Annotated in this window: 110 protein-coding genes, 2 tRNA genes, 1 other RNA gene and 4 pseudogenes (1 of these 117 running past the window's edge); 26 read left to right on the top strand and 91 right to left on the bottom strand. The window is 43.4% G+C overall.

The window, feature by feature from the left end:
- Positions 1 to 279: 279 nt before the first annotated feature.
- From NE638_RS00005 to NE638_RS00015, 3 genes are all read right to left on the bottom strand, one after another.
- Positions 280 to 987: a CvpA family protein gene (locus NE638_RS00005; protein ID WP_021650939.1), complete on the bottom strand. Its 708-nt coding sequence runs from the start codon at positions 985 to 987 to the stop codon at positions 280 to 282.
- Positions 988 to 997: 10 nt separating this feature from the next.
- Complete coding sequence (locus NE638_RS00010) at positions 998 to 2,230, bottom strand: DUF5711 family protein (protein WP_256137095.1); 1,233 nt, start codon at positions 2,228 to 2,230, stop codon at positions 998 to 1,000.
- Between the two features lie 66 nt (positions 2,231 to 2,296).
- Complete coding sequence (locus tag NE638_RS00015; protein WP_021650941.1) at positions 2,297 to 3,577, bottom strand: LysM peptidoglycan-binding domain-containing protein; 1,281 nt, start codon at positions 3,575 to 3,577, stop codon at positions 2,297 to 2,299.
- 157 nt (positions 3,578 to 3,734) lie between these two features.
- Here NE638_RS00015 and yyaC point away from each other — a divergent pair, with 157 nt between their 5' ends.
- Entirely contained in the window at positions 3,735 to 4,322 is a 588-nt protein-coding gene (gene yyaC, locus NE638_RS00020) for a spore protease YyaC (RefSeq protein WP_021650942.1), read from the top strand.
- Here yyaC and NE638_RS00025 read toward each other — a convergent pair.
- The 8 genes from NE638_RS00025 to NE638_RS00060 all read right to left on the bottom strand — a co-directional run bounded on the left by NE638_RS00025 (position 4,295) and on the right by NE638_RS00060 (position 12,020).
- Positions 4,295 to 5,233: a transketolase family protein gene (locus NE638_RS00025; protein WP_015525670.1), complete on the bottom strand. Its 939-nt coding sequence runs from the start codon at positions 5,231 to 5,233 to the stop codon at positions 4,295 to 4,297. The two genes, yyaC and NE638_RS00025, sit on opposite strands and share 28 nt — an antisense overlap.
- The gene (locus NE638_RS00030) at positions 5,221 to 6,060 is read right to left on the bottom strand and encodes a transketolase (protein WP_015525669.1); all 840 of its coding nucleotides are present in this window, start codon (positions 6,058 to 6,060) and stop codon (positions 5,221 to 5,223) included. The genes NE638_RS00025 and NE638_RS00030 overlap by 13 nt, the downstream gene beginning before the upstream one ends.
- A 66-nt stretch (positions 6,061 to 6,126) precedes the next feature.
- Positions 6,127 to 6,780 (bottom strand): fructose-6-phosphate aldolase, encoded by a 654-nt coding sequence (gene fsa / locus NE638_RS00035; RefSeq protein WP_015525668.1) that lies wholly within the window; start codon positions 6,778 to 6,780, stop codon positions 6,127 to 6,129.
- A gap of 274 nt (positions 6,781 to 7,054) precedes the next feature.
- Complete coding sequence (locus NE638_RS00040; RefSeq protein ID WP_118607819.1) at positions 7,055 to 8,173, bottom strand: LacI family DNA-binding transcriptional regulator; 1,119 nt, start codon at positions 8,171 to 8,173, stop codon at positions 7,055 to 7,057.
- 87 nt (positions 8,174 to 8,260) lie between these two features.
- Positions 8,261 to 8,857, bottom strand: coding sequence for a recombination mediator RecR (gene recR / locus NE638_RS00045; RefSeq protein WP_015525667.1), 597 nt, complete (start codon positions 8,855 to 8,857; stop codon positions 8,261 to 8,263).
- The gene (locus tag NE638_RS00050; RefSeq protein ID WP_015525666.1) at positions 8,857 to 9,213 is read right to left on the bottom strand and encodes a YbaB/EbfC family nucleoid-associated protein; all 357 of its coding nucleotides are present in this window, start codon (positions 9,211 to 9,213) and stop codon (positions 8,857 to 8,859) included. Before NE638_RS00050 ends, recR begins: the two co-directional genes overlap by 1 nt.
- A 31-nt stretch (positions 9,214 to 9,244) precedes the next feature.
- Positions 9,245 to 10,867: a DNA polymerase III subunit gamma/tau gene (gene dnaX / locus NE638_RS00055; protein ID WP_118607820.1), complete on the bottom strand. Its 1,623-nt coding sequence runs from the start codon at positions 10,865 to 10,867 to the stop codon at positions 9,245 to 9,247.
- 70 nt (positions 10,868 to 10,937) lie between these two features.
- Positions 10,938 to 12,020 (bottom strand): 6-phosphofructokinase, encoded by a 1,083-nt coding sequence (locus NE638_RS00060; protein WP_021977972.1) that lies wholly within the window; start codon positions 12,018 to 12,020, stop codon positions 10,938 to 10,940.
- Between the two features lie 290 nt (positions 12,021 to 12,310).
- Between NE638_RS00060 and NE638_RS00065 the strand changes: the two genes are divergently transcribed.
- Complete coding sequence (locus tag NE638_RS00065; protein WP_114001485.1) at positions 12,311 to 13,072, top strand: hypothetical protein; 762 nt, start codon at positions 12,311 to 12,313, stop codon at positions 13,070 to 13,072.
- Between the two features lie 53 nt (positions 13,073 to 13,125).
- An RNA gene (gene ffs / locus NE638_RS00070) (signal recognition particle sRNA large type) lies at positions 13,126 to 13,387 on the top strand.
- 94 nt (positions 13,388 to 13,481) lie between these two features.
- On the opposite strand, the gene NE638_RS00075 is transcribed toward ffs, so the two are convergent.
- The 3 genes and pseudogenes from NE638_RS00075 to NE638_RS00085 all read right to left on the bottom strand — a co-directional run.
- On the bottom strand, positions 13,482 to 13,919 hold the full coding sequence (locus NE638_RS00075) for a GatB/YqeY domain-containing protein (protein WP_022426683.1): 438 nt from the start codon (positions 13,917 to 13,919) through the stop codon (positions 13,482 to 13,484).
- Between the two features lie 152 nt (positions 13,920 to 14,071).
- Positions 14,072 to 14,602 (bottom strand): tRNA adenosine(34) deaminase TadA, encoded by a 531-nt coding sequence (gene tadA, locus NE638_RS00080; RefSeq protein WP_114001486.1) that lies wholly within the window; start codon positions 14,600 to 14,602, stop codon positions 14,072 to 14,074.
- Between the two features lie 304 nt (positions 14,603 to 14,906).
- Positions 14,907 to 15,095 (bottom strand): annotated as a pseudogene (locus NE638_RS00085) (family 1 glycosylhydrolase); the annotation flags it as partial.
- A 164-nt stretch (positions 15,096 to 15,259) separates the two neighbouring features.
- On the opposite strand from NE638_RS00085, the gene NE638_RS00090 reads away from it, so the two are divergent.
- Positions 15,260 to 15,955, top strand: a complete 696-nt coding sequence (locus NE638_RS00090; protein ID WP_110102768.1) for an anaerobic ribonucleoside-triphosphate reductase activating protein — start codon at positions 15,260 to 15,262, stop codon at positions 15,953 to 15,955.
- 55 nt (positions 15,956 to 16,010) lie between these two features.
- On the opposite strand, the gene NE638_RS00095 is transcribed toward NE638_RS00090, so the two are convergent.
- The 5 genes from NE638_RS00095 to NE638_RS00115 form a co-directional block, all read right to left on the bottom strand.
- The gene (locus NE638_RS00095; RefSeq protein ID WP_110102767.1) at positions 16,011 to 17,102 is read right to left on the bottom strand and encodes a DUF6128 domain-containing protein; all 1,092 of its coding nucleotides are present in this window, start codon (positions 17,100 to 17,102) and stop codon (positions 16,011 to 16,013) included.
- Positions 17,103 to 17,237: 135 nt separating this feature from the next.
- Positions 17,238 to 17,311, bottom strand: a tRNA-Pro gene (locus NE638_RS00100).
- 209 nt (positions 17,312 to 17,520) lie between these two features.
- The gene (locus NE638_RS00105) at positions 17,521 to 21,027 is read right to left on the bottom strand and encodes an Ig-like domain-containing protein (RefSeq protein WP_173745588.1); all 3,507 of its coding nucleotides are present in this window, start codon (positions 21,025 to 21,027) and stop codon (positions 17,521 to 17,523) included.
- Positions 21,028 to 21,431: 404 nt separating this feature from the next.
- Positions 21,432 to 21,872 carry a DUF1284 domain-containing protein gene (locus NE638_RS00110; RefSeq protein WP_173745589.1) on the bottom strand — a complete coding sequence of 147 codons (441 nt, stop codon included), beginning with the start codon at positions 21,870 to 21,872 and terminating at the stop codon, positions 21,432 to 21,434.
- Complete coding sequence (locus tag NE638_RS00115) at positions 21,862 to 22,413, bottom strand: biotin transporter BioY (RefSeq protein WP_118607955.1); 552 nt, start codon at positions 22,411 to 22,413, stop codon at positions 21,862 to 21,864. The genes NE638_RS00110 and NE638_RS00115 overlap by 11 nt, the downstream gene beginning before the upstream one ends.
- Positions 22,414 to 22,691: 278 nt before the next feature.
- Between NE638_RS00115 and pduB the strand changes: the two genes are divergently transcribed.
- Positions 22,692 to 23,414 (top strand): microcompartment protein PduB, encoded by a 723-nt coding sequence (gene pduB, locus NE638_RS00120; protein WP_015525654.1) that lies wholly within the window; start codon positions 22,692 to 22,694, stop codon positions 23,412 to 23,414.
- Between the two features lie 155 nt (positions 23,415 to 23,569).
- On the opposite strand, the gene NE638_RS00125 is transcribed toward pduB, so the two are convergent.
- From NE638_RS00125 to NE638_RS00140, 4 genes are all read right to left on the bottom strand, one after another.
- On the bottom strand, positions 23,570 to 24,958 hold the full coding sequence (locus NE638_RS00125) for a PcsB-like coiled-coil domain-containing protein (RefSeq protein ID WP_021652858.1): 1,389 nt from the start codon (positions 24,956 to 24,958) through the stop codon (positions 23,570 to 23,572).
- 268 nt (positions 24,959 to 25,226) lie between these two features.
- Complete coding sequence (spoVG, locus tag NE638_RS00130) at positions 25,227 to 25,523, bottom strand: septation regulator SpoVG (RefSeq protein ID WP_015525652.1); 297 nt, start codon at positions 25,521 to 25,523, stop codon at positions 25,227 to 25,229.
- Between the two features lie 57 nt (positions 25,524 to 25,580).
- The gene (gene glgD / locus NE638_RS00135; RefSeq protein ID WP_021652857.1) at positions 25,581 to 26,702 is read right to left on the bottom strand and encodes a glucose-1-phosphate adenylyltransferase subunit GlgD; all 1,122 of its coding nucleotides are present in this window, start codon (positions 26,700 to 26,702) and stop codon (positions 25,581 to 25,583) included.
- Positions 26,699 to 27,976: a glucose-1-phosphate adenylyltransferase gene (locus NE638_RS00140; RefSeq protein ID WP_015525650.1), complete on the bottom strand. Its 1,278-nt coding sequence runs from the start codon at positions 27,974 to 27,976 to the stop codon at positions 26,699 to 26,701. Before NE638_RS00140 ends, glgD begins: the two co-directional genes overlap by 4 nt.
- A 313-nt stretch (positions 27,977 to 28,289) precedes the next feature.
- On the opposite strand from NE638_RS00140, the gene murC reads away from it, so the two are divergent.
- From murC to NE638_RS00160, 4 genes are all read left to right on the top strand, one after another.
- Positions 28,290 to 29,669: a UDP-N-acetylmuramate--L-alanine ligase gene (murC, locus tag NE638_RS00145; RefSeq protein ID WP_173745590.1), complete on the top strand. Its 1,380-nt coding sequence runs from the start codon at positions 28,290 to 28,292 to the stop codon at positions 29,667 to 29,669.
- A gap of 330 nt (positions 29,670 to 29,999) precedes the next feature.
- Positions 30,000 to 31,097: a DnaD domain protein gene (locus NE638_RS00150; RefSeq protein WP_015525648.1), complete on the top strand. Its 1,098-nt coding sequence runs from the start codon at positions 30,000 to 30,002 to the stop codon at positions 31,095 to 31,097.
- Between the two features lie 22 nt (positions 31,098 to 31,119).
- Positions 31,120 to 32,106 carry an ATP-binding protein gene (locus NE638_RS00155; protein ID WP_173745591.1) on the top strand — a complete coding sequence of 329 codons (987 nt, stop codon included), beginning with the start codon at positions 31,120 to 31,122 and terminating at the stop codon, positions 32,104 to 32,106.
- Position 32,107: 1 nt separating this feature from the next.
- Positions 32,108 to 33,292, top strand: coding sequence for a ribose-phosphate pyrophosphokinase (locus NE638_RS00160; protein WP_015525646.1), 1,185 nt, complete (start codon positions 32,108 to 32,110; stop codon positions 33,290 to 33,292).
- A gap of 163 nt (positions 33,293 to 33,455) precedes the next feature.
- Here the strand turns inward: NE638_RS00160 and NE638_RS00165 are convergent, their stop codons facing one another.
- From NE638_RS00165 to NE638_RS00205, 9 genes are all read right to left on the bottom strand, one after another.
- On the bottom strand, positions 33,456 to 35,003 hold the full coding sequence (locus NE638_RS00165) for an ATP-binding protein (protein WP_173745592.1): 1,548 nt from the start codon (positions 35,001 to 35,003) through the stop codon (positions 33,456 to 33,458).
- 27 nt (positions 35,004 to 35,030) lie between these two features.
- A complete protein-coding gene (locus tag NE638_RS00170) occupies positions 35,031 to 36,092 on the bottom strand; it encodes a metallophosphoesterase family protein (RefSeq protein WP_173745593.1) in 1,062 nt (353 codons plus the stop codon).
- A 111-nt stretch (positions 36,093 to 36,203) separates the two neighbouring features.
- Positions 36,204 to 37,595 carry an asparagine--tRNA ligase gene (gene asnS, locus NE638_RS00175; protein ID WP_015525643.1) on the bottom strand — a complete coding sequence of 464 codons (1,392 nt, stop codon included), beginning with the start codon at positions 37,593 to 37,595 and terminating at the stop codon, positions 36,204 to 36,206.
- Between the two features lie 203 nt (positions 37,596 to 37,798).
- Positions 37,799 to 39,277 (bottom strand): InlB B-repeat-containing protein, encoded by a 1,479-nt coding sequence (locus NE638_RS00180; RefSeq protein WP_021652853.1) that lies wholly within the window; start codon positions 39,275 to 39,277, stop codon positions 37,799 to 37,801.
- Positions 39,278 to 39,331: 54 nt separating this feature from the next.
- Positions 39,332 to 40,822: a UDP-glucose--hexose-1-phosphate uridylyltransferase gene (gene galT / locus NE638_RS00185; protein WP_044962316.1), complete on the bottom strand. Its 1,491-nt coding sequence runs from the start codon at positions 40,820 to 40,822 to the stop codon at positions 39,332 to 39,334.
- Positions 40,823 to 40,961: 139 nt separating this feature from the next.
- Entirely contained in the window at positions 40,962 to 43,415 is a 2,454-nt protein-coding gene (locus NE638_RS00190; protein WP_173745594.1) for a hypothetical protein, read from the bottom strand.
- 1 nt (position 43,416) lies between these two features.
- Positions 43,417 to 44,586: a class I SAM-dependent methyltransferase gene (locus tag NE638_RS00195; RefSeq protein ID WP_015525637.1), complete on the bottom strand. Its 1,170-nt coding sequence runs from the start codon at positions 44,584 to 44,586 to the stop codon at positions 43,417 to 43,419.
- Positions 44,587 to 44,699: 113 nt separating this feature from the next.
- Complete coding sequence (locus tag NE638_RS00200) at positions 44,700 to 45,080, bottom strand: hypothetical protein (protein ID WP_015525636.1); 381 nt, start codon at positions 45,078 to 45,080, stop codon at positions 44,700 to 44,702.
- A 78-nt stretch (positions 45,081 to 45,158) separates the two neighbouring features.
- Entirely contained in the window at positions 45,159 to 45,860 is a 702-nt protein-coding gene (locus NE638_RS00205) for a 5'-methylthioadenosine/adenosylhomocysteine nucleosidase (RefSeq protein ID WP_015525635.1), read from the bottom strand.
- 174 nt (positions 45,861 to 46,034) lie between these two features.
- Between NE638_RS00205 and NE638_RS00210 the strand changes: the two genes are divergently transcribed.
- Positions 46,035 to 46,283 carry a TIGR03905 family TSCPD domain-containing protein gene (locus NE638_RS00210; protein WP_015525634.1) on the top strand — a complete coding sequence of 83 codons (249 nt, stop codon included), beginning with the start codon at positions 46,035 to 46,037 and terminating at the stop codon, positions 46,281 to 46,283.
- Positions 46,284 to 46,400: 117 nt separating this feature from the next.
- On the opposite strand, the gene NE638_RS00215 is transcribed toward NE638_RS00210, so the two are convergent.
- From NE638_RS00215 to NE638_RS00225, 3 genes are all read right to left on the bottom strand, one after another.
- Positions 46,401 to 48,017, bottom strand: coding sequence for an MBL fold metallo-hydrolase RNA specificity domain-containing protein (locus tag NE638_RS00215; RefSeq protein WP_173732618.1), 1,617 nt, complete (start codon positions 48,015 to 48,017; stop codon positions 46,401 to 46,403).
- 347 nt (positions 48,018 to 48,364) lie between these two features.
- A complete protein-coding gene (locus tag NE638_RS00220; protein WP_049947028.1) occupies positions 48,365 to 48,844 on the bottom strand; it encodes a DUF6147 family protein in 480 nt (159 codons plus the stop codon).
- Between the two features lie 66 nt (positions 48,845 to 48,910).
- Complete coding sequence (locus tag NE638_RS00225) at positions 48,911 to 49,753, bottom strand: DUF4367 domain-containing protein (RefSeq protein ID WP_021652844.1); 843 nt, start codon at positions 49,751 to 49,753, stop codon at positions 48,911 to 48,913.
- Between the two features lie 92 nt (positions 49,754 to 49,845).
- Between NE638_RS00225 and NE638_RS00230 the strand changes: the two genes are divergently transcribed.
- Positions 49,846 to 50,913, top strand: coding sequence for an undecaprenyldiphospho-muramoylpentapeptide beta-N-acetylglucosaminyltransferase (locus NE638_RS00230; protein WP_044962288.1), 1,068 nt, complete (start codon positions 49,846 to 49,848; stop codon positions 50,911 to 50,913).
- Between the two features lie 64 nt (positions 50,914 to 50,977).
- Here the strand turns inward: NE638_RS00230 and NE638_RS00235 are convergent, their stop codons facing one another.
- Positions 50,978 to 51,505 carry an RNA polymerase sigma factor gene (locus tag NE638_RS00235; protein WP_118368464.1) on the bottom strand — a complete coding sequence of 176 codons (528 nt, stop codon included), beginning with the start codon at positions 51,503 to 51,505 and terminating at the stop codon, positions 50,978 to 50,980.
- Between the two features lie 23 nt (positions 51,506 to 51,528).
- The gene (locus NE638_RS00240; protein WP_161209124.1) at positions 51,529 to 51,933 is read right to left on the bottom strand and encodes an HIT family protein; all 405 of its coding nucleotides are present in this window, start codon (positions 51,931 to 51,933) and stop codon (positions 51,529 to 51,531) included.
- A 130-nt stretch (positions 51,934 to 52,063) separates the two neighbouring features.
- Here NE638_RS00240 and NE638_RS00245 point away from each other — a divergent pair, with 130 nt between their 5' ends.
- Positions 52,064 to 52,738: a two-component system sensor histidine kinase NtrB gene (locus NE638_RS00245; RefSeq protein ID WP_044962286.1), complete on the top strand. Its 675-nt coding sequence runs from the start codon at positions 52,064 to 52,066 to the stop codon at positions 52,736 to 52,738.
- Here the strand turns inward: NE638_RS00245 and NE638_RS00250 are convergent.
- The 16 genes and pseudogenes from NE638_RS00250 to NE638_RS00325 all read right to left on the bottom strand — a co-directional run bounded on the left by NE638_RS00250 (position 52,705) and on the right by NE638_RS00325 (position 66,155).
- The gene (locus NE638_RS00250) at positions 52,705 to 53,307 is read right to left on the bottom strand and encodes a rhomboid family intramembrane serine protease (RefSeq protein ID WP_021652840.1); all 603 of its coding nucleotides are present in this window, start codon (positions 53,305 to 53,307) and stop codon (positions 52,705 to 52,707) included. The genes NE638_RS00245 and NE638_RS00250 overlap by 34 nt on opposite strands.
- A gap of 157 nt (positions 53,308 to 53,464) precedes the next feature.
- Entirely contained in the window at positions 53,465 to 54,895 is a 1,431-nt protein-coding gene (locus tag NE638_RS00255) for a DUF6382 domain-containing protein (RefSeq protein ID WP_021652839.1), read from the bottom strand.
- 1 nt (position 54,896) lies between these two features.
- Positions 54,897 to 55,328 (bottom strand): TadE family protein, encoded by a 432-nt coding sequence (locus NE638_RS00260; protein ID WP_021652838.1) that lies wholly within the window; start codon positions 55,326 to 55,328, stop codon positions 54,897 to 54,899.
- Positions 55,325 to 55,741 (bottom strand): prepilin peptidase, encoded by a 417-nt coding sequence (locus tag NE638_RS00265; RefSeq protein ID WP_156906941.1) that lies wholly within the window; start codon positions 55,739 to 55,741, stop codon positions 55,325 to 55,327. The genes NE638_RS00260 and NE638_RS00265 overlap by 4 nt, the downstream gene beginning before the upstream one ends.
- Before the next feature lie 11 nt (positions 55,742 to 55,752).
- A complete protein-coding gene (locus tag NE638_RS00270; protein WP_021652836.1) occupies positions 55,753 to 56,529 on the bottom strand; it encodes a hypothetical protein in 777 nt (258 codons plus the stop codon).
- A gap of 18 nt (positions 56,530 to 56,547) precedes the next feature.
- The gene (locus NE638_RS00275) at positions 56,548 to 58,041 is read right to left on the bottom strand and encodes a DUF5702 domain-containing protein (RefSeq protein ID WP_202031280.1); all 1,494 of its coding nucleotides are present in this window, start codon (positions 58,039 to 58,041) and stop codon (positions 56,548 to 56,550) included.
- Positions 58,042 to 58,100: 59 nt separating this feature from the next.
- Positions 58,101 to 58,271, bottom strand: a complete 171-nt coding sequence (locus NE638_RS00280) for a Flp1 family type IVb pilin (protein ID WP_044962312.1) — start codon at positions 58,269 to 58,271, stop codon at positions 58,101 to 58,103.
- A gap of 44 nt (positions 58,272 to 58,315) precedes the next feature.
- The gene (locus tag NE638_RS00285) at positions 58,316 to 59,341 is read right to left on the bottom strand and encodes a type II secretion system F family protein (protein WP_021652833.1); all 1,026 of its coding nucleotides are present in this window, start codon (positions 59,339 to 59,341) and stop codon (positions 58,316 to 58,318) included.
- A gap of 9 nt (positions 59,342 to 59,350) precedes the next feature.
- Positions 59,351 to 60,133, bottom strand: coding sequence for a type II secretion system F family protein (locus NE638_RS00290; RefSeq protein WP_021652832.1), 783 nt, complete (start codon positions 60,131 to 60,133; stop codon positions 59,351 to 59,353).
- A pseudogene (locus NE638_RS00295) lies at positions 60,130 to 60,471 on the bottom strand (ATPase, T2SS/T4P/T4SS family); the annotation flags it as partial. The pseudogene NE638_RS00295 and the gene NE638_RS00290, both read right to left, overlap by 4 nt.
- Positions 60,472 to 60,610: 139 nt before the next feature.
- Positions 60,611 to 61,006 (bottom strand): hypothetical protein, encoded by a 396-nt coding sequence (locus NE638_RS00300; protein ID WP_227275210.1) that lies wholly within the window; start codon positions 61,004 to 61,006, stop codon positions 60,611 to 60,613.
- A gap of 9 nt (positions 61,007 to 61,015) precedes the next feature.
- Positions 61,016 to 61,396: a TnpV protein gene (locus NE638_RS00305; protein WP_055151993.1), complete on the bottom strand. Its 381-nt coding sequence runs from the start codon at positions 61,394 to 61,396 to the stop codon at positions 61,016 to 61,018.
- Positions 61,397 to 61,416: 20 nt separating this feature from the next.
- Positions 61,417 to 61,824: a DUF6262 family protein gene (locus NE638_RS00310; protein WP_008374214.1), complete on the bottom strand. Its 408-nt coding sequence runs from the start codon at positions 61,822 to 61,824 to the stop codon at positions 61,417 to 61,419.
- Positions 61,808 to 63,316, bottom strand: coding sequence for a tyrosine-type recombinase/integrase (locus tag NE638_RS00315; RefSeq protein ID WP_237985075.1), 1,509 nt, complete (start codon positions 63,314 to 63,316; stop codon positions 61,808 to 61,810). The genes NE638_RS00310 and NE638_RS00315 overlap by 17 nt, the downstream gene beginning before the upstream one ends.
- The gene (locus tag NE638_RS00320; RefSeq protein WP_161284630.1) at positions 63,303 to 65,033 is read right to left on the bottom strand and encodes a tyrosine-type recombinase/integrase; all 1,731 of its coding nucleotides are present in this window, start codon (positions 65,031 to 65,033) and stop codon (positions 63,303 to 63,305) included. Before NE638_RS00320 ends, NE638_RS00315 begins: the two co-directional genes overlap by 14 nt.
- An 18-nt stretch (positions 65,034 to 65,051) precedes the next feature.
- Positions 65,052 to 66,155, bottom strand: a complete 1,104-nt coding sequence (locus NE638_RS00325) for a tyrosine-type recombinase/integrase (protein ID WP_173686098.1) — start codon at positions 66,153 to 66,155, stop codon at positions 65,052 to 65,054.
- A 240-nt stretch (positions 66,156 to 66,395) separates the two neighbouring features.
- On the opposite strand from NE638_RS00325, the gene NE638_RS00330 reads away from it, so the two are divergent.
- Positions 66,396 to 67,193 carry a helix-turn-helix domain-containing protein gene (locus NE638_RS00330; RefSeq protein ID WP_055262245.1) on the top strand — a complete coding sequence of 266 codons (798 nt, stop codon included), beginning with the start codon at positions 66,396 to 66,398 and terminating at the stop codon, positions 67,191 to 67,193.
- A 436-nt stretch (positions 67,194 to 67,629) separates the two neighbouring features.
- Here the strand turns inward: NE638_RS00330 and NE638_RS00335 are convergent, their stop codons facing one another.
- The 5 genes from NE638_RS00335 to NE638_RS00355 all read right to left on the bottom strand — a co-directional run bounded on the left by NE638_RS00335 (position 67,630) and on the right by NE638_RS00355 (position 73,417).
- Positions 67,630 to 68,154 carry a flavodoxin family protein gene (locus NE638_RS00335; RefSeq protein WP_173686097.1) on the bottom strand — a complete coding sequence of 175 codons (525 nt, stop codon included), beginning with the start codon at positions 68,152 to 68,154 and terminating at the stop codon, positions 67,630 to 67,632.
- 73 nt (positions 68,155 to 68,227) lie between these two features.
- Positions 68,228 to 68,395 (bottom strand): transposon-encoded TnpW family protein, encoded by a 168-nt coding sequence (locus NE638_RS00340; protein WP_173686096.1) that lies wholly within the window; start codon positions 68,393 to 68,395, stop codon positions 68,228 to 68,230.
- 1,247 nt (positions 68,396 to 69,642) lie between these two features.
- Entirely contained in the window at positions 69,643 to 72,441 is a 2,799-nt protein-coding gene (locus NE638_RS00345) for a DNA methyltransferase (RefSeq protein ID WP_173686095.1), read from the bottom strand.
- 124 nt (positions 72,442 to 72,565) lie between these two features.
- Positions 72,566 to 73,039: a chemotaxis protein CheY gene (locus NE638_RS00350; RefSeq protein ID WP_173745595.1), complete on the bottom strand. Its 474-nt coding sequence runs from the start codon at positions 73,037 to 73,039 to the stop codon at positions 72,566 to 72,568.
- Between the two features lie 57 nt (positions 73,040 to 73,096).
- Positions 73,097 to 73,417 carry a helix-turn-helix domain-containing protein gene (locus NE638_RS00355; RefSeq protein ID WP_013976760.1) on the bottom strand — a complete coding sequence of 107 codons (321 nt, stop codon included), beginning with the start codon at positions 73,415 to 73,417 and terminating at the stop codon, positions 73,097 to 73,099.
- 565 nt (positions 73,418 to 73,982) lie between these two features.
- Here NE638_RS00355 and NE638_RS00360 point away from each other — a divergent pair.
- From NE638_RS00360 to NE638_RS00385, 6 genes are all read left to right on the top strand, one after another.
- Positions 73,983 to 74,372, top strand: a complete 390-nt coding sequence (locus NE638_RS00360) for a helix-turn-helix domain-containing protein (protein WP_055177530.1) — start codon at positions 73,983 to 73,985, stop codon at positions 74,370 to 74,372.
- Positions 74,373 to 74,501: 129 nt separating this feature from the next.
- On the top strand, positions 74,502 to 76,355 hold the full coding sequence (locus NE638_RS00365; protein ID WP_118471001.1) for a recombinase family protein: 1,854 nt from the start codon (positions 74,502 to 74,504) through the stop codon (positions 76,353 to 76,355).
- Positions 76,352 to 77,140, top strand: a complete 789-nt coding sequence (locus NE638_RS00370; protein WP_055177523.1) for a hypothetical protein — start codon at positions 76,352 to 76,354, stop codon at positions 77,138 to 77,140. Before NE638_RS00365 ends, NE638_RS00370 begins: the two co-directional genes overlap by 4 nt.
- Positions 77,100 to 77,516 (top strand): hypothetical protein, encoded by a 417-nt coding sequence (locus NE638_RS00375; RefSeq protein WP_055057195.1) that lies wholly within the window; start codon positions 77,100 to 77,102, stop codon positions 77,514 to 77,516. The genes NE638_RS00370 and NE638_RS00375 overlap by 41 nt, the downstream gene beginning before the upstream one ends.
- The gene (locus NE638_RS00380) at positions 77,503 to 78,423 is read left to right on the top strand and encodes a hypothetical protein (RefSeq protein WP_055196442.1); all 921 of its coding nucleotides are present in this window, start codon (positions 77,503 to 77,505) and stop codon (positions 78,421 to 78,423) included. The genes NE638_RS00375 and NE638_RS00380 overlap by 14 nt, the downstream gene beginning before the upstream one ends.
- A 2-nt stretch (positions 78,424 to 78,425) precedes the next feature.
- Positions 78,426 to 79,340 carry a DUF6551 family protein gene (locus NE638_RS00385; RefSeq protein ID WP_173745596.1) on the top strand — a complete coding sequence of 305 codons (915 nt, stop codon included), beginning with the start codon at positions 78,426 to 78,428 and terminating at the stop codon, positions 79,338 to 79,340.
- Between the two features lie 475 nt (positions 79,341 to 79,815).
- On the opposite strand, the pseudogene NE638_RS00390 reads toward NE638_RS00385, so the two are convergent.
- The 5 genes and pseudogenes from NE638_RS00390 to NE638_RS00410 form a co-directional block, all read right to left on the bottom strand.
- Positions 79,816 to 80,676, bottom strand: a pseudogene (locus NE638_RS00390) (CpaF family protein); the annotation flags it as partial.
- The gene (locus NE638_RS00395) at positions 80,673 to 81,686 is read right to left on the bottom strand and encodes a hypothetical protein (RefSeq protein ID WP_021652830.1); all 1,014 of its coding nucleotides are present in this window, start codon (positions 81,684 to 81,686) and stop codon (positions 80,673 to 80,675) included. The pseudogene NE638_RS00390 and the gene NE638_RS00395, both read right to left, overlap by 4 nt.
- Positions 81,683 to 82,195 carry a prepilin peptidase gene (locus NE638_RS00400; protein WP_021652829.1) on the bottom strand — a complete coding sequence of 171 codons (513 nt, stop codon included), beginning with the start codon at positions 82,193 to 82,195 and terminating at the stop codon, positions 81,683 to 81,685. Before NE638_RS00400 ends, NE638_RS00395 begins: the two co-directional genes overlap by 4 nt.
- A 235-nt stretch (positions 82,196 to 82,430) precedes the next feature.
- Entirely contained in the window at positions 82,431 to 83,585 is a 1,155-nt protein-coding gene (nagA, locus tag NE638_RS00405) for an N-acetylglucosamine-6-phosphate deacetylase (protein WP_173745597.1), read from the bottom strand.
- 79 nt (positions 83,586 to 83,664) lie between these two features.
- Positions 83,665 to 83,736 (bottom strand) — tRNA-Glu (locus NE638_RS00410).
- A 271-nt stretch (positions 83,737 to 84,007) separates the two neighbouring features.
- Here NE638_RS00410 and NE638_RS00415 point away from each other — a divergent pair.
- The 4 genes from NE638_RS00415 (at position 84,008) to NE638_RS00430 (ending at position 86,921) form a co-directional block, all read left to right on the top strand.
- A complete protein-coding gene (locus NE638_RS00415; RefSeq protein ID WP_021652827.1) occupies positions 84,008 to 84,634 on the top strand; it encodes an SGNH/GDSL hydrolase family protein in 627 nt (208 codons plus the stop codon).
- Between the two features lie 4 nt (positions 84,635 to 84,638).
- Entirely contained in the window at positions 84,639 to 85,403 is a 765-nt protein-coding gene (locus tag NE638_RS00420; RefSeq protein WP_173745598.1) for a GNAT family N-acetyltransferase, read from the top strand.
- A 127-nt stretch (positions 85,404 to 85,530) separates the two neighbouring features.
- Positions 85,531 to 85,731, top strand: coding sequence for a hypothetical protein (locus tag NE638_RS00425; RefSeq protein WP_173745599.1), 201 nt, complete (start codon positions 85,531 to 85,533; stop codon positions 85,729 to 85,731).
- Positions 85,732 to 85,757: 26 nt separating this feature from the next.
- Positions 85,758 to 86,921, top strand: coding sequence for a hypothetical protein (locus NE638_RS00430; protein ID WP_173745600.1), 1,164 nt, complete (start codon positions 85,758 to 85,760; stop codon positions 86,919 to 86,921).
- Here the strand turns inward: NE638_RS00430 and NE638_RS00435 are convergent.
- Positions 86,891 to 87,781, bottom strand: a complete 891-nt coding sequence (locus tag NE638_RS00435) for an amidohydrolase family protein (RefSeq protein ID WP_173745601.1) — start codon at positions 87,779 to 87,781, stop codon at positions 86,891 to 86,893. The two genes, NE638_RS00430 and NE638_RS00435, sit on opposite strands and share 31 nt — an antisense overlap.
- A gap of 5 nt (positions 87,782 to 87,786) precedes the next feature.
- Positions 87,787 to 88,947, bottom strand: coding sequence for an alanyl-tRNA editing protein (locus NE638_RS00440; RefSeq protein ID WP_114001503.1), 1,161 nt, complete (start codon positions 88,945 to 88,947; stop codon positions 87,787 to 87,789).
- A gap of 141 nt (positions 88,948 to 89,088) precedes the next feature.
- Between NE638_RS00440 and NE638_RS00445 the strand changes: the two genes are divergently transcribed.
- Genes NE638_RS00445 through NE638_RS00455 form a run of 3 tightly spaced genes read left to right on the top strand, consistent with a single transcriptional unit; the run spans position 89,089 to position 90,808 of the window.
- Positions 89,089 to 89,622, top strand: coding sequence for an RNA polymerase sigma factor (locus NE638_RS00445; RefSeq protein WP_021652820.1), 534 nt, complete (start codon positions 89,089 to 89,091; stop codon positions 89,620 to 89,622).
- Complete coding sequence (locus tag NE638_RS00450) at positions 89,623 to 90,117, top strand: hypothetical protein (RefSeq protein ID WP_022427141.1); 495 nt, start codon at positions 89,623 to 89,625, stop codon at positions 90,115 to 90,117.
- A gap of 4 nt (positions 90,118 to 90,121) precedes the next feature.
- Complete coding sequence (locus tag NE638_RS00455; RefSeq protein ID WP_173745602.1) at positions 90,122 to 90,808, top strand: hypothetical protein; 687 nt, start codon at positions 90,122 to 90,124, stop codon at positions 90,806 to 90,808.
- 61 nt (positions 90,809 to 90,869) lie between these two features.
- Here the strand turns inward: NE638_RS00455 and atpC are convergent, their stop codons facing one another.
- From atpC to NE638_RS00590, 26 genes and pseudogenes are all read right to left on the bottom strand, one after another.
- Complete coding sequence (gene atpC / locus NE638_RS00460) at positions 90,870 to 91,277, bottom strand: ATP synthase F1 subunit epsilon (RefSeq protein WP_015525582.1); 408 nt, start codon at positions 91,275 to 91,277, stop codon at positions 90,870 to 90,872.
- A 9-nt stretch (positions 91,278 to 91,286) separates the two neighbouring features.
- Positions 91,287 to 92,684, bottom strand: a complete 1,398-nt coding sequence (gene atpD / locus NE638_RS00465) for a F0F1 ATP synthase subunit beta (RefSeq protein WP_015525581.1) — start codon at positions 92,682 to 92,684, stop codon at positions 91,287 to 91,289.
- Between the two features lie 5 nt (positions 92,685 to 92,689).
- The gene (gene atpG, locus NE638_RS00470; RefSeq protein ID WP_022427144.1) at positions 92,690 to 93,580 is read right to left on the bottom strand and encodes an ATP synthase F1 subunit gamma; all 891 of its coding nucleotides are present in this window, start codon (positions 93,578 to 93,580) and stop codon (positions 92,690 to 92,692) included.
- Between the two features lie 8 nt (positions 93,581 to 93,588).
- Entirely contained in the window at positions 93,589 to 95,097 is a 1,509-nt protein-coding gene (gene atpA / locus NE638_RS00475; protein WP_021652816.1) for a F0F1 ATP synthase subunit alpha, read from the bottom strand.
- 7 nt (positions 95,098 to 95,104) lie between these two features.
- Entirely contained in the window at positions 95,105 to 95,608 is a 504-nt protein-coding gene (gene atpH, locus NE638_RS00480) for an ATP synthase F1 subunit delta (protein WP_015525579.1), read from the bottom strand.
- The gene (gene atpF / locus NE638_RS00485; protein ID WP_022427145.1) at positions 95,589 to 96,089 is read right to left on the bottom strand and encodes a F0F1 ATP synthase subunit B; all 501 of its coding nucleotides are present in this window, start codon (positions 96,087 to 96,089) and stop codon (positions 95,589 to 95,591) included. Before atpF ends, atpH begins: the two co-directional genes overlap by 20 nt.
- Before the next feature lie 50 nt (positions 96,090 to 96,139).
- The gene (atpE, locus tag NE638_RS00490) at positions 96,140 to 96,358 is read right to left on the bottom strand and encodes an ATP synthase F0 subunit C (RefSeq protein ID WP_173745603.1); all 219 of its coding nucleotides are present in this window, start codon (positions 96,356 to 96,358) and stop codon (positions 96,140 to 96,142) included.
- Between the two features lie 63 nt (positions 96,359 to 96,421).
- A complete protein-coding gene (locus NE638_RS00495) occupies positions 96,422 to 97,087 on the bottom strand; it encodes a F0F1 ATP synthase subunit A (RefSeq protein WP_084449196.1) in 666 nt (221 codons plus the stop codon).
- 191 nt (positions 97,088 to 97,278) lie between these two features.
- Positions 97,279 to 98,259 carry a biotin--[acetyl-CoA-carboxylase] ligase gene (locus NE638_RS00500; RefSeq protein ID WP_173745604.1) on the bottom strand — a complete coding sequence of 327 codons (981 nt, stop codon included), beginning with the start codon at positions 98,257 to 98,259 and terminating at the stop codon, positions 97,279 to 97,281.
- Positions 98,260 to 98,535: 276 nt separating this feature from the next.
- Entirely contained in the window at positions 98,536 to 99,522 is a 987-nt protein-coding gene (locus NE638_RS00505; protein WP_173745605.1) for a helix-turn-helix transcriptional regulator, read from the bottom strand.
- Between the two features lie 18 nt (positions 99,523 to 99,540).
- On the bottom strand, positions 99,541 to 99,795 hold the full coding sequence (locus NE638_RS00510) for a hypothetical protein (protein ID WP_059086214.1): 255 nt from the start codon (positions 99,793 to 99,795) through the stop codon (positions 99,541 to 99,543).
- 254 nt (positions 99,796 to 100,049) lie between these two features.
- Positions 100,050 to 100,742 carry an LrgB family protein gene (locus tag NE638_RS00515; protein ID WP_022427148.1) on the bottom strand — a complete coding sequence of 231 codons (693 nt, stop codon included), beginning with the start codon at positions 100,740 to 100,742 and terminating at the stop codon, positions 100,050 to 100,052.
- The gene (locus tag NE638_RS00520; RefSeq protein ID WP_015525571.1) at positions 100,739 to 101,101 is read right to left on the bottom strand and encodes a CidA/LrgA family protein; all 363 of its coding nucleotides are present in this window, start codon (positions 101,099 to 101,101) and stop codon (positions 100,739 to 100,741) included. The genes NE638_RS00515 and NE638_RS00520 overlap by 4 nt, the downstream gene beginning before the upstream one ends.
- A 272-nt stretch (positions 101,102 to 101,373) precedes the next feature.
- Entirely contained in the window at positions 101,374 to 101,841 is a 468-nt protein-coding gene (locus NE638_RS00525; RefSeq protein ID WP_173745606.1) for a metallophosphoesterase family protein, read from the bottom strand.
- Between the two features lie 189 nt (positions 101,842 to 102,030).
- A pseudogene (locus NE638_RS00530) lies at positions 102,031 to 103,218 on the bottom strand (endonuclease Q family protein); the annotation flags it as partial.
- Positions 103,219 to 103,406: 188 nt separating this feature from the next.
- Positions 103,407 to 104,747, bottom strand: coding sequence for an MBL fold metallo-hydrolase (locus NE638_RS00535; RefSeq protein WP_243148575.1), 1,341 nt, complete (start codon positions 104,745 to 104,747; stop codon positions 103,407 to 103,409).
- An 84-nt stretch (positions 104,748 to 104,831) separates the two neighbouring features.
- Positions 104,832 to 105,326 carry a GNAT family N-acetyltransferase gene (locus NE638_RS00540; RefSeq protein ID WP_161209146.1) on the bottom strand — a complete coding sequence of 165 codons (495 nt, stop codon included), beginning with the start codon at positions 105,324 to 105,326 and terminating at the stop codon, positions 104,832 to 104,834.
- 158 nt (positions 105,327 to 105,484) lie between these two features.
- Entirely contained in the window at positions 105,485 to 106,249 is a 765-nt protein-coding gene (locus NE638_RS00545; RefSeq protein WP_129975103.1) for an ABC transporter ATP-binding protein, read from the bottom strand.
- Positions 106,249 to 107,052, bottom strand: coding sequence for an ABC transporter ATP-binding protein (locus tag NE638_RS00550; protein WP_161209148.1), 804 nt, complete (start codon positions 107,050 to 107,052; stop codon positions 106,249 to 106,251). Before NE638_RS00550 ends, NE638_RS00545 begins: the two co-directional genes overlap by 1 nt.
- A 1-nt stretch (position 107,053) precedes the next feature.
- Positions 107,054 to 108,610 carry an ABC transporter substrate-binding protein gene (locus NE638_RS00555; protein ID WP_161209150.1) on the bottom strand — a complete coding sequence of 519 codons (1,557 nt, stop codon included), beginning with the start codon at positions 108,608 to 108,610 and terminating at the stop codon, positions 107,054 to 107,056.
- Positions 108,611 to 108,656: 46 nt separating this feature from the next.
- A complete protein-coding gene (nikC, locus tag NE638_RS00560) occupies positions 108,657 to 109,526 on the bottom strand; it encodes a nickel transporter permease (RefSeq protein ID WP_114001509.1) in 870 nt (289 codons plus the stop codon).
- Positions 109,523 to 110,467: a nickel ABC transporter permease gene (gene nikB, locus NE638_RS00565; protein ID WP_021977177.1), complete on the bottom strand. Its 945-nt coding sequence runs from the start codon at positions 110,465 to 110,467 to the stop codon at positions 109,523 to 109,525. Before nikB ends, nikC begins: the two co-directional genes overlap by 4 nt.
- A 132-nt stretch (positions 110,468 to 110,599) precedes the next feature.
- Positions 110,600 to 112,549, bottom strand: coding sequence for a dipeptide ABC transporter ATP-binding protein (locus NE638_RS17945; RefSeq protein WP_276502534.1), 1,950 nt, complete (start codon positions 112,547 to 112,549; stop codon positions 110,600 to 110,602).
- Between the two features lie 25 nt (positions 112,550 to 112,574).
- Positions 112,575 to 114,161, bottom strand: coding sequence for an ABC transporter substrate-binding protein (locus NE638_RS00580; RefSeq protein ID WP_161209154.1), 1,587 nt, complete (start codon positions 114,159 to 114,161; stop codon positions 112,575 to 112,577).
- Positions 114,162 to 114,255: 94 nt separating this feature from the next.
- Complete coding sequence (locus tag NE638_RS00585; RefSeq protein WP_161209156.1) at positions 114,256 to 115,173, bottom strand: ABC transporter permease; 918 nt, start codon at positions 115,171 to 115,173, stop codon at positions 114,256 to 114,258.
- A protein-coding gene (locus NE638_RS00590; RefSeq protein ID WP_092071774.1) for an ABC transporter permease crosses the window boundary here: on the bottom strand, positions 115,167 to 115,343 show its final stretch. The gene runs 816 nt beyond the window's last position; only the last 177 of its 993 coding nucleotides appear in the window; its start codon lies beyond the right edge, outside the window; its stop codon occupies positions 115,167 to 115,169. The genes NE638_RS00585 and NE638_RS00590 overlap by 7 nt, the downstream gene beginning before the upstream one ends.

Here is a 115,343-nt window from a genome sequence, read left to right on the forward strand (position 1 = left end):
TGTCGTTTTGTTGACGACTTGGATACTTTATCATATCTTCTGTCTTTTGTCAACTACTTTTTTATTTTTCTGAAATCAGATGTATTTATCTGTTTCTTAAAAACAATTTGTTCCTAACAACTCTGATAGAATAGCATTTTTTCCATTAGCTGTCAACATGTTTTTTACATAAATTTCATTTTTTTCTGAAAAACGTATTTTTTCGCCAAAAACCGCATTTCACAGACATGGTCACCACCTGTATCCTGGTGCTTTTTCGTCTGCAAAATGCGGTTTCTTTTACCCACCATAAAATATTCCTGTAAAAATACGGATAAAAATATTTTTATCATAAAGAAAATCCAGTACTGTATCACCCCGGATCAGTCCCAGACCCTTTTGCCCTATTTCCGTGTTGCATAAAATCGTAAGTACCAGCATTCCGACCCATACAAAAACAATACACTTCATGCCTCCTACTACGGCGCCGGCTATTTTGTTGATCCCACGAATGACCGGCAATCTTGCCAGGAGATCCATGGCATACGCCAGCACATGGATCAGGATTGAGGAAAGTATGTATGATACCAAAAAAGAAAGACAGTTCACTGCTACATTGGCCAGATATCCGGAAATATACCCTGCAAATGTATTAACCGCCAGATATTGATACACCAATGCCGTATTATTTTCTGTTATCCCCTTCTGGAGGAGATCCGGAATATCCATACTGCTGATCAACGCCTTCTGTTCCTCCTCATCCATGGTTTCTTTTCCATCTGCCAGAGAATCCACAAATGATCCGCTGGCAGTCTGGATTTTTTCATAAACAGACGTATTCTCACGTATGAACTGATTCACATAAGGATTGATCAGCCATACCAGAGCAACGGAGATCAGAACAAGCAATGCAGATACTACTTCTTTTACAAAGCCATGCCTGTATCCATCCACCATGGAAAAGGCAAGCAGGACCAGCACAGCCAGTCCAAGCCATGTCCAGTTCATATCTGCCCCCTTAACTGAATTTTATGGTGCTGACGCCTGTATCCAGTACCATAAGATATTTATTCCATCCGATCTTAAAGAAATCCCGGATCGTTCCATCTACATTTCCGGCATATTTCTGTACGCCACGGTTGTTCATCACGCAGATCTGCGAGCTGTTATACATGATGATATTATCTCCGCTCATTTTTATAGTCGTATATGGAATATTGAAATTTTTACGGAATTTCAGCTGTCCGCTCATACTATAGACTTCCATTGTATACAGATCATCTTTATTATTGTTTTTAAATACCAGGCCAATCCTGTCATCACTGAAAAATGTACTTACGATCTCCTGTTTTACATTGACTGTTTTGCTTTCTTTGGGAATCTGGCTTCCCTGGTAAGTAGAAAATCCATCATCTCGCAAAGCAATATACTTACTGTCACTGATACATTCCACCTGCGGGATCACTACATTCTCATAGGTATAACCACTTACGATCCGATCATCCTCATTCTGCCCTACATCCCCATAATTATAAAATGCCACATAGCTGGTAGTCTTGCTTCCATCAACATACTGGAATGTTACCATCATCACTCCGTTATCAGACACTGCTACATCCATGGGATATCCCGGATCATCGATCTTAGTCAGATTTTCCGCGACCAGACTGCCATCCGGATTATAAAAATTGATCCAGGTATTATCATCATTGTCCAGGATCACTGCAACCATTCCATTCGATGCGATCCGCACTTTTACAATAGCATAAGATGTTGTTACAGTTCCGGTCACACCTTTTTTGTCGCAGATATAAAGCAATGTTCCCTCGCTGTCTGCAACAACCGCCCTGCTTCCATTCACATCTGCAATAGGATTCTGCATTGTATAGGTTTCATTCCAGATCGTATTCATGCTGTTGTCCACAACAGATACTCCATCCGGACTGTATCTCAGGATATCTCCATCCATGTCCACATACTGTGTGGACACAACATCTTCCTGTTCGCTTGTATTTAATACTTTATAGCTGTGATAGCTTCTTTTTTCTGCATAGAGAAAAACCAGGCAGACTGCAGCAGCGATCACTGCCGCTGTGATCACCTTTTTTCCCTTTCTTGAAATCCTTCGGCAATGAGAAGTTCTCCTGTAGTAAGCGTCTTCCTGCGCAGCCTGTTCCTGTGCAAGCCTGGCTTTTTGCCTCATCAGCTTTTTACGCTTTTGTTTTTTCTGTATTTTTTTTATGATATTCACAACCGTATCCCTTACCTTAAGTATTTTATTTTGTAATTGGTTTTCCAGTTATTATAGCACACTCCATCAGGGTAGTACAATTACCTGCCCGGGATAAATGATCTCATTGGCAGAAATTCCGTTTAATGCACAGATCTGCTCCATCGCCGCTACAGTACCATAGCGGTTGAGACTGATCTGATACAAGGTGTCTCCCGGGCGGATCACATAAGTTTCTCCAGGATTTCCTGCAGCCACTGAAGTCTCTTCTGTTTTTTTCTCTTCTGTTTTATTATCTTTTTTTTGCGTTGCTTCTGAAACAGACTGTTTTTTTGAACTTCGAGGTTCCGGTGTTATTGAGATTTTTTCTCTTTTCTGCGTGGTTTCCGTCGGGACCGGAGTTCCCCGCACAGCTTCCTGCGTCTGTACCGGTTTTTGTGTCTGCACCGGTTTTTGTGTCTGCACCGGTTTCTGCGTCTGCACCGCCTTTGGCGAAATCGATACACTCTGCACCGGTTCTGTTACTGCAGGTGTCATCTGCACCACCGAAGCAGAAGCAGCGCGATAATCTTCCGGAACCTCTGTTTTTTCCTGCTGATTCCGATAAAAGCCCACTCCAGCCACAAGAACTGCCAATGCCAGACACACCGTAGCCGCATAAGAAAAAACAGAAGTTTTCTCTTCTCCCTGTTCCTCCGGATTTTTACTATCTATGATCTTTCTGAAATTTCTGACAGCCCTGTCCTCCACTTTCTCGGATGCTTCTCCGCCCTCTTTCTGGCTGCGTTCAATCATATACGTCTGCATCTGAGAATTTTTCTCATAATAAATATAATACCCGCTCAGTTTTGCCATCATGCCGCCATCATAACGGAAAAAGGCATCCTCCCGTTCTCCAGGATCCATCAGCATCAGGATCTTTTCCCCTCCGAAATGTCTGAGATGTACTTTCACAAAAAGCTCCGTGATCTCCATTGCTATCTGAGGCTGTGCAAAAAACCATCCCACGATCTCCTGCTCCGGAAAATACTGATCCTTATCCTCCTGCAGTTTCTGCCAGAGTTTTTCCGAAAAGTCAATATGTTCTGCCGCAGCCTCCATGCCGTCTGCTGCAATGGCACCTTTTATAAAAATACAGGTCATATCTGCAGTCCATTGAATTTCACCTGTAAGTACCGCCACACTTCCCTGGCCTTCCGGCTTTTCATCTTCTGCCAGGCTGCAGAGAAATGTGTATACATAATCTTCTATATAAATCCTGTAATCTCCGTTCGCCAGCCCGATCTGCCTTACATTTCTAGGCATGGAAAACGATTCCTGTGCGGTTTCCTGTTCTGTTGTGTCCTCCTTATAAATGACTTCTATCATCTCATATCACTCCTTCTGTCCAAGCATAGCACAGTAAAAATGCGGATTTTAGCAGAATGTAAGAGTCTGTCCACAGAATTTAGCGACAGATTCCGCACCATGCATATTTTTCCTTTTTTCAGGATATGATAGAGTGAAAAAAGAATCGAGGTTTCTCATGGCTTTTTACATTGATGCCGAAAAAAACGGTTCATCCGGCGAGATTGCTTATCTTCTGAAAAAATGCATTCTTCACTGTCCTAAAAAATGGACCGAGATCGTGTTTTTATGCATTGGCAGTGATCGTGTTACCGGAGATTGTTTAGGCCCATATATCGGACACCTTCTTCATCCTCATGAAACCGGACATATTTTTGTCTACGGCACTCTTTCCTGCCCGGTCCATGCCCTGAACCTAGAAAAAACTTCATCGCTTATCACAAGGCTTCATCCACACGCCCTTGTGATCGCCATAGATGCTTCTCTTGGACAAAAAAAACACCTGGGCTATGTGACCATTGGAAATGGTGCACTTTACCCAGGTGCTGGTGTTCAGAAAGATCTTCCACCTGTAGGGGACATCCATATCACCGGCATTGTAAATACTGCCGGAATCATGGAGCAGCTTACCCTGCAGACTACCCGGCTCTCCACCGTGGTAGCACTTGCAGATGTGATCGCCTGCGGGATCCTTAAGATACTTCCTGCAGAAACAGACTTATCCCCTGTTGATCTTGATTATGCGAACTCCTTGATCTGCTTATAGATACCCTCTGCATCGAGACCGTATTTATGAAGAAGCTCTAATGCCGGACCGGACTCACCGAATACATCATGGATTCCGATACGTTTAACCGGTACCGGTGCCTTCTCAGCCAGGCACTCGCATACAGCTCCGCCAAGACCGCCGATGATGGAATGCTCCTCAACAGTTACAACCTTGCCGGTTTCTTTGGCAGCTGCAACAACAAGGTCCTCATCCAGAGGCTTGATGGTATGGATATTGATCACTTTTGCATCGATTCCGTCTGCTGCAAGCTTCTCAGCTGCTTCAAGAGCCGGTGCAACGCAAAGTCCGTTTGCGATGATGGTAAGATCTTTTCCCTCGCGGAGAACGATGCCCTTACCAAGCTCAAATTTATAATCCGGTCTGTCATTGATAACCGGAACAGCAAGACGTCCGAATCTCATGTATACCGGTCCCTGATGCTCGTAAGCAGCAGCAACCATAGCTTTTGCTTCGATATCATCAGAAGGACTTGCAACGACCATGCCCGGAATCACTCTCATCAGGGCAAAATCCTCCAGGCACTGATGTGTGGCGCCGTCTTCACCTACAGAAATACCGCCGTGAGTTGCTCCGATCTTTACATTCAGCTTCGGATATCCGATGGAGTTACGAACCTGCTCATAAGCACGTCCTGCTGCAAACATTGCAAAAGTACTTGCAAAGGGAACCTTACCTGTGGAAGCGATTCCTGCTGCAATACCCATCATGTTGCACTCTGCGATACCGCAGTCAATGTGACGCTCCGGGAATTCTTTTTTAAACATACCTGTCTGTGTAGCTGCAGCAAGGTCAGCGTCAAGAACGATAAGATCCTCGTGTTTTTTTCCTAGTTCTATGAGGGCACTGCCGTAGCTTGCTCTCGTTGCGATTTTCTTTACTTCTGACATAATGCTTCACCTACCTTCTCCAGATCTTCCATTGCCTGTGCATACTGCTCGTCATTCGGAGCTTTTCCGTGCCAGCCTACTGCGTTCTCCATGTAGGAAACGCCTTTACCTTTTACTGTTTTCATGATGATAGCTGTCGGCATACCCTTTGTAGCTCTTGCCTCATCAAAAGCAGCCTTCAGCTGATCCATATCGTTGCCGTCCGCAACATTGATCACATGGAAATTGAAAGCTTCGAATTTCTTGTCGATCGGATACGGGGAGCATACATCTGCAATGTCACCATCGATCTGAAGTCCATTGTTATCTACGATCACAACCAGGTTGTCCAGTTTACGGAAGCCTGCGAACATAGCTGCCTCCCACACCTGGCCCTCCTCGATCTCACCATCACCCAGCAATGTATATACTCGATAGTCATCATTACTGAGTTTGGCAGAAAGAGCCATACCTGCTGCTGCAGAGATTCCCTGACCAAGAGAACCACTGGACATATCAACGCCCGGAATATGCTTCATATCCGGATGTCCCTGAAGATAGGAGCCCAGATGACGAAGTGTTTTCAGATCCTCTTTTGGAAAATATCCTCTCTCTGCAAGTACAGAATAGAGTCCCGGTGCTGTATGTCCTTTAGAAAGGACAAAGCGGTCACGGTCTGCCTTTTTAGGATCCTTCGGATCGATGTTCATCTCTTCAAAATATAAATAGGTGAACACGTCTGCTGCAGAAAGGGATCCGCCCGGATGGCCGGCCTTTGCTGCATGGACTGCTGTTACGATATCCTTGCGGACTTCGTTGGCAACTTTCTGAAGTTCTAACTTATCCATGTTATAAATGTCTCCTTTTTAGTGCCCTGCTGTTCACAGGGAATTTGTATATAAAAGAGGTTTCGATCACTCACCGAATACTGCCTTGTAATCAGCCTGAAATTTAGCGATACCTGCATCTGTCAGCGGATGATGTGTCATCTGCTCAATTACCTTGAACGGTACCGTAGCGATATCTGCGCCTGCAAGTGCACATGCAGTTACATGCATTGGATGACGAACGCTTGCTGCGATGATCTCTGTCGGGATATCTGCAACTGCAAACATCTCAGCGATCTGCTGGATCAGCTCAACGCCATCTGTGGAGATGTCATCCAGTCTTCCAAGGAACGGAGATACATATGTAGCACCTGCTCTTGCTGCAAGAAGTGCCTGGTTAGCAGAAAAGATCAGAGTAACGTTTGTCTTGATCCCCTCAGAGGAAAGAACCTTAACTGCCTTCAGTCCCTCTGTTGTCATAGGAATCTTAACAACCATGTTCGGATGGATCGCTGCGATCTCACGTCCCTCACGGATCATTCCCTCAGCATCTGTTGTGGTAGCTTTAACCTCACCGCTGATCGGTCCGTCAACGATCGTTGTGATCTCTTTGATCACCTCGTTGAAGTCTCTTCCTTCTTTGGCGATCAGAGACGGGTTTGTTGTAACTCCACAGATAACTCCCATGTCATTTGCTTCTCTGATATCCTCTACTTTAGCTGTGTCGATAAAAAATTTCATTGTTTTTTCCTCCTGTTTACGTTCGTTCTTTTTCTTGATGATTCCATTATAACAAACTCATTGCGGGGGTCAAGGCACCTGCTTTTTATTAATAAATCTTTTATTAATAAAATAACATTTTATTAATAGTGCCTGTCAATTTTTTCACCCAAAACAGCTTCTTTCCATTTTCCTCAATTCGAATATCGCCGTAATTATCGTAGCTAACAAGGTTTCTATTCAAATGTGTCATGGAAACTCTCTCTATATATTATTATTAATAATTTTTGCGCCATTATTTATTTTTCTGTTCATCAGACTGGTTTCTGTCCAGTCTTGCATACCCCGTCGTGCGGCGCGTGATCAGCTTCGGGGTATATTCGATATTATACAGGCTGGCAGGTCTTTCATCCAGGTAAAATTTATCATTCATGTCGATCTTACGGATGATGATGTCACAGGCATCCCTTCCCTTCAGCGCAACAAAATGATCAATGGTTGTCAGGGAGATCCTGCGGATGCCGGAATAAAAAATATTGTCGCATCCTATGACAGAAACATCCTTCGGAACGTGTATCCTCATTTCATGCAGCGCATCAATGGCGCCTATGGCCATCATGTCATTCTGTCCTGCGATAGCCGTAAATTTCTTTCCTTCCTGGAGAAGCTCCATGGTCAGCTCGTAGCCCATGGCATACTCGGAATCCATCCGCGGGATCTTTCTGTCATTGGACTCATCTGCCGCCTTGATGAGCACATGATCCTTTTTTCCCTCTTTTTCAAACTCGCGGACAAAGCCCTCCACACGCTTGGAGCGCTGCCACTGCCGTCTGGTAAGTGGCGGCGTGATAAATGCCACATCCGTGTGCCCCAGATCAAGAAGATGTCTGGCCATCAGCCTTCCTACCACTGTGTTGTCCTGATTGATAGCATCTACCGTGGTTGTTTTTTCCTTGTTGCTGATGATGACCAGCGGTGTTTCTTTTGCGATCTTTTCTACCTGATGCTGGAAATCCGGATGAGGATTGCAGGTATAGATGATCCCTGCCGGCCGCATAGTCTGCATCATACGGAGATATTTTTCTTCCAACCCCGCATCGCGCTGGGTGTTGCAGATAAATACCCCATATCCCTGCTCATTGGCCACAGCCTCGATCCCTTGAAGCAGCAGTACATAATAGGGACTGGTGAGTGTGGGGCAGAAAACAACGATCAGCTTTTCTTTTCTGTCAGCTTTGTGTTTCCGACGTCCGGGAAGCTCATAGCCAAGCTCTCTGGCCGCCTGCTCCACCCGCTCCACAGTTTCTCTCGAAAAAGAAACATTATATTTCCGGTTCAGCACCATGGATACCGTTGCCTGGGAAACTCCTGCGCGTGCTGCCACATCCGATGAGGTTGCTTTCTTTTTTGCCACCAGTCTCACCTCCTTTATAATCTGGGGAAATTTCCTGGCTGCTTATCACTTTTTGCAATCCCTCAGGGAATTTTTCACCTGATCCGGTTATAGTTCCACTCTTCCTTCCAGTGCCCGGAGAAGTGTCACCTCATCAATATATTCCAGATCACCGCCCACCGGAACTCCGCTGGCGATACGGCTTACTTTGATCCCGGTCGGTTTGATCAGCTTACTGATGTACATAGCTGTCGTTTCGCCTTCAAGACTGGAATTGGTTGCCACAATAACTTCCTTTACATCCCCCTGAAGGCGCTTCATCAGTTCCTTCAGTTTGATATCATCCGGCCCGATCCCAAGCATCGGGGAAATCGCACCATGAAGTACATGATATACACCATCAAATTTACCTGTTTTCTCATATGCTGCCAGATCCCTGGTATTCTCAACCACCATGATCGTGCTGTGATCCCTTTTGGGATTGGCGCAGATCGGACAAAGCTCCTGATCTGTCAGCGTGTAACAGCACTTACAGTACTGAACATTCTGCCTTGCATCGGTAATGGAGGCGGTCAGCTGCTCCACCTGGTCCTTTGGCATATTCATGATATGAAATGCAAGACGCTGGGCAGATTTGGCTCCGATCCCCGGAAGATGGGAAAGCTGCTCAATAAGTTTATTGATATGGCTGCTGTAATATTCCATCAGAAAGGAAGACCTCCGCCAAGACCGCCAAGGCCGCCTGTGAGTTTGGACATCACTGCTGCTGACTCGGACTCAACCTGACGGAGCGCCTCATTTGTTGCTGCCGCGATCATGTCCTCAAGCATCTCGATATCATCCGGATCTACCGCTTCCTCGGAAAGTGTGACCTTTGTTATTTCACGTTTACCGGAAACTGTAACGGAAACAGCTCCGCCGCCTACTGTTGCTGTAAACTCTTTTTCCTCAAGAGCTTTCTGGTTTTCTTCCATCTGACGCTGCATTTTCTGCGCCTGTTTCATAAGATTATTCATGTTTCCCGGCATACCCATGCCAGGAAATCCACCTCTTTTTGCCATAATACTTTCCTCCTGTTTTTTGTTTACGGATTTATGACTCCTCATCCGGGTCTTCTTCCACTACGATATCCATGTGGATATTCTCCCGAAGTGCATCGTCTACTGTGATCTGCGCGAGATTGGTGTGCTGATGTTTGTTGGCTACCAGCATATGTATCTCCACGCTTTTGCCTGTCCGGGCAGCAATAATGTCCTGAAGCTCTTTCTTCGCCTCCGGATTGTCTACATAATTCATCCCCAGAAAATCCTGGAATTCCACATAAAGGATGGGATCTCCTGTCTCTCCGTTATACTTGGGGACTGCACGCTGCAGGGACTGCTTAAAAAGTCCGGTAGTCTGACCCACGATGGCACGCCAGCCTGCCACGATCTTCTGAAGATCCTCAGGAGCTGCCTTCTGTGGTTTCTGCTGCTGTACCGTTGCTGTACCGGTCACTGCCGCCCCCGGTTCCCCGGCTCCACAGGCCTCGCTCTCCCGAACGATCACCTGCTGCACAGGCCGTTCCTCCATCTGCTTTTCCAGGACACGAAGCCTGTCAAGAACAGAGTCCAGATTTGTCTCCATGGCCGGTCTGCACAGCTTGATCAGTGCGATTTCCACCAATACACGCTTCTGGCTTGCAAAACGGATCTGATTGGACAGATCGGAAAAAATACGAATGTAACGCATCAGCGTCTCCACATCTGTCATCCCGCTCTCTTCCTTCAGAAGCTTCAGATTCTCAGAAGAAACATCAATGGCTTCCTCCGGATTTTCGGAAGTCTTCACAAGCAGAAGATTTCGCATATACCAGGTAAAATCTGATACAAACTGTCCCAGCTCCCGGCCGCCTGTGATCAGGTCCTCCAGCACATGAATGGAACCTGTCACATCGCCGGAAAGAACCTTTCGGAGAAGCCTGCTGAATACCTCTGTATCCACAGCTCCCAGAACATCCAGGACTTTATCATAAGTAAGCACCTGTCCCAGATAAAAGGAAATACACTGATCCAGAAGACTCAGGGCATCTCGCATGGACCCGTCGCCTTTTTTTGCCACATAGCGTACAGCCTTCTCCTCTGCTTCCACCCCTTCTGCTGTCAGAAGCTCGGAAAGTCTGGCAGCAATGGTATCAATGGATATCCGGTGAAAGTCATAGCGCTGACATCTGGACAGTATTGTGATCGGTATCTTGTGGGCCTCTGTAGTCGCCAGGATAAAAATAACATAAGAAGGCGGCTCCTCCAATGTTTTCAGAAGAGCATTAAATGCACCTGTTGAGAGCATATGCACCTCATCGATGATATAAACCTTGTATTTACCCTCTGTTGGACGATAAGCCACTTCCTCACGGATCTCACGGATGTTATCAACACCGTTGTTGGAGGCTGCATCGATTTCGATCACATTCATGGCAGTTCCCGCCTGAATGGCCTTGCACATGGCACATTCATTGCAGGGGCTGCCATTTACAGGATGTTCACAGTTTACTGCCTTCGCCAGGATCTTTGCAACCGTAGTTTTTCCGGTACCACGCGTTCCGCAGAACAGGTATGCGTGTCCGATACGGTTCGCCTTGATCTGGTTGGTCAGTGTTGTCACAATATGATCCTGTCCTTTTACATCGTCAAAATTGTCGGGACGAAATTTACGGTAAAGAGCAGTATAACTCATAAAACTCTCCTTCTCTTCGCCACAGTCGCCGCGGAAAGACTCCCGCGGCGGCCAGATGACTCATAATTCATTAATCGCCAAAACTGATTCCGATCTGTTTGGCTGCTTTTACAAGCTGATCCTTTGGAGATACCATCTTCAGCTTGCCTGCGCATTCAGCAAGAGGAACCCTCTTGATCTTGCCGTTGATGACACCGATCATAACACCGTATTCCTCATCCATGATCGCCTGCGCTGCACCGGCACCGATCCTTGTGGAAAGAACGCGGTCATATGCACATGGCTCTCCGCCTCGCTGCATATGTCCCGGAACTGTGATACGTACCTCACTTCCGGTCACCTGCTGGATCTGGTCTGCGATCTCATAGGATACAGACGGATATTTCTTCGCTCTTTCCGCAAGCTTTTCTTTGTATTTTTTCTTCGGAAGCTCTGCATCTTCTTTTGAGATAGCTCCCTCAGCTACTGCAAGAATGGTAAAACGCTTGCCTGCCTTGTTACGCTTCTGGATGGCTTCTACAACCTTATTGATATCGTATGGGATCTCCGGGATCAGGATCACATCTGCTCCGCCTGCAACACCGGCATTCAGTGTAAGGCTTCCGACCTTATGTCCCATGATCTCAACAATAAATACACGTCCATGAGATGCAGCTGTTGTATGGATGCAGTCAATGGCATTTGTTGCGATCTCCAGAGCGCTCTGGAAGCCAAAGGTCATATCTGTACCCCAGATATCATTATCAATGGTCTTCGGAAGATGGATGATATTCAGGCCTTCCTCGCGGAGAAGATTGGCGGTTTTCTGCGTTCCGTTTCCGCCGAGGATCACAAGACAGTCAAGACAGAGCTTATAGTAAGTCTGTTTCATGGCCTCAACCTTGTCCAGTCCCTTCTCATCCGGAACCCGCATCAGTTTGAATGGCTGTCTGGATGTTCCGAGAATAGTTCCGCCCTGAGTCAGGATTCCGGAAAAGTCCCTGGCTGTAAGCATACGGTATTTCCCGTAGATCAGTCCCTTATATCCGTCATCAAATCCATAAACCTCAAGGTTCTCAACGCTGTTGCTCAGACCCTTTACAACGCCTCTCATGGTTGCGTTCAGTGCCTGACAGTCACCACCGCTTGTCAGCAGACCGATTCTTTTAATCATAGCGTCCTCCATTCTGTGCCCTCTTATGTGCACATTTTATTTGTTGCTGTCTGCATATAAGACAGATATTCCACCTGACGTATTTCTGCAGAACAACTACTGTATCCTCTCTTTTCACAGAGTTTTACACAATATAATATTATAAAGCATTTTCAGGCAGTGTACAATAGCCAAAAAAGCACGAAAACAGCGAGTGTATTGATTGACTTTACCTGTATCTCATCGTAAAATAAAATTATCAGTAACTTTCGTATGTTTACAGAAAATTTTCATCTAGAAAGGAGAGTCCTATGAAAAAATTTCTCAAAAAACTATCCTGCGCTTTATTAGCCGCAGCCATGGTATGCGCCATGACTCCTCTCGCCGCCAGTGCAGCGATCAATTATTCCAAAACCCGGATCGTTTATATGCCCACATCCGGAAAGGACCTGGGATACGATGAGATCTCGATCAGTAATATTCCTGCTAAACAGAACATTCTCAAATCCAATGTTAAAGTAGTCAGCGGAGGATCTGTGATCGCACTGGATTACTTCGGTTCCAGCAGATTCAAAAGTACCACGGAGGCTTTCCGCAAGGGTGCAAAACCGTACACTCACTCCGATCATTTCTACAATATCGGTTTTGCCGTTAAAAAGCCCGGAACCGGAAAGATTTCCTTCAAGGTCGGAAACAAAACCTATACTTCCACCATCAAGGTGCTTCGTTATGTCAACCCGTTGAAATCCGTCTCCATCACAGGTGTAAAAGGCAATCTTGCCGGAAAATTCAAAAGCTCCGGCCATAACGCCTTTCGTTACGCCAACAAGACACAGAAGAATGCTGTCATGAAATGCACCGCTGCAAATGGCTGGAAGATCACAGGCGTTTCTTTCAACAACAACCGGACCCATACACAGTATAGTACCAATTACAACGCCCCTAACAGCGGGGCTTCTTCTTCCACGCTCCATATCGGAAATCTTTCCGCGAAGCAGTCCGCCTATATCAGCTTCACCCTTCGCAACACCAAAAACGGGGCGGTACAGTACTGTACACTTAATATGAACTGATTTATTTCGGTCTGTACCTTGACAAATCCGGTTTCAGAGTCTATAATTAAATTCCGCGCAGCCGGGGAGATAGCGGTGCCCTGTACCTGCAATCCGCTACAGCAGGGGTGATGCCAATCTGAGGCTTGTATCTTGCAGAGCAGCCCTTTATAAGTGGCGTTGACGTCTGGGTCTTACGCAACAGGAATCTGTGAACCGTGTCAGGGCAGGAATGCAGCAGCACTAAGCAGAAGCTCTTGTGTGCCGTGAGGGTGCCTGGGCTGAGTTAACTGTAAAGGTAACGTCTGTGAGACCATTCCGAGGTGCGGCGCGCGTAAAAAAGGTTATAATATATGATCTCTATATAAACAGCATTCCCGCCGGGTCCGTCATTTATGACTGATCCGGCGGGATTTTTTGTGCTATTATTTTATTTACAATATCCGGCAACTACCTGATTAATCAGCTTGCCGTCTGCCTTTCCCTTCAGATCTCCCATAACTGCCTTCATGATCTGGCCTTTATTTCCTGTTGCCAGAACATCTGCAAATTTCTCCTCGATATAAGCCTTGATCTCTGCTTCATCCATCTGCTTCGGAGCATATTTCGCAATGATATCATATCTTGCCTGATACTCCTCTTTCAGATCTGTACGTTCTGCAGGGCAGGTGTCGATCTGCTCTTTTGCTGTTTTCAGCTCTTTCAGGATAACTTTGTCTACAAGCTCTCCTTTGATGTCATCACGGCATCCCTCATCAATGGCAGCTTTTTTTACTGCTGCGATCAGTGCGGAAACTGCTTCCTTTGTTACCTTATCTTTGGCCTTCATTGCTGCTACCATGTCTTTTCTTAAAGCTTCAAGTTCCATTTTTTGTTCCTCCATTTTCTGTCGTTCCTGTATCAACGACTTTCGCTTGGTCTGAATGGATTTTCTGTCTGTAATAGTGAAATCCATTTATGATTTTATTTTGATATTTTCACAGGATTCTGTCAAGAGTAAATCTCCCGGGACTTTTCTTTCTATTCCGCTCTCTCTGACTGTGTCTGCCCGGCAAGGCGCTCTGCTTCCTGCTTCTTCAGGATTTTTGCCTGCTTCTTTTTCTCCCGCAGTTCCCTGAAAAATGTGGAAAGCATTTCGGAGCATTCCTCTTCCAATACCCCTTCTGTGATCTTTACCTGATGATTAAAGCCTTCGATCTGAAGAAGATTCATCACAGATCCGGCACAGCCTGCTTTCGGGTTCATACAGCCGATCACCACCTCATCGATCCTGGACTGTACCAGTGCACCGGAACACATCTGACAAGGCTCCAGCGTTACATACATGGTGCATCCCTCCAGACGCCAGTCTCCCAGCTTTTTACTAGCCTTTCGGATAGCATTAAGCTCTGCATGAGATAAGGTATTTTTATCTGTATTGCGACGATTGTAGCCTCTGGCTATGATCTTTCCCTCATGCACGATCACGCAGCCGATCGGCACTTCCTCCAATGCACGGGCCTTTTTTGCCTGGCGGATCGCCTCTTTCATAAAACGTTCCTGATCTGTCACGTTTTTACTCCTCCTGTAACTTCACATTCCGGAAAAAGCTCCGGGATTCTATCTGTTCATACTAAGACTGCTCTCAGCCTTCTGTCCGTTCGATTATAACTTTTCAAATATTCCATGTCAATCTGCTGCAAAACAGATATTCGCACACAGCCAAAAACGCCACAGAAATTTCCACACTAATTTCTGCAGCGTTTTTTTTATTGTATAACAGAAAAACGCAGACAACGGAAGCTCTCGCGAACTCCATTGTCTGCGTCAATGAATGCATTATATCTGCTTTTTTCCGGAAAGTCAAGCAGCCAGATTATTTGTGAAGTGACTCACCATTGGTAGCGATCACATCTTTATACCAATAGAAGGATTTTTTCTTATAACGGTTCAGTGTACCTGTTCCATCGTCGTTGCGGTCCACGTAGATGTAGCCGTAGCGTTTTTTCAGCTCTGCTGTAGATGCACTGACAAGGTCAATGCAGCCCCAGGAGGTGTAGCCCATAAATTATATGTTTTTTTTCTTCCATGAGCAAGTCCCCATCTCTGCTTACTGCTTTTCGCAACTCCGCAGGAAACTTACTTGATTCAGTCAAAAAGGCTTGCAGCTTTTCTCGGGGGAGAGTATGCTTGTAGTATCATAAATAAGAGAAACAAGGGGATTTTCCTATGAAAATATGTGGATTTAACAAAACAACCCTGCTGGATTATCCGGGAAGGGTAGCCTGTACCATATTCTTAGGCGGCTGCAACTTCCGCTGCCCATTCTGCCAGAATGGAACTCTTGTCGTGGAGCCTGACACCCAGCCTGAATATTCCCAGGAGGAAATCCTGGCTTTTCTAAAAAAAAGAAAGGGGATTCTCGATGGCGTCTGTATTTCCGGCGGTGAACCCACACTTGCACCGGAGCTGCCGGAATTTCTCAGCAGGATCAGGGAGCTGGGCTATGATGTGAAGCTCGATACCAACGGTTCCCGCCCCTCCGTGGTAAAAAATCTCGCAGCAGCTGACCTGATCAACAAGGTTGCCATGGATATCAAGGCCTGTCCTTCCAACTATCCTGTGCTTACCGGTGTACATGCTGATCTGGATGGGATCCGGGAAACTGCCGGATGGCTGCTGGACGGACACCTTGATTATGAATTTCGTACAACAGTTGTGAGGGAACTTCATTCCGAAAAAGATTTTCAGGAGATCAGCCGGTGGTTAAGCGGTGCAAAAGCTTATTATCTCCAGGCTTACCGGGATTCCGACGGAGTTCTGATACCGGGATTCTCTGCCTGCTCCGAGGAAGAAATGAAAAACTACCGGGATATCCTGTCTCAGACGATCCCGGTAGTAGAAATTCGTGGTATGGAGCTGTGATCTGCGGATTTGCAAAACTGTTTGCTTATCTGCATGGATGCCGAAATTTTTCTGATCAGATGTTAATAAAACAGTACCAGTATCCTCCCTTTCCGCCTGGGATATGAATATCCGGACATTCCTTAAAGTAGGGAAAGCCAAACATATTGGCCATAAACCGTTCCTGCTGGCTGTATCCACCGGGTACTCCCAGTATGTACTGTCCCCGGGGATTTCTGCACAGCAGAAGATGGCCGAAATTCTGATATCCGTACATGACAAAACGGTTGCTGCAGAAGCAGCCGTTTTTTCTGCATAAGGCACTGCAGTCCGATGGTCTGATCTTGCGGCAGTCTGTGAAATAGCCGTCGTTAAAGGGATCATCACAGGGTATTCCCGGAAGTGGACGAGATGGCTCCGGTCGCGATGGTTTCGGCGGATGCGGTGACGGCTGGCCTGGCCGTGGTAGTTCCGGCGGATGCGGTGACGGCTGGCCTGGTCGTGGTGGTTCCGGCGGATGCGGTGGCTCCGGCGGATGCGGACTGGGAGCCTGATATGAATTTCCGGTTTCCGATGTCTTTAATACATCCTCCTGAATCTCCTCCACCGTCATGATCCTGTCTGACTCCTTCTGATTTTCCTGCACTTCTGGCAAGGTTCCATCTTTTTGATTTTCTTCTTCCTTTTCTTCCCGCTCTCTGCCTGTTTTCTCCGCCGCCTTCTGATATTCCGTTCCTGTTTTCTCCGTTTCCTTCCGAAATTCCGTTTCTTTTTTCTTCCACTCGCGGAAATTCTCCGGCCGGATCGGCTGATCATCCCATTCCGTTCCCCAGAATCCGCCGGCATCGGAGATCAGAAGCAATCCTCCAAGCTCCTGAAGACTTTTTCCCATGCCTCCAATATCCCCTGTATCCGTCTCCAGTGCGCACTCGATCCGTTCCCGCCCGGTAACACAGTTTCCGATCAAAATACCATCCATCAGCCCTTCCTGCCGCACAAACCCATACACTCTGCACCGACTTCCAGGCTCCAGTCCAACGCAGCGCAGATGAACCTCCACACGGCATTTCCTATCTCTGGCCTCCACCCTCACATAACCGCTGCTGCTATCTTTTTTTCCTTTCCGATACTCGTACACATACGCAACAAAACGCTGATATCCAGCCAACGCACGTCCCTCCGGTATTTCGGTTTCGTTAATATATATGAAGATCGAGAGAAATCATTCCATCAACTGAAAAAAGCTCCAGGATGTACAAACATAAAAAAGAACCCCTCAACCAAGGGATTCTCAAGCTGTTAGTCGAAGCGACAGGATTTGAACCTGCGACCTCTGCGTCCCGAACGCAGCGCTCTACCAAACTGAGCCACGCTTCGTTATTCTGTTTCAGTTGTTTGTGTGTTGCTCAACTGCAAGAGCTATTATATTAGAGTTTCTGTACTTTGTCAATAGAAAAAATTAAAATTTTTCAAAAAAATCGAATTTTTTCTTTTTTCCTGCTTCGGGCATGCATTTTCGCAGACCCGAAGCAGTTTTGGGAAAGGTTCTTTATAACATATCAAATATATTCAGGTGAAATATATGCTTATTTCACTGTAACTGTTACTTTTTTTGTGATTCCGTTGCTGCTTACATAGATAACAGCTTTTCCTTTTTTCACACCTTTAACAACACCTTTGCTGCTTACAGTAGCAACTTTTGTATTGCTGCTTTTGTAGGTGATCTTTGCCTTTGAAGTAGCAGCTGCCTTGATGGCTGTTGTTTTCTTTGCTTTTACACTTACAGCTGTTTTGGATGTGATCTTCAGGCTGCCTTTTTTTACTGTGATCCTGCAGGTTGCTTTGTAGCTTCCGCATTTTACTGTAATTGTAGCTGTTCCTGCTTTTTTTGCTGTTACTTTTCCGCCTGCGCTTACCACTGCAACGGATTTATTACTGCTTGTATAAGTAACTTTTCCGCTAACGCCTGTTTTTTCCACTTTGATCTGGCTTGTTCCACCCACAAATACAGTTTTCGCTGAAGCCGAAGCTTTTACAGTCGGCTTCTTGACTGTGATCTTGCAGGTTGCTTTATAATTTCCGCATTTCGCTGTGATCACAGCTGTACCTGCCGCCTTTGCAGTTACCTTTCCATTTGCGGCTACAGCTACAACAGATGGTTTACTGCTTGTATAGGTTACTTTTCCGGTAACACCTGCGGTCGTTGCTTTCAGCGTCACTGTAGCTGGAGATCCTTTTACATAAAGCGTCTTCGCTGATGCATTCAGTTTTACAGATGGCGTTTTTACAGTAAGCTTGTACTGTGCAGTTTTTCCTGCTGCAGATGTTGCTGTGATCACGGCTGTTCCTGCTGCTTTCGCAGTTACTTTTCCGTTCTCGTCCACAGATGCAACCGTTTCATTATCGGAAGCGTATGTTACATCCTTGCAATTCTCGCCTGCTGCTTCAAGCTGTCTGGAGCTTCCGATATAAAGAACTCCTGAATTTTCTTTAAAAGCAATCGTTCCATACACCAGCTGAACAGAAACATCTGCATGACCATCACTGGAAACTCTTACTGTATAGGTTTCATTTTCCGGTCTCGCTACAGTGGAATCCAGAGCAACCACTCCATCTGTAGTTACTGCATCCTGTACAAGATATGTTGTCTCTGAAGCATGTCCGACACCTGTTGTATAGAAAACAGATACCTTCGGATTTTTGTATTTATCAAGATTTGCAAGCTTAACATGGGTGCTGTCCGTAAATTCCGGAGAAACAGCCATCTCTTCTGTTGCCTGCGGTTTAACATAAATACCATCTGCAAATTCATATACATACGCGCCGTCTGCCATAATGTACGTGATCTTGTTTACGGTTTTTCCCTCAAGACCTGTATCTTTTGCAAAGGCAACCTTATACACCTTCAGCCACATCTCGTTCATATGACGCATGCCATATTTTCCGCCGTCTGTTGTTTCCAGGATCATTCCCTGAATCCCGGAGTTAACTGCAAAATCGGAATCACTCTTTGTATTGCGGAGATATTTTGTGCTGGTTTCTTTTACATCAATCTCATAATCTCCCCAGCGAGAAGATGTTTTGAGTGTTGCCTCCGCATCTGTCACAGTTGCTTTTACATTAAATTTTGTAGCACTGTATGTTCCATCTGTATTCAGTGTTTTATACTGCCCAGGCTCTACCGTCGGAGTACGTCCCAGGGTGATCCCTGCTGCTTCTGTATATACTCCGCTTTCCGGAAGTTCTCCCGCTTCTGAAAGGATCTGCGCCTCTACATACGTTTTTGCATCTGTAGCTACATTAACCTTTTTTACTCCTGCGATCTCATAGCCATTTTCTGTCAGATTCTGAACATCTGCATTTCCGAAAACAGTACTTTTTCTGGTTGTGGCAGATGTAACGGAATCATACTTGCGGCTCGTTGCATCTCCCGCATAAAATTCCTCGTATGACAGAGATGCCGTACCGTAAAGTGTTCCTGTCAGTGCCTGATGTCCATTTGCCACCTTATAATAAATATCTGTTCCCGGAATCTGTGTATATCCATCCACCGCTCCCTTTACCCAGTAATAGGAAACATTGGAAACCGTGATCGGCTGGCCTGTCAGTGTGATATTTTTTGTCATATCCACATAATTGTCGCTTGAGATCATAACCGTGTAGATCTCATCCCCGGCCCTGGCTACACTGCTTTCAAAGGTTACCACCCCATTCTCTGCCACTGCATGATCTACAACATACGTTGTCTTTTTACCATGGCCACTTCCTGTTGTGTAGTATACGGAAACCTTAGGGTTTTCATATTTGTCAAGATCATCAACTTTAACCTGGGTTGTATTTTCTTTTACAAAAGCTGCCTGTACCTTCATTCCTGCTTCAGGCTGTTTTTTCACAAGAGGAGCTTTGTCTCCGAACTCATATATATAGGAACCGTCCGGAGTAATATAAGTCACCTTTGAAATTTTTTCCCCGATAAGCCCGGATCCTGCTGAAAACGCAAGTTCGTAGGGCTGTACCCAGATTTCATAGGTATGACGAAGTCCTACCTTCTTACCACTGGCAGTTTCAAGGATCACTCCCAGTGTATTTCCGCCTACAGCAAAATCATCCTGTCTGGAATTGCGGAGATATTTTGTGCCGGCTTCTTTTACCACCAGCATATAATCGCCCCAGATCGACGGTGCCTGGATCTGGGCGGATGCATCTGTGACCGTTGCTTTTACATCGAATTTTGTTGCACTGTATGTTCCGTCTGTATTCAGTGTTTTATACTGTCCTGTTTCCTGTGACGGCGCTTCATTCAATGTAATATCTGCTGCCTCTGTATAGACACCCTCTCTCGGAAGCTTGGAAGCAGCTTTCAGCGCCTGTGCATCTACATAGGTTTCCGCGTCCACTGCAACACTTACATTCTTCACACCTTGGATCTGATATCCGGAAGAGGTCACCTCTGTGCTGTCCTCATTAGCAAAAATCTGATTTTTACTCGTTGTTGCCGAAGTGATAGCGTCATAGCTCTCCTGAGTGGTATCCCCGGCATAAAATTCCGAATAACTTAAGGTTGTCGTTCCGTACAGCTTTCCGTTCAGAGCTGTCTGCCCGTCTGCCACTTTTACATAAACGCCTGTTGTTCCTATCTGTGTATATCCCTCTGCCGGCTGCATGGACCAGAGATATTTCACTCCTGCAACAGTGATCTCAGAAGCATCCTGAAGAACCTCGCCTGCTTCTGCCATAAATGCTTCTCCATCACCGAATGCCTCTTCTGTATCCTCCTGGATCTGCGGTTCCTCTTCCTGTTGAATCTCTTCTGCTGAAATTTCTGCTACTTCTTCCTGAATAGCTTCTGCATCACTTTCTTCCGGCTCTTCCGACTGAATATCAGCTTCACCAACTTCCGGCTGGCCCTGGGAAACAGACTCCTGATCCTCGTTCTCTCCTTCTTCCTGTGCTGTCTCTCCTTGTGTTTCTTCTGACACGTCACTAAAAACTTCCGCCTCAGACGCCATTGCCGTTACCGGCACTCCTGACGCGATCACCGCTGAACTCAGAACGAGTGCAGCTGACTTCTTAAAAAGCTTCCACTTATGCATACCTGTCCTCCTCTTTGTCTTTTATATTACACGACTTTATACCAGATCATGACCTTACAGCTGCTCTGGTTAATTGAAATTTCTTCTGCAGGATATTCAACATATGTCAGTTTCTGCAGAAGTGCTCTGTCAAGCACGCTTTAGTTTGTCTAAGCTAACATATCGTCATTTTATCAATGCTTAAATTATTTGTCTATACATATCTGGCAAAAAAGCCTCGCGGTTATTGTTGTTTTTTTCTCAACTAAAAATTGTTTTCAAAATATTTATATTATTATCTAATATTTCAAACAAAAAAAGTATATATTCCAAGACATCATTTCAGGAAATGCAACAGACATTGCCATTTCCTCCGGCATTCTCAGATTATATACTTTTTTATATTTCTATATTTTTGCTTTCTTTTATGCCCAGCGGCTCTTCTGTTCTTCACAGATACTGTTCCACTGGCAGTTTCCACAGATTTCCTTACGTTTATCTGCCGCAAGGATTTTTTCCTGGACTTTTTTTGTAAATTCGCTGAAGTGCAATGTCTGTCCGGCCTTCAGTCCACATTTTTCCAGCACGGCATTGTCATACTCTGCCACTTTATCTCCGGTTTCACAATGTCCGCCCAGATTATTCGGACAGGCAGAGCAGATCTCATCCGTATCCACATGAAGCCTTATTTTCTTTCCCTCCAGAAAAATCTTCAGCATCTCGGCCATATGTGCAGTAAAACCGTTACTGTAGCCTTCCCCCTTAAAATACGCCAGGCACATACCATGATGAGGGCGCAGAGGAATGACTATTTCCTCTGTGCCCTCATCAGAAGCATATGCCGCAGCACTGCTTTTATCTTGCATATTTACGTACCTTTCCTGATAAAACATAAGCCAGTGCGATCTTGATAAGATCCGGAATGATAAACGGGAACACACACCAGCCAAGAACTGCCATAAGACCTACCGGACCTGTGCTTCTTGTGTAAGCAAACATAAACCATGCGGTTCCAAAGGCATAGCATACGATCAGTCCAACGACCATGGAAATGATCTGAACAACCGGCTTTCTGCCAAAAACGTGCTCAATTGCCCACATAACAAGTGCGGAAAAGATAAATCCAATGATATATCCACCTGCATTTCCGAGAAGAGCTCCAATGCCTCCGGAAAATCCTGCAAAAACCGGAACTCCTACTGCTCCAAGAAGAACATAAACCAGAACTGCCAGAGTTCCTCTTTTTCCTCCAAGCACACCAACTGCCATAAATACTCCGAATGTCTGCAGAGTAAACGGTACCTGTGCCGGAATGGAAATCCATGAGCAAACTGCCATCACTACTGCAAAAACTGCAATGTAAACAAGATCATACGTCTTGCTTCTGCCTGCTGCCACTGTTGTCATAATAATCTGTATCCTCTCTTTCCTTTTCTGCTTTTCCTGTCGGAAGATCATTCCTGTCCTTTATAAATGATATCCGCTCTTTCGCTGTTAACAATTTAACACAGCAGGATTTTAATGTCAACTTAATTTTATTTTTTAAGTTTACATTTTGCAATGCCGTTTACAACTATGTAAACCTGCCATTTACAAATGATATTGTCAATTTTCACTTTCAAATTCCCCTCTCTGATGCTATACTGAAACCAATGAGTTTTCAGCAAAAAGGGGGATTTTTCCACATGGATATACACGATATTCATAACATCAGCACCAACTGCACACGGACTGAATTTGTAGGGACCGCAGTCCTTGACACAATCGGACTCGTGATCTCCGGAGTTGATGATTCTCTGCTTAAAAAGATGAACGTAGGTACCCAATACCACTGTCTGGGGCTTTTCAGTTCCCGAACAGGCGCTGCCGGTCAGATCACAGCTATTGACGATGCAGTAAAAGCCACAAATACAGAAGTCCTTTCCATTGAACTTCCAAGAGACACCAAGGGCTGGGGCGGTCATGGAAACTATATCGTCCTTGGCGGAAATGATGTATCCGACGTGCGTCACGCCATTTCTCTGGCTCTGGAACTGACTAACAAATATGCAGGTGAGGTCTACATCAGCGAATCCGGCCACTTGGAGTTTGCTTTTTCCGCAAGTGCAGGTCCTGCTATCCATAAAGCCTTCGGCACACCTCTGGGTGAAGCATTTGGTTTCATGGCAGGTTCTCCGGCTGCTATCGGTCTTGTGATGGCAGATAATGCCGTGAAATCCGCAGCAGTATCCATTACACAATATATGACTCCGAATATCGGTACCAGTCATTCCAATGAAGTGATCATCGCCATCTCCGGTGATGCCAGTGCTGTAAAAGCTGCTGTACTGGAAGGCCGTCAGACAGGCCTTGAGCTTCTCATCGGTATGGGAACCTATCCGGAGATCCCGGGTACGCCGTATCTGTAAAATCTCCGGATTGCAGGAAATTTGTGAATTTCCACACACTACACTTCACGAAACACATATCTGCGTCATGCATACAAAAGCAGCGCTGCAGGGATCAGCATACGATCCTGCAGCGCTGTGTTTCTCTTAAATATTCTCCTATGGATTTTTCCGGATCAGCCCACCTGATATACATCTGCAGACTGAAGTCCGAAGCTTAATGCCTCAGAATGACTTCCACAATAGATATCCACATGTCCGTAAGGAGTTCCCAGATCCTCTACCGTATAAACAGTACCGTTGATCAGAAGCTTGGTCCCAAACGGAACACCTGCCATAGCAACGGTACGTCCTGCTGTCGGAACTGTTCCGCTGGCGGTAAGATTGCCGGCTGTACCGCAGCACTGTGCACAGTTGCAGTATGCGGTCAGTGTAAAGTTTCCAAGATATGTTCCCTGACTGGAAGAACCGGAATCGGACGTATCCGCAGAGGCATCTTCCGTCTCCTCGGAAGCTGTCTCATCATTGGAAACCTCCTCAGAAACCTCCTCCTGGGAGCTGTCCTCGGAAACATCTTCGGAACTTCCGGACTGTACATCATCCGCTTCCTCTTCCTCCTCTACAACAATGTCTGTACTTGTAGAACTGCTGGAAGACTCGGTTGTATCCTCCTCCGGATCATAGCCGTAATCATCGTCAGAATCAGCCTCTTCACTGTCCTCGTTATCCTGATCGGCTTCTTCCTGGGCTGCCGCTTCTGCTGCCTGTCTCTCAGCCTCTGCTGCCGCTTCAGCCTTAGCTTTCTCTTCTGCAGCCTTCTCCGCCTCTGCCTGCTGTACCAGAGCGGTAATACTGCTGTCTGCATTACTGATATCTGCCATCAGCTGCTGAGCCTCTTCCTGGCTGGCGCTGATCTGGTTTACATAAGAGTTAATATCATCGCTTGTGCTGGAAGCCATGGACTGCACTTCCTGCTGTTTGGCTGCACGCTCCGTCATCAGATCATCGATCTCTGCGGACTCCGTCTCAACCTTTTTCTCATTCTCCTGGATATTCTTCTGAAGACTCACATATTTATCCAGCATGTCTCTGTCGTATGTAGAAATCTGGATCGCATTCTCCGCGCGATTGAGGAATTCTGCAAGGCTTTCGGAAGAAAGCAGTGTCTCCAGTGCGGAAGTTCCGGCATTTTCATACATATATGCGATTCGAAGCTTCATGGACTCATACTGATCTGCAGAAGCTTTCTTTGCTTTTTTCAATTCTTTTTTTACTTTATTTAATTCATCTTCCTTCTCAGCAGCCTGGATACTAAGCTCAGAAATGCTGTTGGTAAGATCCTCATACTGTGCGTTTAAATCAGCCAGATAGCTCTCCAGCTCCTGCTTCTTGCTCTCCAGTGTGCCGATGCTGCTCTGTACCTGCGCAAGACCCTCCTCAGCGGCCTGTTTCTCCGCCTGTGCCTCTGCAATCGCGGCGTCTGTACCTGATGCATATACGGTGCTTCCCATGGAAAGGGTCAGCATACCTGTAAGCAGTAATGTGAAAACTTTTCTATTCTTCATATAAACACCTTTCGTCCTTTCATGGGTTCTAGTATAACACATTTTTCATAGAAAGCAATAATTTTATTTTATTTTTGTAACAAATACGTAATAATTTAATTTTTTATGAACTGAAAAGCGTTTTTTTTGTTTTCCGGAGCACAAAAAAACTGCCCTCTCACAGATTTATCTGTAAAACGGCAGTTTTTATTCTATGCTGTTTCAATCCAAAGATCATCAGCTACGAGAATACTTCCCTGATGTAATCCCCCCCCTGAAACTGCTTCTCTTACTCCGCAGCCTCCATAAGAACCTCATTCTCAGCTTCCTCAGCCATTACTTCCTGATACTTGTCCAGGATGATCGTCTGGATCTGCTCTCTTGTTGCTGAATTGATCGGATGTGCGATGTCACGATATTCACCGTCGCTTGCCTTACGGCTTGGCATTGCGATGAACAGCCCCTTCTCGCCTTCGATCACCTTGATGTCATGTACCACAAACTCATCATCTATTGTGACAGACACAACGGCCTTCATTTTCCCTTCTTTTGCTACCTTCCTCACACGTACATCTGTAATATTCATTGCTACTTGCCCCTTTCATTTCGCTAACCGTATCTGCGGAAAACTGATCTTCCGCATTTATAATACGTAGCGTTCGTTTTTCTCTACGACGATCTTCACTTCTCCTTCTTCGCCGCAGTAATATGAATTCGCCCGGATGGTATCCCGGCTCTCAACAATGCAATTCTCAATATGCGTATTATCTCCAAGATATACGTCATTAAGGATCACAGAGTTTTTGATCACACAGTTATTTCCTACAAATACATCACGGAACAGAACAGAATTCTCCACGGTTCCGTTGATGATACATCCGCTGGACACCAGACTGTTCTTCACAGTTGCACCCGGATTGTACTTAGCAGGAGGTACATCCGCGATCTTGGTTTTGATCGCCGGCTCCTGTTTGAAGAAATAGTTCCGGATCTCCGGTTTCAGGAAATCCATATTTGTCTGATAATAAGCCTCTGCAGTAGAGATATTATTCCAGTAGTTATCGATCTTATATCCGTAAATCCTCTTCAGATTTTTGTAACGGATAAGAATATCATTTACAAAATCATGCCTTCCTTCCTGGGCAGCACGCTCGATCAGTTCGATCAGCTGCCTTCTTCGGATGACATAGATACCAGTAGATACCGTATTATAGGAGGAAACGATCGGTTTCTCCTCAAATTCCTCGATCCGACAGTCCTCATTCATGCGAAGAACACCAAATCTCTCAACCTGGCTCTGATCCTTGCATGTAGTACATACAACGGTAACATCTGCTCGCTTTGCGATATGATACTCCAGGACTTTATTGTAATCCAGCTTGTAGATTCCATCGCCGGAAGCGATCACCGCATAGGGTTCATGACTGTTCTTTAAAAAGCTCAGGTTTTGATAGATCGCATCTGCAGTACCCTGATACCATAAGCTGTTATCTCTGGTAATGGTTGGAGTAAAGACATAAAGTCCTCCCTGTTTTCTTCCGAAATCCCACCATTTGGATGAACTTAAATGCTCATTAAGGGAACGGGCATTATACTGTGTCAGCACAGCAACCTTCTGGATATGTGAATTTGCCATGTTGCTGAGGGCAAAGTCGATCGCGCGGTAACTTCCTGCAATAGGCATTGCCGCGATTGCTCTTTTGTTTGATAATTCTCTCATGCGGTTATTATTACCGCCTGCCAAAATAATACCTATCGCTCTCATTCTTTCCCACCGTCCTTTGCTGCAATTACCTGGCCGGCTGCCAGTTCTCCGTCAGGGTAGTCTTCTTTTGTTGTAACACCGGCGATAGCGGTATTCTTACCGATTTTGACACTGTCCGGAATCACGCTGTTTTCGCCGATAGCCACAAGTCCAAAGGAATATACAGCCGGTTTCAGAACATTCGGTACCTCCTCGCCGCATCCGATCACAACATTATTTCCGATGACAACATCTTCTGCCACGATGGCTTTATCCATAACAACGTTCTCACCAACTGCTGTATTCTTCATGATAATAGAATCACGGATCACACTGCCCTTGCCGATGATAACATTCGGACCGATCACTGAATTATGTACTTCACCATAGATTTCTGTTCCCTCACCGATGATACACTTGTCCACAACTGCATCTGCGGAAATATACTGTGGCGGGATCACATCTCCCTTGGTGTAGATCCTCCAGAATTCCTCATAAAGATTAAACTCCGGAATGATATCGATCAGCTCCATATTTGCTTCCCAGTAAGAACCAAGAGTTCCTACATCTTTCCAGTAGCCGTTGTACTCATAAGCAAAAAGGCGCTGCCCCTTCTCTTTACAGTACGGAAGGATATGTTTACCGAAGTCACAGCCATTCTGATCCTTCAGGGCGATCAGTGCTTCCTTCAGGACCGGCCATGAGAAAATATAGATACCCATGGATGCAAGATTGCTGCTTGGATGCTCCGGCTTCTCCTCAAACTCAGTAATACGGCTGCTCTCATCAGTAACCATAATACCAAAACGGCTGGCTTCCTCAATGGGAACCGGCATACACGCGATCGTAATATCTGCCTTGTTCGCCTTGTGGAAATCCAGCATCACTTCGTAATCCATCTTATAGATATGGTCACCGGAAAGGATCAGTACATAATCCGGGTTATACTGCTCCATATAAGCCAGATTCTGATAGATCGCATTGGCAGTTCCTGTGTACCATTCACTGCTTGTGCTCTTCTCATACGGAGGAAGGACTGTGACACCGCCTTCATTGCGGTCAAGATCCCACGGAATACCGATACCGATATGTGTATTCAGGCGGAGCGGCTGGTACTGTGTCAGCACACCCACCGTGTCAATTCCCGAGTTAATACAATTGCTCAGTGGAAAATCGATGATACGATATTTACCACCAAAAGCGACTGCCGGCTTTGCAACCTTTTCTGTCAAAACTCCTAACCTGCTGCCTTGCCCACCGGCCAAGAGCATGGCAATCATCTCTTTCTTAATCATGCGATCACCTCTTGTATGTTATGATTACTCCATTATAGCATACTTCACTGTATTAGTGAACATTTTTTACAATTATTTTAGCTGTATTTTACTTTTTTTATCGCTATTGTATATTATAAATTGGTAAGACTCATCATTTTTTTCATTTCTCTGGTAATTTTCAACATTTTTCGATGTTATTTTCTGGTTACTTTTATATTCCGGAAAAAACCGCTTTTTTAGCCAAAAGAACCACTTTTCAATTGTTTCTGTTGGCGTTATAATAAAACAGACAAAAGAGCTACGAAAATAACATATATATAAGGAGATTATTATGTATCAGATAGACTTTCATAAACCGCTCCATATTCATTTCATCGGGATCGGAGGCATCAGCATGAGCGGCCTTGCCGAGATCCTTCTGGAAGAAAATTTCCGGATTTCCGGTTCCGATGCCAAATCCAGCCCGCTGACCCACACACTGGAAGAACGTGGCGCTGTGATCTATTACGGACAGCGCGCTTCCAACATCAAGGATGATGTAGATGTGGTTGTCTATACAGCAGCGATCCACCCGGACAACCCGGAATTTGCCTGTGCGAAAGAAAAAGGGCTTCCAATGCTCACCCGTGCAGAGCTTCTGGGACAGATCATGCGGAACTACGATACACCGATCGCAATTTCCGGAACCCACGGAAAAACCACTACTACTTCCATGGTTTCCCATATCCTTCTTGAGGGTGACTGTGATCCTACCATCAGTGTTGGCGGAATCCTTCCTGCTATCCACGGAAACATCCGCGTTGGAAATTCTGAGACCTTTATCACAGAGGCATGCGAATACACCAACAGCTTTTTAAGCTTCTTCCCTAAGATCAGTGTGATCCTGAACATGGATGCCGATCATCTGGATTTCTTCAAGGACATCGATGACATCCGCCATTCCTTCCGGAAATTTGCAGAGCTTCTCCCTGCTGACGGTACTCTGATCATCAACGCCGACACACCGGAGTATGAGACGATCACCCGGGAGCTTCCATGCAATGTTCTTACCTATGGTCTGGAGCACGATGCCGATTACACCGCAGCAGACATTACCTGGGATAAATACGGACATCCTTCCTTCTCCGTTCTCTTCCGGGGCAAAAAGATCGGCAGCTATTATCTGCGTGTACCGGGTATCCACAACGTATCCAATGCACTGGCCGCCATTGCCGTAGGACGCCTTCTGGACCTTCCGGATGATGTGATCGTCAAAGGTCTCGGAAGCTTTACCGGTACAGACCGGCGTTTCCAGTATAAAGGTGAGATCGGCGGTATCACCATCATTGATGATTACGCTCATCATCCAACCGAGATCGAGGCAACCCTTCATGCTGCAAAGAATTATCCGCATCAGAAGGTATGGTGTGTATTCCAGCCTCATACCTACACACGTACCAAAGCTCTTCTTCCGGAATTTGCAAAAGCGCTGACTCTGGCCGATCATGTTGTACTGGCTGATATTTATGCCGCACGTGAAACAGACAATCTTGGTATTTCTTCCCAGGATCTCCAGAAACAGATCCAGGAACTTGGAACCCCCTGCGAATATTTCCCGACTTTTGATGAGATCGAGAGCTTCCTCTTAAAAAGTTGTGCACATGGTGATTTGTTGATAACTATGGGCGCCGGAGACGTTGTAAATATTGGAGAACACCTTCTCGGAAAATAATTATCCACATTATCCACATGCTTATGCACATTTCAGACGTGCCTGGCATGTGGATTTTTTTGTGTATAACCTACTTGACATAATTCAACAGCCAAATTCAACAAATACCGCATTTTTCTTACAAAATTAAGGTTTTTGTTAGTTGCTAATAATGTTATCCTCGAAGTTTTCCACACTATCCACATTTTCCACATGGAAATTGGTGCACAACTTCTGTGAAAATAGACTATTCTCAAGTAAAAGCGGTTGTGCTATAATCCTTTTTAGCATGGCGGACTTTGGGATATCACCTGAAATATCTGCTGTATTTTAGAAAGGGAGCTGCTGATCATGAGCCTGATTTCACTTCAGAATTCCTCTGAACTGGAGGTAACGATTCTTTCCAATCGCTTTATTGACAATTTCATGCCTCGTGCCAACGGGGAGTTCGTAAAGGTATATATCTACCTTCTCCGGATGGTATCTGCCGCTCCTTCTTCTTTCAGCCTGGAGCATATGGCAGACAGCCTTTTCTGCACGGAAAGAGATATTTCCCGTGCGCTGAAATACTGGGAAGGTGAGAAACTAATCGCATTAACCTATACTGCAGATCAGAAGCTTTCCGGGATCACTTTGCTGGAACCCTTTGCGGATACCGGTCATAGAGAGAGCAGCGCTTCTGTGGATACTTTCACCGGTTCCGGCAATTCTGCTTCCGTTTCCGGGAACACGGATCCGGGAGTCCCAAGCTCCGCTGATTACATTCTCAGTCTCACTCCTGACCGGATCAGAGAACTTAAGCAAAACGAAGAGATCAGTCAGCTTCTCTATATCACAGAGCAGTATCTGACCAAAACACTGACGCCTACAGAAATGCAGAAGATCCTTTTTTTCTATGATGAACTCCATATGTCTGCGGATCTCATCGAATATCTGGTGGAATACTGTGTTTCCAGAGGCCGCAAGAGTATGCGTTATATTGAAACTGTTGCACTCGCCTGGGCAAAAGACGGCATCACCACCGTCGAGATGGCCCGGGATGCCAGCTCCCGTTTTTCCAAGGATTATTACACGATCCTGAAGGCTATGGGGATCAGCGGCCGCAATCCTGTTGATAACGAGATCACTTACATTGATACCTGGCGCAAGACCTACGGTTTTGATCTGGAGCTGATCCAGGAAGCCTGCAGCCGTACTGTCCTTTCCACCGGACAGCCCAGTTTCCAATATGCAGATAAGATCCTCTCCGGCTGGAAAAAGAAAAACGTACATACGCTGGAGGATATCCGGCTTCTGGATGCCGCACACAAAAAACGCCAGCTTGAGAAATCCGTTTCCAGGAAGAAGCAGCCCCAGACTCAGCCTCAGAATAGCAACCGCTTCAATAATTTCCACCAGCGTGATTATGATTTTGCGGAATATGAGAAACGTCTTTTAAATAATCAGTAACAGAACCTGGAAGGAGCGCTTTATGCCTTTACAGAATTTTCAATATGATACTATAATGAGAGAATACAGCCGCCGGCAGGCACAGAACCACCGTATTCTGGAGGAGCACACAGCCGAAGCCTACGGAAAGATCCCCCGTCTGAAAGAGATCGATGACGAGGTGGCAACTTTAAGTGCTGACAAAGTCCGTCGCCTTTTAAACGGCGAAGAAAAGGGAACTTCGGATCTGAAGGCAGCCATCCAGGAGCTTTCCGATGAACGGATCACCCTTCTTGTTGCAAACGGCTTTCCCGGAGACTATCTTGAGATGCCTTACACCTGCCCTGACTGTCAGGATACCGGCTATATCGGTAGCCGAAAATGCACCTGTTTTAAAAAAGCTGAGATCGAACTGCTTTATGCACAGTCCGATCTGAATGAAATTCTCGAAAAAGAGAATTTTGACAGCTTTTCATTTGACTATTATTCTGCTACAATAAAAAACGAAGCCACGGGACTGTCTGCCCTGGAAACAGCCAGACGGGCCTATGACACTGCACAGCGCTTTGTGCAGAACTTCGACCATAAATTTGAAAACCTGTTTTTATATGGTGATACCGGTGTGGGAAAAACCTTTCTTTCACACTGCATCGCCCGAGAGCTTCTCAGATCCACCCACTGTGTCCTGTACTTTTCCGCCTACGATCTTTTTGATATGATGGCTACGAATTCTTTTTCCCGAAAAGATACCGGCACAGACGAGGAACTGATCTATGACTGTGATCTTCTGATCATTGATGACCTGGGAACGGAGCTTACCAACAGTTTCGTATCTTCACAGCTTTTTCTCTGTCTCAATGAGCGGATCATGCGCAGGAAATCCACGATCATTTCCACGAATCTGACGCTCAAAAATTTCTCGGATACCTATTCCGAGAGAACATTTTCCCGAATTGCCAGCAACTATCAGATGATATCGTTGATCGGGAAAGACATCCGTATACAGAAAATATTTTTAGGAGGAAATTAAAATGGCACAGGTAAATACAAAAGATTTTTCCACACTCCCGGTAGGAAGACTTGGACTGATTCCCCTTCAGAGCTGCAGCTCATTAGGCGCGAAGGTGAATGACTGGCTGGTCAAATGGCGTGCCGAAAGACAGTATCCTGGAATGGACTCCTTTGCATTCGAGGGATACAAGCGCGATTCTTACATTATTGACGCCAAAACTCCACGTTTCGGCTCCGGTGAGGGTAAATGCACCATCAACGAATCTGTCCGCGGTGATGATATCTACGTAATGGTAGATGTGACAAATTACAGCTTATCCTATCCGATCGGACCTTACACGAATCTTATGTCCCCGGATGATCATTTCCAGGATATGAAGCGTGTTATCGCCGCTGTAGGCGGAAAAGCCCGCAGAGTCAACGTGATCATGCCATATCTCTATGAGAGTCGCCAGGACAAACGTGTCGGAAGAGAGTCTCTTGACTGTGCCAATGCACTTCATGAGCTGATCGATATGGGTGTTGAGAATATCATCACCTTTGATGCACATGATTCCCGTGTACAGAATGCGACTCCTCTTCATGGTTTTGAGACTGTACAGCCATCCTACCAGTTCATCAAGGCTCTTCTTAATAATGAAAAGGGACTTCATATCGACAAGGATCATTTCATGACGATCAGCCCGGACGAAGGAAGCATGAACCGTGCGATCTATCTCGCCAATGTCCTCGGTGTTGATATGGGTATGTACTATAAACGTCTGGATTACTCAAGATATGTAAACGGCCGTCATCCGATCGCAGCATATGAATTCCTCGGACCAAAGATCGAGGGCAAGGATATGATCCTGATCGATGATATGATCTCCTCCGGTGATACGATCATTAAGATCGCGTCTCTCCTGAAAGAGAAAGGAGCAGGCAGAGTTTACATCTGCTCTACCTTCGGATTCTTTACCGATGGTCTTGATAAATTTGACGATGCTTACAAGAAGGGCTACTTCGACAAGCTCCTTACTACTAACCTGGTTTATCAGTCACCGGAGCTTCTTGAGAAGCCATACTACATCAGCTGCGATATGAGCAAATATATTGCTCTGATCATTGATACGCTGAACCATGATACCTCTGTCAGCCACCTTCTGAATCCGGTAGACAGAATCAAACGCTGCGTAACAAATTACATGAGCCAGCATGAGAAATAAATAAATCATAACGCACGCAAAGCGGCTGCACCTTCTGAGAACGATATAACAGTTTCTCAGAAAGCGCAGCCGCTTTATATTTCTGTAACAGACGGATATCCATGATCCGCATCTGCTGTCTGCTTTGCTTTTGATCTTTATGCTGAAATCTTCCTGCAAAAGCTCACATAGGAAGCTTCTGATAGGGAATCCTCTCTTTATCCAGGATCTCCATTTCTCTTTTATGGCAGGTACTTATGATCACCTGTCTGTTTTCTTTATGTAGCCACCTGAGAGCCGCTGCAAGACGTTCTTCATCATACATGCCAAATACATCATCCAGGATCACAGGGAACGGTTCCTCTTTGCAGAAAAGCTCTCCTGCTGCCATACGAAGGGCAAAATAAATCTGCTCCAGTGTCCCGCGGCTCAGTCTCTCAATGGATACGATACGCTCCCCTGTGTTCACAGACATATGCAGTGCCTCATCCATCAGAACCTCCTGGTATCTGCCACCGGTGATCTCACTTAATATCTCAGATGTACGTTTTTTCAGACGGACCCCTACCTGATCCGTAATGTTTCCGGAAAGTGCCTCAATCGTCTCCATGGCCATATTCAGCGCCTGGATCTCCGTTTCCTCCGGAGTGATCACTTCTGTGTTTTCTTCACATTCCGTCAACTCTGCCTGCAGGTTCTCCAGCGCTGTATGCTTCTCTTCGTAGTCACTGTCCAGACTGTTCCGGTTCCAGGTCAGCTCCTCATGTCTGGAATGCCAGCGCTCTCTCTGACGTTCTCTCTTATTCAGCTCCCTGCTGAGCCGTATGCGAAAAAACAATGCCGCTGCAGAAATCGCCGCAGTTGCCACGCCTGCCAGAACACTGAAAATGACCTGCCCGGAAAAAGCTGCCAGGCAGCCGGTACCGGCAATCCCGCCAAGCAGCACAACTGCCAGAACTGCATCTGTCAGCTCCCGCCTTCTTTTTACACGATCGATCCGAAGCTCAAGAAGATCCTCTGTACTCCGTTCTCTGGTCCCTATGTTCATCCCGTCCTGCTGCTGCATGATCCGATCACGCTTCTCATCCAGTTCACGGATCTCTCTGCGGATATATTCCATGTTTGCGGAAATCTTTTCTTTTTCCTTTTCCAGCTCCTTTTTTCGCCGGGCCGCTTCTGTCAGATATCCTTTTCTGGACATTTTCAGCATCTGCATGGCTCGTCCCATGTCAATGGAACTGTCACCAGTTCCCTGATAGCTGGCCATGTAATTCTGCAGTTCACGTACGAGATCTTTTCCTGTAACGCTTTTCAGCTGTGCCACAGACACCGTATTATCATAAACTGCCTCACTTACATTTCCCAGAATAGTCCCAAGAGCTCCCTGTTCCGCATCCACAAGACTGCCATCATCTTCACAGAGAAGCTCTCCCAGCTTCTTTTCTTTATAAAAATTCCTGGTTAGACGATACTTCTTCCCCTTGCTTGTGAACCACATGATCCCACCATATTCTGCCGGATTTTCCCACGGTTCATATTTTGTATATGTATCGTTCAGAGCAGCCTTTCCCCGCAGTCTGCGAACGCCGTAAAACATGGAGCGGATAAATGTATGTGTGGTAGTTTTTCCACTCTCATTTTCACCGTAAAGTACGTTGATCCCAGGCGAAAGCTCCATATCCTTGTCCCGGATCTTCCCGAAATTTTTTATTTTTAAACGTCTGATAACCATCTTATGCTATCCTCCTGTGCTGCCCCTTTATCGCCGGCTGCCTGTCTCAAGCAATGCCTGAAGCCCATAATACAGCGCCTTTTTTTCCACGGTATCCATACCCTTTTTGGCCAGAAAATAGCCGATATAATCACCGATCAGAGTACCGCTGTAGCGTTTGTAGAGCTCACCAAGATTATACGCCGGCCAGGATTCATCCACAACATCGGTAACATTTCCGAGGCTTTTCAGTTTCTCAGGGATCAGAAGAAGATCCGGCGAACGCATTCCCTGAAGAATGATCCTGTAGATATTCCTTCCTCCTCTGCGGAAAATCTGGGATTTTACCGCTTCTTCCAGAGATATCTGTGTAGTTTCCTCGTGAAGTGTCATTACCAGCTGCTGATAGGAACGACAGGCAAAGGGAACGAACTCTGTACGGATCCTTCCGTTGATCAGTCGTCCCTCCATATATCCATGTTCCCCTGTATCATTCCTGTCAATGGGCTCCAGAGCCCCGGAAAAGGCCGCCTGGTCACGGATCAGGATCTGCGGCTTGTGGATATGCCCTAACGCCACATAATCGAAGCCTGATGCCGCCAGAGCTGCTGCACTGAGAGGAATATGCTTCTCATCGCCGCCATGGGCCAGCAGAATATGGATTCCTTCTTTCTGGACAGGGACAGCCTGATCATAAAGTCCGTCTTTTATTTCCCGGTCATAGTAACTCAGTCCATATACATAGACATCAAGCCTGGGATCTTTAACGCAGGTCAGTTCCCTGCTCCTGAAAAATATAACATTGGAATTCCACTCAAACGTATTATAAAAAGAATCTCTGCTTATAAAATCATGATTTCCTGCCATCAGATACACTCTGGTATCCGGGATGGTGGAAAACAGATAATTTACTTCCTTAAGCTCTCTCATAAGAGGCTGGCGGTGGAACAAATCTCCGGATATAAATAGCAAATCCACCGGATCTTCGCGGATGCCCGCAATAACCCGGCGGAAAGTGCTCCAGATTTCTTCCTCCCGCTCTTTGCTCCACGGGCAGCCCCTGTCGGGAACCGCGCCCAGATGCACGTCTGCAAGATGAATAAATCTCATAATGTTCTCCCTTGTGTGTCAGTCACACATATCAATACCTGTTGCCAATTTCTCCCTGCTGTTCTCTGATCTCAGGAGCACAGAACGTCCTGCTGTGCAAAAGTGTTCTGATCAAAGATCGCAGTTCTTTACAGTTCTCGGGAATGGGATCACGTCACGGATGTTGCCCATACCTGTAAGGTACATGACACATCTCTCAAATCCAAGACCAAAGCCGGAATGACGTGTGGAACCATATTTACGAAGATCCAGATAGAAATCGTAATCCTCCGGTTTCAGACCCAGCTCATCCATACGTGTTTTCAGCTTGTCGTAGTCATCCTCTCTCTGACTTCCTCCGATGATCTCTCCGATTCCCGGCACCAGACAGTCCATAGCCGCAACTGTCTTTCCATCCTCGTTGAGTTTCATGTAGAATGCCTTGATCTCCTTCGGATAATCTGTAACAAATACCGGTCTCTTGTAGACCTGCTCTGTCAGATAGCGCTCATGCTCTGTCTGAAGATCACATCCCCAGAATACCTTGTAATCAAATTTGTCATTGTTCTTCTCAAGGATCTCAACAGCCTCTGTATAGGTCACATGCGCAAATTCAGAATTAAGCACATGGTTCAGTCTGTCAAGAAGCCCCTTGTCAATGAAGGAATTGAAGAAGTTCATTTCCTCCGGTGCATTCTCAAAGACATAACGGATCACGTATTTCAGCATAGCCTCTGCAAGCTCCATAGCATCCTGAAGGTCTGCAAACGCACACTCAGGCTCGATCATCCAGAACTCAGCTGCATGACGGGTAGTGTTGGAATTCTCAGCACGGAAGGTCGGTCCGAATGTGTAGATATTGCGGAATGCCTGTGCATAAGTCTCTCCGTTCAGCTGTCCGCTTACGGTAAGGTTTGTCTCCTTTCCGAAGAAATCCTGTGAATAATCAACACTTCCATCCTCTGTCAGCGGAATATTCTTCGGATCCAGTGTTGTTACCTGGAACATCTCTCCTGCACCTTCACAGTCACTTCCTGTGATCAGCGGTGTATGCACATAGACAAAGCCTCTCTCCTGGAAAAATTTATGGATCGCATATGCACAGAGAGAACGTACACGAAATACAGCCTGAAAAGTATTTGTTCTCGGTCTTAAATGTGTCATGGTCCTTAAGTATTCAAGACTGTGTCTCTTCTTCTGAAGTGGATAATCCGGTGCGGAAGCTCCCTCTACAGATATCTCTGTTGCCTGGATCTCAAATGGCTGCTTCGCCTGAGGGGTAGCTACCAGCGTTCCCTTAACAATGATGGCCGCTCCAACGTTCAGCTTGGAAACCTCTGCGAAATTCTCCATGTTATCGTGATATACGATCTGAAGAGTTTCAAAAAAGCTTCCATCATGAAGTACGATGAATCCAAACGCCTTGGAATCACGAACACTTCGTACCCATCCACCTACGGTGATCTCTTTGTCGAGATACTGTTCACGGTTTCTGTAAATCTCTTTCACTGTTGTCAGTTTCATAATCTATACCTCATTCCTCATATTCAGGATCACACGTCCCTGCGGACCTCCAAACGTCCGTATCGAATTAAGTATAGACTATTCTCATGGTTCGTGCAAGGAGTAATTGCCCTGTCGGACAGAAAAATAGCGGGCCGCCGGACAGAAAAATCCCGCCTGGCGGAATGTCTCCGGCAGACGGGATTTTTCTGTCTGTTATACCATTAATAATAAGATGCGTTGATACTTCCTGTGTTGAGATAAGTAATGCAGTAATAGTAGATCCTCTTGAATGTCTTTGTTGTGTAATGAAGTCCGTCATCGCCATCATCCACACCATCATAGCGGGCATTGGTCCCGTAGCCTTTTTTCATAAGTACGCTGTACATATCAATATATTTGTAATACAGAGAAAGACCGGAACGGATCTTGCTGTTGAATTCTCTTACCTGTGCTTCTGTACGGGCGCCTCTTCCCGTTTTTGTGATCATGGTACTGTTGACGGGATTTACAGACATGTAAAAGAGCTTACAGTTCTTACTTTTCAATGTGGATGCGATACTGGTCATATAGCTGACATAATTGCCTGCATTTCCCAGGTCATTGACACCCAGATTAAAGATAACGGCGATCGGTTTGGAACCTTCTGTTTTGTCGATCTCTTCTATAAGCTGTGCATATCCTGTATCCCGGAACCAGCTCAAGCCCTTTCCTGGGTTTGCAACAAAAGAAACCCCATTTGTTACAGAACTGCTCATCTGTTTTTTCAGTGTCGCCTGTATTCCTGCAGTACGGGAATCTCCCACAAAAATGACCTTACTGTACATCATACCGATAGCCGGATGAGCCATCTCATCGGAACTGATGTCCTTCTCCAGTGCACGGTTAAATACCGTCGCATACAGATTGGTATTTTTGTTGATCCGCAGAAGTTCACCGGCTTCATAATCCGGATCTGTGGAAGAACCGGTCCGTCTGGTCTTAGACCAGCCCATAAATGTATAACCTGTCGCATTGGATACAGATGGGAGCTTAAGGTAACCGCCCTTTCCAAGTGTTACTGTCTTCCATACGGTTCCGTTTGCCTTGCGGAGATTTACTTTTACTGACTGCATCTGTACAGAATAGTATCTGATATTACCGGAGATTTTAATCTTCGTTCCTACTTTTTTTGCAGTAGATGCCTTGCCGTTCTTTGCTGTTGACCAGCCAAGATTTACATATCCCGATCTGGATGGAACTGCAGGCAATGTGTAATATGTACCCTCTTCTACTTTTTTCTGCAGCTTCTTATATGCGGAATTGGTGCTTCCATTTCCAAGATAGAAGTTTACGGTATAATACTTACTCTTTCTGCGGACCGCATACAGAGTCATATCTTTTCTGACCTTTACGCTGGCACCTGCTTTATATACCACCTTACTGCTCCCCTTCCGTGTGGTCCATCCGAGATTCTGATATCCCACAGCCTTGGGTACTGCCGGAAGCTTGATCGTAGTATTTAATGTCACGTTCCGTGTCAGTGCGGTATACGTCTTACTTTTGCTGGTACCTGAATTATTATTGAACTTAACGGTATAAACAAGCTTCGCCGCCGACACCTTATGCGATGCAGCCGGCACAAAGATCAGTGCAGCTGCCACAAGTGCCAGCAAAAGCCATTTTATCCGAAAGGCCTTTCCGGTTTTTTCCCTGTTTTTCATATAAACAAACTCCTCCTGAAATACATATCCATCCCCGGGTGCCTCCGTACTTTTTTACAGAGTATTGATAAATCTCATAAATGCATCCCTGCCCTCTGGTGTGCATTTATAAACACCGGCATCCTCCAGTACATGAACAAATACATTGCCCACTTCCCTGCGAAGGACTTCCTGGATATTATCTTTATCAAGTTTCTCATATTTTGGCAGAAATTCTGCAACCCATGCAGCATGTTTCTCGATTTTCTCATTGGAAGCGATGTCCCTGCCGCTTAAAATGTATTCTTCAAGAAGCTCCAGCTCTTCTTTCAGACGTGCCGGAAGAACAGCGAGTCCCATAACTTCGATAAGACCGATATTCTCTTTCTTGATATGATGATAGCATGCATGCGGATGATAAACCCCCAGCGGATGCTCCTCTGTTGTGATATTGTTACGTAATGTCAGATCCAGTTCAAAGGTATCTCCCACTTTACGTGCGATCGGTGTGATGGTGTTATGCGGCTCTCCGTCTGTTTCTGCAAAGATAAATGCAGCCTCATCCGTATATCCTCTCCAGCCTGCCAGTACATGTGTTGCCAGATCGATCAGTCTCGTCTCGTCTTTACTGCGGATACGCAGTACGGAAAGAGGCCATTTTACAATGCCGGCTTCCACATCTTCGTATCCCGGGATCGTCACATGCTTTTCAATCTCTGCCTTCGCCATGGCAAAGGTATAATGCCCGCCCTGGAAATGATCGTGGCTGAGGATAGAACCTCCTACGATTGGAAGATCCGCATTGGAGCCAAGGAAATAATGTGGGAACAGCTTTACAAAATCAAACAGCTTGATAAATGTATTTCTCTCGATCTTCATCGGAGTATGCTGACTGTTAAATACGATACAATGTTCATTGTAGTAAACATATGGAGAGTACTGGAAGCCCCATGGACTGTCATTGATGGTAATCGGGATGATCCTGTGGTTCTCCCTTGCCGGATGATTGACTCTTCCTGCATAGCCTTCATTTTCCGGACAAAGCAGACATTTTGGATAGCTGCTGGATTTTACCAGCTTGGCAGCTGCGATAGCCTTTGGGTCTTTTTCCGGCTTGGACAGGTTGATCGTGATATCGATCTTGCCATATTCGCTGTCTACTGTCCATTTCTGATCTTTTTTTACGCGATAACGTCTGATATAGTTACTGTCCTGACTCAGCTTATAAAAATAATCTGTGGCTTTTTCCGGATCTTCTTTATAAGCATCCCAGAATTCTCTCTGCACCTGGGCAGGACGCGGCATCAGACAGTTCATCAGTTTTGTATCAAAGAGATCTCTGTACACAATACTGTCCTCGATGATGCCCCTCTTTACAGCCTCATCAAGAAGTTCGTTCAAAGTCTCCTCAAGATTGATTTTAGCATACTCTGTCTCCGGTTCTGTATATTCGCTTTCCCCAAAGGCATCCAGAAGAAGATTGGTTGCATAAATTCTTTCGCATTCTGGAGTAATACCACTCTCCACCCCATACTGTACCAGTTTTTTAATACTTTCACTTAACATTGATTTTTCCCCTTTCCTGTCGCGCTTTTCCCGGAAAACAGGAACTTTTTTCCTGTTTTCCGATTTATGCCAAACGGGAACTCCCGTCTTGCCATCCTGCTGTAACCCCATGGCCTTCATCCGGCCTGCTCTGTAAGCATCACTCTATGACGTTTTCTATATAGGTGAGAAATACATTTCCGGCACTCTCAAACAGCGCTGTACTGTCATTCATTCCATACGGGCTGATCTGCCCTGTTGCCGGATCATAAAGATAGGTATTATATTCATCATAGCCTACGATCACCACACTGGAATTTTCTCCTGTCTTGGCGATCACCGGTCTCTGGGCACTGACCTCATAAAGAACATTGTCAAGAGTGCAGCCGGTCAGATCGATCACCGTTCCCATATCACCAAGGCTATCCTGAAGTTCTTTTTTCTTCCAGTTGGCTGTACGTATACTTTCCGGTACATCCTCTATATTCATCTGGAGCTTTGTTTTTTTGTTTCCACGTTCCCAGACATACTGCTGCGCACGGTTAAGTACCACTCCAGTCTGCGCATCCGCGCGTTTCACAGCTGCAGCCGGATCGGTATAGATACGGTCAAGAGAACCATATGCATAAACATAATAAAGTTCTCCCTGTGGAACGGTAGTATCCAATGTTACCGATGAGTCTTCAGTACTCTCGATCTTGGAACAAACAAGCAGCGGACTGTCTGTCTCCGGTTTCTGAGTCATGGTCAGGCGGATCAGCGTTCCTGCACGGTTTGTAGTGATCAATGCTACATCTATCTGGCTTCCGGATGCTTTTTTGTTATTCATGATATTGTCCTTTTTCTGGACTGTATAAGCATTCCCCGATTTTGCAGAAAGTTCAAACTCCATCATGGTACTGCCAACCGTTACGTTGGTGATATAAAGGCCATCCTGACGATACTCTTTTTTCACCTTTCCTTTAAAGCTTTCAATGCGTAATGTACTGATTCCCTCTGTTTCATGTCCGTTGGCATCCGTAAGAATATCTTCATCGGAAAGGATCCCATATACCAGATCTTCATTCATAAATCCCAGAGCTCTCAGATTTTTTCCGCTTTCCGGCGAAATATCTCTTGTTTTCAGAGAATCAAATTCAATTTCCCGGATCTTCCCTGCATCATCTCCGGATTCGATCAGCCATGCTGCATGTGCCTTGGTATCTGACACAACAAAATGGTTCTGTTTGATTCCTTCTTCCAGAACCTGTGAGGTTCCTGTCTCAATATCTACCTGATACAGCTTCTGTGCAAACAGCAGAAACAGCTGATTGTTTTTGTTTACATAAGTGAGTGTTCCAAGATCTTCCTTCAGGAACTCGTAGGATTCTGTACTTGGTATGAATACTTTTTCTTCCACCACATTACGGTCGCTGTTGTAGTGATAAACACAGACACCGCTGTATCCCTCGTGAACACCACGGTTCATGTAACCGTACAATACAAAGTCCACATCCCCGTTATCTGCCACTCGGATGATCTTGATATCATGTTCGTTGCGCACATATCTGGAATCGTTATCTTCCTCTTTGCGGAAGCTGAAGATCCTTGTGATCTTTCCGCTGGACGGTGCATAAGACCAGAGATCCCCATCCTGCTCAAAAGCAACGATCTTTCCACTGCTGTCTGAAGCATAGGTGACATTCTTGTCACGGACACCCAGAAGCAGGCCTGCATCGGAAACTACCTTCTGAGACGGATCAAATACCTTCGTTGCAGAACGTTTAAAATCCAGCAGCATGATCCTTGTTTCTGTATAACGCATACGGTAAAATTCCGTAACATCATAAATTTCGGTTTTACCCTCATCATCCTGTGCGGAAACCTGATAATCCAGCGTAATACTTGCAGTCGTTTCATTGATATCATCGATCAGCGGAACTCCTTCCATGTAGAGCTTCGGAGAAAGGGATCCCCAGCTGATATTGGAAAGTCCGGAACTGATGGAAATATTATTGTAATTCGTTCCGCCGGAAATATCCTCCGCTTCCAGATATCCGGTCAGCGTATCTGCCTGTTCCTTGTCCAGACACTTTGTGGAAAAATCCTTGACAAACTGAAGATACGCTTCTGTATTCAACTGGGTTCTGGAAACCACTCTTGTATAGTAGTAAACTTCCCCCTCACTGGTATCCAGCGTGATCTGCATGGAATACTCCTGGTTCATGCGAAGGTCACTGCCGATCTCAATCTCTGTACTTAAACAGCCGTTGTCCTCTTTCGTGAGATTCTTGATCTTACGGTTCTCCATAACTTTGCTTCCGTCTGAAGTCCGTACCTCATAAGCAAGCCCTGTTACTGTATCAGCATATGGGTTGATCTCAAAAGACACTTTTTTGGTCGTATCCAGCGGAGTAATACTTCCTCTCATGAAATCGGTCTGCATCTGCTGTCTGTATCCATACATCTTATTTGCCTGGGTACTTCCGATCTTTACCATAACCTCCGGAAGTGTGGCATCGTTCATATCTGAGCGGTTATCTGTAGACTGACTGTTCATCAGAAATGAGGTCCCGGCTACTACTGCCACAAAGATCACCAGCAGTATCACTCCCTTACGTAGGATCTTCATCATGTCATTCTCCCTTCTGTGAGGCTGACTCTTCCGGATAAAGAAGCCTGTCCAGGGTAGGAGCCACATGAAGAGCCTTCATGGTATCCGAAAAACTGTCCCTGCTCTTTTTCTTTCCGGTTTTTACTGCGCGGATCAGAATATTTTTTGGTGTATGTTCCATATCGATAAATTCAAGAAGCTGGGTTTCATATCCTTTGCTTTCCAGAAGCTCGGCACGAAGACCATCTGTGATCAGAGCTGCCATTCTTTCCTTCAGGATCCCATAACGCATAACAGGCTGGAGCATTTCGTTTCGAATCTGACGATTCAGTTCATGCTGACAGCATGGAACAGACAGGATCACCTGAGCCCCCCATTCCACTGCCTTGGCCAGAGCGAAATCTGTTGCTGTATCGCAGGCATGAAGTGTCACCACCATGTCCACAGAAGAAACGCCTTCGTACCCTGCAATATCTCCCTGGTAAAAATGCAGCTTGTCATAACCATAAGATCTGGCCAATTCACTGCAATGCCGTATCACATCTTCCTTAAGATCCAGCCCTATGATGTTTACATCAAAACCCTCCAGTTCTCTGAGATAATAATACATAGCAAAAGTAAGATAGGATTTTCCGCAGCCAAAATCCAGGATCGTGATCTCTCTGTCTTTAGGAAGCTTCGGAAGGATATCCCTGATAAACTCCAGAAAGCGATTGATCTGTCTGAACTTGTCATATCTGGAAGCAACGATCTTTCCATCCTTTGTCATAACTCCCAGATCCACCAGAAACGGAGCTGCCGTTCCCTCTCTGAGAATGTACTGTTTCACCCGGTTATGAGGAGCGATCTTTATCTTCTCATTCTGCGCAGGCCCGTGTTGTTTTGTTTTGATGGTTGCTTTCCCTTTCTTGCTGATAAGGATACTTCCATCCTGACTGCGTCCAGTTGCCTGAAGCTGACGAAATTCCTCCATGGCATGCTCCAGATAAGCGATCATCTCTTCCCTGGTAAAATTCTTATGATAAACCTTCGTCCCTTCTGTCATGGACGCCTGGTAAAAAATCTGACCCTTCAGCTCCACAGGACGAAGCTTCACCTTGGAAGGTCCCTCGCCAGTCCTGCGGCCACTGACAACAGCCTGTATCAGCTGTTCATTAATCTGTTCTTCTAAAAATTCCCTTATTGTTTTCATCATACTTCCATTATATTCACTTTTTGTTTTATTGTATATGGACAGATGTTGTGCGAACCAGTTTTGGTCGCTTCTGCCAGTATCACTGTATCGTTCATGGGTAAACCGCCATTTTAATACTCAGTGCGGAAACATTTTCTGCACCTTTTCCTCCTGCATCTTCGTCTGGAAATCTCCTGATACACCAGCACTTCGATCAGATCATCCAGGAACCCTCCTGGAATCTCCTGTACACTGGTATCTCCTTCCATCTGTCCTTTCACCTGGTGACAGATGTGATAGAGCATGAAACGATCCGGATATTCATCATACAGCCGGCTTCCCTCATAATCCAAAAGCTGACACTGTGCTTCCGCTTTTTCCTGGATCCTTCGGGCTGTATCCGGATAGTATGATCTCATCAGATCAAATTCCTTTTCCTGTTCTCTCTCTTCATTATAAAAACCAGGACTTCCCTGTGTAGCATAAAACGGATAAAAATCTGGATAGATCATAACTCTTCTGCGGTCCTCTCTCTGCTATCTCTTACAGTATATGCAGAAGAAAAATGACGGTTCCCTCCAAAGTTCCGATCAGGCCATCCGTTTCAGCATTCCCTGGGTCAGACGTACGCTGTGCTCAATTGCAAGCTTTTCAAAAGCCGGATAATCCATGTTTGCACTATTATCTGCTTTATCTGAGATAGCACGGATGATCAGGAATGGAATCCCGTTAAGAGCTGCTGCCTGTCCGATCGCTGCGCCCTCCATCTCAACAGCATAGGCGCTGAATTCCTTTACAATATTATCTTTTACACCCTGATCACATACAAACTGATCTCCGGAAGCAATTCTTCCTTCAAAAACCCTGATCTCCGGATTTACCTCCTCACATACATCATGTGCGATCTTACGAAGGCACTCATCTGCCTGGAAGGAAAACTCTTTCATCTGCGGAATCTGTCCCTTCGGATATCCGAATCCGGTTGCATCCATATCATGATGAAGAACATCTGTGGAAAGTACGATATCTCCAATATTGATATCATTGTTAAGGCTTCCTGCGATACCGGTATTGATCACCGCTTCCACCTGAAAGAGATCTGCCAGGATCTGGGTGCACATGCCGGCATTTACCTTACCGATCCCGGACTGTACCACAACTACCTTCTTTCCTTCCAGAACACCCTCATAAAAATCCATTCCGGCTCTGGTAGTAATGGATACATTCTCCATAACCTCTTTCAGTCTTGCTACTTCCTGTTCCATTGCTCCTATGATTCCAACACATTTCATGATCTGTAAATCCTCTCTTTCAATATGATATCCCGCTGAATTTCACAGTTTTTTCCGTTCAGCAGTATCTTTTTCTTTTTCTACATTGTTCATTATAACAAATTTTATTTTTTATGGAAACTTTTTTTGAGAGATGCTATAATCGATAAATAAACAGAACAGGAGGTAACCAGAATGGTTTATAAGACAAAAGGCGTCTGTGCTCAGGGAATTGAGTTCGAGATCGACGATAATAAAAAAGTTCACAATATCAAGTTTACAGGCGGATGTTCCGGAAACACACAGGGTGTTGCACAGCTTGCAGAGGGAATGGATGCAGATGAAGTGATCTCCCGTCTGGAAGGCATCCGCTGCGGATTCAAACCAACTTCATGTCCGGATCAGCTTGCAAAAGCCATCCGCCAGGCATTGAACGAAGGCTGATCTCACATAATCTTATTTTGTATATCGGATTTATCATCACCCTGCGAAAAATTTCCGCAGGGTGATTTTAGGATGATTTGACAAAATAATTGTTTCAATGTTATCTTTGTTATCCGGTTAAATATCTGTTCTGTCCCACTTGTCACACAGTGACTGGATATCTCTTGCAAAACGATCCAGATCTTTATTGGGGCAGCCTTCATTCTTCCGGATCACGGACATCAGGCGACGTCCCATAGCCAACAGCTTCTCATATGCACGGGCAGCCTTGGTTGTTTTCGGCGAAGCAGTTGCCTTTACGATCCGAACACCAACAGCCTCATGGATACACCGGTTCTCCAGAAGATCATATTCAGTTCCACTAAAGGGTGCTGTTGCATCATACCCAAGCTCTTCTTTAAGCCTCTGGGCAAAAATCTCCGTCACCGTATCATCACCATGCGTAACAAATACGTGTTTTGGTCTCGTGTCAAAGGCTTTCGCCCATTCTATAAGTCCGTTTACATCAGCATGACCGCTGATTCCCGGCATTTTGCATATTTCAGCAGCTACCTGCACAGTCTCACCAAACAACTTCAGCTCCACAGCACCTTCCAATAATGCCCGTCCCGGAGTTCCGATAGCCTGGTATCCAACAAAAAGAATGGTATTTCTGGGATTCCACAGATTGTGTTTCAGATGATGTTTGATACGACCAGCATCACACATACCACTGGCGGAAATGATCACCTTGCAGTCCTCATCAAAATTGATAGCTCTGGAATCATCGGTAGTAACGGAGGTCTTCAATCCCGGGAAGGATAACGGATTGATACCTTTATTCAAAAGATCCATTGCTTCCTCATCATAGCAGGTATATGCATTCTCACTGAAGATCGTAGTTGCCTCATTGGCAAGGGGACTGTCTACATATACCGTAAAACCATCATGGCCGTGAACCAGTCCCTGTTCTTTGATCTGTCGGATAAAATACAGCATTTCCTGAGTACGGCCTACTGCAAAGGACGGAATCACCAAACTGCCGCCTCTGTCAAAGGTCCTCTGGATGATCTCTGCCAGTATTGCCGGATAATCCGGACGTTCTCCATGACTGCGGTCTCCGTAGGTAGATTCCATCACAACATAATCTGCCTCTCGGATATATACCGGATCTCTGATCAGCGGCTGATTGATATTTCCGATATCGCCGGAAAAAACGATCTTTTCTGTTTTGTCCTCTTCCGTCATCCAGACTTCAATACTGCTGGAGCCAAGAAGATGTCCTGCATCCACAAATCTTACTTCGATTCCCTCTGCCGGTTTGATGATCTTATCATATGGGCATCTGACGAAGTTCCGGAGCACACCCATGGCATCTTCCATAGTGTACGCAGGAATAAATTCCGGTTTTCCTTCTCTCCGCCCCTTTCGGTTTCTCCACTCAGCCTCGAACATCTGGATATGTGCGCTGTCACGAAGCATGATATCGCAGAGATTACAAGTTGCCTCTGTCGCATAGATCGGCCCCTGATAGCCTTTTGCATACAAGGCCGGAAGATTTCCGGAATGATCCATGTGTGCATGTGTCAGAAGCACAAAATCCAGATCACCCGGAGCCACCGGAAGCTCCTTATTCTCATAATAATCCGGTCCCTGCTCCATTCCATAATCCACCAGAAACTTCCGTCCTGCCGCTTCCAGATAATAACAGCTTCCAGTCACCTCATGCGTAGCACCGATAAATGTTATCTTCATGCACAAGCCCCCTTTTCCGTCCCACGTTCTGAAATTTCCATATCAAAAAAAGCCTGAAGGATCTCTCTGTGATATCCGATCGTCCAGAAACGCTGTGATATACAATTCCAAGAAGAAATAATCGACTTTTTGTTTATTAACGGTTTGTTATTGTATTTATTATACACGAAATATATGTTTTTTGACAGTCTTTTTGTGAAATATGTTTCTTTTTTTAAGGGGATTTTTTTAGGTTTTTTGATATTATTCAGAATTTTTAGACATTCCCCAGCGAAGGTAATGTAAAGTTTACTGGATTTTTTTATTTTTTGGGGTGTGACATCGCTGGGGATGTGAGAGTTGATTTGTTATTTTACTAAAACACCGCTGGTTAATGTTGTAGTTGATTCCTTGCTTCCATCTTTTGCTGCATGATATCCTCGTACGCGATAATAATAACCGCTCGGAACGATAACTGTCAGTCCCTTATTTAAATGATCTACATTGTTTGCTGTATAACTCCAACTTTTATAAGTAGAATATGTACCTTTTACTTTCCGTTCCAAATATATCTCCAAATATACTTTATCACAAACATGATGACACTGTGTTATTCCTGAAACAGCCACCTTATTGCTAGCCATTTTTTTCACAGAAGTTGTTCCAAAATTTAAATTGTTGCCTCTTAACATACTGTATGTAGTATCTTCAGCATAATCCGCATCTGTATCCGTATCCACTGAAAAATCATCTGATAAATTCTCTGCCATTACAGGTGACGCAAACAATATGCTGCAACAGCATACTAATAATAAATTTCGCACAATTCTTTTCATTTTCTCTTTCATATAGTGCCTTTCCACCTTTAAACTTCCATTACAATATATATACGAGTTAAGAAATAAATTATCTCGTCAAAATCTTATGTTTTTTATCATTTTTAAAAATTCTTCTTTTTCCATCTTTCCACTTATCTCATAAAAAGCGGTATTATCCTTCCAATAAGCAACATAATTTTCTTTTTTATCCTGATTATCTTTTATTTTTTTTATTTCAATTACAATATTTTCATCTTTCCACTTAAGTGTTTCTAATGTTTCTCCATCTAAATTATAATCACTATTTTTACTGCTATCACTATGATCATTAATATATAATGTTATAATTACATTTTTATAATCATACTCTATCAAAGCATTGCCAATATCCGTGTTAATTTCATAGCTTTTAAATTTAAGTCCAACTGGTCTGTACATAAATTGGGGAATTGTATTTAAATTTAATTTATTTTTCACTTCATCTAACGCCATCTGCTCATCCTTCTGCGCTCTCTCATTTTCTTCATCATTTTCAATTGAAATACTCGTATCATCCCCAGCCCAATACCTCACAGAATCAATAAAATAACTCCTGTTCGCCTGGCTGGTCATGCTTGCGGCGAAGATACCGGCTGAGCATACAAGTACTGCTGCCGCTACGCGAGCTGTTTTATGACTTTTCTTTTCGGGCAGATAAACGATTTTTACATTCTCTTTATGATCATCAGTTTTAATACTGTCAGTTTCGTCTTCTTTGTAAACACCATCTGCTTTCAGTTTTTCTACAAGCCTCTGATAAGCAGCCTTTGCCTCCTCTTCTGTTTCTCCATCATCAGGAATCACTCCATCTGGAAACAGGATTTTTTCCATCTCTTCGGTTTCTTTTTCATATTCTTCTGCCAACCATTTTTTCAGTTCGGCATCCCTGAAATTTTCCATTATTTTTCTCCTGTAATCCTATCTTTCCTTGACAATTCCTCCGTTAGAGTTCATATTTAATGATAGTATATGACTATTCAGGAGGAATCCAAATGAAACACATCGTACTTACCGGCGGTGGTACTGCCGGACATGTAACTCCAAATATTGCCCTGATTCCAAAGCTCAGGGAGCTTGGTTATAAGATTTCCTACATCGGTTCCTACGAAGGAATCGAAAAAAAACTGATCGAAGAACTTGGAATCCCATATTATGGAATCTCATCCGGAAAGCTGAGACGTTACTTCGATCTCAAAAACTTCTCTGACCCGTTTCGTGTACTGAAGGGATTCAGCCAGGCCAGAAAGATTCTGAAAGAGCTGAAACCGGACGTTGTTTTTTCTAAAGGCGGTTTCGTTACGGTTCCCGTTGTGATCGCGGCCAAACGTTTAAAAATCCCCGCATTGATCCACGAGTCCGACATGACTCCAGGTCTTGCCAATAAACTCTGTCTCTCTTCTGCATCCAGAATCTGCTGTAATTTTCCTGAGACAGTCGCCAATCTTCCAGCTGACAAAGCAGTTCTTACAGGAACTCCGATCCGCCAGGAACTTCTTTCCGGAAATGCGGAAAACGGTCGTAAATTCTGTGGTTTCACTGCTGACAAACCGGTACTTATGGTTATCGGTGGTAGTCTGGGAGCTGCTTCTGTCAATGATAATGTCCGCAAGATCCTCCCTGAACTTCTGAAAGAATTCCAGGTTGTCCATCTCTGCGGAAAGGGAAAAACCGATAAATCTCTCAACGGTACTGCCGGATACGTCCAGTATGAATATATCCAGGACGAGCTTCCGGATCTGTTTGCCATGGCTGATATCGTGATCTCCCGCGCAGGCGCTAACGCAATCTGTGAGATCCGCGAACTTCATAAGCCAAATCTTCTGATCCCGCTTTCTGCAAAAGCCAGTCGTGGTGACCAGATCCTTAACGCTCGATCCTTCGAACGCCAGGGCTTCAGTAAAGTGCTGGAAGAAGAGGAGATTACAGAAGAAAAGCTTCTGGAAACCATCCGCCAGCTCTATACCGATCGTCAGAAATATACAGATGCTATGGCAGGAAACGGCCAGGTAGATTCCATCAGTAAGATCACTGATCTTATTGAAGAATGCGCCAGAGCCTGACTATATTTCCACAACAGCCATATGAAAACTCTGCCACTCCCTTCCGGGCTGGCAGGGTTTTCTTTTATTCGTATACTTTGCGAAATTCTTCCTGCAGCCAGCGCTTCGCTTTATATATCCTGTTATTGACACCACTTTTCGTCAGACCATATTCTTCTGCAACTGTTTCAACGGAAATCTCCAGATATTTGACCTGAATTAAGATCTCATAATTTATCGGCTGTTTCTTTCGAAATCTTCTCAGCACCATATACATAAATTCTTTCTTCTCTTTACGCAGAAATACCTCTTCCGCATCGACCGAATTCTGTTCTTCCAGAAATGCCGCAACTTCTTCCTGACAGACAAACTCATGCTTGGAGCTTGATTTCTTTATATAATCCAAAGCCTTATTCATAGATGCCCTCTTGATCAGAGAAAACATCATCTTTTCATTATCAATATTCAGGCCATCCTTTATAGTATACATTTTGTAAAGTACATCCTGACTGACATCATCAGCAGCACTCCAGTCATGGAGAACTCCATACGCATACCCTCTGGATATTTTTCGGTATTTAAGATAAAACTCTTCAAATGTCTGATTATTCATTTTTCCTCTTTAGTGGCTATTTGTCATTCTTTAATTTTCTTTAAGATTTCATCTCTCACCTCATCGCTGAGTTCTCCGGGTTTCCAGGTTAAACCAACACCATCTCCCTCATATCTCGGAATCAGATGCATGTGAAAATGAAACACAGTCTGTCCTGCGATCTCTCCATTGTTCTGCACAACATTAAATCCATCACAGTTCAGTGCATCTCTCAGCTTTCCTGCCATTTTTTTAGCCAGGATCATTGCTTTTCCGGCAGTCTCATCCGGAAGTTCATAAATATTCACTGCATGCTTTTTCGGCAGGATCAATGAGTGTCCTTTGCTTGCCGGTCCCAGATCCAGAATCACGCGAAATTCCTCATCCTCATAAAGTGTTGCTGATGGAATCTCTCCATTTGCGATTTTACAAAATATGCAATCTCCCATTATTTTGTCCTCCTTGTTTGCAAAATTATTTTATCTATATTCTTATTTTGTCGTATTTTCTCGAATTTTTCAATACTGTTCTTGTTGATATTTGAAATTTCTGATGTTAATATTTTTTCGAGGTGATAATATGTGCAACGATACTACAGTCAGTAAATTGAAAAACGATTTTCATTATACACTTTCAAAATTTTCACATGAACTCCGGAATCCTCTGACTCTTATTAACAGCGGACTCCAGATGATCGCATCTGCACATCCTGATGTCAAAGAATATGAGCACTGGGATGATGTTATGGATAATCTTGATTATGTAAAAGAACTTCTTGATGAACTTTCTGCATTTAATAATGCAGGCCATGTCAAAAGAGAAAACATTGACACCTGCAGCTACCTCCAAACGATCCTTTCCTCCATAAAACCTACTCTGGATTATCTGGAGATCACACTTGAAACAGATATTCCGGATTCATTGCCATCGATGGCTCTTGACCGGATCCGTGTCCGGCAGATGCTTCTGAATCTTCTGAAAAACGCATGGGAAGCCGTTCCTATTCCCGGAGGAAAGATTTCTTTTTCTGTCATTCCGGAAAATTCCGGCATCCGCATTGATATCCGGGATAACGGATGTGGAATCTCAAAGGAACAGCAGGCTACGATATTTCAACCATTTTTTACAACCAAAGAATCCGGGACCGGCCTTGGCCTTGCTGTTTCAAAACAGATCGCTCAGGCACACAGTGGAGACATCACGCTTGAGAGCGCTCCCGGTCAGGGAACTGTTTTCCATATTTTTCTGGGATGATAAAGAATTACAGCGATCAGGAAACCACTCAACAAACCGCCTATATGCGCTACGTTATCCACGCCTTCACTTGCAAATCCAAAATACAGTGAAAATGCGGCCATGATCAGCATCTGTCTGACAGTCAGATCCGCCACTCTTCCTCTGTGCCGTATGATCACATAGATCATACCGCCCATGACTGCAAAAACAGCTCCGGAAGCTCCTGCAGATAAAGAAGCGTTTCCTGCATACATATCAAAAAACAAAGAGAGCATATTTCCGCCCAGACCACCAAATATATAGATCAGAAAAAATTTTATCTTTCCTGTTACCGGTTCCAGCCTCTGGCCAAGCACAAACAGAACCAACATATTATTGATCAGATGCGGCGCACCAAAATGCAGAAACATACTGCTAAACATCCGATACCACTGTCCCTGTTCCAGGATCAGCGGTGCATAAGCAGCACCGCATTCCAGCATATGCTGCCCGTTCTCCGAGCCGCCGGTAAATTCCACCACAAGAAAGATCAGCGTATTTATGAGGATCAGTAAAACTGTCACAGGTTCTTTTTTTATTTCTTCCAATTCCGGCCTCTTTCCACAGCGGTTCCGGAAATATTTCCCATAACTCGCTGTTATAATCTGAAAATTCGAATTTATTTCATTATTTTAACAGATTTTCATCAGGCGGACAACCTACTGTCCCATGTTAATACGATACAAAACTGGATTTTTCGCTCTGTTATTTCAAAAAAATATAACGGGCCTGTGCAAAATCAACTTCATCCTCATCCTCCAGCAAGTAATCTTCTCCTGTTTTCAGAAGCTGTCCATTTACAGAAGTCCCATTTCTGGAGTTCAGATCTGCCAGATAATATGCCCCCTCCCTTTTTCGGATCTTGGCATGGATTCTGCTGACAGTTGGTATATTGATCACTGCATCCGCCGCAGTTTCCAGTTTTCCGATCACTGTGATATCTCTTTCCAGATAAATGGTAGCCAATTCCCCCGGTTCCCGGCTCACCAATGTAGCAGGACCTTTGGATGCACCTGCAGAAAGAACTACCGTTTCACCAAATCCATCTAAAAAATCTTCCGCTTTTGTCGGAATATTTTTTTTGATCTGTTCCAGTTCTTTTCTGCTGTCATCGGCATTGCACCCGGACAGCGCACCAGATTCTTTCTGATCTTCAGCATATACAGCTGCCTCTTTTTCCGCCGCACCATATTTCTGTTCAGGCACCGGCGTATCCAGTTTTTTCTTTTTTCCACAGACTTTTTTGATCAGAATATAGCTCAGCATCCCCAGTATCATTGCTGCAAGAATTCCCAGAAGAAAAATTTCTTTGCTTATTCTTGGAATATATCCGCCGGCCATTCCTGCCGTAATTCCCAGAAGAAGCACCAATGCTGCACCAAATCCAGCCACTGGCTTCCATATTTTGTTTGTTTTCCGCTTCTGTGAGTCCGCTGAAGATTTTTTCTGTTTTTCATTTCCGGACACACTGGCTCTTTCCCAGCCTTCCACCTGCCACAGATCCTCTGCTTTTTCCTCCTCTGTCATCCTGTTTTCTTCCTGAACCACTGTTTTCTTTTTTTCATATGGAGAAAAATCTTCCTCGTCGCTGTTACATATTTTATATAACTCTTCCTTGATGTATTCCAGATGAAAGCTGTCCTCCAGTGCACGTCTGTATACATTATATCCCAGCATAACCGCTTTTCCGTCTTCATGATCCAGCTTTGGAAGGATATACTCCGCAAGACTCTGAAACTGTTTCTGTATTTCCCCATGAAATCCCGGAAGATAACAAAATCGGACACTTTTTCTTTCCGCATCCAGATAGATATATTCCGGTTCCAGGATCAGCTGACAGGGATTCAAAAGATACTCGGACATTTCTTCCATGATCTGTATAAAGCCTCCCAGTATCACCTGAAGCGACTCCAGATCCATCTTTTTTTCCTCAAAAAGCGCAGTCATGGAATGCCTGGAAGTTATATCATAATACACCATGAATTTTCCGTCGATTCCCTGTATCCGACACTGAAGAAGATCAGGCACAGCATTGGCCACGATCATCCTTACCTGGTAAGAATCTGTATCGATTCTCTCATCTCCTGTCAGGATCAGATAATTATGATTCATATCTCTTTTATATTCCGTTCTCATTTTATGGCGTCACCTCTCCCAGCATATCCACAGTTCCTTTTACCTTGCGGATCCATCCCACAGGCCGCAGAGGCTTTGCCTTACCACTGACTTCCAGCTTCCATTTCTGCCCCAGGAACCCGGCAGGTACTTCCAGTCTGTAAGTTACTTTCACAGTTTTTCCTGCATTTGTCTGCATGCTCAGATTCTCTCCTCCCGGCAGCCCGATATCTCCCAGCATTCTACCCTGTATATCCGCCTTTTCATATATGTTCCCTTTCTTTTTATATCCTTCCATACTGCCACTGACTGCTGCCTCATAAGCTGCCGCAGTGAGATATGCTCTGTCATGTACAAAAAAATCCAGATACAGCACTCCGATCAGTATCATAAGCACCAGAGGCATGAGCAATGCAGCTTCTATTGTAAAGCTCCCCTTTTTTATTTTTCTCACAAAAATATCCCTCCCAAATATCCGATCAACAGAAACGGTACAAAAGGAATTTCCTCACTTCGACTCTTTTTTAGCATAAGATACTCAATGCCTGAGTAGATTCCGCACAACAATAATGCACCACAGAGGATCCCTGCCAGTTCTCCGGCTCCCAGCACAGAGCCCATTGTCAGTATCAGCAATCCGTCTCCAAATCCGACCATTCCTCCACTGATCAAAGCGATCAAAATTATAAATACTCCGATTCCCATGGAAATAATCCCTGCCGGCCAGAGAAGCCCCTGCCTGATCTGCCACAGGATCCCGCCTGCCAGAAAAATAAAAAGCACCGGTAAACAGATTTCTTTTTTTCGGATATCTGTCCAGGTATTAATTACAAGAAGTACAGTCATGCAAATTTTTACACTGCTCATGATCTCTCCCTTCAGCCACATCGTCCGCAGGCACTCATTTCACCGGAAACCTCCGTTTCTTTCACCATCCGTACAGATCGTTTCAATGCGCTGCAACTTTCCCTGTTATGAAAACGGTTACTCTTTTTTGTGATATATACCACTCCGGCCGGTTCCTGCCCACGACTGCACAGCTCACAGGCCTGATACTTTTCTCCATATGCATTTTTTAAAGCTTTAACCGAAGAGCCTGATATCTGCTGAACAGACAGATTCAGATAACTGCACCCCAGTTTTCTGTGATACACACTTCCTGATTCTGTCACATACACCATAGGCTGGCTCTCCACTGTATCCTTTCCATTTTCGTATACCACACCATTCCACGTATGGACCTTTACCGTATTATGGAACCATATTTTAGGAAGCGGGATCAGACCGCCTATGGGCTGATAGGAATATACGTCCGGCAATGTGATCGTTTCTGTACCTGAACCGCCGGCACCATACGCATACATACCTGCTTCCTTTGCTTTCTGGCACAAGCCAGTCAGATGCTCCGTCTGTACCTTGTAAATATCCATAAAAGAAAGCAGCGTGAGCACTCCGAAAAAAAACAGCGGCAAAGCCATCGCAGTCTCCAGAGTGAGACTTGCTTTTTTCAGAAAGGTGCACAGGGATACTTTTCCAGAAAGCGTTTTCCGGCTTATCGGGGAAAGCAGGAAAAAAGCTCTTCGAGAGCGCCTTTCTCTTTTTTGATCCAGTCTGTTTATCTGATTTTTATCTTCTTTTTCTTTCTGAAAAAGCATCCCTGTACACCTCTCTTTCTATTCATACGCATACTGACGTGTAACTGTAAATATTTTCCGTCTGTTTGCTTTTACATCTGCAGACGCTTCCATGGCAGTGATGCAGTGATCCATCTGAAAACCCGGTCTTTTTCCCTTTTCACGTACAGAGCACTCGATCATGTCCATTCCTCTCAGAATTTTATCCTGTTTTCCTTTCGCCATAAGCAGAACCTGAAGATAATCCTCATAAGACATTCCATTCCCTGCATCCTTTCTTGAAGAATCCAGTTTGTCCAGGATATTGGGCAGATTACTCAAAGACAGCTGCCAGTCTGAGGAGTTTTTTATAAGAGGTACATGTCCTCCTGCAAAAAGTTCCCGGACATCCAGAATACTCTCCGCAAATGCCCAGCAAAAGATCAGTGCCGCTTCGATCACTGCTGCCGCCGGTGGGATCAGAAAACCTGATGCAATCGCCAGCGCCAGTGTTTCGACCTGTATCCGTTTTCCACTATCTGAAAGCAGATACGCCATGTTAACCCCCTGACGGATCACCAGAAGTTTTCCTGCCACGGACTTCAGATTTTCCCGATCACTGTTCTTCCCTCCAAGAATATATTCCACCTGATAATTCAACCCCGCCGCTGCCGGTCTTCGATAATTTCCCAGTTTCTTTAGCAGATACTGTCCAAACAATATTCCGGACGTATACGAATTATCGGATCGTATATCCGTATCCAACATTAGTCCTGTCTGGAGCTTTCTTCCGGATGTAAGGCTTTTTCTGTCTGTAAACGCATCCGATATTCCCCGTTCGGATGGTACTACCAGATCAAGAAGTCCCATTTTACGGACTCTTCTGATGATCGGAATAGGATTTTCCACGCTTTCATCAACACCGCCGGTAAAATCATCCCCATTTCCTGCATCCGAAAAATCTCCCTGGTTTTTTTGTTGTTCCTGTTCTTTTTTTGCTTCTTCGCTCTTCTGCGCGGCGTCCGTAATAGCAGAATCATAGGAATCCAACGTTCCTTTATTTTCTGCCTGTTCTCCTTTTTTCTCTGCGTCCTCTGTCTTCTTTTCCTGATCCTTCAGTTTTCCGAGAAGAGTCTGTACCCCCTGGCTTCCCAGAGTTTCACGCATATACTGAACAGCCTGCTGGTAAAAAATCTCGCCTTTTCCGTCGCTCAGAAGCTGATAACCATTGAATCCGCCCTGGAGAAGCTCCAGTTTCTGACTGTTCTGTTTCAATACAGGTTTCATATAAGTCTGAAAATCATCATATACAGAAGCCATATCCAGTTCTTCTTTTCCACCTGCATACAGTGCAAACAGCTCATAATCTTCCAAAAGCGTTCGGTCATACTGTCCAAATAAGGAATATAAGCCAATATCCATACTGTTAAGTATCTGTGTCCTAGCAGCTGCCATGCGTACAGATTCAATGCTGGCACACACAAGAGAAAGAACCAGGCTCAAGATCAGAGCCAGAAAGATCGTAATGCTGCCTTTTTTCACATTTCCTGCCAAGGGGTACCTCTCCTTTCCAAAACGGAAATATCAGCAGATATCACCGTTTTTTCTCATTTTCAGATCGTGTTGCTTTGTTTTGTGATTTTTGTAAGGATTTTTTTAACAAGTGCTGTAAGCTGTTCCTTAAAGATGATGACCAGACTGATCAGAACCACCAGAATCAGGATGATCTCCACAACACCCACCGCATCCTCTTCCATCGCAAATTCTTTTACATACTTCCACATATTTTCATTTGTCACCTCACATTTCCTTTCTCTGTTCTCCAGTCCTACCCTCCGTAAAAGGAAAGGCATGCCGGCAGCATGATCACCGCCATCACCACCAGGAGCATCAAGACCATCGGAAGAAGCAGTTTTGTTGCTGCTGTATCTCCTAGCACTCTTGCTTTTCTTTTTCGCTCCTCCCAGGCTTCCACGGATTCCTTTTCCAGCAGATCGGCCAGATACCTGCTTCCTTTCTGGAGGTTCTGGATCAGTAGTGTTGACAGAGTTTTATACTTTACCTGTCCGCACCGTTCTCCAAATCTCCGGTAAGCCTCTGCTTCGGAAATCCCACTGTCCATCTCATAACAGGCTACTCGGATTTCTTCGTAAGCCTCACGTTTTTTACCATCTTCTCTCTTTCCGTAATCCAGTGCTATTTTCTGGAACGCTTTTCTGGCAGTTAAGCCTGCCTGCACCAGAAGGGTAAATTTCATGATCAGTCCTGGATAATCCATCAGCATCTGTTCTCTTCTTTTTATCTGAGCATTCTGTTCTTCCCGTTTTTTTGCAATGACAGCTGCTGCCGCTGCTGCCAAACCAAGAGCTGAAAGCAGGTTTCCTGTTTTGTCTTTTGGCTGCTCCCATTCAAGATGTTTTCCATTCCATTCATCTGGAAGATAATAGTACTGCGGATCGTTTTTTTTCTGATTATATTGTACGATCATGTCCTGCAGCTCTTTCTCGCGCTGCTGTTCTTCGCTAAGTTCTGTTTCCGGTTCTTCTTCGGATCCTTCTGTTTCTTTTTCCGGCACCTGCACATACAGGGAACCGGCTTCTTCTCCGTCTACAGATACTTTGAATTTCTCTTCATAAGCACCTGTCTCCTCTTTTTCCATACGGTATCCGGATGAATAAACCTTATCTCCGCCACTTTGAAATGTCAGGAGCATACCGATGATATTTCCGGTAAGCGCTATCCGTATAAACAGTTTCTTTTCTTCCGGATTTCCGGCTTCCGGAGGCAACCGCCCCATTTTTCCTGCCAGAAACACCCCAAGGATCACCATAAATATCAAAATATGTATCCACATTATCCTCACCTACACTTCTATGTCTACAATCTTCACACCCAGCCAGTAAGACAAGCCATAGATCACCATGCAAACTGTCATGGCACAGATTCCGAAAGGATTCCCATAAAGTACATCCAAAAATCCCGGCGAAGTCAGTTTCAGATAGCAGATGATACCGGCCGGCATGATACTCATAACCATCTGTTCCGATTTCTTTGCGGCCAGCGTTGCCTCGATCTCTTTTTTTACCTCGATCTTATCACTAAGCATTCTGGCTACTTTCTGGATCACCTGCGTCATATCCCCGCCTGTTCTTTTTGCTGTATAAAATACTGCTGCGAAATTTTCAATATCTTCCACTCCGCTGCGTTTTCCCAGATCCAGGAACAGCTCTTCCACCGGAACACTCAGACGCAGCTGGCTTTCGATATACCGAAATTCATCCAGTATATCACTTCCTTTTTCATAAAGTCTCCCCAGATCCTTTACACTGGCACGCACCGCATTCTCCGCGGAATAGCCGGCCTGTACCGCCACATTCATGGCCGTCAGAGCATCCCGGAACTGGTAATTCAGCTCCCTCTGCTGCCGTGCAGTGCATTTTTTCCTCTGCATTTTCAGAAAAAGCACTGGTATTGGAAGCATAAACAGCAACACAGGAAGGCTCTGATAAAACAGATAGTCGGCTGCAGCGCATACGGCAGCTCCCTCCAGAAGATACTTTGCGGTCTCCTTCCCCGTAAAATGATACATCCTGTAATCTTTCCTCGTAGATCTCCATTTCTGATTCTTTCCTTTCCGCTCTTTCATAGTCTGATTCCTGCCCGTTTCATTTTTTCACAATGCAAAAGTTCTCCGGTTTTTACAAGTCCCTTTCCTTCTTCCCAGCGATACAGCGGCCTGGTCTGGATCTCTCCGTTTTCAAATCCACATACTTCTGTGATTTCCAGCAGCTTTCTGCTTTTATCCCGCATACGCCCGAGATGTACCAGAATGTCTACCCCGGAAGCGATCTGCCTTCGGATTGCTTCCAGGGGAAGATCGATCCCCATCAATGTCATCGTTTCAATTCGGGAAAGCATATCCTGACTGCTGTTTGCATGAAGTGTTGAAAGGCTTCCATCATGTCCCGTATTCAGGCTCTTTATATGGACTCCCTATGTTCCCATCATGCAGAAATACAATATCTGTACTTAATATACACTGTATATAACGTTATTATCTTGCCATTCCACAGTTGCAAAAAGAAAAGAGAGCCTTTCACAGCCCTCTTTCATATTGACTTTCTCATTCATTTGTCATACTTAACAGTTTGGCAACCAATGTCTCTAAACTTTTTCCCCAAAATGGGACAAAGTCTGGTATTGCACCAAATGCCATCCCAATTATTATCATTCGCCCACATTCTCTTGCAGATTCCAATGCAAATCCATAACTCAAAACACCTGTCAGAATAAATATAATTGATAAAAAGTAAAGCAAAATATTTCCCAACATCATCGGAATTTTTAATAACCAGCGAATCAATGTCATTACTGCAAGAATTAAATATAAAAACACTTTTATTATGTACTTAACCAACATTTTTAATCCCTCACTTTTTTGTCTTTCCGGACAGCAAGAATCTTGCCATCCGGACTTCCACTTTTTTGCTATCCGGGCTGCAAAATTCTTGCTATCCAATGCAGTTCATTATCCTTTCGTGTATATCATTTCCGTCAAAATCATCTCTTCTGCATCATGACAAAGGGTATTCATCCTCCTTGTCCATTCCATGTTGTCTTGCCTTTTTAATTCCTCTGTAATTCCTTCTTTCTCCATCATCTGTTTTACTAATTGTTCTTCTCTATCCCTTGCTTCTGCATCAATCTGATTCAAATGCTCGACAAGTTTTCCTTGTAACAACAATATTTGATATTTTGCCTTTCTGTGTTCCTGTAAATAGCTTTTACGAAGCATCCCATATTTCCCATAAGTTGGTTCGATATCTGTAAGTGCCAATTCTGGCAAATAATAATCACCACATAACATATAAGTAAGTCCATTTTTCTCATCATAAATTTCGTTCTGCATAAAATATTCTCCTTTTCTTCCTATAATTGGTCGTACATCTTCAACAGTGTTCCCTTTTTCATTTGACTATATTTCACCTGTAATTCTTCATATTTTTTCTGAAGACTTTCATATTCGTTTTTCGGAACACTATCGGATAATTTCTGTTCTAAACTCTTAATCCGTGCTTCCTGTGCTTTTGCAATAGCATCACTTTTAGGATTTCGCAATATCATTCCCTGTTGTTTTTCCTTCAATTCCATCATGACCTGTTTCACATTCGGATTATTATAGAAAAAACCTCTGGAAAGTCCTGTTAGTTTTGTAAGTTCAGCAACTGAAATTTTTATATTTTTTCTATACATTGTTTCAATAGCTGTTATTGCTGTTTCCGTCATTTCCGCACTTTTTTCTTTTGCCAGTGCTACCATTTTATCGTGTTTCTGCATTTTCCTTTTCCCTCCTGTATTGTGCTAATAATTCATTCATTTCATCTCGTACAGCCTTTGTATCCTCCGCTAATGCTTCGTTTCTTAACCGCCGATAATGTGGTATGGTTCGTGTATCCTTATGCCCCAACAGCCTTGCAATGCTATCATCATCTAATTTCATTTCTGTAAGTTTTACTCCAAAAGTATGTCTAAAACGATGTGTACGAAACTCAAAATAATTTCCCTTATCATCCCTGATATCATTTTCATAAATCATGATATTTACATGATATTTCAGCATTGAATCTGTATACAATTTTCCATTATCTTGCAGAAAAATATATTCTGAATCTGGATGCTCCTTTTCTGAAACTTCTATTGCTTTTCTAATCAATTCTGCCAGCTGATCGCTAACTGGTCTTTTGTATTTCCTTGTTTTCTGCTGGATAATAGTTATAAAATAATGTCCAGATTTCTCAGATAAGCAATCCCTTCGCAAAGTCAACGTATCCTCTATTCTTGTACCGAGCATCTGATGTATTATTAAACATCTGCCTAACTGGGGCTTTAATTTTGTTAATGCACAATTAAATCTTCTGATTTCTGCATCTGAATACGCTTCTGGTAAAGCGTTGTCATATGCTCTGCAATCACTGGACAGAAAAAGGTTGCATATATTTCCTATTTCCAGTTCACGCCCTATTTCATCCAACAGATTATCCAAAACCGACAGCTCTGTCGTGTAACTGACTGATGTAAGACCGGTATCCGTTTTTATATAAACCAGATAATCTTCTATCATATCCCTGCTAATTTCTGTAAAGTGCTTTACTTCTGGGAATCGATCATACATGAAACTAGCAAACCGACGGAATCCACGCAATTCACCTTTTATACTACCCATTGCTTTTGTCTGGCAGTGGCTATACAATATTTTCTTTATTATCTCTTTAAATTCTTTCTGCCTGATCTCACGAAAATCTAATCTATATCTTCCACGAATCGGATTACTCCTTGGCACAATATCCAACTTTCTCATATCCCATACATCTTTTTCATTTTCTGGAATATCTGCTGTTTTACACTTCACAACATACTCATAATACATTTTCAGAAAAGAAATCTGAGCGCTACTTTGTTGCTCAACATTCCGCCTATCCGGTCTATTTCTTCTAACATACAGCGCCAATCCTTTTTTATATAAAAATGCTTTATAACTTCTCTCCAGTTCTTCCCATTTTTTATCAGTGATGCTGCTACAACTTGTACACTTCTCATTCAGAAATTCTTTCAACAGATCAAATCTGTAAATATCATTTACTACTGTTGATAATGACAAACGTCTACATCTATCATCGATATACCCATAAATCTCATCCTGCATCTTTTCATTATGAATCTCTGATATGTAGTACACCCTGTTTTCCTTCCATTTCAGTCCTGCCAACTGTTTTTCTGTAGCTTGTTGATAACAGTCATACGAAATCAAATTAATATTACCTTTCATCATCTTCTGCTCCTTTCAATTTAAATGACTGATTTTTAGAGAAATATTTATCTTCAGCCGATACAATACGTTCCGGCATGAAATCAATGTACTGTTTTGTCATATTCTCACTTGAATGTCCTAGATAATCTCGTACCCCTTGTATAGAAACCCCATTTCCGTACATTGAAGTTGCAAGGTTATGTCTGTAATCGTGTGCTCTAAAGATATAATCTCCGCAGGCAATCCCACGAACCTTACACTCCCGAATCATCTGATTTGAAAATGTCTGTCCATTAAATGCACCACCCTTTTTATTTTTGAATAAATACTCCCCATTTTTTATTCCGTACTTTTTTTCATAATCATTCACCAGTCCAACCAATAAACTGGGAACAGGAATGACTTTTTCTCTCCGCATTTTGCTTTGATATATGCGCATCCAATTCTCATTGCCTTGTGAATAAAAGGCTCCCGATTTTATTGTACAAACCTCGCTTTTCCTAATTCCTGTGCAAAACAAAATCAAATACATCAACTGTAAATGCTCTGGGAATGCCGGCAGCTCCTTAATCAGATGAGCAATTGTTTTTTCTGGAACACTTCTTTCATTGTGTTCTGAAAAACCTTTTTTTAAAAATCGTTCCGGATAAAACTTCAACACTTCAATATTTTTCATTTTCAAAAACTGTAGAAATGTATGCATATGTGTGATATATCGGTTAAAAGTAGAATACTTAATATCGGACTTATCCAAAACAGACACATAACCCTCTATATCTTGTATCTCCAGTTCAGTTACTTTCTTACTCTGTCCATCCAGATATTTTAAAAATTGTGAAATAAAACTTATTGTATTTCGGATATTTGATAAAGACAGATCCGATATCCCGACCAAATATTTTGTGTATAATTGTAAATACCAACGATTTTCTTTTTCGTAAATATTAATAAATGAAAGGCTTTTAACAGGTGAACTGGCATTGATTCTCGATTTATCAAACTGAAACCTATCCATATACCAGATACACGCTCGCCAATTTGTCTCTGAATCTGTCAGAAATAACGTTCTTCTCGCAAACTCAACAATCTTAGAAGCCTGTTTTTTTATAATTTCCGACTCCTTGTTTAAATACAGATAAAATCTGTTTTCGTCTGCCTGTTCCATTTCTTCAATATCATCTATTCCGTACTTATCGCAAAACCGTATAAGTGCTTTTAATGGTTCTAAAAAATATCTTCGATGTCTTTGTACCTTATCCATATTCAGAATTTCACACAGCAATATTTTTGTCTGTCGCACCAACTGTGATGAATGTATCCCCGTTAAGTCCCATAACAAATCATTCTTATCGACCACCTGACGAAAAGATTGTGCTTTCTTCTTATTGGGGACATACAGCAAAAACAATTTGTCTTGCTTAAAAAACTCCTGTTCTACAGAGAAGGGCTTTCCTTGTGAATAGACATCTGGCATATTTTCTATTTTTAAACGATCAAATAAGCTCAGTAATTCCTCTTTATATTTTTCTGAAATATCCTCTTTTTCAAGAGAATCCATATACATTTTTCTCGTTTCATAGTTAATATCTGCAGTACACTGTATATCTGTATACTGAAAAAATTTGTATAACCGGTTATAGTATTTTGCTTCTCCAGTCGTAACTAAAGATATTTCTTCCTTTAATTTCTCAGATATTTTTTCCTGATATAACTTCGGAACAATTTTTAATACTGCCAAGGTAATCCCTCCTTCCTTTTACAGAAAATCTGCAATTTGGTATAAATCTTCATTATTTGAGTAGTATTGATCTGTCGCTTCTATCAATCGTTCATTATTTTCACCCAAGTATTTAATGGTAGTTTCAACTTTCTTATGCCCCAGGGCAAAACGAATGTCATTCAAATCCCATCCTTCTTTTCTTCTTTCCTCCGCAAAATAGTGTCGGAGCTGATGCGGATGGGAATTGATATCCGTTTTTTTGGATAGCCTTTTCAACATGCTATACACAGAAGCCGCATCTAATGGCTCTCCTTTGTTTTTTCCAGTTAATTTTGTAAATAGATACTCCGAGTTCATCAGACTTTTTCGGTTATCAGAAATGTACTTAACCAAGAACTCAAAAGTTGTATTACTTAACAAAGCCATTCTATATTCTGCATTTTTTGCTCTTGCCAAGTTGGTATTGGATTCACGATACCTTACCCGAACCGTCCTTCTTTCAAAATCAATATCTTCGGTATAATGGATTCCCAGAATTTCCCCTAATCTAAGACCGGTTTCTGCCATCATTGCTATCAGCAATCGATCTCTATCATTCGTACAGGCATTTATCAGCTCCTGTATTTCTTCGGATGTTATTTCTTCCAGATTAGGTTCTTCTTCTTTGAAGAAACCTTTAAACGAATTCACTGCATTTTGATGATTTACTCCCATACTGTCAAAATATGATACTTTTTTTACTCGTAAGACTTTAAGCATTGGCAAAACATCTTCCAGTGCCAAAAACTGGTAGTATCTGAAGACTGCACCAAGATACATATTGCAGGTCTTATTGCTCGTCTGTGTATTATGCTCAGTATGCTTTCCACTCTTAACCCAATACAAGAAATCAATAAAATGTTTATTCTGCTCTGAATAGGATAGCAATGTAATCTCATCCAATCCTATCGTTTGCTCCTGCAGATAATTGTAATAATATGAAAGTGCGAAGGCTGCGGATTTTACAGTATTCGGAGAAGCATTAATCTGATCCAGATGCTTCAAATACTTTGATGGAAGAATTTCAATTTCTTCAATATCAGAAATAATCAAAAAACGTGGTCTATTATCTTTCAAAACCGAAACAACCCTATATTTCAATCCACAGCCCTCCTTCCTTTCTTTTCGATTCGTTTGACTTCTTTGACTTCTTGATTTACATTATACACAAAGATATCAAAATGTCAATTACGTTTTTGACTTCTTTGACTTTTAAGAGAATATCAATAAAGCATTTTTTGATTTCTTTATGTTTTAAATTGATTTTTAGGGATATAATTGATAAAATAAAATACAAGAAGTCAATTTATACAAAGTCAAAGAAGTCAAGAGGAGATTTGAATGAACGAATTTATATCAAATTCAGGCACACTAATAAATCCTGACAGCGTTTACGATCAGGAAAGATTCATCAATATACTTCAAATCATTTTACAGAAAAAAACACAAAAAGAATTATCTGAACAAACAGGCTTAAATAATGCAACCATTTCACGAATGCTCAACGGTGTCCGATCTGGAAGACCATATAAAAGCACTATTGATAAAATTGCAAAAGCCATTGATGATCCAGAACTTATCCAAGAATTATATGATGCAACGGGATATTCTTCTAAAAAAATACGGGAACGAAAAAAGATAATTGCAGACAATGGATTTTCTTTGGATCTCTCTACTGTTCAGGTGCATGAAAAGTTTTTTTCTACCTTAATGCGTGGACTTTCCATGATGACAAGTCTTCATAAAGTTGAATGGACAATAAAATCTGGAACGCCCAGATCATACGATTATTTAATTGAATTAAAAGAGGGAAATATAGATTATTGGTATATTAGATATGTAGATAGAATTACTTCTGATGAAGAAAGGAAAAAAGCCTTAACTGCCATTTATGGAGAATTTGCAAAATTGAAATTGGGCGGAAAAATCAAAGTTTCTTGCGCCACTCCTTCTTACGAAGATTATGATTATTTTATTACAATTCCGCCATACCAATTAAATACAAATGCTTCTATTATACATTTTGATTCTGAACTCGAAAGATTTGCAGACGAAACCTTTTTAGAGACAGCTTTACCACTTAAAGAAAATATTCCTGTTAAGGATTTTTGTAATCTTACCGAATCACTGATACTATAACTTTTTGGTTTTATCACAGAGAGAGTTGCTTATGGCTCTCTCTTTTTTTAACGCTTCCTCCTCCCATGTTCTAACTCATTATGGCAAATCATTTTCTAAAGCAAGTATCGCCTAGAGTAACTCAAAATCCCATTTCTGGATTATGATTCTCTGACGAACTTAATGGAGATTACGATTCCCCATACCCTCAATATCACAAAATATCAAATTTTGCTATTAGCTCATAATAAATTTTCGCAGCTATCTGTTTTTGCACTCATAGTTATCAAAAGCTTTTTATAACCATCTGCTTCTACCAGTAACAAAATGTCAATAGTTTTTTAATCACTTTTTCAAAAAAGGCAAAAAAATAGAACGTATAGATTATTTCCATACGCTCTATCTCACATTTCATATTAAATTTTTGAATTCTACAAACTGTAATTTGGTGTGTGCTTTATAAATTTTTTCCAATCCACTCAAGTTCGTTCATGGAATCCTTATTTTTTTCAAGTTCATCTCTGGCTGTTGCATAATATGATTTTTTGAAAAGCATATCCCATGAAAGATATTTTGCCATACAGTCAAACTGCTTATCAATCAGCTCATACTGGATGCTGCCTACGGGAGAACCACCTACAACAATTGTGCCAACTTTTTTGTTTTTTAACTGCAATCCACGGCAGTAGCACTTATCAATGATAAGTTTCAATTGTGCTGACATTCCCCACCAATAAACTGGTGTAGCAAAAAGAATCATATCTGCGGCAGCAATTTTATCAATGGTAGAATTTGTATCATCCTTATCGACGCATCCCTTAGAGCATTGACAGACACCACATCCCTTGCATGGTGCAATGTTGAGTTTGTCGGGTTCAATGATTTCAATTTCATTCTTTTCTGACGCTCCTTTTATAAATGCATTGATTGCTGCCAGCGTATTTCCTTTTCTGGCACTTCCATTAATGATTACAATTTTCATGCGTGTATCCTCCAACTTCCGATTTGTTACTCACATGATATCATATTTTTTCTTCAATTACATCCACCTAATTTTAATACACTGCCTGTCGACTTGCTTCTGTAACCAGCATCCGGTTAATCTTCTCCTGCATTGTTTCCTTTGCATTTTCATTGAAATGATAACGGACAACATAGACTGTCTTCCCGATTTTCTTTGTAAATGTGTTACCCTCTGTTTTTGTATTCATCATTTTTTCCATAATCATTTCTCCTTTCTTTTGGAGCCCCAGCAGAGAGTCATTCCATTGGTCTCTGTCAGAACATTATTCTTTAAATCAGGCCCAAAATGGGCACTTCCAGTTTCACAGGCTACCTATATATAGCCTTTTCATTTTTGCTTGCAAAAAGCCTTGTGATCACAGCACTTTTTTAACGTAAAAAGCGTTTTAATATGATGCAGCCAACGACAAGAAGCATATCTAACAAATATCATTGTCTATCACTTCTGTTTTCTCTGCCGATATCTCTCTGGTTAATGCCTAATAATCTTCCCTGCCAGACAAGACGATAAGTACAGCGTTTGCTTCTATCGTGTTTCCAAATACTTTCTTCCATCATCCGATGGTTCTTCATCAAGTTCCGGTCCGTGACGTTTACAGATATCTAAAAACATTGTCCGGCAGGCAGAATCGGCTGCAGATTCAAAATTTTATTATTCAAAAATAAATAAAAATGGATTCCACCAAAATACCCATCACCAAAAATGTACTGGACACTTCTATTCATTATATTTGCACCAACAACTTGAAGTTATCTTCCTGCTTACGACTTTCCAACAACATAAACTCCAAATATCATTTTGATAATATAAAGATACTTCTTTCTTACCCCAGAGCAAGATCCACCTGTGTTTAACAATATTGTCTTTCATCACAATATTCTCTCATCAGGTTTTCATCTTGCTGGGGATTCCCCAAACCCATTTTTCTATTTATGCCGAGGTCTCAGTACACACTAGAGCAAGATCCACCCCGGTAATACCATATCGCTATTTTAGCAATATGATATTTTCCGGATGTAGGATTCTTGCTGAGGATTGTGCTCCCCAGTTCCTCACATTCAGCATAAATATATAATTGGTTCCTCGAATTTCTTCGGTCACAGCACAGGGAGAAAAAATAGGCTAAACAGCCCTATATCCCTGTGAAATCACCATGTGATTATAAAAACAGCAAGGACAGGAAGTGTGGATACACTTCCGCAAAATTGCCAATTTCGGAGCCATATCCAAAATTGAAAAATACATAAAAATCAAAAATCCGATACCTTACTCGATATCCAAATTTATAATTTTTTCAGATTACAAAAAAACCAATATGAAAATTTTACAAATTTTGTAATACTTGTAAAATTCCCATATTGGTTTTCATTCATCTTTTATGGATTTGGAATATTCTATGTTTTCAAATATTTTACTTTGAGCAAAAAACAGCTCTATAAACTTTTATCATTGCATTTTCTGGTATAATTTCATCAACTCTCCCACACAATCTGCTTCCGTCATTTTTGTACTAAAGCCATACGCAGCCATAACAGCTTTATCATTTGCAGTATGTGCTCGCCGTAACTCGGCTGGCATTGTTAAAGGATCATATAAAGCCGCAAGATTACTATTAGGATATAATGTTCTTGCTTTCAAAATTTCCTGTGCCGATTTTTCAATTTGTTCCCGATTCTTCTCCGTTACTACAGGCCACGGGAAATTGTTATACACTATTGTGTTTGAATAACTATAATCACTTTTTAATCTTCCACACACTGCTCGCATCCATGCCATATGAACATTCGACATCAATACACCAAATTCATAAAATGATGCATTTGGCATAGTGAATAATTTGTCTCCCGGAATAATTTCACCATCTAAATAATCCATTGGAATATATCTACGATTCTGAGAAGAAACTTTGGGAATCGCAATATATTGATTTTTATGTTCAAGTATTGATGCAAATAAAGTTGGATTCTCAGCCGCTTTTTTTGTGTTCGCTCTTGTACTACTAAGTCTAAATTCACGTACTTTATTCACCCGTTCTAATATCATCGGACATTTTTTTAATAATCCAGGATCAGCTCCAACAAGCCAAATACAATATCTCGGCTTTCGATCAATAAAATCTTTTCCCATCATATAATGTCTAAAAAACGGAGAAGCTTGTGGTTCTTTTTCCAAAAACTCTTCCTTTTCCTCTTCCGTCAATATTAAAAATCCACCATCAATTGCTTGCCCACCTAATGCTATTTCAGGAACATTACACAATGGTTTCATTCTTTTTTCAATGAATATATTTTCTGCATCAAGCAAATATCCATTAATATTATTCGCCGGAATTGCGTTCTCACCTGAATAAATTATTTTCTGCTTATTATTTACAGCTCTGCTAAAGCCAACAATTACACAATGAACATGCGCTTTTATTGACGCTTCACTATCCCATATAAATGTTCTGTATGCAAAATCAATATGTACACCTGATTCAAAAAGCGGTTTCCAGAGAATCGAAACACTTTCTCCCTGTGTAATTGAATTAGTTGATACCAATGCTGCTCTGATATTATAATTTTCCATATAGTCAGCTGCTTTTTTATACCAGCAACTAACATAATCAAGATTTCCTATACTCTTCCATCCTTCAAATATCTTCTCAACATCTTCCTTCTGCTCCGACGCCATCCAACGTGCTCCTACAAATGGCGGATTTCCCATTATAAACGATAATTTTTCTGCAGGAATTACATCATTCCAATCAATTCTTAATGCATTTCCTTCTGTGATATTTACATATGTCTTTAAAGGAAGAAAATCATCATTAAATCCATACACAATATTTTTCGTTTCTTCCAACATTTGAGATTCTGCAATCCATAAAGCCGTTTTTGCAACTGTAACTGCAAAATCGTTAATCTCTATTCCATAAAATTGCTGAATAGAAACTCTAATTGGATTATTTACCTCTACCAATGTCATTTGTCCGCCAACTTTTTCCTTTATCACCTCATTCTCCAAACGACGAAGCGACAGGTATGTTTCTGTAAGGAAATTTCCGGAACCACACGCAGGATCAAAAAATGTAAGTGATGCCAATTTATTTTGGAATTCTTCCAATTTTTTATCTCTGGTACGCTTCACTTGAATTGCTCTAATACTATCAAATTCCTTTTGCAAATCTTCCAAAAAAAGCGGACTAATAACTTTATGAATATTTTCAATAGATGTATAATGCATTCCTCCTGAACGTCTGGTCTCAGGATTTAATGTAGATTCAAATACCGCTCCAAATATAGTTGGAGAAATATCACTCCAATCAAAATCTTCTGACGCTTTTGTAAGAAGTAATTCTTTAATTTCCTCTGTAAAAGGTGGTATCTCAATAGTTTCATCAGCAAATAACCCACCATTTACATACGGGAACTGAGCAAGTTCTTCCTCCAAATACTCGTCTCGCTCTGATACAGGTGTATCCAATATCTTAAATAATTCTATTAAAGCTCTCCGGCAATCCTTTACTTCATATGTTTCCAAATAATCATGGAACATATTTCTCTTTCCAAAAATACCAGCATCTTCTGCATACAAGCAAAAAACAATTCGCACACATAAAGCATTCAGGCTCTTTAGTTTATGCTCTCTTTTTTCTTTCTGCTCAAATGTTTCATCCTTTTCCTTAATATCTGGTATACGATATTGTTTTAAAAACGCATCATAAAGAAGCCCAACAATACCTCCTGCTTTTATTGATACTTCCATTTCATGCGATATTGTCTTTACTTCCTTTTTCACCAAGAAGTCCAACAATGGATATTTGCTTTGTAATTCATCTAAAGCAATCTTTGTCGGTTCTGGCTGTTTCTGGTTCATATCATAAATCCAAATTTCAGCAAAATTTGACGTAACAATCCACCGAGCTCTTTCATCAAAAGTCAGCTTCCCATTATATCTGTCTGCCTGTTCAAATGGAGTAAGATCAACATCTCCTGAATTCCTGATTTTCTGATCCAATGCTTTTCCAAGACTCTTCTGTTCAATAATTACTCGTGTTTCAGGAATATATACATCAATACGTTTTGTATTTCCATCAATTACAACTTTCTTTTCAAAGTTCAAACGTTCTGTCACATTATCCATTCCCAAAACATTCGTCAATAAATCAATCCAATAAGAACGTCCATCTTCATCTTCTTTCCCTTTTCCCATCCATCGGTTTACAAATTGACGGGCAGCCTCTCTTTGTTCTGCATCTGTCATGCTTTTTCCTCCTAAATAATCGTACATTCACAAATCTTTCTCCGACTATTTTTACATATCATATCCACAGTATATCATAAAATTATTACAGAACAGCATTCATATATCATTATTTGTATTTTGTCTACACACAAGGAACTTCTACCGCCAAATCATAATAATATTGATACATGATCATGTTATCTTTTGCTTCTATATACACTCTCTGAGCTTCTTTCATCAAGTTATTCCAAATATCTTTGCATTCACTAGGAGCCGAATCTAAAAACCACATATTATTAAATGACATTTCTATCGTCCCCCATAAATCATCTTCTTTACGCTCAGTTTTTATATTCATCTGCATATTTCGGGCAATTTCCAATGCATCTTTTTGTAAAAAAGTAAATTTCACTACTTTTTGAGGATCTGGAACTTTCTTAAAACGACGCATATGAGCTTCTGCCTTTTTTATAATTGTTTCCAATTGTTCATCATGCCATTTTTTATCCTCTAGTATCTCTTCTTCTGACATTTGCGCTTTTTCTGCATTAATTTCTCTTTGCATTTCTTCCAATTCACGCTGTGCAATATCATAATATTTCTTTTCAATCACCATAATCTCCCAACTCCATAAAAAAAGAAACAGTCAACATTTTCGTTACAACTGTTTCCTTTATTTTTGAAGTCCCCGGAGCATTTGTATCACTACATTCTGTTCTTTTTCATCAAGATTATTCCAAATATTCAGAACCTCTTGTTGTGATTCTGATAAGCTTACTGGAACATCCATTCCGGCAAAGAATTGTGCCATTGTTACTCCCAGTGCATCACATATCTTTTCTACAGTAGGCATAGTGGGTAAACTTTCTTTAGCAATAATTTTTCCAATCGAAGATTGAGATATACCAGTCAATTGTGACAGCCGATATTTACTCATATCACGTTTTTTACATAAAGCTATAATATTGTCCGCAATATAATCCTCTGTACGCAAGTAAATACACCTCTTTCCGATAGTAGTTACCTTAATTGTAACTAGAAATCCGAAAAAATATTAGAGATGTATCTTACAAGTATTTACTAAGGGAAACAGTAGTATTAAAACAAAAAAAATAGAACTATATAAAGTTGTATTCCATTAATGTCAGCTTATTATCTAAATGCTCATATTCTCTTTGTATTTCTTCAATTTTATCATATAGTTTCAACACTGTCGAACCCTTTATCATTTTATTTTCTTGGCACATCTGCCGGAATTTTTCTTTGTACTCCCCGCAGTATTCTTCCTTTTTCCTCTAATCCTCCAGTGTTTTGATTTCCTCTTTATCTGCCATGTATTTTCCTCCCAGACATAATTTTTAATACATAAATGATAACCCTTTTTTCGCTGTTGTTCAATTACAACTCATCGCCTTTTTCTCCCATCAATCGACAATCTTCTTTTTGCTATATACATATGATATACTTCTCTTTATACAACCAATTGCTGTTGTGTAGCTCACCATTTTTTCTATCTACAACACAAAAAAGTCAAGTTGTGATGGAAAGGAGGTGAGGACATGGAAATAAATTATGCACTTATAGGCAAACGTATAAGAGAAACCCGCAAACAACGAGGATTATCTGCCGAGGAGCTGGCTGAAATTGCTGATCTTTCTACTGTTTATATAAGCTATATAGAAAATGCCAAGCGTAAACCCAGTTTAGAATCTTTAATCAAAATTAGCAACGCACTTGAAATTACTATTGATGAATTACTCTATGGGAACTTGTTATACAATCCTACTGAATATCAAACTGACATTGATTTATTAATGGCAGATTGTACCAGCACTGAAAAACGTTACATATTCGAGGTTCTTTCAGCCATAAAAAACATTTTACGAATCAATGATTGGCATCTATCCTCAAAACACAATTACGATGCTGATAACCTGAATGATTATTAAATCATTCAATAACAATCAAATATCTATTTCTACATAAACCATCCGTTAATCACTTAACCGATGGTTTATGTCTTTTTCAATCCAAAAATTCTATGATAGTTATATCAACTATAAAGGATGTCGCTATTGATGAAAGAAAGTGAAGAACGAAGCAGTAATATTGATGAACAGAAAGCCAGAATCCGGCAAAGATACAAAGGTATTGATCCAGAAGAACTGGAAGTAATTCCGGCACTTCCACCAGAGGATATTTTTAAAACAGAAAAAAAACTACGAGTAGCTGTATATGCAAGGGTATCTACGGATGATCCACGCCAAACATCCTCATATGAATTGCAGAAAAATCATTATCAGGATGTAGTAAATAAAAATCCGAATTGGATGCTTGTAGAAATATATGCCGACGAAGGCATTTCCGGCACTTCGCTTCAACATAGAGATGCATTCAAAAAAATGATTGAAGATTGTGAAGCCGGAAAAATTGATTTAATCATAACAAAAAGTGTATCCCGATTTGCAAGAAACGTTGTTGACTGTATCCGATATGTACGAGAGCTTTCTTCACTCCGTCCACCCGTCGGTGTATTTTTTGAAACAGAGCATTTAAATACTCTTGATCCCAAAAGCGAAATGATTCTGTCATTCATGTCAACACTTGCGCAGGAAGAAAGTCATACCAAAAGTGAAATTATGAATTCTTCCATTGAAATGCGTTTTCGTCGGGGAATATTCCTTACACCTCCTCTGCTCGGATATGACCAAGACGAAAATGGAGATCTTGTAATCAATCCACATGAAGCTAAAATTGTGCAGCTTATTTTTTATATGTATCTGAATGGAAGCAGTACTCAACAAATTGCTGATTCTTTGACAGAACTCGGTTGTAAAACAAAAAAGAATAATGATGTCTGGTCATCCAGTACCATACTACAAATCCTTCAAAATGAACGCCATTGTGGGGATGTTCTGGCGAGAAAAACATGGACTCCAAATTATCTTGACCATAAATCAAGGAAAAACAATCAAGACCGTAATCAATACAGAAAAGTCGGACATCACGAAGCTATTATCTCCCGAGATGATTTCATAGCTGTTCAAAAATTAATTACAAATGCGAAATATGGAAATAAAGAGATTTTACCAGAATTACATGTGATACAAGAAGGCTCTCTAAGTGGATTTATAAGCATTAATCCAAGATGGTCTGGATTTAAAGCCAGAGACTACTTTGAAGCATCTCAAAGCGTCCTTAAACCGGCAAATATGAATGTACCTGATACAATTACTGCTTCCGCCGGTTCCTTCGATTTAAGAGACTATGAAGTTGCCAGAGGACAATTTTTCTCCTCTGTTGGTCGGATTTCTGTTTCTTTTTCATATAAACAGATCTCTTTTAACAAAGATGCTATACGGAAATTTCCAAACATAAAATTTGTCGAACTGCTAATACACCCAAGCTCAAAACTACTTGCTATCCGACCATGTTCCTCTGAAACAAAAAATAAAGTGCAGTGGTCACGTCTCAAAGATGGTCAACTTATTCCAAAACCAATTTCCGGCGCTGCATTTTTGCCAACATTATACGAGATATTTAAATGGGACAAAAAATGCAAATATAGAATATTAGGAGTTGCCCACCAAAAAGACAATGAAAATGTCCTTATTTTCAACATGGACGATACAGAAATACGAATACCGACAAATACCAACGACGTATCCGCCCCCAACAATAACACGCCTGATACAATATCTGATTCTAAGAGTGTGTTAGCTTATCCTGCCGACTGGATGAATAGCTTCGGTAATAATTACTATACTCAGTCTCAAGCGCCAGAATTAACAGAATTTACAGCGGACAAAAACTGGCAGACTGCTTCAGAAAGTAAACCTTATAAAGAACCCGAGCTACAAACCACTCCCAAAGAAACCATTATACAAAATATAAAGAATATTATTACAGAAATTAAAGGAGACACCCAATGAGCGAGCAACCTATAAATCAATGGAATATGACTACAGAACCTTCTGATATGATGAAAATCAACACACCTATGCCAATAACAGTCGCACCCAGCCCCTCAAATCAAATGGAAGTCATTGACGATGATTCTTTCAGCTATGACGGTTATCAAGTTGTACGTGGCGAATTCTTCGCTCATATTTACGAACCTTCGTTTACGTTTAATAACTACAAGGTATCTGTAAATACCGCCTGCATAAAAAAACTACCCGATGTCGAATATGTGCAAATATTAGTCAATCCCATTGAAAAAAAACTGGCTGTCCGTCCCTGTCGAGAAGAAGAAAAAGACTCTTTTCGTTGGTGTTCCTCTGGAAAAAAGCGTTCGCCAAAACAAATCACCTGTCGAATTTTCTTTGCTAAAGTGATATCTCTCATGGACTGGAATCCTAATTATCGGTACAAGATTCTCGGCAAACTAATTCGTTCTGGCAATGAAATACTGTTCATTTTCGATTTAACTTCACCTGAAATATTTCCTCGTACACTAAAAGACAATGGAACTGTAACCACTGCTAGGACACCTTCTTATCCTGAAGAATGGAAGAATCAGTTCGGTATTCCAGTGGAAGAACATCAAAAATCAATGCAAGTCAATATATTTGAAGGCTACGCAGTATTTGACATACAAGAAAAGAAGAAGGCAACTGATAAATCCATAGAAAAAGCAAAAGAACCATCAACAACAGAAAGTGAGGAAAAATCCTATGAACAACAAACACTCTTCCCATCCACTAATATGTATTGACTTTAAAAAGAATCGTATACGAATCCACCGCAATACACTCCGTCAAATTGGTAACCCAGAATATATTCAACTTCTTGTTAATCCTGATCAAAAAATGATAGGTATAAAGGCTAGTTGTGCAGAGGATAAATTGGCACATAAAGTTAAGGATTATTTTGTCATCAATGGTAACAGTTATGAATTGTACAGCCGAGAATTACTATATTCACTTTCCCAGCTTAACCTTTCTTGGGAGAAATTTAACATTTTTCGTTTAGAAGGCAATATTTACCCAAATAAGAAAATAGCTCTATTTTCCATGGATAACATCATCACAAAACTGCCACAAACAGAATTCAAATCAGAAATAATGGGAGATGAGTATGCGCAATTATAGTATATATACATTAAAAACAAAATTAGAATTCACCAATTTGTATCAATATCTCAGTGAAAAAGATTATAAACAACTTGAACAACAGATATTATGTCATTCCTATCACACCCCAATCTGCACATGGAATGGTATTGTCATTAATGGTATAGAAGCGTATGAATTATTTCGTAAACACAGTATTCCTTTCCGAATAAAAAGACTCCATTTTTCCAGTAAAGAAGATGTAATTTCATGGATATGTACTGACCAACTTAAACGAGAGGATTTAACCAATATCAATAAAAAATACCTGATTGGGAAAAAATATGATGCTGAAAAAATTTTAGTTTCAAGACAACTTTCATCTACGAATAAATCTCATATTTCCGGTGCAAGCATCGCAGCGAAAAAAATATCCGAAGAATGTAATGTAGCAATGGCTACCGTTTACAAATATTCTGCTTACAGTAGTGCACTAGATATAATTGATGAAAAAGTTCCCGATTTTGTCAAACGAGTTCGTTCTGGTCAGCTCTGGATTTCCCAAGCTAATATTATTGAGCTTTCAGGATTATCAAAAGAGCAGCTTTTAAGCCTAAATAACTACCTTCTTGCCGAAAAGATAGAACATCTCAGTTATCATGATATGAAAAGGGAATTACTATGGAATAATTACGCCAAACCGATGTTAAGGAAAGAATCTTCCGTTTCTATTCCTTCAATACGCAACCTGCCACAATTTGATCCAGATGCGGAAATTGCAAGTCTTACATTGACGATTCCCTCGTGGAACAGTTCTATCGAAAGAGTATTAAAAGTTTCAGATTTTAAAATTGCATCTGATACAGCAAAATATAAGCTTAAATATCAGCTTATGTGCCTAATATCAACAACAAATAATATTTTAAAAAAATTGGAGGAAATATAATTATGGATGGAAATACCGAAGATTTACAAAAGTTTGTTCCCCAAGTGCATTTTGAGCAAATACCTATTAAAAATTTATGTTCAAATCAAGATTATCAACGTAATCTTTCCATCAAACACGTTCAGCGTGCTGCAGCTAATTTTGACCTTTATCAGATAAACCCTGTAAAAGTAAGTAGACGTGATGGGATAAATTATGTGTTCAACGGACAACACACTATAGAGATTGTTGCTCTCGTCTCTGGATCAAGAGAAACTCCTGTCTGGTGTATGGTTTATGATAATCTTGTTTACACCCAAGAAGCAGATATTTTTGCAAATCAGATGAAATATGTCAAATCGTTATTACCTTATGAAATATTCATGGCTAATATTGAAGCTGGTAATGATAGAGAACTTATTATTCGTGACCTTGTTGAATCATATGATCTCACTATTACTTCTTCCTCTCGCCCCGGAGGTATATGTGCTGTATCCACTTTAATTAATATCTATGAAAAATATGGTTTTCACACTCTTGATCGTGTTTTACGCCTTTGTGTTGCCACATGGGAAGGTGCGCCTATGTCCTTTAGTTCCAATATGCTTAATGCTATTGCCCGTTTGGATAATGCTTATGGAGAAACAATGAAAGATGACACCTTTAAAGAAAAAGTTGGGCGTGTCTCTGTCAGGGAAATCAGTCGTACTGCCAGAGAACGTCGTGCCGGTTCATTAGGATTCGCAGAAGCTCTTTTACTAGAATACAATAAAAAATCCAAGTATTCACTTCCTTTTGAGAAATTATACACTCATAAAACACCCAAAAAAAGAGAACCATCAACTGAAGATGAATCCGGTCAAAGTTCCACTCCAGAAGGTCAGTTAGATTTATTTTCTACGGATCAAGAGAATACTCAGGCTCTGCCAAACGAATAGCGCAGAGCCTTCAGCCTTTATTCTATCCATACTTTCAAAAGAACACCATGCTTTAAGGCTCTCTTTCATGCAATCACTATGTTATCTTATCCCAAATTCATCATCCGCTCCATCCGCCACCTTATATATGAATACCCATTCCAAATATTTGCTTTTACCGGATACTCTTTCCTGTAAACAAATACAGTGTGATATTTAACAAAATGTGTTCTACACCAATTATGTATATCTTTCATATATATGTTATTTATACCATTCACCCACTGTTCTAAAGACCATATGTCTTTATCTGACACTAACTCCATTATGAACAGTACATTATAATATTGAATGACACCTACTCTCTTCCGTTCCTCTATTAACCTTTTACACAATAATCTATACTTAATGTTCATATCGTTCCTATGTCTCTCCCTCTAATCTATATTTTCCATCCTTATATACGTTATATATATAATTATTATATAGTACATATAAGGCTCTGCAGCATATCCACTGCCTCTCCTCCACGGACTTCCCCTACAATTATCCTATCCGGTCTCATTCGAAGGGCTGACCGGATCAGATCTCGGATCGTTACTGACACCGCGCCCGCCATATTGGCCATTTTTGCCTCCAGACATACCAGGTTATCAATTCCCCGGATCTTAAGCTCCGCATTATCTTCAATGGTGATCAGGCGCTCATCTTTTGGAATATATTCTGTAACAGCTCCAAGGAATGTTGTTTTTCCACTGCCTGTACCTCCACCGATCACAATAGAATATCTTGCCTGAACAAGTTTTTTTAAAAACTGTGCACATTCTTCGGTGATGCTTCCAAAAGCGATCAGTTTTTCCATTGTGATAGGATCATCCGGAAAACGACGGATCGTCAGGATCGGACCATTCAGAGCAACCGGATAAACCACTGCATTCACACGTGCTCCGTTTTCCAGCCTTGCATCTACAATGGGCATGGACTCGTTGACAACCCGGTTACAGCGCCCTACGATCTGCTGGATCACATCCTCCAGCTTCTCTTCTGACGTGAAGACCTTATTCCATCTGGTCAATTTTCCTCCACGTTCCACAAAAATATGATCCGGACCATTTACCATGATCTCCGTAACACTTTCATCATCGATCAGTTCCTGCAGAACATCCAGCTTGCGCACAGAACAGAACAGCTCCTGTCTGAGCTCTACTTTCTCCTTCAGTGAAAGAAACAGTTCCCTTGCCTGAGTTAATATCAGTTCATCGATCACCCCCAGGATCTCATCATCGGACAGCTCTCTGGAAACATCCAGCTGTTCCATGAGCAGATCATACATTTCCCGGAATTTTTCTCTGTTCATGACCGCTCCTTTCTCAAAAGTTCACGGATATAATCTCCCAGTTCACTCCAGACCAACTGTTCTACGTAAGCGTCAGAAGAGATCCTATCCATATGAAAGGGCAGATGCACCTTTTCTGTTTTTTCCAGGATCTTTTCTTTATTCCAGATACGCAGAAGATTTTCGAATTGTGTCACCTTACAGACAGAAAGTGTGTCATTCAAAACCGGCATATAGATTTTTCTGCACATTTCCAGAAGCCGGAAATCCTCATCTCCATTTTCTCCCATATCCAGGATCAGCACTTCATAGGAACTGTGAAGTACGATCTCCTGCAACAGCCGCTCCCAGTCTTCCCAGTCCACGGTCCGGATATCTGAAGGTGTTCTTACAGGCGGTATAAAATCCAGATTGTTTACTGTCTGGATCATTCCGTTCATTCTATGGATCAGGTTTTCATTTCCCTGGCGAACATAATAAAACAGATCACTCAGATTAGCCGGAAATTTTTTCCCAAGAAGTTCCTCAAAACCAGAATAGGATTCCAGATTCAGATAAAGAACGGCACGTTCTTTCGCCAGTATCTGTCCCAGCGCAAGTGCAAAGGATGTCTTCAGACACCTGCCAAGAGGAGAAAAAACACCGATGATCTCCATTGTCTTTTTCAACACAGGAAAAGTTACCGGATCAAGAGACTTCTCTTCTCCATAGCAGGCCATCACCTCCCTTATCACATCTGAGGAAGATTGATATTTATACACACTTGAATACTGATCCAGTTCCGGAGGATGCACACCCTCTGAAAGAATGATGATCTTTCCGATACCAAGGTCACGGACTTCTTTTCGCATTGCTTTATCGGAAATCAGCAGCAACTCAATATGATTTTCTTTTCCGTAGGCAATGAGACTTTCCGCCGTGGTAAATGCCTGGATCTCAAACGGAAGATTCTTTTTCTGGTTCAGATAATCCATAAAATTGAAAGCATAATCCACCTCCAGATCACAGACCGCAAATATGTTTTTCTTCAATACACACCTCCTGCATAAAGCACCGCACTCAAAAATATGGGTACCGTAAAATGAAAGTTCTCCGGAAAGCTCATCCCCTTTCTGTAATAAGGACGTATCTCACCGGTACAGTAAAACTCATTCATATACTGATATAAATAAAGGAATCGTCGGCGGATACCGCCTGTAGAAATAAGAATTGCCAGAGAAATGCCTGCACCTGCAAGCAGAGAATAAACAATACATTCCATAACTGTCCGCGGCCCCATGATCCCGCCAAGTGCGCACAGAAGCTTGATATCTCCGGCGCCGATCATATGGAATATAAAAAGGATTCCCAAAAGAAGCACCGGCACGGCCACTCCTGCCAGAAAGATCACTCCACCTTTCGGCCCGTTTTCTGTGATCTGGATCAGGAAACCGATCATAAAAGAAAAAAGGATCCATCCATTGTCTACAGATGCATCTTTAAGATCCATCCAGACCGCCATCGCAGATATCACCACGGATAATTCTCCATAAAGAAACATACACGCCCCCTTTCCTTCTTAAAATATATGTTTATTCAGTTATGATAAAAATGGGATTTCCCGCCTGACCTGGCGGTGATCGATACCAGAAGATCTCTGGTGAAATTAATTATAGAATTTCAGGAGCATTTTGTCCAGCATTTTCGTTCGACAAATTCTGACACGAATTTTGCTGTCATCTGCTCCTGAAATTCTTTTTATCTTTTTATTTTTTATCGTTTTATCTTCTATGATCCTATCGGATCTTTACTCCGTCCTTGATCACTGCTTTCAGTTCCAGATCCTGATCCAGCAGTACCACATGAGCTTTTTTACCTACTTCCAGAGATCCGTACTGTTCTTCCACACCAAGGCTTCTGGCCGGATTTATGGTCGCGCAGGCCACGGCTGTTTCCAGCGGAAGCTCCATCTTTTTAACAACTGTACGCATACAATCCATCAGATTTGTGGCAGATCCTGCGATCGCACCGTCAGATACCAGTGTGGCAAGTCTTCCCACAACCTTAACATCCAGTCCGCCCAGTGTATACTGACCATCCGGCATACCGGTAGCTCTCATACTGTCGCTAATCAGGATCATCCTGTCAGCTCCCATCATCTGAAATGTAGCTCGAACAACAGACGGATGGATATGGATCCCGTCACAGATGATCTCTGCCATAACATCCTTATTATCAAAAACAGCACCTACGACACCTGGTGCACGATGCGTAAACGCAGGCATTGCGTTATACAGATGGACTGCATGGTTTGCTCCTGCTCTGCATGCTTCCATTGCTGTATCGTAATCTGCATTGGTATGTGCCAGAGAAACATTGACCCTTTCATGAACTTCCCGGATAAATTCTGCTGCATGCTCACTTTCTTCAGGTGCAATCCCTATAAATTTTACCAGACCTTCCGAGGCCTTTAAAAAACGGTCACAGATTTCCACATTACATGGCAGGATATTCCTCGCGTCCTGTGCCCCTTTTTTCGCCGGGCTGATAAAAGGCCCTTCCATATTGATCCCCAGAAAATCCGCCTTACGGCAGTTCTTTGTTTCTTTTTTATATTCTGCAGCTGTATGGAGGATCTGCTCCAGTTCCTCTACCGGTAAAGTCATGGTAGCCGGTGCGATCGCTGTAACTCCTACCGATGCCTCATATTCCGCGATCCTTCCGATCGCATCCTTGTCTCCGTCGCAGAAATCATCTCCCTTGCATCCATGAAAATGCAGATCGATCAGTCCCGGAATGGCGTAGCAGCCTTTTCCGTCCAGAACATCCCCGTTAAGCTGCGGCGCATCCTTTTCTTCATAAACCTGTCGGATCTTATCCCCATCCAGGATAATCCCGCCTTTTACAAATGCTTTGTCCGGTGTAAAAACATACACATTATCAATGATCATAGTAAAACCTCCCAAAATCCCCATTTGTGATCATAAACAAAAAAGCAACCAGAAACATGTTCTGATTGCTTTCAGTTAATAGCCAGTACGGGAATCGAACCCGTGTTTCCGCCGTGAGAGGGCGGCGTCTTAGCCCCTTGACCAACTGGCCATATTCTTTTGTTTCTGTCGTTTGATTTCGTTTTTTGTTGTTTCCCTCAACCGACTTCGTTAGTATATAACACTTTCTTTCAAAATGCAAGTACTTTTTTTAATTTTTTTAAAAAATTTTCATGTTTTTCACGTTTATTCGTTTTTTACCCATTTTCCGGTATTTCGTACGCTTGACCACTGCTGGTGTAAGTGCTACTATCAAAGCACCAATACGAAAATAATCGACTACGGATAATGATCCGCCCGGTATAACAGAAAGAAGGAATTGGATGACTCGCATTTTGTGTCTCGGAGACAGTATCACAGATTGCGGACGGCTTTTCTCCGCAGATCCTCTTGGAAAAGGATATGTGAAGCAGCTCTCCTGTCTGCTTCATAACACAGATCACCGATTTTCCATTGAAAACAGAGGTATTGATGGTTTCACCCTGGAACGGCTTCTTCAGAACACAGATTTCTGGCTGGAAAGCTCTGATCCGGATATTGTTACCGTCCTGATCGGGATCAATGATGTGGGGATCATGATGAACACCCGCCGTTCATCTGCACAACAGCAGGATCTGATGAACAAATTTGTCACCCGTTATGAGCTCCTTGCAAAAAAGCTATCCTGCACAAACTCCCGGAAACGAAAGCTCTATTTCCTGGAACCCTTTGTTTTTCCATGGCCACGCTGCTACGCTTCCTGGGCTCCCCTTCTTTCACAGATGTCTGTGCATATTAAAAAGATCAGTCAGGATCATGGCGCCGTTTTTCTCCCGCTGCAGAACGATCTGGATCAGGAAGCTGCACGGTCCGGGCCTGCATCAATAACTTCTGACGGTATCCATCTCACACCACAGGGGCATCAGATCCTGGCAGATAAACTTTATAAATTGATCATATCAGAAAGGTAATACTATGGAAACAACGATCAAAAAAATCGAAGATATGTCACTGAACGCATGGCCTTCCCATAAAATGGAACTTTATGACGGATGGATCTTACGTTTTTCTTATTTCTATACGCACAGGACCAACAGTGTGGAACAGTTCGGAACCTCCACACTTCCATGGCGCGAAAAAATCCCCTACTGCGAACAGGTCTATAAGCGTCTGGGAACTCCTGCGATCTTTAAGATCAGCCCCCTTGTATCCCCGGATTTTGACTATATGCTGGAAAACAGGGGCTATTCCGTTCAGCACATAACAAATGTTATGACTGTAGACCTGGACAATGCCGTTCTGGATGTGCCTGTCACCGATGTGCTTTTTTCCAATGAAATTCCGGATTTCTGGATCCACAGCCTTTTTGACTTGAAAAGAACTACAAATCCGATCCATCGAAGCGTCGTTCCTTCCATGTACCGTGCCATTCTTAAGGAAACTGTCTGCGCTTCCATAACAAAAAACGGCGAGATCATTGCCACAGGTCTTGGAATCCTGGATCGCGACTACATCGGTATCTATGCCATTCATGTGCGTGAAGATTATCGCCGCAGAGGATATGCCCGTCAGATCTGTACCGGTCTTCTCAATGAGGGCAAAAAAAGAGGCGCCAGCCACGCTTATCTTCAGGTGGTAAAAAACAATACTTCCGCAGAAAAGCTTTACAGCTCTCTTGGATTTCAGTATTTTTATACCTACTGGTTCCGTGTTCAGCCTGTAGGAACACGTTTTCAGTAAATGCATGGATTTTCCGTAAATCCCTGTAGAAATCAAAAAATCTTTTTGCTATAATACCCTTAATATGTATAAAATCTTTCCTGCCTTCATATACTGATCCTTATCAATCAATAAGGAGACTGATCCGATGAACGATTCGCAGGAAAAAAACACCCAAAATCCCTATCATATTTATTACGATAATTATCTGGATACCAATGCCTGTACTGAATGCACGGGTCTGATCAACCATGGAATCGACAGCCGTGAGCAATGGGATTCTTTCCGCCAGATCTTTGACTTTATACCGGCGTCGGAAACCCATGATCTTACAGATAAACAGGACTGACCGTTATCCCGGGTCGGAGGACACAAATGAAAAAACTGTCTGCTGCATGTATGATTCTCGGCCTTTCCCTTTTTGTGGGAGGCTGCAGCAATGATCAGATCGATGATCATATTATTTCTCTTCAGGATAAAATTTCAGACGTTACTGCTTCAGATTCCACAGAACAGGAAGATCAGGAGCCTTCCACGGAAGAACGTGTTTATATAGATGAGCTTACCGGCACACTGCTGGATTTTGACGGTACACACCTGACGATTTCCAGCAATGGAGAAACCTATGTATTTGATGTTTCCCAGACAAGGCTTGAATGCAAATACGGCGTTGTATCCAGTGATCAGGTCAGTGTGATCTACCAGGGACAGCTTTCCGGAACGGATATCAGCACCATTTCCCCCATCAAAATAACCGACAAATATCATAATGAAACTCCTCTGGAGGACCGCACTTTAAAGGGCAAAGTGAAATCACTCACATCCAATGCCCTTGTGATAGTTACAGAAAAGGGAAATACCGTAACCTTCCCTGTCACCGGTGTCAGACAATACTACAAAAAAGGCATCAAGGCCGGCAAGTGGGTCTATGTCCATTTTCGCGGTAAATTCATCAACGAAACCCTCGTGGGTGACAAGCAGTATGACGGCAGTTTCACAAAAGTGATCAGTGTCTCCGATACGGATCCACTGAAGGTACCTGCTGCAACTCCTACTCCTTCCCCTGAACCGAAGAAAAAAGAGCAGCATCTCCGTGCAAAGATCGTAAGTGTCAGCACCAGCACAATGACTGTCATCCCGCAGGCCACAGGATCGGAACTGACAGTTTCACTTTCCTCCGCCCCTGTATATTTCAAAGGAGGAATGGCTCCGGGATCTTATGTAAACATTATCTATACCGGTAAATTTAATGGTGAATCCACCAGCGGCATGAAGATCCGTGGAATCACCGGGGAGGATCCGGACATACTTTCCGTACGCAACATTACTTCTACTGTAACCGGCACGATCCTGGGCACAACCGCCAATACCGTGCTGCTCCAGACATACGACGGCGTAAAGATCCTCTGCAGCCGTGAAAACGTTCCGGACCTTTCCTCAAGCGGAATGGAAGAAGGTGCCGATCTCCGGGTTACTTTCAACCCTGCGAAATCACGCACCTCCAATATTTATACCTGTATTAAATTCGAAGACCCGTGACAGAAGATGGTACGGATCCTTTTTTCTCCATCTTCCATCCAGCTTCGTACTGCCTGCGTATCACCCAGTATATCAAAAAAAGCTCTGCTTTCATCCTGTACACCCTGGCCGTGAAGAACCTGATATGCACCGGCATCGCTTCCTACTGCCACATGAACCTTCTTTTCAAAAGCTTTCTTCAGATTCTGCTCGCCCGTCTTTATAATAGATGCAAGGATCGTATCTTCAAATCTGCCGCAGCCTTTAAGATTCCGCACAGTTACAAGTGTCGGAACCCACACGCTTTCGCTGTCTGCCAGCATGGAAATCGTCTCATCATCCATATAGTTCCCATGCTCAATACTGTCAACACCAGACTCCACTGCTGCCTGTACGCCATAGCATCCATTTGTATGGCTCATCACGGCAAATCCCTCTTCATGAGCAATATGTACCATTTCTTTCACATCCGTTGCTGAAAGCGGCGTTCCCGTAATTTTCCCGTGATCTGCAAAATCCAGAAGCCCTGTAGTCATGATCTTGATAAAATCCGCACCTTCAGCGGCAGCTTCCAGAACTCTTCTGTGATATTCCTTCATGTCTGAAAAGCTTTTTCCAACGATCTTCCCGTAATGCCCCTCTTTATAAATGGCAAAAACCGGTGTGCGATAGTCAATTTCATATTCCGGGGCCAGTCTGGCAGCCCGTTTTGACACACCGTAATGATCTCCTCCGTCTCTCACAAAACGGATTCCTCTTTTCCGGTATTCCTCAAGATGAGCACGGATCAGTGCATCCTGGGGGCCATTTTTCTGTGTCTCAACGGCTTTCCGGTAATCATAGCCATTGAGAAATATATGTGCATGACATTCCCCAAACATTTTCATCACTGCTCAAAAAAGTTTCGGATCTCTTTCTCGGATGCCTGCACCGACCCCTGTACAAAGAACGGCTTTCCACCTCCGCGTCCGTTTAATTTCGCATTCATCTCTTTTGTAAACTGACGGAGATCGCCGTCTTTTTCGCCCATTGCATACTTGTAGCTTCCGTCTGCATTTCCGGAAAATACCGCACAGCAGCCCTGGCAGGTCTGTGTCACGGCGTCTGCAAGCTTCCGCACACTGTCTGCATCCATTCCATCCATAAAGATGAGAACGCTTCCGCTTCCTGCATAACGCTCTGCCTCTTTCCGGCACATGTCGTCTACCAGCTGCCCAACCTGTCCTTTCAGTCGGAAATTCTCTTCCTGAAGGCGTTCCACTGCCTGCGCAGTCTTATCCATTTTTGCGGAAAGCTTTACAGAAATCTGGTGGTTCTGGTCATTGACCATGTTCAGATAATCCAGCACACGTTTTCCGCAGATCATCTCAATACGGACACCTTCACGAAATTTTTCCACGGAAAGAAGTTTCACCATTCCGATCTCTCCGGTATGTGTCACATGAGTTCCGCAGCATGCACAGATATCCACCCCTGGAAATTCTACGATCCGCACCTGACCGGTGAGCTCTTTTTTGCTTCGATAATCGATCTTTTCCAGTTCCTCCGCTGTAGGATATATGATCTTTATCTGCGTATCTTCCCATATCTTTTGGTTTGTTTTCCGCTCGATCTCAGCAAGCTGCGCCTCATCCAACGGGCCATTCAGATCTATGGTAATGGTATCGCTTCCCATATGAAAGCCTACATTATCATATCCGTAAGCCTCATGGATCAGTCCGCTCACCATATGCTCACCGGAATGCTGCTGCATCAGATCAAATCTTCTTGCCCAATCGATGCGTCCCTGTACTTCTGTTCCGGCTTCCATCGGCTGATCTGTATAATGAAGAAGTTCTCCCTCTTTTTCATGCACTTCCTTTACTTTCACATCGTTGAGATATCCGGTATCGCTTGGCTGTCCACCGCCCTCCGGGTAAAAAGCGCTCTCATCCAGAATGATATGAAAACCTTTTTTTGCTTCTCTGCACTCCAGGACTTTGGCTGTAAATTCTTTTTTATATACATCTTCATAATATAAACGTTTCGTCTCTGTCATTTGTCTCATCCTTTCTGCATCTCTGCTTTGACGACTTATAGTATAGACCAAATTTTCTCTCCCCGCTATATAAAAACGGCATTTATCCAATGATTTACATATTTTTCTATAAAAGCTGAAGGCTTTCCTTCAGGTTCCGCGTTATAATAAATGAAGCGGGAAGAGAAGGGAGCTGATTGCATTACACGGGAAGAATATCTGGAATATCTGATACATACATACCAAAACTTAATATTTTCCATTTGTCTGAAATCGGTGGGCAATCCCTTTGACGCCGAGGATCTGACACAGGATGTTTTTCTTTCCGCCTACAAAAATCTCTCCCGTTTTGATGGCACCTACGAAAAAGCCTGGCTCAGCAAGATCGCAGTCAGAAAATGTCTGGATCATCTGAAAGCAGCTGGCAGACGTACCATTCCCACAGAGGACACCTATTTTGAACAGCTCCATGATAAAGAGTTTTCCCCGGAGGAGGCATTTCTGGACAAAGATTTCAAGGATCGGATCCGGCATTTATGTGCAGCGCTGAAAAGCCCCTACAGGGAGGTTGCCCTTGAGCATTTCTGCGAAGAAAAAACCGCCGCAGAAATTGCAAAAGCGCAGAATAAAAATATCAAAACAGTCCAGACGCAGATCTACCGGTCCAGATCTATGCTGAAAGCACTGCTGGAAAGGAGTGATTAGATGCACATACCACAGGATGAATTACAGAAATTCCAGGACGGAACCATGAATACGGATGAAATGATCCATTTTCTGGAGCATATGGAGCAATGTGACTTCTGTCTGGATGAACTTCTTCAGAATGAGGATGCCGCTTCTGAGTATGCTCCATCCTATCTGCAGGATGAAATTCTGAAAAAAGCAGCTTCTCCGGAAGTTCAGGCTTCCAGAAAAATACATGAAACTGCTTATTGGATGAAGCTTCTCTGTGCAGGCTTACGGACTGCCGTAGGCATGGGTGTTGCGCTGATCATGCTTTTTTCTGTATCTCAGACAGATTTTACGGCTCTTCATCCTTCACCGGAAACAAAAGTTAAGATTTCTTCATCCCTTGACATTGGTTCCGGCCTAAACCAGCTTTCCATGCAGGTAGGTTCCCAGCTCAGTGAACATTCTCAGAAGATCAGTAATAATCTGAACGATCTTACGAATAAAATTATAAACGGAGGCAAGTAAATTTATGAAAAAACAAAAACATGGTTTCTGGGTATTTATCTTTTCCCTGATCCCCGGTGCCGGGGAAATGTACATGGGATTTAAAAAACAGGGACTTAGCATTATGCTACTGTTCTGGGGATCGATCGCACTGGCATCCATAACCGGTCTTGGATGGCTGGCCATGTTTCTCCCGGTGATATGGTTCTATAGTTTTTTTAATGTCCATAATCTGAAATCCCTGTCAGAAGAAGAATTCTACTCTGTAGAGGATAATTACATTCTTCACATGGATCAGTTTTCCGGTGATATGGGAAAATTCTTACAAAAGCATCAGAGTGCAGCTGCATGGATTCTGATCCTGTTTGGTATCTGTATCCTGTGGAGTCGTTTCACAAGTCTTCTGTACTTCATTGTACCGAATAATATGGCCGACTATGTATACAATATCTGCAACAGCCTTCCGCAGATCGTCATTGCTGCAGGTATCATTGCTGCAGGTATTTATCTTCTTACTCAGCAGAAAAAGAAACTGAAACAGGAAACCGAAACAAAAGATGAACATTACTGGGAACCCTATCGTCCATATCAGCAGCTGACAGAAAAGCCTGTTCATACTTCTGATAACTCAGACAAAGATACAGCTTCTGAAACTTCTTCCATTGCTGATCCGGAAAATACCGAATCTGATCCTGCTTCATCCACAAAATAACAGAGAAAAAAAAGATCCACTGCCAGTTTCCTGACAATGGATCTTTTTATATGATTTAAATTTACTGCTTATGTGTTACTTTAAGACGTGTCATCGCTCTCGCAAGTGCCATCTGGTTCATATGATACTCCTGGATGCTCTGTTTCTGACGAAGCTGCTCTTCTGCACGTTCCTTTGCTTCCTGAGCACGGCGGATATCAATCTCGTCCGGACTCTCTACGCTGAGGCAGAACAGCTTGGCACGGTTATTGATCATCTCAACAAATCCGCTGCTCACAGCAAACACATACTCATTACCGTCAGCATCCTCAAAACGCATCTCACCGGGAATGATGGCAGCTACAACATTCGCATGATGGGCAAGAAATCCCTGCTCACCATCCACTGCCGGGATAATAAGCTTCTGAGCACGTCCTGCATAAGCCAGTTTATTGCTGGCATATATTTCCAGGCCAAATGTCTCACTCATAGCTGCTCCTTACTGCCGGTTCTCCTCGGCTTTTGCTTTTGCAATTACATCATCAATGGTTCCAACATTAAAGAATGCGTTCTCCGGATAATCATCCATCTCACCGTCAATGATCGCCTTAAATCCGCGGATCGTCTCTTTCAGAGGTACATATTTACCTTTGATACCGGTGAAGTTCTCAGCTACATGGAACGGCTGGGAAAGGAACTTCTGGATCTTTCTTGCACGGAATACTGTCTGCTTATCTTCCTCTGAGAGCTCCTCCATACCAAGAATAGCAATGATGTCCTGAAGTTCTTTATATTTCTGAAGGATCTCCTGTACTCTACGTGCAACCTCGTAATGTTCCTCACCAACAATATCTGCCTCCAGGATACGGGAAGTAGACTCAAGCGGATCTACGGCCGGATAAATACCCTGCTCAACGATCTTACGCGAAAGAACGGTTGTTGCATCCAGATGGGCAAATGTTGTTGCCGGAGCCGGGTCAGTTAAGTCATCGGCCGGTACATATACTGCCTGTACAGATGTAACAGAACCTTCCTTGGTAGATGCGATCCTCTCCTGAAGCTCACCCATCTCAGTTGCCAGTGTAGGCTGATATCCTACTGCGGACGGCATACGTCCAAGCAGAGCGGAAACCTCAGATCCTGCCTGTACAAAACGGAAGATATTATCAATGAAAAGAAGTACATCTCTGTGCTCCTGATCACGGAAATACTCTGCCATGGTAAGTCCTGTCTCAGCAACACGCATACGTGCTCCAGGCGGCTCGTTCATCTGTCCGAACACTAAGGCTGTCTTTTCAAGAACACCGGATTCCTTCATCTCTGTCCAAAGGTCATTACCCTCACGGGAACGCTCACCGACACCGGTGAAAATAGAATATCCACCATGCTCGGTAGCGATATTCTGGATCAGCTCCTGGATAAGGACTGTCTTACCAACACCGGCACCACCGAACAGACCGATCTTACCACCTTTTGCATATGGAGCAAGAAGATCAATAACCTTGATACCTGTTTCCAGGATCTCAACTGCCGGTTTCTGCTCCTCAAATGAAGGCGGATCACGATGGATGACCCAATGCTCTTCACCGTCCAGAGAATCACCGCCATCTACGGTATCTCCAAGAACGTTGAACAGACGACCAAGTGTTTTATCTCCAACCGGAACCTTGATACCGCTTCCGGTAGCTGTTACTTCTCTGTCTCGCTGCAGGCCCTCGCTGGCTCCCAGCATGATGCAGCGTACGATATTATTTCCAAGGTGCTGGGACACCTCCATAACGCATCTCTTACCGTTGTTCTCGACTTCAAGGGCATCCTTGATATCCGGAAGCTGTCCGTCTTCAAAAACAACGTCTACAACAGGTCCCATAACCTGTACGATCTTACCTTTATTCATAGTCATCACTTCCTTTTTTGTGCTTTAGCACCGCTGATAACCTCAGTGATCTCCTGGGTGATCGCAGCCTGACGTGCACGATTATACTGAATGGAAAGATCCTTCAGCATCGCCTTCGCACTATCTGTAGAGGACTGCATTGCTGTCATTCTCGCACTGTTCTCACTGGCATATGCCTCTACAAGACATCCATAGATCACACCTGTAAGGTAGTTGGGGATCATAGTATCCAGAAGCACATCTGCAGACGGAGATAACACGATCTCCTCCTGATAAATATCTGCCGGGATCTGACCCACCTTAAAATCAGCCTTTTTCAGCGGTAAAAGCTGCATATTCACATTTTCCATTGCCATCGCATTCAGCATCTGTGTATAGACAATGTGAATTTCATCCAGCTCTCTTTCAAGAAATGCCCGTACGATCTCTTCCGTGATAAGGCGTGCTCTGTGCATAGTCGGCTTCTGCACGGTATAATGAAAACCGCCGTCCATATCCACATCTCTCTTGCCGAAATACTGACGCCCTACCATACCAAGGACATACAGCTTGTGATGTCCCGGTACCTCTTCCATGAAATCTTCTGTCATTTTCTGTACATTATGATTGTATGCACCAGCCATACCTTTATCACCTGTAATGACAATGGTACCTACCTTTCTTTCATCCTTCGGAACAAGATGACGCTCACTGAAGAAAGGATGCTGAATGTCCGGCATATGACGGAGGATCCTGGCAATGGCAGCCTGCATATTATAGAAATATGGTTCCGTATCCTGCAGGATCTTCTTGGCCTTCTGCATCTTGGAAGAAGAAATCATGTACATCGCATTGGTGATCTTCATGGTGTCCTGAATGCTTTTCATACGAGTCTGTATTTCTTTTGCATTTGCCATATCAACACCTACCTGCTCTTATCTCTGAATTCTTCTGCCGCCTTTACGATTTTCTCTACAAGCTCATCAGAGAGCTGCTTTGTAGTCTCGATCTCTTTGCCGATCTCAGGATATACATTATCAAAGTACTCCAGAAGATCCTTCTGATATTTCTTGATCTCTTTCTTTTCTACATCTACCATCAGCTTGTGAGTCGCAACGCAGAGAGTAATTACCTGCTGATGAAGACTTAACGGGCTGCAGAGCGGCTGTTTCAGAAGCTCCATCAGACAGCTTCCGTATTTCAGCTGTGCAGTTGTAGCCTCATCCAGATCTGAACTGAACTGGGTGAACACTTCCATCTCTCTGTACTGTGCCAGGTCGATACGTACACTACCGGAAGCTTTCTTCATAGCCTTGGTCTGTGCAGCACCACCAACACGGGATACGGAAAGACCAACATTGACTGCCGGACGCATACCTGAGAAGAACAGATCACTTTCCAGGAAGATCTGACCATCTGTGATGGAAATTACGTTTGTAGGAATGTATGCAGATACATCACCGGCCTGTGTCTCGATGATCGGAAGTGCCGTAATGGATCCGCCGCCTGCCTCTTCACTCAGACGGCTGGAACGCTCCAGAAGTCTGGAATGAAGATAGAATACGTCACCAGGATATGCCTCACGTCCCGGAGAACGCTCAAGCAGAAGTGACAATGCACGATATGCCACTGCATGCTTGGAAAGATCATCATATACGATCAGTACGTCTTTACCCTGATACATGAAATACTCTGCAAGAGCAGTACCAGCATAAGGAGCAATATACTGAAGCGGTGCACAGTCGCTGGCTGTTGCGGAGAATACGGTTGTATACTCCATTGCACCGTATTTTTCAAGATTGGAAACTACCTTTGCAACGGTAGAAGCTTTCTGTCCGATAGCAACATAGATACAGATCACATCCTTACCTTTCTGGTTGATGATCGTATCGGTTGCGATGGATGTTTTACCTGTCTGTCTGTCGCCGATGATCAGCTCTCGCTGTCCACGGCCGATCGGGAACATGGAATCAATGGAAAGGATTCCTGTTTCCAGAGGTACAGTTACAGACTTACGGTCGATGATTCCAGGAGCCGGGTTCTCGATCGGGCGGTATTCCTCTGCCTGGATCTCTCCCTTTCCATCAATAGGCTCACCAAGTGCGTTCACGATTCTTCCGATAAATTTATCCCCTACCGGAATACCTGCCTGCTTGCCAGTTCTGGCAACCTTGGTGCCTTCCTTGATTCCTGTATCCTTTCCGAAAAGAATACATCCCATGCTGTTGGCACGGACATCCTGTACCATACCTTTCAGACCATTCTCGAAGGTCACGACCTCACCGTACATGGCATGATCGATGCCATAAACAGTTGCGATACCATCTCCCACGGAGATGACAGTGCCTACTTCCTGGTCCTTGCTGATTTCGTCATAGTTCTTTATTTCTTCCTTGAGAATCGAAATGATTTCATCTGGATTTATTGCACCCAATTCAATTTCACCTCCGGGTTAATTTCTGTTTCAGTTTCTTATAACGTCCGATGAGGCTCCAGTCGTACTCACGATCTCCTGCCCTGAGAACAAATCCACCTACAAGGCTTTTATCCTCTGTAAGGGTAAGTTCCACTTCTCTGGCAGAAAACTGGCTACGGAGAAACTCCTTCATCTTATTTTCCTGCTCTTCGGCAGGACGTGTTACATAAAGAAGCTCTGCCTTGAGAATTCCTTTCTGTTCCCGGCTGTAAGCATCATAAGCTTCAAGGATCTCTCCGATTCTGTCAATCTTCTGATACTTACACGTTACTTTAAGAAAACTCTTCATTTCCTGCGGAAAAACCCGCTCTATTACCTGTTCTTTTTCTTTGAGGGAAACAAGTGGATTTTCAAGCATCTTACCTATCTCAGGTGTATTCTTAAAAATCCTTCCTGTTTCGCAGATTGCCTCCCCCGGGACAGAAAGACCGTATAATGCTTTTGCATAATTAATGGACGTCTCTGTCATGAGGATCACCTGCTCCTTCTAAAAACTGGTCATATAGGGACATATCCTGTGCTTCGTCGTTCTTTTTTCCCATGATTCTGGATGCTGCATCCATTGCCAGCTCAGCCACTTTGCCTTCCATCGCTTTCATAGCAGCTTCCTGCTCAGTGCTGATATCTCTTCTTGCTTTCTCAAGAATCTGACCAGCCTGATCATTAGCTCTCTTCACGATGCTGTCTGCCTGTACTTTTGCCTCGTCCTTAGCCTGCTCTACAATACTGAAGGATTCCTCCTTCGCAGATTTCAGTGCATCCTCATACTGTCCTTTCAGCTGGTTTGCTTCAGTGGTTGTCTTCTCTGCTGAAGCAAACTGCTCATCGATCATAGCTTTTCTCTTCTCCATAACACCAATGATCGGGCCGAAAAGGAACTTCTTCATTAAAAGATAAAGAACGATCAGGTTTATAATAGTAAAGACAAGGTTGATATCAATTTTAATCACCTGGTCCACCTGCCTCTCTTAATCCTGAATTAGTATCTCGTCTTTACCTATTAGCCAAGCATGATGATGATCAGAAGACCGATTACGAAACCGTAAATAGCTGTTGCCTCTGCAAGAGCACATCCAAGAAGAAGCGCTTTACTGATCTTGCTCTCTGCCTCTGGCTGTCTTGCGATAGCTTCTACTGCTTTAGATGTTGCAAGACCGATACCAACACCTGCTCCAATACCTGTAAGAACTGCGATAGCTGCACCAATTGCGATTAACATAGTTTTTTCCTCCTGTAAAATACAATTTTTTTCATTTTTAGATCAAGCGGATCTTCCGCTTCACTACTCAATTGCTTCCTTAATGAACAAGGATGTTAAGAATACAAATACATACGCCTGTATGAATCCGTCGAAGAAATCAAAATACAGGCTGAATGGTATGGGAAGAATGGCCGGACAAACAAACTCCAGCAGCTTCATAACTACGAAGCTTCCCAGAACATTACCGAACAACCGCATGCAGAGAGATGTAGGTCTGATCGCTATTTCCAGAATGTTGATCGGAAGCATGATCGGAACCGGCTCCGCAAAGCTTTTCAGGAAACCCTTCAGTCCCCTTTTATGAAAGCCTGCATACTCGATCAGAATAATGCTCATCAGCGCCAGCGCAATGGTAACATTCATGTCCTTCGTTGGTGGTGTAAAACCAAATACGCCTGCGATATTAGCTATTCCGATGTAAATTACGGTTGACATCAAATAAGGCACATACTGTTTGCCTTCTTCTCCAAGGATACCCATGAAGAAATCCTGAAGAAAACTTACCCCGGTCTCCAGAAGCAACTGCTTCTTACCCGGATTTTCCACACTGAGATTCCGAACTAAGATCAGAGACAGAATCACAAGAACCGCCATGATGACCCATGTGACTACCACGCATTCTGCAATTGGTATTCCACCAAACGCCGGAATGGTAAAGGCTGTCTTACTGTTTAGTTCTTCTGCCAGTGTACTTGATAAATCTCCCGTTTTTCTCCCTCCTTTTCTCTTGGCGCTGATCGTATCTTTTTATAATTGGTATGACCACGCCTTGTAGTTGACTTTATTTTACTCCGCATTTCCAGAATGTCAATATTATTTTTGCCTGTTTTGCACAAAAAAGAATCTGTTTTTTATACAAAATATACAATTCATTTCAATTAACCTTGATTCGACTTCCTGCGTACAGATACTTCTCCATAAGAAAGCAGGGTTTCTGAACCATCCTGTTCTCTCACAAGAAGCCTTCCATCTGGTGCTATGGATTCTGCATAAGCTTCCCTTGTACACTGTCCGTCTGTGATCACGATCATGTTTCCAGGAATGATATTATTTTCTGTATATTCTCTGGAAAGTCCCGGAGTCTCCACTTCCATGAGAAGCTGATTGACGATCTCAGCCACAAGAATACTGCAGTTTATATGCTCTGCGTCATTCCTGTTTTCAAATAATGCTCCAGCCGTTTCCTGTATATCTTCAGGAAACCCATCTTCCGGCATATACAGATTCAAACCAATTCCTACAACTGCAAACTCAATGTTCCCGCTTTCAAAGTCTGTAACAGCCTCTGTCAGTATCCCACACACTTTCTTATTATGAAGATACAGATCATTGACCCATTTGATCCCAAGGTCGATCCCGCAGATTTTCTTCACTGCACGGCACACTGCAGTTGCCGCAGCTGTAGTGATCAGGAGTCCTTCCTTCAGAGTTCGGTCAGGTCTTAGAACGATACTCATATAAAGTCCTGCATTTTCAGGAGAATAAAAACTTCGGCCTCTTCGGCCTCTTCCGCTTTTCTGTCTGCGCGCCAGTATCAGTGCACCATGACCTGCTTCTCCTGAAAATGCAGCCTCCTTGGCTGCCCGGTTTGTAGAATCCAGTTCTCTGTATATTTTTACAGGGACATCCGGATGATCGAGGTAAAGCCGTATTCCTTCTTCCGATAAACGGCTGCCTCCTCGAAGCACATAGCCTTTGTTTGGTCCAGCTTCTATGGTATATCCCTCTTCACGAAGGGATTTCACAGCTTTCCAGATGGCTGCCCGTGTGCAGTTTAGTTCTGCTGCTGCCGCCTCTCCGGATATCAGTTCGTTCTCGTGCTGCTCCAGAAGCTTCAGCATTCTTGCTTTTACAGTCATATCTTCACCGTCCGTATTCTGCCTGAAATGGCAAAATTTATTCCCTCCTAAGAGTCGAAAGCATTATAGCACTTAAACATCGCGATGTCTATTATCTTTTTTACATATGCTATCTATATTATTTTTATATTTCAGATACAGCTATTATATGATTTTTCTCATTTTTGTCTGTTTTCATTTATTTTTTTATATATTATTTCTGTTGAAAACCTGCAGACTCAGGAGTGAATTTTCCTGAATCTTTATTATATACAGATTTTCTTTATCATATATTTATCATTTGTAATTAGAAAGACTTTTCTCAAGAAATTCCCGGTACTTATCGCGAATCTCATCCGGTGACGCGATCACCGCATCCGGGCCAAGACTGGCTATCCAGCCAAAGAACTGGTCACTGATATTTACACGAACCAGTGTTTTGAAATGTTCAGGATCCTTCCTGTGTATCATAATATCTCTGCCAAACCGATCCAGCACCACCCCGACCAAGCGGTTATGTGCTTCCAGACATATGGTTACTTCTCTGCCGCCAAACATCCCGAAGGTCCTGGATGTCAGCTCCCCTATATCATAATTCTCAAAAAATTCTCTGCCGCGTCGCACCTCCTTCTCTATACGGATCTGCTGGAGCTTATCTACCTGATACTGCTTAACCCTTCCACACTTCTCGTCGTAAGTGATCAGATAATACTCCTCATTCTGCCATACAAGTCCCCAGGGACTGACCGAATATCGTTCTCCCTCATTCTCCGGACGCAGCTTCTTCTCCACAGTCCATTCACAATATTGAAAAGAAATCTGCCTGTCCTCAGTTAATGCACGCTGGATCATATCAATACTGTAATACACATTCTCGTTTATAGTCCGGATACGATTCTCTGCAAATCCCTGTCGCCGCAGCTGTCTGGACTCATAAACACTGGCAAGGCTCTCCAGCTTCCTGATCAGCTGTCGGGATTTCCCATTGGTGATACATCTGGAGGACTGTACTGCATCCACCAGAAGTCTCAGCTCAGGAAGCTCAAATTCCCGACTGGCAAGATAAAAACCGGCCGGGTGCTCCCGACGGTTCAGGATATCCATTCCAAAATTCCGCAGGGTTTCAATATCATCATAGACAGTCTTACGCTCTGCACTGATCCCCAGACTATTCAGATAGGCGATCAGCTCCTTCACGGACATCGGATGCTCTTCGTCCGTCTGCTCCAGAAAAATGCGCATCAGATATAAAATTTTAATCTTCTGGTTAAAGACCCTTGGCATCCTTTCTCCTCCGTTCTGCTACTTGTCTGTCAGTGATGCTACCACTGCAAAATATAATACCATGAATGACAATACAACAGCAACGATATCTGCTCCGCGGAAATCAAAATTAAACAGCATCGCCCCGCCAAGCATGATCTCCATTGTAAGAAGTGCGCCCAATACCATTGCCATTCCTGAGGAAAGCTTCTGTCTGCCGCAATGTCCGTTCTCAGCTTCCACATATCTTCCTTCTGCCAATACTGCCTTCCTGCTGCTCTCTGTATTCCACATAAGATCCATCCTCCCTGTCCTATGTTCGTCTCACGATTTATCGAACATATTTTCCAAACATATTTTCTGTATGTTTGCATTATAGCTCATTTTTAGTCCAATAAAACGGTACAAATATGGTTTTTCCGAACATTTGTTTATTTTATACAAAAATATGTTCGTCTTTAAGATCCACAAAAAAAGCCTGCCGTAAACGACAGACTTGTAAAATGTGACACTTTGAAAGGGCATTTGAAATCCTATGATATCTGCTTTTACATCATTCCCGCAAACACAGACGCTCCTACAACCGTAAGCAATCCGGCTACGGCAATGGCAAGGCTGCTCATGGCTCCTTCTACCGGGCCAAGCTCCATGGCTTTGGCTGTTCCGATAGCATGGGCAGATGTTCCAAGTCCAAGACCTCTTGCGATCGGCTCCTCGATCTTTGCGATCTTGTAGACAACCTCTGCGAGCATATTTCCCAGAACTCCTGTGATGATGATCACGGCAACGGTGATGGTCACGATACCGCCAAGCTCCTCGGAAACACCCATTCCGATGGCGGTTGTGATAGACTTCGGAAGCATAGTGACATATTCCTGATGATCAAAGCCAAACAATTTCGCCATAAGCAGAATGCTGCAAAGCCCGGCCAGCGTTCCGGAAAAGATCCCGGCAGCCACTGCCTTGAGATTTTTTTTCAGCAGATGGATCTGCTCATAAAGGGGCACTGCCAGACAGACTGTTGCCGGGGTCAGCAGATAGCTGATATATTTTCCACCTTCATTATAATCATCATAATCAATATGGAAGATCAAAAGAACACCAATAACACAGATGATCGAGATCAAAAGCGGATTAAAGATCGCCATTTTAAACTTCTTTTTCAGGATCAGACCGATCTCATAGGCGATCAGACTTATCATTGCTCCGAAAAATGCGGAGTTTTTTATGAATTCCATCATTTTTCAGTTCCTCTCTTTCCCATACGGATCACTCCCTGTGTTACTTTTCCTGTTACGACCATTACGATCACCGTGCTGATAAACGTCATGATGAGAACCGGTACACAGATCGGTTTCAGAGTACTCCAGGCTGTGATCAGTCCCGCACCAGCCGGCACAAACATCACCGGCATGATCTCAACCAGAAAATCTGCCGCACCTTTGACCTGATCCAGCTTCAGAATACCTGTGAGCAAAGCCACCAGCATAATGATCAATCCATAGACACTGGCCGGTACCGGAAGTGGAAGAAAGGTTTTCAGTAATTCTCCAATGACGGAAATCAACAGGATGATGCTGAACTGCTGCACATGCTTCATGTTGCATCCCTCCTGATTCATGTAAAGCGCATATTCACATTTTGCTTTACTGCATACTCATGAACGCAGCTGCGTTCACATTCTGCGCTCAAACGAATTTTGCAAAAGTGGTAAGACCACTTTTGTTTTAAACGTTTTTTAATTATACGCTACAAATCCAAAATTACAAGGATTGTATCCAATAAAATACAAAAAATCCTTTTATGCATCAGCGTATTCCAGTAATCTACAGAAACGGATCTGCATAAAAGGATCTATAAACAGGGTTATGATCATTTCCTAGAATTTTCCGCCAAAATGATTTTTTCCACATGATATTTTCCATCCTCCACAGTCATCACCGCCATGGTAACCTCCCCGCCGAAACGACTTCTTCCACAGCTTCCCGGATTCAGCCACAGTCTGCCATCGATCATCTTCTCAAAATATTTGTGAGTATGCCCGAAGATGACCACCTGTATGTCCCCCAGCTCCCACGCAACATCTTTTTTGTTATGGACCATAAAAAATTTCACGCCGCCAATGGTAAAGCTTAGACTGGTGCGGAGATTTTCCGCCCAGTCTTTATCATTATTTCCACGGACCACATAGAGATTCCCCATGGAACGCAGTACATCCAGGATCTCGTCTTTATTGACATCTCCGGCATGAAGAATGTATTTGCAGTCTTTTAAGATTTCCAGTACCTCAGGCCGCAGAAGACCGTGAGTGTCTGATATGATGCCGATTTTTTCTTTCATAATCTCTATCCTGCTCCAATCCTTTATCATTATCGCCTTTTACCTTTTGCAGCTCACGCTATGACCGGCAATACTCTTCACAATACATAAATATTTAACAGCTGCTTCTTTTCACACCATTTCAGAAATTTTCTTAATTGGATCAAGCCGATATTCGCAACCCCGCAGAGGACTTACCTGATTCGCTTAAAACAATTCTATTTTTCCATATTCTCCGTCAGATCCCGGTTTCCGCACCACTTCTCCTGCACGGAGCCGCCGGATGCCTTCCGCCAGAACTTCTCCGCCGGCTTTTCGGATATCTTCCGGCGGAACCTCTCTCAATATGGTAAATTCCGCACCCAGTCTTTCAAGCAGCGCCTCGTACTGTCCCTGAACTTTTTTGCTTGCCGTGGAAAATCCCACACATGCGGAGATCACCTCCAGCAGCGGCATCAGGCTTTCATATGGGCGGCCGCTTTCCGGCATGACCGCTGAACTCTCGTCACGATCAGATAACTGCAGGATCCGGTGATCCACACCCATGGTCAGCTTCTTTCCGCAGACCGGGCAGATACCGTTATACATTTCTGCTTCTTTCGGGCTCAAGCACACGCCGCACTTCCGGTGCCCGTCAAAATGATATTTTCCTTCTTCCGGAAAAAATTCAATCGTCCCTTCAAGACCTTTTCCGTTCTGCACTGCATCCCACAATCCCTGATAGGAAAGCTCTATATCCAGAAGGTCCGCTTCCCTTCCCAGCTTCGACGGTGAATGTGCATCCGAATGGGACACCAGCTGATAGCCATCCAGCGCCGAAATCTGCCAGTTCATCGCCGGATCTGAAGAAAGTCCTGTCTCCAGGGCATGGATGTAAGGTGTCAGTTCTTCAAAGCATTCTTCTATGGTATCAAATCCGGACTTCGCTCCAAACAGGGAAAAATGTGGGGTCCAGATATGCGCGGGGATATAGATACCCTCCTCACTGACCTCCAGCATTATTTCCAGAAGATCATGACAGGGCAGCCCCAAAATAGGACGTCCATCTGAATGGATATTTCCGATCTTTTCCAGCCTTGCGGCAAAAGCATCTGCCTCATCGAATCCCGGAAGCAGGATCAGGCTGTGCACCTTCCTGGTTTTTCCGCCTTTTTTATAGATGGAACTGATCTCACCGGACAGTACGAACCTGGGTGCTTTTCCCGGATAGCGTGCTGCCTCCGGCAAAACATATTCCTCTTTCAGCCGGAACAGTCCCTGTTCTGCAGGGATCAGCTTCGCCTTCAACTCCTGCCGCCAGATGGGATGTGTCATATCTCCGGTTCCAAGTAGTGTGATTCCTTTTTTCCGCGCCCAGAGATCCAGCATCTCCGGCGTGCCATCTTTGCTGGTTGCCATGGAATATCTGGAATGTATGTGCAGGTCTGCGATCTGTTTCAAAACTTTTCCTCCTGTATCTCTTTTCCTCTGTCCACATGTACATCCTGTCTTTTTAACAAAAACGCAGACAAAGAAATTACCGTCTTCTTTGTCTGCCTGAATGACCGGATCGTATATAGCTCAACAGAAATCCATCTGTAACATGATCAGATATCTTTATAATACGATGGTGATATCACATCATACTCCCTGCAGGAGCATCCGTTCTCATAGCTGTCACAGCAGTCACAGTTGGAACAATACATATGCGCGTCATTAATATAAAATAAACCGCCGTACTGCATGGAAGTGCGCTGATTCTTGGATTTCTTCTTGCTGTTGTCGTAGTAGGCTCCGTTGGGGATCATCATATTCTCCGGGGAGAATCTGCTGAAATCAAAGAAATGGGATTCCGTACCATGATGTGGTACCTTGATACACCAGTAATGCTCATGAAGGGGAATCCTGCCATCATAGTTTTCTGCGATCATCCTCATGTACTGTGGCTGTACATCTCCGGTAAACAGAAGATTCAGCTCGCCGTCGCCGGTATTCTGAAATGCCAGACTGATCTTGTGGCGGAACTGACGCAGAAAATGCCCCTGTTTTTCCGCACTTTCCAGAAGTGCCTGAAATTCTCCGGTTGCCTGTAATTCACGGAATTTCTTTTCCAGCTTTTCCGGTTTAAAGCGACGTGCTCTCTCTTTTTCGGCTTCTTCCGGAGCCTCTGCTGTATCCTCAGCTGCTGCGCCTGTATCTTCCATTATAAGCTCCAGCTTCTCCTGCGTATAGCCTTCATTTTCCCCACCAGGCTCTGTCTGTCCTGTCAAAGAGCGCTCGGATCCCTCTGTATCCTCTTCCACCAAAGATGCCTCAGACAGTGGAGCAGATTTCTGCTCTGCTTCCGGCATCTCCTCTGTCATGGACAGAAACAGCTGACGTACCTCCTCCGCAATGTTCACAAGCTCGGTCATTGCGTTTTCATGATTCTCGATCAGGGAATTAAATACGTCCTCCGTTTCCCGGCTGACTTCACTGAGATCCGGCCAAAGCGCTGTATATTTCCCCTCAAACTCTGAGCCTCTGGATAAAAGGTCGATCTTTACCCTTCTGGCGCAAAGAGCTTCTGCAAGGGCAAAAAGGCTGACACGTCTTCCGGGAAGACTGGCCTTTTTTGTCACATCCGCAAGGAGCAGAAGCGCCAGTGTGTATTTCATTTCCGGACCGGAAAATACATCCGGAAGATAGATCTTTTCAAATTCGTAGGCATCTCTTCGGTAACGCATCATATAAAGCAATCCGGAAACATGGTCCGGATGAAAATGTGTCAGAAGCAGATTTTTTTTGCGGATAGTGGTAAGGTCTGAGATGATCACATCAAAAACCTCTCTCCGTGGCCGCCCTTCGATCTTGCTGTTGGCTGCCCCGAAATCCACAAGCAGGCTGCTTTTTCTGTCACGGATACAGAAACAGTCTCCGAATCCCACATTGTACATTCGTATTCTCATTTATTTTTCCTCTGGTTTCTTATTCAGCTGACCTTTGTTTCTGCAGCTGACTCTTCTTTTTTCTTCTGTTACTGTCTTCATTTCTCAGAACCAGATCTGCATATCATACCAGGTTGCTCCGCCATGACAGGAATCTGCCACACCCAGCTTCTTCAGTCCGTGGCTCTCATAGAATGGGATCATATGCTCCTTGCAGGTAAGGATCAGAGCTTTTTTTCCGCGCTCTTTCGCAAGCTCCTTGAAATATTCCACAAGCTCTCCGGCGATCCCCTGATGACGGTATTCCGGTATCACGTTCAGTCCGAATACCGTCTGGATCTCTCCAGCTTTTCTGTGAAGCGTGATATCATGATAAAATTCATCCGGGAGTACTGGTTTATCTGTGGTTCCTCCGTTGATAAAGCCTACGATCTGCTCATCCTTTACTGCTACAACGAAATTCTCCGGGAATGCTCCCATACGCTTCACAACTTCCTCATGACTTGCTGCCTCCGCAGGTGGAAAACAGATTGCCTCGATCTCTGCCAGACGATCCGCCTCACCGGGATCTGCCAGTCTGATCTGTAAATTTTCTGCCATTTTTCGTGGTCTCCTCTATATTTATTCCGTTTTCATCCGGTTTCGATTCTTTTTTAATTATATCGGGTGAGGGAAAATGCGTCAACGTGTAACCTGCAAAAAAGCCCTCAGTATTCGCACTACTGAGGGCTTCGTTCTTTTGTTTTTATCTGTCATTATCACAGCACCGACCGGATCAGCTGCTCCGTATACTCTGTCTTCGGATGCTCAATGATCTCTTCCGGTGTCCCTTCCTCTTCCACATGTCCGTCATGCATCACGATCACCCGGTCGCAGAACAGCTGGACAAGGGCCAGGTCATGGCAGATAAAAAGAAAGGACAGCTGGTTTTCTTTTTTTAACTTCTGAAGCAGCTCCATGATCTGTTTCTGCACAGTCACATCCAGGGCGCTGGTTGCTTCATCACAGATCAGCACTCTGGGTTCCACAGCCAGGGCTCTGGCAATAGCCGCTCTCTGGCACTCCCCTCCGCTGACCTGATGGGGATACCGATCTGCATATTCCGGAGTCAGTCCGCAGGTAAGCAGAAGCTTTTCCACACGGTTCCTGGTTTCCTTCTTACTTATCCCCATATTCCGGAGACTTTCCCCGATTCCGTCCCCAAGAGTGCATCTGGGGTCAAAGGATTCTGCCGGTGTCTGAAAAATCATCTGCATTTCCCGGTAGATTTCCCGGAGATTTTTTCCCCTTGCATGTGTGATATCCTTTTCCATGAGAAAAATTTCTCCGGCGGTGGGTTCTGTCAGATGTGTGATCATCTTCGCCACAGTGCTTTTTCCTGAGCCGGATTCACCTACAATCCCTAATACCTCCCCCGTTTTCAGAGAAAAGCTTACGTCTTCTACAGCCGTGAAGGATTTTTTACCGGTGGTGAAGCTTTTTTTCAAATGATGTACTTCCAGAATATTTTTGTTTTCTGTCATCATCTGCCTCCATTTCCGGTGCCTGTACGTTTCAGACGAGGTACCGAACTCATAAGCTCTTTTGTATAAGGATCCTCCGGAGCTGTCAGAATCTTAGCTGTTTTTCCGTATTCCCTCACCTTTCCGTTTTTCAGTACCAGAACCTTATCTGCCATTTTTTCCACCACACCAATGTTGTGTGTGACAACGATCATGGCTGTTCCGTATTCCTTACGCATCAGCAGCATTTCCTCAACTACCTGTTTCTGTATGGTTACATCCAGGGCACTGGTAGGCTCATCTGCCAGAAGAAGCGACGGATTCTGCAGCATGGAAATACAGATTCCCACACGCTGATTCATGCCGCCGGACAATTCAAAGGGATAGCTTTGCAAAACACGTTCCCCATCCTTGAGGCCAATCTTAGCCATCATCCGGACGGCACGCTCCGCACACTCTTTACGACTGATCCTTTCATGCTCCCGCATACTCTCATAGATCTGATCGCCCACGGTGCGGATGGGACAAAGGGCTGCTCCTGAATCCTGAAAGACCATGGCGATCTCAGGACCCAGAAGTCTGCGTAATTCTTTTTCCGGCATATCTACCACATTTTTTCCTTTGTACCAGATATCCCCTTCTGTCACCATGCCTTCATTTCCCAGAAGTCCCATGATTGCCTTGATAATGGTACTTTTTCCGCTTCCGGATTCGCCTACCACACCCAGGATCTCTCCTTTATTCAGTTCCAGATCCACATCATGTACAACCGGTTCTCCGTTGTAGCAGATCGTCACATGCTCAAGCTTCAACAATGATCCCATCTTATTTCACTTCCAGATCTGCCGTGATCTCGTAATAATCACATGGATGTGCAGTCAGCCCTGACACATTTGACTTTGACACAAGTCCCATGTTCAGATGAGAAACAAAGAAATACGCATCATCATCCAGAATGGTCTGCTGTGCTTCCACAGCAAGCTTGCCTCTCTCATCTGTATCAAAGGTCTCATGCAGCTTCGCTACGATATCATCAAGATCCGAATTGCTGTATTTGCCATAATTTTTGGCAGCGTCAGATACAACTGTACTTGTGAAGAAATATTCCGGATCACCGGTAGGTGCAGTTGTAAGCGAGCTTACATATACATCAAATTCTCCGTTCTTCGCATACGTCGCATGATCTGCTGTATTGTTAACATTGACCTCAATTCCGATGTCCTTTAAAGTGGACTGTGCATATTCTGCAAGCTTAGGCTGTTCCAGACGGGTTGGATAGGTCAGCCATGTGATGGACAGCTTCTTTCCGTCCTTATCTGCATAGCCATCTCCATCCGTATCTGTCCATCCGGATTCTTCCAGAAGCTTTTTCGCCTCTTCCGGATCATAGGACGGTGCTTTCACCGCATCGTTTCCATAGGAAAAGCTGCTTGGGAAAGCTCCCACTGCCGGAACACCTCGTCCCTCCATGATCACACTGCAGAAGCCGTCCTTATCGATTCCCATCTCAATGGCTTTTCTCACATTCTGATCCTGCATCAGTTCAGACTTCATATTAAACTGTCCGAAGAAGCATCGGCTTGTTGCTACAGAGCTGATCTGATAGTCCGTATTTCCGTCAAAAAGCGCATAGTTATCATACTGAAGTCCATAGGTTCCCTGTATATCGCCTGTCTGTAATGCTGCTGTCAGGGCACTTCCGTCTGAGAAGGATTTTACGATAACGTTGTCTACCTTTACATCTCCGCCCCAGTAATCCTCATTTTTTACCAGCTTAATCTCTGTTGGAGATACCTCTGTTGCAACATAAGGGCCTGTTCCTGCCACATTTGCAGAGCCGCCCTCTCCCTGTACACCATAATCCATATCAATGATGGCACCATACGGATCACCGAGATAATTGATCAGTGCCGGACATGGTTCGGAAGTATGGATCGTTACTGTCATTCCATCTGCTTCGATCTTATCGATCTTCATATCGTAAGGTGCACGGTCATGGTTTGCGATCAGATCCTCCAGGCATTCCTTTACCGCTTCTCCGTCCATGGTTCTTCCGCTGGAAAATTTCACATCATCACGAAGGGTGATCTTTACTGTATTATCGTCTGTAAATTCATAGTCTGTAGCAAGCCATGGCTCTACCTCCATGTTATCATTGTATTTAAACAGTGTTTCTCCTACGCCATAACGAAGACAGCTCCATCCGGAATAATTGTCGTGAGGGTTTAATCCTGCATCTCCCATTTCTTCACTATATCCGGTAGTTCCGTAAACAAAGGTAGTTCCTTCACTCTTTTCTTTGCTTTTTGCTGCTGCCGAAACTCCTGTCATGCTCATGACCATTGCCGCTGCAAGCACTGCTGCCAGAATCTTTTTCTTCATAATCTCCGCTCTCACTTTCTCTGTTATGCTTATTTATAAGTGCCTGTTATCCTCTTCTCCTGTTTCGTTCCTTCGGATCCATATAATCCCGGATCGTATCTCCCAGAAGATTAAAGATCATTACTGTAATAAAAATCGCCATTCCCGGCGCAAGTACCATCCATGGTGAAATCTGCAGCATACTTCTTCCATCGTTGATCATACTTCCCCATTCTGCCATTGGAGGCTTTACCCCAAGCCCGAGAAAGGAAAGTCCTGCCAGCTCCATCATCATGGTTCCGATATCAAGAACTGACGTAACAAGGATGGGTCCTGCGATATTGGGAAGGATATGTTTGAGCAGAAGCTTTCCTGTACTGCTTCCGGAAAGCTTCGCCGCCATAAGATATGCGGAGTCCTTCTGAGTCAGAGTAAGCCCTCTGGCAAGTCTCGCAAACTTCGGCCAGCTGATCACTGCCAGGGCAATGATCGCATTCTGGATACCGCCTCCCAGAACACCTGCTACTGCCAGGGCAAATACCAGTCCCGGAAAAGCCAGGAACAGATCGGAGATACGCATCAGAACAGTATCGGCTTTGCCGCCCTTCCAGCCACAGAAAATACCAATAGCCGTTCCCGCCACAGTGATCACCGCAACCAGGAGCAGCGTTGCATAAATACTGGTCGTACTTCCTATGATCACACGGGAAAGCATATCTCTTCCATAACGGTCTGTCCCGAGCAGATGCTCCGGTCCCGGCGGTTTCTGGGCAAGTACCAGATCCTGGGCATAAGGATCATAAGGACAGAGATATTTTGCAAATGCCGCTACAAACAGAAGCAATGCTGTAAGCACAAGAAAAAAGACAAGCTTTGCTTTTGTATGATTTTTCCGGATCTTCTGCTTCCGGACTGTGATATTATTTTTTCCACTCATGCTCTGTCACCTCCAAGTCGTACTCTCGGATCCAGATAGTGGTAAATAATATCTGTCACCAGATTTACCAGAACATAAATAACCGCCATCCAGGCCACATAAGCCTGGATGATCGGATAGTCACGCATGGTGATCGCATCTACCGCCAGTTTTCCGACACCATCCCACATAAAGATATTTTCCACAATGGCAGTTCCTCCCAGAAGATTGCCGATGGACAGAGCCAGCAGTGTGATGATCGTCAGCATGGAAGCCTTCATTACACTCTTCCAGATGATCACACGACTGCGGATCCCTCTTGCCCGGGCTCCGGTCACATAATCCTTATTCAGTTCTTCCAGAACCGTGGCACGCACCTGTCTGGTATATTTTGCAGCCATGGAGATTGCCAGTGTCAGTGTCGGCAGAATGATACTCTGTCCGAGATCTGTATTTGTGACTACCGGTAAAACGCCCAGCCTGATGGACAGAAAATACATCAGGACCATGGCAGCAAAAAAATTCGGCATGGAATTGCCGATAAAGCTTAAAAATCTTATCAGATAATCTACCCATTTGTTGTGCTTTACTGCTGACAGGATTCCCAACGGGATCGCAAGAACAATTGTAAGAAGGATCGATGACAGAGTCAGCATCATCGTTGCCGGAAGCTTTGAAATAAAGGTTTCATAGACATCTCTGTGAGACACATAGCTCTCTCCCATATCTCCGGTTACCATTCCCGCAAACCAGGCAGCATATTGTACAAGGAATGGTTTATCAAGGCCATATTCTGCCTTCGCATTATCAATGACCTCCTGAGATACTGCAGAGCCTGCATTTTCATACATATAAGTTACTGCATCTCCACCGGCAAGCCGCATCATGGCAAAAGAAAGAAATGTGATCCCGATCAGGACCGGGATCAGCTGCAGCAACCGTTTTATTATATATTTTCCCATATTTTCCTCTCCGCACTTTGTTTCTCAGTATTTCGAATAACAAAAGTTTAACAACACGGCTGTTCTGCCACAACCCCGGCGGGGGGATTTTACATATTCCATTTTGTCATGCACATGTATTCCATCATGTTCTTATATTCTCACACAGTGACATGCGGATAATTCTTTCCAGCCCTCTCCAAGAGACTGTGGCTCTTCATACTCGATCAGCCTTCGTTTTCTCTCTTCCAGCGGATCCGGAATATGGATCGCAGAAAGCAGGGACTGTGTATAAGGATGCTGCGGATTTTCAAAAAGCTCTTTTGTAGGTGCCATTTCTACCAGCTTTCCGTTTTTCATCACACCGGTTGTATCACTTAAAAAACGTACCATGGACAGATCATGGGCAATAAAAAGAAACGAAAATCTTTTTTCCTGCTGAAGCTTTTTAAAAAGCATGACGATCTGTGCCTGGATAGAAATGTCCAACGATGCGATCGGTTCATCTGCAATGACAAGACGTGGTTCCATGAGAAGGCTTCTTCCTATGGCAACTCTCTGTCTCTGTCCGCCGGAAAGCTCTCCCGGCTTTTTCGACAGAATGCTTTCATCCAGTCCTGTCTCCTTCAGGATTTCCCGAAGCCTGTTCTCCAACATTTCTCTGTCACGGATCCTGCGGCTGATCTTTACAGGCTCCAGCATGATCTGCCGTATGCTCATTCGGGGATTCAGTGCAGCACCCGAATCCTGAAAGATCATCTGGATCTCCGTCTGCATTTTCTTCCGCATTCTGAAAGGATCCTTTTTATCCGGCACTCTTGCTCCCTGATAAAAGATCTCCCCGCCTGTAGGCCGGTAGATTCCTGCAAGCGTTCTGGCTGTCGTGGATTTTCCGCAGCCGGTCTCTCCCACCAGTGCCATGATCTCACCTTCCCGGATACTGAAGGAAACATCATCCACTGCATGGATCGTATAATCGGAACGGATACGGAAATGCTGCTTCAGATTTCTGGCTTCGATCAGTACAGGCGCCTGTTTTTGTTCTGTTTTCTGTAAAAATGACGCTTCCTTTTTATCCGGTTTCTGTTTACGGCCGCTGTTTTCCTGTAATCTGTCCTTCAAAATGGAAGGCTTTTCTATTTTCGGAGCTCTTTCATCCAGAAGCCATGTGGCTGCATAATGCGTATCACTGACCTTAAACATCGGAGGAGTCTGTTCATAATCGATTGCCAGTGCCTGGGGATTCCGAACGGCAAACGCATCTCCCGGCGGAGGATCCAAAAGAGAGGGCGGCATTCCGGGGATCGGATTCAGATCCCCTTTTTCACCTGCAAATACAGGCAGAGAAGACAGAAGTCCCCAGGTATAAGGATGCCGGGGATCATAATAAACCTCTTCCGCTGTCCCGATCTCAATGATCTTTCCTGCATACATAACTGCAACTCTGTCTGCGATCCTTGCAACAGCTCCCAGATCATGAGATATGAACACAATACTGATCCCTGTTTTTTCTCTCAGTTCAAGAAGCAGATCCAAAATCTTTGCTTCTACAGTTGCATCCAGTGCTGTAGTCGCCTCATCGGCAAATAATATTTCCGGATCACAGGCCAGTGCAATAGCCAGCACACAACGCTGACGCATTCCTCCGGAAAAAAAATGAGGCTGCAGGCCATAGCGCTGTTCTGCATCCGGAATCCCTACCAGCTTCAGCATTTCCACAGCTCTTTTTTTCGCCTCATCCCCGGATACTTTCTGATTTTTGATAATAGCCTCTGTGATCTGTTTGCCAACCGGGATCGTCGGATTCAGCGTCAGCATAGGATCCTGGAACACCATGCTTACCTTACTTCCGCACAGCTTTTCCATTTTTTTTCTTTTATAGGCTGTGATATTCTCTCCGCAGAGACTGATCTCTCCGCTTTTTACATGTGCATTCGGTGGCAGAAGCTTCATCACGCTACGGCACATAACAGTTTTTCCACATCCGGACTCACCTACGATACAAAGTATCTCTCCTTTTTTTACCGTGAGATCAACATTCCGGACGGCCTGTACCTCGCCGTCCGGTGTGTCAAAGCTTACCGAATAGTTTTTTAATTCCAAAACGGTTTCCTGCATGATCTTTTCCTTATTTTGTAATGGTCCAGTCTTCAATATTCCACATAACACCTACGGAATGATGTCCCAGAACACGTGTGGTATCCAGTCCGTCAAGTCCGGAAACGCCTACATAATCTCCCTGAAGATAAGCAACCAGAAGGATTCCAGGTGCCTTGGCATATGCCTTTTCGAATTCACTATATGCTTCTTTTCTGGCTTCCTCAGTCTCACCGTGACGGCCTTCCTCAAGATATTTATCCACATCTGCATTGGAATAATGCATGTTGTTTCCACTTGCGTCGGTTACAAAGTTTACATATGCCATATCCGGGTCAAACTGTGTTGCATAGCCGGCAAGAAATCCATTGTATCCTGCATCCCAGTCAAATTTGGTAACAAGCTTTACTTCCATTTCCACACCAGCCTGCTTCAGCATATCAGACATGACATTGGCAATATCCACACGCTCTTCTTCGTAATCACGTACCTGGATGGTAAAGTGGAATTTCTGTCCGTTTCTCTCATAGATCCCATCATCACCTTTTTTCCATCCCAGCTCTTCCATCTTCTTTGCAAAGGTATCCAAATCATAGGAGTAGATATTGGCTTCCTTATCTGTTCCGAGAGGGTTTCTCTGGATCGGGCTGTATGCCGGCTCTCCCTGTCCTGCAAGAACACCTGCAATAATGGAATCCTTATCCAGCGCATAATTCAGAACGCCGATAGAATCTCCGTTTTCCTTCCAGAAATCTGTGCTCATATCCATGGCTGCTCCACGGTAATCTGCTGTGGTGAACTCCCAGTAATTATATCCGTCCTTATCCTTGAACTGAGAAGCGTAGTTGGAATTCAGCCATGCAAGATCCGCCTCACCGGACTGGAGCATGGTTGCCTTTGTAGTCTCATCCGATACTGTACGATATACAACGGTCTCAATATTCGGAACCTTTCCGTAATAATCTTCATTTCGTTTCAGTGTGATCATTCCGCCGGTAGCATCCCAGTCTTCAAATTTATAACGGCCTGTTCCCACCGGATTCTGGTTAAAGGATGTGGTATTCACGTCCTCTCCTTCCAGAAGATGCTCAGGAAGGATTCCCATGGTAAAATAATCCAGCATGGCAGCATCATACTGATCCAGTGTAAAGATCACAGTCTGATCATCCGGTGCCTCAATGCTTGTAATGTCCTGATAGTTGCTGGTGATGCTGGCTCCCAGGGTTTCATCCTCTGTAAGCTCCTTATATGTGTATACAACATCCTCTGCATTGAAATCTTCTCCATCATGCCACTTAACACCATCTCGAAGCTTAAAAGTATAGGTATTGGTAGCCTTGTCAAAGGTATAGCTCTCTGCAAGATCCTCTACCGGCTTTCCATTGGCATCATATTTCATCAGTCCTGAAAAAATAAGATCCGGAAGTTCATCATGATTATTCAGAAGGGGATTGATCGTACTTTCTGACTCACCTGCATATACCAGAGTTTTGTTTTCTTCTGCCGCAGCTACGGTTACCGCACTGCCTGCAGCTGCTCCTGTACATGCTGCGGTCACTGCTGCCAGTGTTATCGCCGCATATTTTCTTCCATAGTTGTTTCCTGTTCTCTTTTTCATTCTGTTTTCCTCATCTTTCCTTATTTTCAAACCGGTTATCTACATCTCGGAATGTTTTATCACGGTTTGCGTCCAAATTTTTTTTCTGACTGCATCAGAGATTGCTGTAATGGTTATTTACCTCACTTCTCACAAAGCTTCCCATACTGGTAATGCACATTAAAGTAATGACCAGAAAAACTCCTGGGATCACGATCACCCACCAGGTATTCATGATCAGTGCTTTATTTGCCAGTGAGAGCATACTTCCCCAGGAGACTACATCTGCCGGAAGCCCGAGGCCAAGGAAGCTTAAAGTAGATTCCATGGTAATACAGCTGCTTACCGAAGAAATTACTACAAACATGATCGCCGAAACAAAATTCGGGATCAGATGGTGATACATCACATATCCAAAACTTCCTCCGCAGAGTCTTGCATACATCACATAATCACTGTTCCTTATCTGCCGTACTTCACTTCTTACAATACGTGCCAGTGCAAACCACCCGGTAATACCGATGATCACAGATATGCTGATCACATCATTGGCCTGAATAACCGCAGACAGGATCAGGATCAGCAGAAGGGTCGGAATACTTCCGCACATTTCCGTAAACCGCATCAGAACCGAATCCACCTTTGGACCTGCTGTTCCACTGATGCATCCGTAGGTAACACCGATCACAGTAATGATCGCAGCACCCAGAAGTCCGATCACCAGAGAAACCCTTCCGCCATACCAGATCAGTGAATAAATATCTCTTCCAAGCGAATCCGTTCCAAAGATAAATTCCTTTCCCGGCGGTGTATTCAGATTCTGGAGATAAAAACCTGAGGGATCATGATTTGCAACAACATTTGCAAATACACAGCCAAAAACGATCAGAAAAAGCAGGAACATGGAAAATACCGGTTTCCCCTTCAGCTTTTCCTGAAATGTTTTTTTTCGTTTTTCAGATCCTTGCTGCTTCCACCCGGCACCAACTACCTGAAAAAGCTCAGCTTCTGAAAGCTTCCGGTCAGCTACCATACCCTCACCTCCGAATCCTTCATTCTTGGATCGATCTCTTCATTGACAGTCTGTGCAACAAAGCTGCTTAAAAATACGATGAATCCCGTGATCAGCACATCGATCATCAGCAGGTTATAATCATGATATTTAGCAGATTCCACTGCAAGATTTCCAATTCCCGCATAATT

Source organism: Blautia sp. MSK.18.38, assembly GCF_024460535.1.
Lineage (GTDB): Bacteria > Bacillota > Clostridia > Lachnospirales > Lachnospiraceae > Blautia_A > Blautia_A fusiformis.

Excerpts from the sequence above, each read along its gene's own strand:
- atpD (WP_015525581.1), bottom strand. The coding sequence starts at position 92,684 with ATGAATAAAGGTAAGATCGTACAGGTTATGGGACCTGTTGTAGACGTT.
- NE638_RS00015 (WP_021650941.1), bottom strand. The coding sequence starts at position 3,577 with ATGATAGAAGTCATTTATAAGGAGGACACAACAGAACAGGAAACCGCA.
- NE638_RS00370 (WP_055177523.1), top strand. The coding sequence starts at position 76,352 with ATGAGCGAGCAACCTATAAATCAATGGAATATGACTACAGAACCTTCT.
- NE638_RS00440 (WP_114001503.1), bottom strand. The coding sequence starts at position 88,947 with ATGAGACAAATGACAGAGACGAAACGTTTATATTATGAAGATGTATAT.
- pduB (WP_015525654.1), top strand. The coding sequence starts at position 22,692 with ATGGATATACACGATATTCATAACATCAGCACCAACTGCACACGGACT.
- NE638_RS00360 (WP_055177530.1), top strand. The coding sequence starts at position 73,983 with ATGGAAATAAATTATGCACTTATAGGCAAACGTATAAGAGAAACCCGC.
- galT (WP_044962316.1), bottom strand. The coding sequence starts at position 40,822 with ATGTTAAGTGAAAGTATTAAAAAACTGGTACAGTATGGGGTGGAGAGT.
- NE638_RS00110 (WP_173745589.1), bottom strand. The coding sequence starts at position 21,872 with ATGCAAGATAAAAGCAGTGCTGCGGCATATGCTTCTGATGAGGGCACA.
- NE638_RS00030 (WP_015525669.1), bottom strand. The coding sequence starts at position 6,060 with ATGGATAAGTTAGAACTTCAGAAAGTTGCCAACGAAGTCCGCAAGGAT.
- NE638_RS00220 (WP_049947028.1), bottom strand. The coding sequence starts at position 48,844 with ATGAAAGAGAAAATGAAAAGAATTGTGCGAAATTTATTATTAGTATGC.
- NE638_RS00375 (WP_055057195.1), top strand. The coding sequence starts at position 77,100 with ATGAACAACAAACACTCTTCCCATCCACTAATATGTATTGACTTTAAA.
- NE638_RS00270 (WP_021652836.1), bottom strand. The coding sequence starts at position 56,529 with ATGCTTTTTCAGAAAGAAAAAGAAGATAAAAATCAGATAAACAGACTG.
- yyaC (WP_021650942.1), top strand. The coding sequence starts at position 3,735 with ATGGCTTTTTACATTGATGCCGAAAAAAACGGTTCATCCGGCGAGATT.
- NE638_RS00510 (WP_059086214.1), bottom strand. The coding sequence starts at position 99,795 with ATGTGGAATACAGAGAGCAGCAGGAAGGCAGTATTGGCAGAAGGAAGA.
- NE638_RS00415 (WP_021652827.1), top strand. The coding sequence starts at position 84,008 with ATGACTCGCATTTTGTGTCTCGGAGACAGTATCACAGATTGCGGACGG.
- NE638_RS00265 (WP_156906941.1), bottom strand. The coding sequence starts at position 55,741 with ATGAGCAGTGTAAAAATTTGCATGACTGTACTTCTTGTAATTAATACC.
- NE638_RS00330 (WP_055262245.1), top strand. The coding sequence starts at position 66,396 with ATGAACGAATTTATATCAAATTCAGGCACACTAATAAATCCTGACAGC.
- NE638_RS00445 (WP_021652820.1), top strand. The coding sequence starts at position 89,089 with ATGAAGCGGGAAGAGAAGGGAGCTGATTGCATTACACGGGAAGAATAT.
- NE638_RS00385 (WP_173745596.1), top strand. The coding sequence starts at position 78,426 with ATGGATGGAAATACCGAAGATTTACAAAAGTTTGTTCCCCAAGTGCAT.
- NE638_RS00235 (WP_118368464.1), bottom strand. The coding sequence starts at position 51,505 with ATGAATAATCAGACATTTGAAGAGTTTTATCTTAAATACCGAAAAATA.
- NE638_RS00200 (WP_015525636.1), bottom strand. The coding sequence starts at position 45,080 with ATGATCTATCCAGATTTTTATCCGTTTTATGCTACACAGGGAAGTCCT.
- NE638_RS00535 (WP_243148575.1), bottom strand. The coding sequence starts at position 104,747 with ATGAGAATACGAATGTACAATGTGGGATTCGGAGACTGTTTCTGTATC.
- NE638_RS00350 (WP_173745595.1), bottom strand. The coding sequence starts at position 73,039 with ATGGTGATTGAAAAGAAATATTATGATATTGCACAGCGTGAATTGGAA.
- NE638_RS00225 (WP_021652844.1), bottom strand. The coding sequence starts at position 49,753 with ATGGAAAATTTCAGGGATGCCGAACTGAAAAAATGGTTGGCAGAAGAA.
- NE638_RS00190 (WP_173745594.1), bottom strand. The coding sequence starts at position 43,415 with ATGATGAAGATCCTACGTAAGGGAGTGATACTGCTGGTGATCTTTGTG.
- NE638_RS00115 (WP_118607955.1), bottom strand. The coding sequence starts at position 22,413 with ATGACAACAGTGGCAGCAGGCAGAAGCAAGACGTATGATCTTGTTTAC.
- NE638_RS00065 (WP_114001485.1), top strand. The coding sequence starts at position 12,311 with ATGAAAAAATTTCTCAAAAAACTATCCTGCGCTTTATTAGCCGCAGCC.
- NE638_RS00380 (WP_055196442.1), top strand. The coding sequence starts at position 77,503 with ATGCGCAATTATAGTATATATACATTAAAAACAAAATTAGAATTCACC.
- NE638_RS00425 (WP_173745599.1), top strand. The coding sequence starts at position 85,531 with ATGAACGATTCGCAGGAAAAAAACACCCAAAATCCCTATCATATTTAT.
- atpG (WP_022427144.1), bottom strand. The coding sequence starts at position 93,580 with ATGGCAAATGCAAAAGAAATACAGACTCGTATGAAAAGCATTCAGGAC.
- NE638_RS00285 (WP_021652833.1), bottom strand. The coding sequence starts at position 59,341 with ATGTGGATACATATTTTGATATTTATGGTGATCCTTGGGGTGTTTCTG.
- NE638_RS00505 (WP_173745605.1), bottom strand. The coding sequence starts at position 99,522 with ATGCCAAGGGTCTTTAACCAGAAGATTAAAATTTTATATCTGATGCGC.
- NE638_RS00500 (WP_173745604.1), bottom strand. The coding sequence starts at position 98,259 with ATGACTGTAAAAGCAAGAATGCTGAAGCTTCTGGAGCAGCACGAGAAC.
- NE638_RS00005 (WP_021650939.1), bottom strand. The coding sequence starts at position 987 with ATGAACTGGACATGGCTTGGACTGGCTGTGCTGGTCCTGCTTGCCTTT.
- NE638_RS00525 (WP_173745606.1), bottom strand. The coding sequence starts at position 101,841 with ATGAAAGAAAAAATCGGCATCATATCAGACACTCACGGTCTTCTGCGG.
- NE638_RS00210 (WP_015525634.1), top strand. The coding sequence starts at position 46,035 with ATGGTTTATAAGACAAAAGGCGTCTGTGCTCAGGGAATTGAGTTCGAG.
- NE638_RS00345 (WP_173686095.1), bottom strand. The coding sequence starts at position 72,441 with ATGACAGATGCAGAACAAAGAGAGGCTGCCCGTCAATTTGTAAACCGA.
- NE638_RS00455 (WP_173745602.1), top strand. The coding sequence starts at position 90,122 with ATGAAAAAACAAAAACATGGTTTCTGGGTATTTATCTTTTCCCTGATC.
- glgD (WP_021652857.1), bottom strand. The coding sequence starts at position 26,702 with ATGAGAGCGATAGGTATTATTTTGGCAGGCGGTAATAATAACCGCATG.
- NE638_RS00545 (WP_129975103.1), bottom strand. The coding sequence starts at position 106,249 with ATGACAGAAAACAAAAATATTCTGGAAGTACATCATTTGAAAAAAAGC.
- atpC (WP_015525582.1), bottom strand. The coding sequence starts at position 91,277 with ATGAGTGAGACATTTGGCCTGGAAATATATGCCAGCAATAAACTGGCT.
- NE638_RS00515 (WP_022427148.1), bottom strand. The coding sequence starts at position 100,742 with ATGATGGAATTCATAAAAAACTCCGCATTTTTCGGAGCAATGATAAGT.
- NE638_RS00215 (WP_173732618.1), bottom strand. The coding sequence starts at position 48,017 with ATGAAGATAACATTTATCGGTGCTACGCATGAGGTGACTGGAAGCTGT.
- NE638_RS00305 (WP_055151993.1), bottom strand. The coding sequence starts at position 61,396 with ATGCAGAACGAAATTTATGATGAGAAAAATGGACTTACTTATATGTTA.
- NE638_RS00400 (WP_021652829.1), bottom strand. The coding sequence starts at position 82,195 with ATGTTTCTTTATGGAGAATTATCCGTGGTGATATCTGCGATGGCGGTC.
- NE638_RS00140 (WP_015525650.1), bottom strand. The coding sequence starts at position 27,976 with ATGATTAAGAAAGAGATGATTGCCATGCTCTTGGCCGGTGGGCAAGGC.
- NE638_RS00550 (WP_161209148.1), bottom strand. The coding sequence starts at position 107,052 with ATGGGATCATTGTTGAAGCTTGAGCATGTGACGATCTGCTACAACGGA.
- NE638_RS00280 (WP_044962312.1), bottom strand. The coding sequence starts at position 58,271 with ATGTGGAAGTATGTAAAAGAATTTGCGATGGAAGAGGATGCGGTGGGT.
- NE638_RS00150 (WP_015525648.1), top strand. The coding sequence starts at position 30,000 with ATGAGCCTGATTTCACTTCAGAATTCCTCTGAACTGGAGGTAACGATT.
- NE638_RS00540 (WP_161209146.1), bottom strand. The coding sequence starts at position 105,326 with ATGGCAGAAAATTTACAGATCAGACTGGCAGATCCCGGTGAGGCGGAT.
- NE638_RS00310 (WP_008374214.1), bottom strand. The coding sequence starts at position 61,824 with ATGCAGAAACACGATAAAATGGTAGCACTGGCAAAAGAAAAAAGTGCG.
- NE638_RS00165 (WP_173745592.1), bottom strand. The coding sequence starts at position 35,003 with ATGGTTATCAGACGTTTAAAAATAAAAAATTTCGGGAAGATCCGGGAC.
- NE638_RS00245 (WP_044962286.1), top strand. The coding sequence starts at position 52,064 with ATGTGCAACGATACTACAGTCAGTAAATTGAAAAACGATTTTCATTAT.
- NE638_RS00335 (WP_173686097.1), bottom strand. The coding sequence starts at position 68,154 with ATGAAAATTGTAATCATTAATGGAAGTGCCAGAAAAGGAAATACGCTG.
- asnS (WP_015525643.1), bottom strand. The coding sequence starts at position 37,595 with ATGAAACTGACAACAGTGAAAGAGATTTACAGAAACCGTGAACAGTAT.
- murC (WP_173745590.1), top strand. The coding sequence starts at position 28,290 with ATGTATCAGATAGACTTTCATAAACCGCTCCATATTCATTTCATCGGG.
- NE638_RS00180 (WP_021652853.1), bottom strand. The coding sequence starts at position 39,277 with ATGAAAAACAGGGAAAAAACCGGAAAGGCCTTTCGGATAAAATGGCTT.
- fsa (WP_015525668.1), bottom strand. The coding sequence starts at position 6,780 with ATGAAATTTTTTATCGACACAGCTAAAGTAGAGGATATCAGAGAAGCA.
- NE638_RS00075 (WP_022426683.1), bottom strand. The coding sequence starts at position 13,919 with ATGGAACTTGAAGCTTTAAGAAAAGACATGGTAGCAGCAATGAAGGCC.
- NE638_RS00195 (WP_015525637.1), bottom strand. The coding sequence starts at position 44,586 with ATGAAAACAATAAGGGAATTTTTAGAAGAACAGATTAATGAACAGCTG.
- atpH (WP_015525579.1), bottom strand. The coding sequence starts at position 95,608 with ATGACAGAGACGTCCATTAATTATGCAAAAGCATTATACGGTCTTTCT.
- NE638_RS00240 (WP_161209124.1), bottom strand. The coding sequence starts at position 51,933 with ATGGGAGATTGCATATTTTGTAAAATCGCAAATGGAGAGATTCCATCA.
- recR (WP_015525667.1), bottom strand. The coding sequence starts at position 8,857 with ATGGAATATTACAGCAGCCATATCAATAAACTTATTGAGCAGCTTTCC.
- NE638_RS00155 (WP_173745591.1), top strand. The coding sequence starts at position 31,120 with ATGCCTTTACAGAATTTTCAATATGATACTATAATGAGAGAATACAGC.
- nikB (WP_021977177.1), bottom strand. The coding sequence starts at position 110,467 with ATGGGAAAATATATAATAAAACGGTTGCTGCAGCTGATCCCGGTCCTG.
- NE638_RS00585 (WP_161209156.1), bottom strand. The coding sequence starts at position 115,173 with ATGGTAGCTGACCGGAAGCTTTCAGAAGCTGAGCTTTTTCAGGTAGTT.
- NE638_RS00060 (WP_021977972.1), bottom strand. The coding sequence starts at position 12,020 with ATGATTAAAAGAATCGGTCTGCTGACAAGCGGTGGTGACTGTCAGGCA.
- NE638_RS00430 (WP_173745600.1), top strand. The coding sequence starts at position 85,758 with ATGAAAAAACTGTCTGCTGCATGTATGATTCTCGGCCTTTCCCTTTTT.
- NE638_RS00365 (WP_118471001.1), top strand. The coding sequence starts at position 74,502 with ATGAAAGAAAGTGAAGAACGAAGCAGTAATATTGATGAACAGAAAGCC.
- NE638_RS00170 (WP_173745593.1), bottom strand. The coding sequence starts at position 36,092 with ATGAGATTTATTCATCTTGCAGACGTGCATCTGGGCGCGGTTCCCGAC.
- NE638_RS00420 (WP_173745598.1), top strand. The coding sequence starts at position 84,639 with ATGGAAACAACGATCAAAAAAATCGAAGATATGTCACTGAACGCATGG.
- NE638_RS00450 (WP_022427141.1), top strand. The coding sequence starts at position 89,623 with ATGCACATACCACAGGATGAATTACAGAAATTCCAGGACGGAACCATG.
- NE638_RS00580 (WP_161209154.1), bottom strand. The coding sequence starts at position 114,161 with ATGAAAAAGAGAACAGGAAACAACTATGGAAGAAAATATGCGGCGATA.
- NE638_RS00255 (WP_021652839.1), bottom strand. The coding sequence starts at position 54,895 with ATGAGAACGGAATATAAAAGAGATATGAATCATAATTATCTGATCCTG.
- spoVG (WP_015525652.1), bottom strand. The coding sequence starts at position 25,523 with ATGAATATTACAGATGTACGTGTGAGGAAGGTAGCAAAAGAAGGGAAA.
- NE638_RS00050 (WP_015525666.1), bottom strand. The coding sequence starts at position 9,213 with ATGGCAAAAAGAGGTGGATTTCCTGGCATGGGTATGCCGGGAAACATG.
- NE638_RS00315 (WP_237985075.1), bottom strand. The coding sequence starts at position 63,316 with ATGATGAAAGGTAATATTAATTTGATTTCGTATGACTGTTATCAACAA.
- NE638_RS00520 (WP_015525571.1), bottom strand. The coding sequence starts at position 101,101 with ATGAAGCATGTGCAGCAGTTCAGCATCATCCTGTTGATTTCCGTCATT.
- NE638_RS00555 (WP_161209150.1), bottom strand. The coding sequence starts at position 108,610 with ATGAAGAAAAAGATTCTGGCAGCAGTGCTTGCAGCGGCAATGGTCATG.
- NE638_RS00205 (WP_015525635.1), bottom strand. The coding sequence starts at position 45,860 with ATGAAATGTGTTGGAATCATAGGAGCAATGGAACAGGAAGTAGCAAGA.
- atpE (WP_173745603.1), bottom strand. The coding sequence starts at position 96,358 with ATGTTAATCGCAATTGGTGCAGCTATCGCAGTTCTTACAGGTATTGGA.
- nikC (WP_114001509.1), bottom strand. The coding sequence starts at position 109,526 with ATGAGTGGAAAAAATAATATCACAGTCCGGAAGCAGAAGATCCGGAAA.
- NE638_RS00435 (WP_173745601.1), bottom strand. The coding sequence starts at position 87,781 with ATGTTTGGGGAATGTCATGCACATATATTTCTCAATGGCTATGATTAC.
- NE638_RS00090 (WP_110102768.1), top strand. The coding sequence starts at position 15,260 with ATGAAAATATGTGGATTTAACAAAACAACCCTGCTGGATTATCCGGGA.
- NE638_RS00340 (WP_173686096.1), bottom strand. The coding sequence starts at position 68,395 with ATGGAAAAAATGATGAATACAAAAACAGAGGGTAACACATTTACAAAG.
- NE638_RS00105 (WP_173745588.1), bottom strand. The coding sequence starts at position 21,027 with ATGCATAAGTGGAAGCTTTTTAAGAAGTCAGCTGCACTCGTTCTGAGT.
- dnaX (WP_118607820.1), bottom strand. The coding sequence starts at position 10,867 with ATGAGTTATACTGCTCTTTACCGTAAATTTCGTCCCGACAATTTTGAC.
- NE638_RS00290 (WP_021652832.1), bottom strand. The coding sequence starts at position 60,133 with ATGAAAGAGCGGAAAGGAAAGAATCAGAAATGGAGATCTACGAGGAAA.
- NE638_RS00230 (WP_044962288.1), top strand. The coding sequence starts at position 49,846 with ATGAAACACATCGTACTTACCGGCGGTGGTACTGCCGGACATGTAACT.
- NE638_RS00160 (WP_015525646.1), top strand. The coding sequence starts at position 32,108 with ATGGCACAGGTAAATACAAAAGATTTTTCCACACTCCCGGTAGGAAGA.
- NE638_RS00125 (WP_021652858.1), bottom strand. The coding sequence starts at position 24,958 with ATGAAGAATAGAAAAGTTTTCACATTACTGCTTACAGGTATGCTGACC.
- nagA (WP_173745597.1), bottom strand. The coding sequence starts at position 83,585 with ATGATCATTGATAATGTGTATGTTTTTACACCGGACAAAGCATTTGTA.
- NE638_RS00025 (WP_015525670.1), bottom strand. The coding sequence starts at position 5,233 with ATGTCAGAAGTAAAGAAAATCGCAACGAGAGCAAGCTACGGCAGTGCC.